Annotated in this window: 61 protein-coding genes; 26 read left to right on the forward strand and 35 right to left on the reverse strand. The window is 49.1% G+C overall.

All coding sequences use genetic code 11. The features are described 5' to 3' along the window. The coding region (locus ACTHMC_RS19210) for a DUF2490 domain-containing protein (RefSeq protein WP_440415537.1) at positions 1–674 on the forward strand (674 nt) is incomplete at its 5' end. Between the two features lie 75 nt (positions 675–749). On the opposite strand, the gene ACTHMC_RS19215 is transcribed toward ACTHMC_RS19210, so the two are convergent. The 7 genes from ACTHMC_RS19215 to ACTHMC_RS19245 all read right to left on the reverse strand — a co-directional run bounded on the left by ACTHMC_RS19215 (position 750) and on the right by ACTHMC_RS19245 (position 11,228). Continuing rightward, positions 750–1,958: a thioredoxin-like domain-containing protein gene (locus ACTHMC_RS19215; RefSeq protein ID WP_440415539.1), complete on the reverse strand. Its 1,209-nt coding sequence runs from the start codon at positions 1,956–1,958 to the stop codon at positions 750–752. A 26-nt stretch (positions 1,959–1,984) separates the two neighbouring features. Next, complete coding sequence (locus ACTHMC_RS19220) at positions 1,985–3,010, reverse strand: DUF4465 domain-containing protein (protein WP_440415541.1); 1,026 nt, start codon at positions 3,008–3,010, stop codon at positions 1,985–1,987. Positions 3,011–3,029: 19 nt separating this feature from the next. Then, positions 3,030–4,505, reverse strand: coding sequence for a RagB/SusD family nutrient uptake outer membrane protein (locus ACTHMC_RS19225; protein WP_440415543.1), 1,476 nt, complete (start codon positions 4,503–4,505; stop codon positions 3,030–3,032). 10 nt (positions 4,506–4,515) lie between these two features. Next, a complete protein-coding gene (locus ACTHMC_RS19230) occupies positions 4,516–7,938 on the reverse strand; it encodes a SusC/RagA family TonB-linked outer membrane protein (RefSeq protein ID WP_440415545.1) in 3,423 nt (1,140 codons plus the stop codon). 198 nt (positions 7,939–8,136) lie between these two features. Continuing rightward, positions 8,137–9,402 carry a FecR domain-containing protein gene (locus ACTHMC_RS19235; protein ID WP_440415547.1) on the reverse strand — a complete coding sequence of 422 codons (1,266 nt, stop codon included), beginning with the start codon at positions 9,400–9,402 and terminating at the stop codon, positions 8,137–8,139. 45 nt (positions 9,403–9,447) lie between these two features. Further along, positions 9,448–10,059, reverse strand: coding sequence for an RNA polymerase sigma factor (locus ACTHMC_RS19240; protein WP_440415548.1), 612 nt, complete (start codon positions 10,057–10,059; stop codon positions 9,448–9,450). Between the two features lie 152 nt (positions 10,060–10,211). Next, a complete protein-coding gene (locus tag ACTHMC_RS19245) occupies positions 10,212–11,228 on the reverse strand; it encodes a homoserine O-acetyltransferase family protein (protein ID WP_440415550.1) in 1,017 nt (338 codons plus the stop codon). Positions 11,229–11,295: 67 nt separating this feature from the next. Between ACTHMC_RS19245 and ACTHMC_RS19250 the strand changes: the two genes are divergently transcribed. The 3 genes from ACTHMC_RS19250 to ACTHMC_RS19260 all read left to right on the forward strand — a co-directional run bounded on the left by ACTHMC_RS19250 (position 11,296) and on the right by ACTHMC_RS19260 (position 13,869). Next, positions 11,296–11,730: an OsmC family protein gene (locus ACTHMC_RS19250; RefSeq protein WP_440415552.1), complete on the forward strand. Its 435-nt coding sequence runs from the start codon at positions 11,296–11,298 to the stop codon at positions 11,728–11,730. Positions 11,731–11,738: 8 nt separating this feature from the next. Beyond that, positions 11,739–12,905, forward strand: a complete 1,167-nt coding sequence (locus tag ACTHMC_RS19255) for a trans-sulfuration enzyme family protein (protein ID WP_440415554.1) — start codon at positions 11,739–11,741, stop codon at positions 12,903–12,905. A gap of 169 nt (positions 12,906–13,074) precedes the next feature. After that, positions 13,075–13,869 carry a CHAD domain-containing protein gene (locus tag ACTHMC_RS19260; protein WP_440415556.1) on the forward strand — a complete coding sequence of 265 codons (795 nt, stop codon included), beginning with the start codon at positions 13,075–13,077 and terminating at the stop codon, positions 13,867–13,869. A gap of 9 nt (positions 13,870–13,878) precedes the next feature. Here the strand turns inward: ACTHMC_RS19260 and ACTHMC_RS19265 are convergent, their stop codons facing one another. Beyond that, positions 13,879–15,153, reverse strand: coding sequence for a UDP-N-acetylmuramoyl-tripeptide--D-alanyl-D-alanine ligase (locus ACTHMC_RS19265; protein ID WP_440415558.1), 1,275 nt, complete (start codon positions 15,151–15,153; stop codon positions 13,879–13,881). A gap of 78 nt (positions 15,154–15,231) precedes the next feature. Continuing rightward, complete coding sequence (locus ACTHMC_RS19270) at positions 15,232–16,776, reverse strand: SUMF1/EgtB/PvdO family nonheme iron enzyme (RefSeq protein ID WP_440415560.1); 1,545 nt, start codon at positions 16,774–16,776, stop codon at positions 15,232–15,234. A 191-nt stretch (positions 16,777–16,967) separates the two neighbouring features. On the opposite strand from ACTHMC_RS19270, the gene porU reads away from it, so the two are divergent. From porU to ACTHMC_RS19300, 6 genes are all read left to right on the forward strand, one after another. Further along, the gene (gene porU, locus ACTHMC_RS19275) at positions 16,968–20,393 is read left to right on the forward strand and encodes a type IX secretion system sortase PorU (protein ID WP_440415562.1); all 3,426 of its coding nucleotides are present in this window, start codon (positions 16,968–16,970) and stop codon (positions 20,391–20,393) included. A gap of 233 nt (positions 20,394–20,626) precedes the next feature. Further along, positions 20,627–21,814, forward strand: a complete 1,188-nt coding sequence (gene porV, locus ACTHMC_RS19280) for a type IX secretion system outer membrane channel protein PorV (RefSeq protein WP_440415563.1) — start codon at positions 20,627–20,629, stop codon at positions 21,812–21,814. A 72-nt stretch (positions 21,815–21,886) separates the two neighbouring features. Next, entirely contained in the window at positions 21,887–22,363 is a 477-nt protein-coding gene (gene ispF, locus ACTHMC_RS19285; RefSeq protein WP_440415565.1) for a 2-C-methyl-D-erythritol 2,4-cyclodiphosphate synthase, read from the forward strand. 11 nt (positions 22,364–22,374) lie between these two features. Beyond that, positions 22,375–22,818 (forward strand): dUTP diphosphatase, encoded by a 444-nt coding sequence (dut, locus tag ACTHMC_RS19290; protein WP_440415566.1) that lies wholly within the window; start codon positions 22,375–22,377, stop codon positions 22,816–22,818. 12 nt (positions 22,819–22,830) lie between these two features. Beyond that, positions 22,831–23,649 carry a DUF4292 domain-containing protein gene (locus ACTHMC_RS19295; protein ID WP_440415567.1) on the forward strand — a complete coding sequence of 273 codons (819 nt, stop codon included), beginning with the start codon at positions 22,831–22,833 and terminating at the stop codon, positions 23,647–23,649. Between the two features lie 48 nt (positions 23,650–23,697). Next, the gene (locus tag ACTHMC_RS19300) at positions 23,698–25,092 is read left to right on the forward strand and encodes a murein hydrolase activator EnvC family protein (protein ID WP_440415569.1); all 1,395 of its coding nucleotides are present in this window, start codon (positions 23,698–23,700) and stop codon (positions 25,090–25,092) included. A 77-nt stretch (positions 25,093–25,169) separates the two neighbouring features. Here ACTHMC_RS19300 and bshA read toward each other — a convergent pair whose 3' ends face one another. Next, the gene (gene bshA / locus ACTHMC_RS19305; RefSeq protein ID WP_440415571.1) at positions 25,170–26,291 is read right to left on the reverse strand and encodes an N-acetyl-alpha-D-glucosaminyl L-malate synthase BshA; all 1,122 of its coding nucleotides are present in this window, start codon (positions 26,289–26,291) and stop codon (positions 25,170–25,172) included. 78 nt (positions 26,292–26,369) lie between these two features. On the opposite strand from bshA, the gene ACTHMC_RS19310 reads away from it, so the two are divergent. Continuing rightward, on the forward strand, positions 26,370–26,768 hold the full coding sequence (locus ACTHMC_RS19310) for a hypothetical protein (protein WP_440415573.1): 399 nt from the start codon (positions 26,370–26,372) through the stop codon (positions 26,766–26,768). Positions 26,769–27,320: 552 nt separating this feature from the next. Here ACTHMC_RS19310 and ACTHMC_RS19315 read toward each other — a convergent pair. Further along, complete coding sequence (locus ACTHMC_RS19315) at positions 27,321–28,025, reverse strand: SAM-dependent methyltransferase (RefSeq protein ID WP_440415575.1); 705 nt, start codon at positions 28,023–28,025, stop codon at positions 27,321–27,323. Positions 28,026–28,046: 21 nt separating this feature from the next. Beyond that, entirely contained in the window at positions 28,047–28,820 is a 774-nt protein-coding gene (locus tag ACTHMC_RS19320; protein WP_440415577.1) for an EI24 domain-containing protein, read from the reverse strand. 77 nt (positions 28,821–28,897) lie between these two features. Here ACTHMC_RS19320 and ACTHMC_RS19325 point away from each other — a divergent pair, with 77 nt between their 5' ends. Then, positions 28,898–29,518, forward strand: coding sequence for a DNA-3-methyladenine glycosylase (locus ACTHMC_RS19325; RefSeq protein WP_440415579.1), 621 nt, complete (start codon positions 28,898–28,900; stop codon positions 29,516–29,518). A gap of 35 nt (positions 29,519–29,553) precedes the next feature. Here ACTHMC_RS19325 and ACTHMC_RS19330 read toward each other — a convergent pair whose 3' ends face one another. Together ACTHMC_RS19330 and upp are read right to left on the reverse strand one after the other, a co-directional pair. Next, positions 29,554–30,579 (reverse strand): PorP/SprF family type IX secretion system membrane protein, encoded by a 1,026-nt coding sequence (locus ACTHMC_RS19330; protein WP_440415580.1) that lies wholly within the window; start codon positions 30,577–30,579, stop codon positions 29,554–29,556. A 94-nt stretch (positions 30,580–30,673) separates the two neighbouring features. Next, positions 30,674–31,324 carry a uracil phosphoribosyltransferase gene (gene upp, locus ACTHMC_RS19335; RefSeq protein ID WP_440415581.1) on the reverse strand — a complete coding sequence of 217 codons (651 nt, stop codon included), beginning with the start codon at positions 31,322–31,324 and terminating at the stop codon, positions 30,674–30,676. 65 nt (positions 31,325–31,389) lie between these two features. On the opposite strand from upp, the gene ACTHMC_RS19340 reads away from it, so the two are divergent. Both ACTHMC_RS19340 and ACTHMC_RS19345 read left to right on the forward strand, forming a co-directional pair. After that, positions 31,390–32,487: an anhydro-N-acetylmuramic acid kinase gene (locus tag ACTHMC_RS19340; RefSeq protein ID WP_440415583.1), complete on the forward strand. Its 1,098-nt coding sequence runs from the start codon at positions 31,390–31,392 to the stop codon at positions 32,485–32,487. 140 nt (positions 32,488–32,627) lie between these two features. After that, complete coding sequence (locus ACTHMC_RS19345) at positions 32,628–34,316, forward strand: M28 family peptidase (RefSeq protein ID WP_440415584.1); 1,689 nt, start codon at positions 32,628–32,630, stop codon at positions 34,314–34,316. A gap of 36 nt (positions 34,317–34,352) precedes the next feature. Here the strand turns inward: ACTHMC_RS19345 and ACTHMC_RS19350 are convergent, their stop codons facing one another. Continuing rightward, positions 34,353–35,030 carry a GNAT family N-acetyltransferase gene (locus tag ACTHMC_RS19350; protein WP_440415585.1) on the reverse strand — a complete coding sequence of 226 codons (678 nt, stop codon included), beginning with the start codon at positions 35,028–35,030 and terminating at the stop codon, positions 34,353–34,355. A 346-nt stretch (positions 35,031–35,376) separates the two neighbouring features. On the opposite strand from ACTHMC_RS19350, the gene ACTHMC_RS19355 reads away from it, so the two are divergent. Beyond that, positions 35,377–36,357, forward strand: a complete 981-nt coding sequence (locus ACTHMC_RS19355) for a helix-turn-helix transcriptional regulator (protein WP_440415586.1) — start codon at positions 35,377–35,379, stop codon at positions 36,355–36,357. A gap of 6 nt (positions 36,358–36,363) precedes the next feature. On the opposite strand, the gene ACTHMC_RS19360 is transcribed toward ACTHMC_RS19355, so the two are convergent. The 8 genes from ACTHMC_RS19360 to ade form a co-directional block, all read right to left on the reverse strand. After that, positions 36,364–37,611, reverse strand: a complete 1,248-nt coding sequence (locus tag ACTHMC_RS19360; RefSeq protein WP_440415587.1) for a FecR domain-containing protein — start codon at positions 37,609–37,611, stop codon at positions 36,364–36,366. A gap of 110 nt (positions 37,612–37,721) precedes the next feature. Beyond that, positions 37,722–38,321, reverse strand: a complete 600-nt coding sequence (locus ACTHMC_RS19365) for an RNA polymerase sigma factor (protein ID WP_440415588.1) — start codon at positions 38,319–38,321, stop codon at positions 37,722–37,724. Positions 38,322–38,623: 302 nt separating this feature from the next. Further along, positions 38,624–39,385 carry a LytR/AlgR family response regulator transcription factor gene (locus ACTHMC_RS19370; RefSeq protein ID WP_440415589.1) on the reverse strand — a complete coding sequence of 254 codons (762 nt, stop codon included), beginning with the start codon at positions 39,383–39,385 and terminating at the stop codon, positions 38,624–38,626. Continuing rightward, the gene (locus ACTHMC_RS19375) at positions 39,382–40,419 is read right to left on the reverse strand and encodes a sensor histidine kinase (protein WP_440415591.1); all 1,038 of its coding nucleotides are present in this window, start codon (positions 40,417–40,419) and stop codon (positions 39,382–39,384) included. The genes ACTHMC_RS19370 and ACTHMC_RS19375 overlap by 4 nt, the downstream gene beginning before the upstream one ends. A 9-nt stretch (positions 40,420–40,428) precedes the next feature. Then, positions 40,429–40,791, reverse strand: a complete 363-nt coding sequence (locus tag ACTHMC_RS19380; RefSeq protein ID WP_440415592.1) for a DUF4288 domain-containing protein — start codon at positions 40,789–40,791, stop codon at positions 40,429–40,431. Positions 40,792–40,816: 25 nt separating this feature from the next. Further along, entirely contained in the window at positions 40,817–41,590 is a 774-nt protein-coding gene (locus tag ACTHMC_RS19385) for a LiaF transmembrane domain-containing protein (RefSeq protein WP_440415594.1), read from the reverse strand. Positions 41,591–41,699: 109 nt separating this feature from the next. Then, complete coding sequence (locus ACTHMC_RS19390; protein ID WP_440415596.1) at positions 41,700–42,332, reverse strand: Crp/Fnr family transcriptional regulator; 633 nt, start codon at positions 42,330–42,332, stop codon at positions 41,700–41,702. 181 nt (positions 42,333–42,513) lie between these two features. Beyond that, entirely contained in the window at positions 42,514–44,184 is a 1,671-nt protein-coding gene (ade, locus tag ACTHMC_RS19395) for an adenine deaminase (protein ID WP_440415598.1), read from the reverse strand. A 141-nt stretch (positions 44,185–44,325) separates the two neighbouring features. Between ade and ACTHMC_RS19400 the strand changes: the two genes are divergently transcribed. The 4 genes from ACTHMC_RS19400 (at position 44,326) to trmD (ending at position 49,367) form a co-directional block, all read left to right on the forward strand. Beyond that, positions 44,326–46,782 (forward strand): TIM-barrel domain-containing protein, encoded by a 2,457-nt coding sequence (locus tag ACTHMC_RS19400; protein ID WP_440415600.1) that lies wholly within the window; start codon positions 44,326–44,328, stop codon positions 46,780–46,782. Positions 46,783–46,844: 62 nt separating this feature from the next. After that, positions 46,845–48,209, forward strand: coding sequence for a dipeptidase (locus ACTHMC_RS19405; protein WP_440415602.1), 1,365 nt, complete (start codon positions 46,845–46,847; stop codon positions 48,207–48,209). A 16-nt stretch (positions 48,210–48,225) separates the two neighbouring features. Next, the gene (locus ACTHMC_RS19410; protein WP_440415604.1) at positions 48,226–48,627 is read left to right on the forward strand and encodes an RNA-binding S4 domain-containing protein; all 402 of its coding nucleotides are present in this window, start codon (positions 48,226–48,228) and stop codon (positions 48,625–48,627) included. A 59-nt stretch (positions 48,628–48,686) separates the two neighbouring features. Further along, positions 48,687–49,367, forward strand: coding sequence for a tRNA (guanosine(37)-N1)-methyltransferase TrmD (gene trmD / locus ACTHMC_RS19415; protein ID WP_440415606.1), 681 nt, complete (start codon positions 48,687–48,689; stop codon positions 49,365–49,367). Between the two features lie 298 nt (positions 49,368–49,665). Here trmD and ACTHMC_RS19420 read toward each other — a convergent pair whose 3' ends face one another. Then, positions 49,666–50,679, reverse strand: a complete 1,014-nt coding sequence (locus ACTHMC_RS19420) for a cation diffusion facilitator family transporter (RefSeq protein ID WP_440415608.1) — start codon at positions 50,677–50,679, stop codon at positions 49,666–49,668. 53 nt (positions 50,680–50,732) lie between these two features. Here ACTHMC_RS19420 and ACTHMC_RS19425 point away from each other — a divergent pair, with 53 nt between their 5' ends. From ACTHMC_RS19425 to ACTHMC_RS19440, 4 genes are all read left to right on the forward strand, one after another. Further along, the gene (locus ACTHMC_RS19425; protein ID WP_440415610.1) at positions 50,733–51,371 is read left to right on the forward strand and encodes an O-methyltransferase; all 639 of its coding nucleotides are present in this window, start codon (positions 50,733–50,735) and stop codon (positions 51,369–51,371) included. Between the two features lie 5 nt (positions 51,372–51,376). Next, a complete protein-coding gene (locus ACTHMC_RS19430; protein ID WP_440415611.1) occupies positions 51,377–52,600 on the forward strand; it encodes a glucosaminidase domain-containing protein in 1,224 nt (407 codons plus the stop codon). A gap of 8 nt (positions 52,601–52,608) precedes the next feature. Continuing rightward, positions 52,609–53,145, forward strand: a complete 537-nt coding sequence (gene hpt / locus ACTHMC_RS19435) for a hypoxanthine phosphoribosyltransferase (protein ID WP_440415612.1) — start codon at positions 52,609–52,611, stop codon at positions 53,143–53,145. Positions 53,146–53,211: 66 nt separating this feature from the next. Continuing rightward, on the forward strand, positions 53,212–54,969 hold the full coding sequence (locus ACTHMC_RS19440) for a YfbK domain-containing protein (RefSeq protein WP_440415614.1): 1,758 nt from the start codon (positions 53,212–53,214) through the stop codon (positions 54,967–54,969). A gap of 122 nt (positions 54,970–55,091) precedes the next feature. Here the strand turns inward: ACTHMC_RS19440 and dnaJ are convergent, their stop codons facing one another. The 4 genes from dnaJ to atpD form a co-directional block, all read right to left on the reverse strand. Then, positions 55,092–56,252 carry a molecular chaperone DnaJ gene (gene dnaJ, locus ACTHMC_RS19445; protein WP_440415615.1) on the reverse strand — a complete coding sequence of 387 codons (1,161 nt, stop codon included), beginning with the start codon at positions 56,250–56,252 and terminating at the stop codon, positions 55,092–55,094. 17 nt (positions 56,253–56,269) lie between these two features. Then, positions 56,270–56,818, reverse strand: coding sequence for a nucleotide exchange factor GrpE (locus ACTHMC_RS19450; protein ID WP_440415616.1), 549 nt, complete (start codon positions 56,816–56,818; stop codon positions 56,270–56,272). 270 nt (positions 56,819–57,088) lie between these two features. Continuing rightward, positions 57,089–57,349 carry an ATP synthase F1 subunit epsilon gene (atpC, locus tag ACTHMC_RS19455; protein WP_440415618.1) on the reverse strand — a complete coding sequence of 87 codons (261 nt, stop codon included), beginning with the start codon at positions 57,347–57,349 and terminating at the stop codon, positions 57,089–57,091. Positions 57,350–57,373: 24 nt separating this feature from the next. Continuing rightward, positions 57,374–58,873 (reverse strand): F0F1 ATP synthase subunit beta, encoded by a 1,500-nt coding sequence (gene atpD, locus ACTHMC_RS19460; protein WP_440415619.1) that lies wholly within the window; start codon positions 58,871–58,873, stop codon positions 57,374–57,376. 274 nt (positions 58,874–59,147) lie between these two features. Here atpD and ACTHMC_RS19465 point away from each other — a divergent pair, with 274 nt between their 5' ends. Then, positions 59,148–60,311, forward strand: a complete 1,164-nt coding sequence (locus ACTHMC_RS19465) for a hypothetical protein (protein ID WP_440415620.1) — start codon at positions 59,148–59,150, stop codon at positions 60,309–60,311. A gap of 136 nt (positions 60,312–60,447) precedes the next feature. Here ACTHMC_RS19465 and ACTHMC_RS19470 read toward each other — a convergent pair whose 3' ends face one another. From ACTHMC_RS19470 to ACTHMC_RS19500, 7 genes are all read right to left on the reverse strand, one after another. Beyond that, positions 60,448–63,369 carry a PKD domain-containing protein gene (locus ACTHMC_RS19470; protein WP_440415622.1) on the reverse strand — a complete coding sequence of 974 codons (2,922 nt, stop codon included), beginning with the start codon at positions 63,367–63,369 and terminating at the stop codon, positions 60,448–60,450. A 656-nt stretch (positions 63,370–64,025) separates the two neighbouring features. Continuing rightward, the gene (locus tag ACTHMC_RS19475) at positions 64,026–69,116 is read right to left on the reverse strand and encodes a PKD domain-containing protein (RefSeq protein WP_440415623.1); all 5,091 of its coding nucleotides are present in this window, start codon (positions 69,114–69,116) and stop codon (positions 64,026–64,028) included. A 313-nt stretch (positions 69,117–69,429) separates the two neighbouring features. Further along, positions 69,430–70,638 (reverse strand): glycosyltransferase, encoded by a 1,209-nt coding sequence (locus tag ACTHMC_RS19480; RefSeq protein WP_440415624.1) that lies wholly within the window; start codon positions 70,636–70,638, stop codon positions 69,430–69,432. A gap of 1 nt (position 70,639) precedes the next feature. Next, on the reverse strand, positions 70,640–71,548 hold the full coding sequence (locus ACTHMC_RS19485; RefSeq protein ID WP_440415625.1) for a glycosyltransferase family 2 protein: 909 nt from the start codon (positions 71,546–71,548) through the stop codon (positions 70,640–70,642). A gap of 100 nt (positions 71,549–71,648) precedes the next feature. Beyond that, positions 71,649–72,824 carry a sugar transferase gene (locus ACTHMC_RS19490; protein ID WP_440415626.1) on the reverse strand — a complete coding sequence of 392 codons (1,176 nt, stop codon included), beginning with the start codon at positions 72,822–72,824 and terminating at the stop codon, positions 71,649–71,651. A gap of 38 nt (positions 72,825–72,862) precedes the next feature. Beyond that, positions 72,863–73,264 (reverse strand): response regulator, encoded by a 402-nt coding sequence (locus ACTHMC_RS19495; protein ID WP_440415627.1) that lies wholly within the window; start codon positions 73,262–73,264, stop codon positions 72,863–72,865. Positions 73,265–73,684: 420 nt separating this feature from the next. After that, entirely contained in the window at positions 73,685–74,881 is a 1,197-nt protein-coding gene (locus ACTHMC_RS19500) for a glycosyltransferase family 2 protein (RefSeq protein ID WP_440415628.1), read from the reverse strand. A 385-nt stretch (positions 74,882–75,266) separates the two neighbouring features. Here ACTHMC_RS19500 and ACTHMC_RS19505 point away from each other — a divergent pair, with 385 nt between their 5' ends. Together ACTHMC_RS19505 and ACTHMC_RS19510 are read left to right on the forward strand one after the other, a co-directional pair. Continuing rightward, positions 75,267–82,508: a fibronectin type III domain-containing protein gene (locus tag ACTHMC_RS19505; protein WP_440415629.1), complete on the forward strand. Its 7,242-nt coding sequence runs from the start codon at positions 75,267–75,269 to the stop codon at positions 82,506–82,508. A 117-nt stretch (positions 82,509–82,625) separates the two neighbouring features. Then, a partial coding sequence (locus ACTHMC_RS19510; protein ID WP_440415631.1) for a GumC family protein occupies positions 82,626–84,191 on the forward strand: 1,566 nt, incomplete at its 3' end.

The following is an 84,191-nucleotide window of genomic DNA, read 5'->3' on the forward strand; positions in this document are numbered from 1 at the left end:
CTTCTGAGAACCAGTTCTGGGGAGCTTATATGAACCAGACCCGTCTTTCTGAGAAATGGGGATTCTGGGCTGAAGCGCAGATCAGGACCAAAGAAGACTTCTTTACCAATTTTTCAACCGGCATAGCTCGGGTTGGTCTTACTTACTATGTGAACAACAATACCAAGATCACTGCAGGATATGGATATATTCATTCATTCCCAAATAATGGTCATAAGAATATTGCAGTGCCAGAACATCGTCCCTGGCAACAGATCCAGTGGCATACCAAATATGGCGAGAAGCTGCGTGTAATGCAATATGCAAGGCTTGAAGAAAGATACCGCCGCAAAGTGCTGAATGATGATGAGCTGGCAGACGGCTATCATTTCAACTGGAGGGCCAGGTATAGTTTCCTGCTTCAGGGAGCCATCGGCAACAAACCTTTTGCACCCGGCACTGTAAGCTGGGTCCTCAATGACGAGATCATGGTCAATTTCGGAGAACAGATTGTAAACAATTATTTCGATCAGAACCGTTTCTTCGCAGGCTTTGCTTATCACATGAACAAATCCGATCAGGTACATGTCGGATATATGAACCAGTTCATTCAGCAACCGGCTGGCAACAGTTACCGGACCAATCATATAGCACGGGTGGCTTATTTTCATAACCTGGACCTGCGCAGCAAATAACACAGTACGCTATAAAATAAGAGAGGGCGTCTCTTTGGAGACACCCTCTTCTTGTATATGGGTACTTACTGCTTATCAATGGGCCGGGAAATGATTACCGTACTGGTTGATCAGTATCATGTCCATCCATGACCCTCTCATATTCCTGGTAACCAGTTTGCCATTGGGATCAAATAAAAGGCAGGCAGGGATGCCCCGTATCCTGTAGTCTTTGGTCAGCTCGCTTTTGAAGGCGTTCTTCTCAACAAGTTGCGGCCATTTATTGTCCAGCTGCTCCTCCTTGATGGCCTTGATCCAGGCATCGTGTTTTTCATCCAGGGAGATGCTTACAATTTCAAATCCTTTCGGATTGTAATACTGGTACACTTCTTTGATATGCGGGATATCCGCTCTGCAGGGACCGCACCAGGAAGCCCAGAATTCCAGCAGCACATACTTTCCCTTGCCTACATACTCACTCAGTTTGTGTTCTTTGCCTTCGCTGTCCTGTAAAGTATAATCAAGCAGGTTGCTGCCTACAGCTGTTTTTTTGTTCAGTTCAGCGCGATCCAGGAAGCCTTTGTACAAAGGGCTGGTGGAGTTGAAGCCGGAAAAATGTTTCACCAGTTTATCGATCTCGGTAGTGGTGATATTTGCCTGATCGATTGCCTGCGTGGCAATAAAGGCAAGCAGATCTGAAGGTTTGTTCCTGAAGATATACTGCAGAATATAAGCAGTCCTTTCATTGGAAACCTTGTCGATATTTCTCACGATATCGATACCAATTTTCATCGGCCCTTTCTCTTTTCCTTTTCCCGGGTTGAGATAAGGAATGTATTCTTTCATGAAAAGCGAATCCCTTTCCTTGTCGTACACAGCCTTAGGGGTATAGTATTTCAGGTATGCATCATGCAGCGGGGATCCGGTTACAGATACGCCGGAAGCAAGTGTGCCTGTTCCTCTCAGGTAGTAATACTCGGTGAGGTCACTGAAGTTGCCATCGATCTGGATGGTGCCTTCTGAAGCCAGCAGGTTCAGGCCTTTGCTGCGATACGGGTCCTTTTCATTCTGTAATACAACGGACAGAAACCGGGGTGAGGTAAGTTTCGTTTTGAAAGAGAAACTTCCATTGATGATCACAGCGCTGTCGATCGTTTCGTTTGAAACATCGGAATAGGTAAGGTATACTTTCTGACCATCGGCCACACCGTTTATTTTCCCTTTGATAGCTACAGGAAAATCAGATGCGAAGCCTGAAGTAAAACACAGAATGGTCAATAAAAGCAGAATCATTGATCTTGTCATGGCATGCGTTTATTAAATATGAAAAATTAATTGCGGAGTCTCAATCCATCCAGGCAGAAATAAGAAGGCAGTGCCGGGTTGGAAGAGCTTACATCAAACTGGAGTTTGTTCACTTCGCCCAGCGAGCTGAGTGCCACCTTGTTCCAGTTATCCATTACAAAATTGTATTTGGGATTGGCCGGATCCACATTGGGCAATGCAGCAAGATAGAATTCCACTTTTCCTGTAACCTTGGTATCTACATAACCTGTTACGGTCAATTTGATATTGCCTTTGGCCCATGCATCAGCAGCTGTGGTGGAATCCGCTTTCACCTGGTCTGGTGTTTTGTTGGCGGCTCTTGCTGCGTCTGCGGCCGTATGGCCTGCCGCTCTTTTACCCAGTATCTCTTCACCTGCCAGCCTTGTGATGTTGGCATCACCAGGCCCGGGCAGGAAGAATATGCCATACATATCAGTTCCTGTATTCGGGTTGTTTGGGTTACGCACTTTAGTGCCTGCTGTATTGTACTGTTGTGTGGTGGCATCCAGGGTACCTGAATACCTGGAACCGTAAGTGGCAAGCAGGTAAGTGTATGTATTGTTGGCTGCCAGGATATGCTCTACCACTCTTGGTTGCGGCCATGAGATGATGGCTTCGCCTCCGGTAGTATTGCCTACCAGGTAGGTGCCTGTCTGGCTGGGAGCCGGCGCAGTGTACACTGAAAATATCGTGGAGTCCAGCGCCAGTTGTTTGGGAGTGCCCGAGAGTGCAGGATTGCCAAAAGTGTAACTGAGGGTCCAGGGATATGATCTCCATGTTTTGGTGGAAACAGCAAATCCTTTGAAGGAGCCATCATTTTCTTTTTTCACATTGATGGTAACGGTGCCTGATTTGCTGTCGCCTGCCTTGAAGGGCGCGTCCGGTACATTGTAAGTGAGCCTGCCCGGATCGAGGTCTTCGAAATTTATATCGTTGGGATAGGGCAGCAGCACATCTTTCTTTTCATCAGCGCAGGATGTGAAAGCCAGGGCTATCAAAAACAAACTGCCGGTTAAAATATTTTTACGCATAAGCTTTTGAGTTTTGCGGTTACAGGTCTGGGTTTTGTTTCATGAGTTTGTTATTGATCATTTCCGCATCGGGGATCGGCCAGCAGATCCTGTTTTCTTCCAGGGTCTTGTCCTTGATCACTTCTATCCAACGTCTTCCCTGGGTTTTGAACCGGAGAGATGCGAAGAACTCGCTACCGTTCTCGATGAATGTTTCCGTAAAGATCTCTTTGAAGATCAGGTCCATCAGTTCATCCTGGGTAGCGGCGCTCAAAGCGGGCAGTACGGGATTGGTCCTTTTGGAACGCATTTCATTGAGGGGAGCCAGTGCATCGCTTACGGTTCCTCCGGTGCGTGCGATCAACTCTGCTTTCATGAGGTATAATTCAGGGAAGCGGAAATAATAAGCGGCATATTTTTCGTCGTTCACCGTTTTCCCTTCGATGCTTCCGTAGCGTGCAACTTTTTTGAAAGTATGACGATAGGTGTTGTCCCAGGTTTCACCGGCTCTTACAGGGCCTGTAACGATATTCCATCTTGGATCCTGCTTGAACCAGTCGAGGCCGAAATTGAGCCCGGCAGTGAGCGTTAAGTTGGGAGCAAGAGGAAGTGTGGTGCCTGCGATCTGTGACAGGTAATAGGTGTAATAGTAGCCGCCTTTTGTAGTTCTGGTACCGTCATTTTCAAGGTAACGTGCAAACAGGTTCTCCTTTGCATCCCATGATTGTTTATACACCTGATCCAGATCAGGCATCATGTCAAATGCGGGAGGATGGTTCTGCAGGATATCATTTACCAGGGTGAGAGACTGGTTCAGCTCTGCTGCATTGTTACGGTATCCGCCCCTGTACAGGAGGATCTTTGCTTTCAGTGCTTTGGCGAATTCCTTCGACATATAACGGGAACTAGTAAATGAAGGCAGATTAGCAATGGCAAAATCCAGGTCCTCATAGATCTTCTGATAGGATTCTCCCACGCTAATCCTTGCTTTCTGGATATTCTTCAGGTCAATCACTTCATCCCTGTAAAGCAATCCGTATTCATCGGCATCATCAGCCCACCAGTGACCATAGTTCCAGAGGATATTGGTATGCACCCAGGCACGCAGGCATCTGGCTTCAGCCACCAATGCATTTTTCTGTTCATCGGAAATAACGGATGCGGGCAGGATATCGATGCCGTTCACAGCGAAGTTGGCGGCATTGAGGCTCTTATAAAAACTGGTCCAGGGTGCAGCTGATGTTCTGGTCACCTGTGTGTAAGACATATCGTAATCCATGGTCACCCATTTCACGAAACCTGCCTTGGAAGCCTGTGCAATGTATAAGCTGCCTGCCCAGTCATCTCCCTGGAATGTAGCATACACGCCGCCTACGGCTGCTTTTGCTTTACTGAGATCTGTGATGGCGTTGGCGTCTGTTAGTGCATAGTAGGGCTTTTCATCAAGAAACTTATTGCAGCTGACAGCCCCTGTTATTGTAGTGAGTAAGAATATATGATAGATGATCTTTTTCATAAGTGCTTGCTTATTTGAATGTGAACATAACGGCTACGTTGAAGTTTCTTGCAGAAGGATACGTGCTGTTGTCAACTCCCATGCCTGTACCGATTGCTGAAGAAGACCAGTTACCCTGCGGATCAAAGCCAGGATATTTGGTGATGGTGATCAGGTTAGCCGCCTGGAAAGAAAGATCGATGCCCTGGATCACCCAGTCCCTGAACACGGAGGAAGGAACACGGTACACAAGGTTCAATGCGCTCAGTCTGAGGTAAGAGGCATCATAAAGCCAGAAGTCGGAGAAAGTGGCATTACCGCCATCGCCATAATGCGTCATCCTTGGAATGGTGGCGTCATAAGGGCTCAGCAGGGTGGCGCTCTTTCCGGCGATCTTATTGGCGTGATTGTAGTTGCCTACATATCCAACATCATCCATCGGCATTTTCCAGAGGCGTTTGTGGCCGTATGCATAGGTGAAAGTGGCATTGATGCGGAAGCCTTTGTAATTGGCTGTCAGACCGAAGCCGCCGTAGTATTTTGGATCTGCGCTGCCCAGTACGGTACGGTCATCTGCATTGATCACCCCATTGCCATCCTGGTCAAGGAAGATCAGATCTCCTTTGTTCTCATAAGCTACCCTGTAGTTGGCCTGGGCGCCTGTGGCCGTTCTGCCTTTAAGTGCAATCACTTCTTCAGGTGATACAAATAAGCGACCGGCTGTTTTGTAACCGAACCACTGTCCGGTCCTTTGCCCTTCCAGTACTTTCATGTAAACGGTGAAAGTGCTTGGGAACAGCAGTTCCTTAACCACACCGTTTATTTTCATGATACGGTTGATATTGGTGGAAGCATTGAAGTCTACCTGCAGGTTGAAATTCTTCTTCTTGATGATGTCTGCAGTTACATCAAACTCAACACCATTGTTCTTTACGGAGCCTACGTTTGAACTGATGCTGGAGAAGGAGCTGCTGGGTGGCAGTGGTTGTGAATAGATCAGGTGGTTGGTGATCTTTTTGTAAACACCAAAAGTACCGCGGATCCTTTCGTCCCATAAACCGAAATCAACTCCGAAGTCGGTCATTTCTGCTTCTTCCCACTGCAATTCTGTATTACCTACGGAGCTGGGGGCGATGGCCGGGATCTCATTGTACCTGCTTGAGTTCACATTCGTTCTCCAGTCGTAGTTGCCGAGGTTCTGTGAACCGGCAAGACCTCTGGATGCTCTCAGCTTTATGTATGAAATGAAGTTACTGACCTTTGATTTCTTGAAGAATTCTTCTTCACTTATGATCCACGCTACAGCTGCTGAAGGGAAGGTTCCCCAGCGTTTGTCCGGACCGAAACGGCTGGAGCCGTCGCGGCGGATAGTACCGCTGATGATATACCTGTCTTTGAATTTGTAATGCGCTCTCGCGTATTGTGATAACAGGGCATTGGCGCTTTTTGATTCTGTGAGTGCGCCGCGTACTGCACCGGATGTGAAGTTGTTGAGTACATCATCATCAGGGAAGTTGGTGGCGGTCATACCGAAATCATTGGCCGTGAATTTTTCCATGGAAAGACCTGCCATGGCCGTGATGTCGTGGTTACCGAAATTCTTTGCGTAGGTGAGGGTGTTCTCGAAACTGCTGGTGGTATTCTTGGAATCGTTCCTGGTTCTGGTACCATCATAGTTGAAGGTGCTTCCTCTTCTTGTATAGTTGAGTGCTTCGCCTTTGGTGAACTGTGTGCTGTAGGAAGTGCGGAGCACCAGGTTCTTCATCAGGTCAAGTTCCAGGAACATTTGTCCGATGAAAGCCTGTGAGTTGCTGTACCTGGTGTTCTTGAGCGTGGTGTATGGGTTCTCTGTATAAGCATCTCTTGTGAAGAGGGTGCCGTCTGGATTGTATGGTGGAATATCAGGGCGGATCTTTTTCAGTACATCCAGCATATAATCTTTATCGTCTACCTGCCTGGAGTTGCCGCTGAGGTTAAGTCCCAGCTTGATGCCCTTGCGCAGTTTTGCTTCCAGGTTCAGTCTTCCGCCGAAGCTTTTTGCATCTCCTGATTTTACGATGCCTTCGTCCATTCTGTGGTTGAGTGAAACGTAGTAGGCGAGGTTTTTGGCGCCGCCTCTCAGGGAAAGATCGTATTGTTTGTTCCAGGGGTTATGCGTCATTTCTTTCTGCCAGTTGGTATTGCCTTCATAGTATGCGCCAGGCAATACTTTGAAGGTGCTCATATCAAACTCACTGGAGTTGGTTCTCATAAATGCCTGTTCATCCAGGTAGAGTCTGGTGAAATAATCGAATGCGCCTCTGCCGAAGGCTTCGATCCTGGCGGCATTGTCTGCAAAGCGGATATATTCCGGAGACTCCATGTATTTGTAACCATTGAAATTCTGAACCTGTAATCCAAAGCGGCTGGTAAACTGAATGGTAGGTTTTGCGCCTTCTGCGCCGCGTTTGGTGGTTACAATCACAACACCGTTGGCGGCTCTCGATCCATAGAGTGCCGTTGCGGAAGCGTCTTTCAGGATCTCGATGCTTTGAATGTCGTTGATATTAAGGTTGAAAAGTGTGTTGGCAATATTACCGGTAGAGGTCTGTGAGTAATCGGGGATACCATCGATCACCCAAAGTGGTTGATTACTTCCTGAAATGGAGGAGGCTCCCCTGATCACCACGCTTACGGGTGAGGAAGGAGAGGCGGACTGGATATTTACGTTCACCCCTGCAGAGCGGCCCTGGATAAGGCTCTGGAGCGAAGCGCCCATTGGCGCATTCTTAATGTCCTGCGTACTGATGGAAGATATGGACCCGGTGATATCCCTGATCTTAGACTTACCATATGCTACCACAACCGTTTCATTCATCTGTGAAATGGAAGGGCTGAGATTTACAACAATGCTTTGTCTTCCTTTCAGTTCAACGGTAGTGGTGGCGTAGCCTACATATGAAATGACGAGGGTGGCTTTGTTGTCGATCCCTTTCAACGTGAATTCGCCTTCAAAGTTGGTGACAACGGAAACAGGGCTTCCCTTAACCTGGACGGTAGCGCCTTCCAGAGGTTTCCCTGAAATGGCATCGGTCACTGAACCCCTGATGTCCGGGAGTTCGGGTTCCGTGCCTTCGGTATGTTCCAGCAGGTTGAGGTTGATGGTAGTGGGAGGAACCGGATTGATCCTGCGCACTACTATAATATTATTTACGATGGAAAAGCTCAGTGGTTTCCCTACGAAGCAGTCTTCCAGCACCGTTCTGAAGTCTGCGTCCTTTACCTGGACGGTTACTTTTTCCATGCTGTGCAGGAATTCATCGCGGAAGAAGAACTGGTAATTGGTCTGTCTGGAGATCTCTTTAAATACCTGTTCAAGGGTGGTATTCTTAAGAGAAATGGTTACGCGTTGTGCGTAAACTTCCGCCTGGGCGTACAGGCAGGAGCTCAGAAGAAGTACTAAAGTCAATCTCATAATGCGAAAAAATGAATGGTCAATCCGCCAGCATAGAAGCCTGGCAGGCAAACTGCAGGAAAGTTTCATACTTTTGCGTTGTTTTGGTTTATAGAAAGAATGCTCAAAACCTTCAGCAATAAGCCAAATCGCTACCAGAGGCGGCTCTAACGCTTCTGGTTTTTTTATTGCCAAAGGAATCCGGTTTTGCTGATGTTGTTATGGTAGTATGGTAATCTGTTTCCCCTCTATTTTGACTTTTACATCGCTCAGCTCTAATATTTTAACTATCTGGGAAAGCGTAAGATTTCTGGTTATTGAACCGGAGAAAGTAGGCATAGGACCTGCCTTGTCCGGGTTTAGCTGCGTAAGGTTCACCTCCACATCGAACCAGCGTCCTATCTGACGCATCAGTTCTCCTATATTGGCCTTCCTGGTGTAGAACAAGCCGTTCTTCCAGGAGGTGGCTTCATCTGTATCCACTGCAACCACATCCATTTTATTGGTTGCCCGGGTCACTTTGGCCTGCTGTCCGGGTTTCAGCGTAACCCGCTGGCGTGGCGGGTTGATGGTTGCTGAAGTTTCCAGCGGTTGCACCTGTACTGCTCCATCGATCAGTGTGATCTTCTTCAGCGGCTCATCTTCATATACATTCATATTGAAAGATGTGCCAAGCACCAGTACTTCCTGTCCGGCCCCTTTCACAATGAAAGGTCTGTTGGGATCTTTCTTCACTTCAAAATAAGCTTCGCCTGTTACTTCCACCATTCTTTCATGCTCCGGGAAAGCCACCGGGTATTTGATGGAAGATGCAGCATTCAGCCATACGATGGTGCCGTCCGGCAGTACCAGTTGATATTGTCCTCCCCGCGGAGTGCTCAGGATATTGAATTGATTGCTCCTGGCTGCATTGTCACCGGCCTGCACATATTCCAGTCTGCCTCCTGCTTTGTTCACCAGTACACCGCTGTCTGCGGCTATCTGTCCATTACCTGTACTGTCGAGCAGGATATTGCTGCCATCGGCCAGTACCAGCATGGCTTTGTTGCTGCCTGGCTGAATATCGGGTACTGCTGGTATTTCTTTTGCCGCTACCGTTTCCTTTTTTTCTTTTCCATTGTTCACCCATAAATAACCGGCTGCTCCCAGTACAACCAGTATGCTGGCTGCCGCTGCCCAATAGCCTTTGCGGCGCGATGGGATACGGGACGTCTGTTTTTCCGGCGCTGCAAACGGCAGCGTTATGGAATATGGATTCGCACTGATTATTTCCAGGCAGCGGTTGTGCCAGAAATCATAATCGTACGTTTCGTCAGTTGAAACTGAGTTTCCTTTCATATGCATGGCCATGAGTGCTCCGATATGATCGGACAATTCAAATTCCTGATCGTTCTTCATCCATTCCATCAGTTCACTGTACTCTTCAGGAGTTGCTTCATGGCGAAGCGCTTTTTCCAGTATGGCTTTTACTGCTTCCTTGTTCATTATGGGTAGTCTGAAAAAGTAGACACGCGGGAAAACAAATAGTCCCTATGAAAATTTATTTATTTCCAGCGCCAGCAGGAACAGGGGAATATACACTCCTTTTTGCTGGAGGTAAAGCCTGATGGCTGTGGAGGCGCGGGTGAGCGTATTCTTGACTGTTTTGGGGGCAATGCCCAGGTTGCTGGCAATTTCATCGATCCTCAATCCCTGTTCCCGGCTCAGCAGGTAGATCTTTTTTGCCTGTGGTGGCAGGCCGTCGATCGCCTGCTGTATGAATTTCCGGGTTTCGTTGAACTGCAGCACTGATTCGGGCGACTCTTTCCATTCCGGCCGCTCGTTCTGCATTACGGCCAGTTTAGGCCCTACCTTATTGATAAGTGATTGTTTGCGGAGATAATTGAAGCATTGATAATAGACCACGGAGAAGATCCAGCTCCTGGGAGATTTCACCTCGGTGAGTTTTTCCCGGTTAAGCCAGATGCGCAGGAAGATGTCCTGTACGATGTCAGGCACCACCAACGGTGATTTGGTAAGTGTGGTGATCACGGGTTTTACCTGGGGAACGTACAGGTGAAAGAGTTGAATGAACGCCGTTTCATCACCTTCCGCAATGCGGATAAATAACTCCTTATCGGTATCGCATGTATCCGTTCTCAAACAGTCGGGTTTGGTTTCTCTTGAAGCACTAATCAGTTAAGTTGGTCATCTTTAATGACCCCGCATAATAAAATTACCAAAAAAGGATGATCTCAAATCATCCTGATGGCAACAGATATTAACTTTTTTCTGAAGAGATAATCCCGGTATGATCAGTACTGGTTCTTCAACCATTTGAGTAATTCTGCGGAGATCAGTTTCCCCTCCACCATAAATCCGTCATGGCCGTAGGCGGAGTCGATCTCTATGAGCGAAGCGTTGGGCAGTTGTCTTTGCATGAACCTTTGTTCTTCCACCGGGCAGAGGATATCGCTGCTGATACCTATGATGAGGGTGCGCTGTTGAATGCCACGGAGAACGGCATCCACGTCGGCATTGCGGCCGCGGGCAAGATTGTGACTGTCCATGGACCGGGAGAGACTGAAGTAGGAGAAGGCGTTGAATCTTTTTACCAGTTTTTCTCCCTGGTAGTGAATATAGGAGGAGGCACGGAAGCCTTCGAGTTTGGAATGATCGGGGTCGGTCTGGTGTTTCACCATGATGCCGTAGTTCCGGTAGGTGAGCATGCCAATGGCGCGGGCGGTCTTGAGGCCGGCTGCGCCTGCATCAGGTGCATCATTCTTCCAGGTGGCATCTGTTTCAATGGCCAGGCGCTGGGTGGTGTGCACGGCAATGCCCCAGGCGCTCTCAGTGGGAGAGGTGGCCAGCAGGAACAGCTGCTCTATCACTTCCGGCTCGGCAACGGCCCATTCCATGGCCTGATAGCCGCCCATGCTGCCTCCCATGAGGAGGTGGATCCGGCTGATGCCCAGGTGACGGCGGAGCAGGATATGCGCCTGAACCATATCGCGGATGGTAATGAGAGGAAAATGGTGAAAATAAGGCTGCCCTGTGCGGGGATCTGTACTGAGCGGGCCGGTAGTGCCATAACAGGAACCGATGATATTAGCACAAACTATAAAGTATTCTTCCGGATTGATCACTTCTCCTGTGCCGATTACGCCTTTCCACCAGTCGGCCGCATCGGAATTGGCCGTCAGGGCATGACATACCCAAACCACCTTGCTGTTGGGCTGTAATTGGCCATAGGTATGGAAAGCCACGGTGAGCTCCGGCAAGATCTGCCCGGACTCCAGTTGAAACGGTTCGTTAAAGTGAAAGGTCTGCATTCGGTCAATACTGATTCAGGGTGCAAAGTAAATGCCTGCATGAATTACATTTGCAAAAATCTTTACCATGATTAAAATTGAATTGGAGCGGGTAAAAGGCGATTACGGTTTTGAAGCTAAGGACGCATACGGCCATACGGTTCATATCGATAACAGCACAGAGGGAGGTGGCTCTGATTTCGGGGCCCGTCCCATGCAATTACTGCTGATGGGCCTGGGAGGCTGCAGCGGCATCGATATCGTATCGATCCTGAAGAAGCAGCGTCAGCCAGTGGAAGGTTTTAATATGAAGATAGAAGGCGAGCGTGAGGCGGGTAAAGAGCCATCCCTCTGGAGCAATGTACATATCGTATTTGAACTTACGGGGGAAGTGGATCCGCAGAAGGCTTACAAAGCAGCCGAACTTTCCATGGATAAATATTGTTCTGTTGCCGAAACCCTGCGCCGTGCGGGAGGCAATCTCACCTGGTCCGTTCGTGTGAATGGTCAAAACATCCAATAATCTCCAGTATGTCACAACATCCCATTACTCAGGCAATCCGGATCCAGACCGAACGTACCAACGAAATGGAGCACAGCACGCCCATGTTCCTTACCAGCAGCTTCTGCTTTGATGATGCCGAGGAAATGCGCGCAACTTTTGCCGATGAGACCGACTTCAATATCTACAGCCGGTTCAGCAACCCTAACGTAAAAGAATTCACAGATAAGGTTTGCGCCCTCGAAGGTGCCGAAGCCGGTTATGCTACTGCATCTGGCATGAGCGCCATCTTCGCCTCCTTCATGGCGCTGATGAAACAGGGAGATCACCTGCTGGTCTGCAATGCCATTTTCGGCAGCACGCATACCGTGATCACCAAATTCCTTCCCAGGTTCGGCATCGAATACACTTATTTCGAGGCGGATAAGCCCGAAACCTGGGATGCCCTGGTTCGTCCAAATACCAAAATGATCTTTGTTGAAACGCCTACCAACCCGGGCCTTGACCTGGTGGACATGGAGAAAGCAAGCGCGCTTGCTAAAAAACATAACCTGCTCTTCAATGTAGACAACTGTTTTGCAACACCAATCGGCCAGCGTCCCATCGATTTCGGGGCCGACCTGGTAGTTCATTCCGCCACCAAGTGGATGGACGGGCAGGGCCGTGTGCTGGGCGGTGTGATCGTAGGCAGGAAAGAGCTGATCAAAGATATTTATCTCTTCTGCCGCAGTACCGGGCCATCACTGTCTCCCTTCAATGCCTGGATCCTGAGCAAAAGCCTTGAAACCCTGGACGTGCGTATGGAACGCCACGCTTCCAATGCGCTGACCCTGGCACAGAAATTAGAGAAACATTCTGCTATCTCCTGGCTGAAATATCCCTGGTTGCCCAGTCATCCGCAGCACGGGATCGCCAAAAAGCAAATGACGAATGGCGGTGGTATCGTGTGTTTTGAGCTGAAGGGCGGACTGGAAGCAGGACGTAAATTCCTGGACAGGCTGCAAATGCTGAGTTTAACAGCCAACCTGGGTGATACAAGGAGCATTGCATCACATCCTGCAAGCACTACGCATGCCAAGCTCACAGAGGCTGAGCGTGCAGCAGTGAATATAACGCCGGGGCTTATCCGAATTTCAGTTGGACTGGAAAAGGTGGATGATATTCTGGCTGATATCCTGCAGGCGCTGGAGGATTAGTGAAAATCGGCCTGTGCCCGTAAAATCAGCTTGTGTCCGGTAGCTCGCCTCTGACGAGTTACTTCTATTTGTTCGCCTCCGGCGAACACCGTGTCGCCGGGAGGCGGCGGAATAAAAGTCACTCGCGGGGACGCGAGCGACCGGGCACTGCGAAATAAAATTTTTCATCATGAGAAAGCCGCAACCTGCTAAAGTGGTGAGAAGCCTTGGGAAAACCATTGCTGAGCATTGCCGGAAGATCCCGGGCGGCTTCGATGTTGAGGATATACATGATCTGAGAGTGGCTTATAAGAAGCTGCGATCTTTTCTGAGGCTGATGCAGGGAGATGACAGGAATGTAAAAATGCCGGATGAGATCAAAGTGATTTATCGGTCATGCGGAACCGTTAGAGATATGCAGCTGATCATTGAACGCTTGAGAGAATGGAAGGAGATCATCCCGGGCTTTCTCAAAGGTATTCATCATGATCTCTTTCAGGCCAAGGAATTACTGGTGATACACATCGAAGATACCAGTATCAGTAAAACCATTAAAGAGCTGATGGATGAGTTGCCGCCAACGGTTACGGAAGAAATGTTGAAACGTTTCATCCAGCGGAAAGTGGCTACTATCCATGTGCTGCTGCTGGCACTGGAGCATGAGGAGGAATTGCACGCCATCCGGAAAGCGTTGAAAGACCTGGTATACGTAAAAAAGATCCTGGAAACAGAACTGAAATATGATTATGCTTTTCCGGAATGGCAAGATGATAATAAGCTGGAAGAGCTCACAACCATGCTGGGCGATCTCAACGACCAGTACATCGCGCTTTCTTTTCTGAATGAAGAGCGGATGCAGCAGGCTCCTCTGGAAGAACAAACCGCGCTTCAGCAATTACTCGCACAATGGAAACTTTCCAAAGAACAGGCGCAGCAAACTGCCATGCAGGAAGTGCGCAGCCTGCAGGGTTTCTTTCAGGTATAATTTCTGTAATTACAATATTTTTTCCATCTGCATACTACGCGATCCTTTTACCAGGAAGCTGGTATGCTGGAAATTTTGAGCGGTCAGCCATTCTTTGGCGGCGGCTGCATTCTCCATGCTTATGAAGGGATGATCGATCTTTCTGAAATCGCCACCTACCAGAACCACTGCCTTCCAGTTGTATTTTTTGATGAGATCGATGATCTGCTGGTGTTCCTGCAGGCTTTCAGGGCCGAGTTCCATCATGCCTCCGAGCATCAGCACTTTGTTGTTGCCCTTGAGCGAGGCAAAGTTGTCGATGGCAGCCCGCATACTGCTGGGGTTGGCGTTGTACGCATCCAGGATATAGCTGTTATTGCCGATGGTCATCAGCTGAGAGCGGCTGTTGCTGGGGGTATAGTTCTCAATGGCGGTGCGGATGGCTTCATCGGATACACCAAAATGCTTTCCGATGGTAACTGCCACCAGGATATTCGGCAGATTGTAAGCGCCTACCAGTTTGCTGTTGATGGTGAAGGGCTGACTGCCGGTGATGGACACAGACAGGAAGGGTTCACTTTGAGATACCTCTCCCGTTACTGTTGCATTGGAAGTGCCGTAGGTAATGATCTTTTCAATGCCTTTGCTCATTTCCTGCAGGTAATCATAATCCCACATTACGAAGGCGGTGCCGTTGTGCGCGCGGAGATAATTGAAGAGCTCTCCTTTGCCTTTGCGAACGCCTTCAATACCTCCGAATCCTTCCAGGTGCGCCTTGCCTGCATTGGTGATGATTCCATGGGTAGGCAGGGTGTACAGGCAATAGCTTTCGATCTCTTTCTGGTGATTGGCTCCCATTTCTATCACAGCCATTTCTGCATCGGGTTGAACACGCAGGAGGGTGAGGGGGATGCCTATATGATTATTCAGGTTGCCCTGTGTTGTGTATGTTTTGTAGCGGGCGGCAAGCACGGTGCTTACCAGTTCCTTGGTAGTGGTTTTACCGTTACTGCCGGTGATGGCAATAAAGGGGATATCGAATTGTTCCCGGTGGTGTTTGGCCAGTTGCTGCAGGGTGCTGAGCACATCTTCCACCTGGAGGATCTTTTCATGGGGGCTTGCCGGTGGTTCATCCACGATGGCATAGGCGGCGCCTGCATCCAGTGCGGCCTGTGCAAAAGTATTACCATTGAAATTCGGTCCCTTCAGGGCAAAATACAGATCGCCTGCCCTGAGGGCGCGGGTGTCTGTCTGCACGGAAGGAAATTGCTGGTAGACCTTGTATAATTCAGGAATTGTGATCATAAGAATGTGATGGAAGCAAATGTAGTAAAATAAAAAAGCCGTCCTTTTGAGACGGCTCTTTTATTATCTTAAATGAACTTATCTTTTTCTGGTGTTCTGCCTTCTGTTGGGATAGTCGATACCAGTTTTGCGACCATTACCTTCAGGGCTACCTACGCGATCCATAGCGCAACGGAAACCTACGGTGCTGCTTGCCTGATCTTCTTCCATGTAACGGCGTGTGCCGGGGGAGAGCCAGTATGCGCGGTCGTTCCAGCTACCACCTTTGATCACGCGGGATTTGTCGGAGATCAGGGTAGTGAGGCCGTAACCGTATTTAACACCCAGGAGGAGCGAATCACCATCGAGGTAGTTGATCACGTTTCCTTTCTGGTAGTTGCGGCGGTTCTTGCTTTCTTCGTCAGTTACGTAAACTTTCTTTACGCGGCCGAGAGAATCTTTCTCAAACTCACCGTCTTTATTCTTGTAGTTGTTCTCGAAGTAGTTACCACGATAAGGAGATACATCATCGTTATCGGTGGAGTTCATCGGACGGTAAACGTCACCTACCCACTCGTTCACGTTTCCGGACATATTATAAAGACCGAATGCGTTGGGGTAGAAAGAGGTTACAGGTGCAGTGTAAACAGCACGGTCGTTCAGACCACCTGCAACACCCATGTTATCACCATTACCTCTCTTGAAGTTGGCGAGGAAAGTACCCTGCCATGCGCCGCGGCGTGTATCACGGAGACCGTTCACGTTCTGGCTCCAGGAGAATACCTGTTTGTTGGTGATGAGCTCCTCACCGCGTTTTCCTTCCTTGCGGCTTGGGCTCGGGTTCTGACCTACGAGACCGAGGGCTGCATATTCCCATTCAGCTTCCGTTGGGAGGCGGTAGTTGGGGAGCAGGATACCGTCTTCGAAAGTTACAGTAGTTCTTGGAGTTCCGTTGGGGTTCTTAAGAGGGTTCTTCTTGGAACGAACGGAATTGCCTGGGGTAGGAGTGGTCAGACCGATGAGGTATGACTTGGTGTTGAAGCTTTCGCCACCCTGACCCTGAATATTTTTGAGCGTTGTTTTATTGATGAAGCCTTTCTGAACCAGGGCCAGCTCGTTCACACGGTCTGAGCGCCAGAGACAGAAATCGTATGCCTGCCTCCAGGTTACGCCTACTACAGGATAGTAGTTATAAGCCGGGTGACGGAAGTAATATTCAACCAAAGGCTCGTTGTAAGCCAGCTCGCTACGCCAAACGAGGGTATCGGGAAGGGCTCCTTCACGAACATCTTTATATTCATCGGCATCAAATACGTTATTGATCCAGTAGAGATATTCGCGGTAATGGATATTGGCCACCTCTGTACGGTCGATGTAGAAAGAGTTCACCGTTTTACGGGCAGGAACGTTGTTCCAGTCGCTCATTACATCTTCCTCGGTAGCCCCCATCATGAAAGTACCCCCCTGAACAAACACGAGACCGGGGCCGGTATGTTGTTCTTTCTCACGGGATACCTGGTAACCACCCTGATCTTTGCTATTGTATTCCCAGCCGGTTACAGAGGATTTCTCCTTCTTGTTGCTCTTACAGCTGGCGAGAGCCGCGGCGCAGGATACCAGTACGAATAGGTTTTTCAAGTTCATTTTAGATAGCTTTATGCCTTTTGGTTCAATTAAGTTAAACGCAGATGAAGCGCAAAAATTGTACAGTTTCCGTATAAAAAATGTAAACTTTTATTCCGCTAAGGCAGGTTTTTATTAACAGGGTAACAATTTTTTGCAGATGAATAACCTGCAATTGCGAATATAGGCACTTTCGATCTATTTTTGATCAGATGTGCCGCCGCTTTACCATTCTCCTTTGCCTTGTACTGCTGCTTATCCGGTCCACTTCCCTGCTGGCCCAGCGCAGTTATGCGCCTCATTCCGTGCTCGCCTCCGGCAACTGGTTCAGAATTGCCGTTCAGGCCCCCGGGGTGTACCGGTTAGACATACCCTTCCTGCAAACACTGGGCCTGAATATTCAGGGGGCGGCATCAAATTCCATCCGCCTCTATGGGTACAGTGGCGCCATGCTCCCAGAAGACCCCGGCGCTGCCCGGCCCGATGACCTGGTGGAAAACGCCCTCTGGGCCGAAGACGGAGGCGATGGCGTGCTCAATAACAACGATTACCTCCTGTTCTATGCCCCCGGGCCCCATCACTGGACGGCCGACCCCAATAACCGCTCATTCAGGCATACAAAGAACCTCTACAGCGAGCAATCCTACTATTATCTCACCATCGGGGGTGCCGGACTGCGGATAAACAGCCAGCCTGCCACCGGAGTGGCCAATACCACCATCCAGACCTACTCTGACAGATATTTTTATGAGCTCGATTCCGTGAACCTGCTCAGCAGCGGAAAGGATTGGTTCGGGTACGATTTTGCCGATGTGCCGGGTAAGTTGCTCATGCACAATTTCACCGCCGCCCTGCCCGGTCTCACCGCCGCCCCCGCCACTATCAGGGCCCGCTGTATTTCCCGGTCCTTCGGCAATGGCAGCAGCTTCGGATTTACCCTGAACGGCAACTCCATCCTCAATATGAGCATGCCGGCCGTTCCTGCAGGACAATACGATCTTTTCGCCAGGTCCGTTGGGGCTGAAGCCAGCTTTAACCCGCCCGGTCCCAACCTGGCCATCAGCATTACCTACTCACCCGGCAGCGCCAATGCACAGGGGTGGCTCGACTGGTTCGAGATAACCGGCCGCAGCTCCCTCAGCCTGGCTGGAAGGAACCAGCTGCTTTTCCGGGACTGGAACAGCGTAGCCGCCGGCAATACCGGTGAATTCATCATCGACCAGGGAGATGTCTCCACCCAGGTATGGGATGTTACCGACCCCCGGCAACCCATTCGTCTGAACGGCACCGTTAGCGGAAATACTTATCGTTTCATAAACTCCTGCCAGCAGCTGAAGGAGTATGCGGCTTTCCGCCCGGCAGGCTTGCTTACCCCTGTAAATGCAGGCAGAGTGGCCAACCAGGACCTACATGGAACTGATCCCGCAAACATGATCATCCTCACCGATCCTTCGCTGACGGGCCAGGCGCAGCGCATTGCCGATTTTCACCAGCAGCGCGATGGCATCAGCAGCCGAATTGTTACTACCGTACAGGTATATGCGGAGTTCTCCTCTGGCATCCCGGACCCGGTAGCAGTGCGGGATTTCCTGAAAATGTACTACGACAGGTCAAACGGTGATCCCGCAAAACGACCGGCATACCTGCTCCTGCTTGGAGCGGGCTCCTTCGATTACAAAGACCGCATTACCAATAATACCAACCTGGTACCTGCCTGGGAAAGCGGCGTATCGCTGGAACCGCTTGGAACCTACACTTCAGATGATTTCTTCGGCTTCCTCGATGATGGCGATGATATCTCGCAAACCGGTGTTCACCTGCTGGATATCGGCATCGGACGTATTCCAGCTTCCAACGACCAGGAGGCTGCGCGCTATATCAACAAGCTCATTGCTTACACATCTTCCAAAGCGCTGGGCCCCTGGCGAAATGAGCTCACTTTTGTGGCCGATGATGAGGACGGCAACCTGCACCTGCAGGATGCGGAAGTGATCACGCAGACCGTACAGACCACCAACTCTCTTTTCAATACAGACAAGATCTACCTGGATGCCTATCCACAGGAGAGCGGTGCCGCAGGCGCCAGGTACCCTGCAGTGAACCAGGCCATCGGCAGCCGCATGTTCAGCGGCAATCTCATCTGGAATTACACCGGTCACGGAAGCAACAGGCGGCTCGCCGAGGAAGTGGTGCTGGACCAGGACATTGTGAACAGTTTCAACAATGCAGACAAACTGCCCCTGTTCATCACCGGAACCTGCGATTTCGGACCTTACGATAATCCGCTGATCGGTTCGCTGGGAGAGGACCTGCTGCTGCGCGACAAGACCGGGGCCATCGCACTGATGACCACTACCAGGCTGGTGCAGAGTTTCAGCAATCGCATCATGAACCAGAACTATCTTGCTACAGCATTGAAGCAGCAACCTGATGGCAGTTATCTCCGGCTGGGTGATGCCGTGATGCAGGCTAAGAATCTCACCTATACCAACAATTCTGATGTGATCAATAACAGGAAGTTTACGTTGCTGGGGGATCCCGCACTGCGACTGGCTTTCCCGCAGCATAAAGTGGCCGTTACGCAGATCAATGGCGTGCAGGTGGATGCAGTGCCAGATACGCTGAAAGCATTGTCTGAATATACCATAAGCGGGCAGGTGACGGATGAAGCAGGCGTATTGCTCAGCAATTACAACGGTACCGTATATCCGGTGGTGTTCGACAAGCCCCAGGCAAAGCAGACCCTGGGTAATGATCCGGGCAGTCCACCCGTTTCCTTCAGTACACAGCAGAATATGCTCTTCAGGGGCAAGGCCCGTGTGAGCAATGGCCAGTTCAGTTTTCGTTTTGTGGTGCCCAGGGATATCAATTACCAGTTCGGGAATGGCAAGATCAGTTTCTATGCAGAGGATGGTGCTACCGATGCCGGCGGTGCTTATAAAGAGATCATAGTGGGAGGTTCGGGTACTGGTACGGGTGATAAGGATGGTCCGCATATCCGCGCATGGCTCAATGATGAAAAATTTGTGAACGGAGGTATCAGTAATGCCAGACCGATCCTGCTGATGCGGCTGGCGGATTCTTCCGGAATCAATATCATGGGTACAGGTATCGGTCACGACCTGGTGGCGGTGCTTGATAATGATCAGAAGCAAACATATGTGCTCAATCAGTTCTATGAAAGTGAAACGGACAATTACAAAAAGGGATTAGTAAGATTCCAGTTGCCTGAACTGGCTCCCGGCCCCCATACACTTTCCATCAAAGCCTGGGATGCCGTGAACAACTCCAATGAGGCCGTGCTTGAATTCAGGGTGGTGAATGAGTCGGAACTGAGGCTGGAACATGTTCTCAACTACCCGAATCCGTTCACCACGAATACGAATTTCTGGTTCGATCACAACAGGCCCGGAGAAGAATTATCGGTTACTGTTCAGGTATATACCGTATCCGGAAAGTTGGTAAAAACACTAAAACGTACAATATTTTCAACTGGCAACCGTTCCAGTGAAGTGAATTGGGACGGACGTGATGAATATGGCAGTAAGATCGGAAGAGGAGTATATATATACCGGTTGCAAGTGAAAACATCGGACGGAAAAATGGCCTATAAATTAGAAAAATTATATATATTGTAGGATGTATTGATTTTTCGTTTTGGTAAAATCATGTATTTTCGCCCCGTTTTATCAGATTTAAAGCATTCCTTATTAGAGAAAACTTCTACTCCGACATTAGTATCGCCTTACTGCATCAGCAATAGCTTCTGACCAAAGCTACCCAGATCCCGATCCTGAAAATAAGAAGACTGCGGACAGCATTGTTGAAGGCAGTATTAAACAAACAGACCTTTAAAACAGATTATTACGTTATGAAACGAAAGACTTTCAAACTGGCTGCTTTATTATCTCTTATGACGGGAGTTGGAGCTATTCAGGCACAGGCCCAATCCACCGAGTATGACCGGCCGAATGTTGTTACCTCAGCTGTTCCCTTTTTACGCATTTCGCCGGATGCAAGAGCAGGCGGTATGGGTGAACTGGGCGTGGCAACCACACCAGATGCGAACTCAGCTTTCTGGAACCTCGCTAAAACACCATTTACAAAACATGATTACGGTATTGGTCTCACTTACACGCCATGGTTGAAGGATCTGGGTCTTAATGACGTGTACCTGCTGACTGCTACCGGTTATGCAAAGATCGATGAGCTGCAGGCTATCTCTGCTTCAGTACGTTATTTCAGTCTGGGTAATATCCAGTTCACCAACTTCAGTGGAACCGATCTCGGAGAAGGCCGCCCGCGTGAAGTAGGCATCGATGTTGGTTACAGCCGCAAACTGTCTGACAAGATCGCGCTGGGTATTGCCCTCCGATATATCAACTCCAACCTGGCTGCTGGTCAGGAAGTGGATGGTACCACTTACAAAAAAGGTAATGCTGTTGCCGGTGATCTGAGCTTCTTCTACACTGGCGTGAATGAAAACGGCCAGGGCTGGAACTTCGGCGCTGTGTTGAGCAACCTGGGTACTAAAATCGGTTATACCAACGATGCAAAGCAGAGAGATTATATTCCCGCCAACCTCGGTCTGGGCGCTACTTACACTGCCGCCATCGATGAAGCCAACAAGATCACTTTCGGAGTAGATATCAACAAACTGCTGGTGCCAACACCTCCGCAGGCTGCTGATCCTACCGATCCTGATAAAACCACAAAAGATTCTGCAGCACTGGCTAAATACCGCGACAAGAGCGTGGTGAGCAGCTGGTTCAGTTCCTTCGGTGATGCTGACGGCGGCTTCAGCGAAGAAGTAAAAGAACTGCAGGCATCAATCGGTGCCGAGTACAGTTACAATGATCAGTTCTTTGTGCGTGCCGGCTATTTCTACGAGAACAAACAAAAGGGAAACCGTAAATATTTCACGCTCGGTCTCGGTCTTAAATACAATGTATTCGGACTGAACTTCTCTTACCTGGTTCCTTCAGGAAGTGGTGTGAACAGGAATCCGCTCTCCAACACACTCCGCTTCGGACTTGTGTTTGACCTCGATAAAGAGTAAGAGCGAAAAATAAAATATATTTGAAGCGTCCTGATCCGTCAGGACGCTTTTTTTTGACCCAAACAGAATGATATGTACAGGATCGGATTCGGAATAGATTTTCATCAGCTGACGGAAGGAAGGGATCTGTGGATAGGTGGGGTGAAGATTCCCCATCACAAGGGGGCGCTGGGCCATAGTGACGCGGATGTTTTATTACACGCCATCTGCGATGCCATGCTGGGCGCACTGGCGCTTGGAGACATCGGTATTCATTTTCCCAATAACGATCCGGCCTATAAGAATATAGACAGCAAGATCCTGCTGGCCCACTGTTATAAACTGATCTCTGAAAAAGGATATAAGATCGTGAACGTGGATGCCTCCATTTGCCTGGAAGCACCCAGGATCAAACCTTACTCCGCACAGATGCGTGAAGTGATTGCAAATATCCTGCAGGTGGGTATGGACGATGTTTCCGTAAAGGCCACCACCTCGGAAACCATGGGGTTCGTGGGCAGGGAAGAAGGATTGGTGGCTTATGCAAACGTGTTGTTGACCAAAGCATAGTATATTTGCGAATGCCATCTATCAACGTCAAGATCATCAACCAGTCTTCCAACCAGTTGCCTGAATACGGCACACCCGGCGCGGCCGGCCTCGACCTGCGCGCCAACCTGGAAGCACCTGTTACCTTACAACCCCTGGAACGTGCTTTGATACCTACTGGTTTATTCATAGAACTGCCGGAAGGGTATGAAGCACAGGTTCGCCCGAGAAGCGGACTCGCTATCAAACAGGGGCTGACCTGCCTCAATACACCCGGTACCATCGATTCTGACTACAGGGGCGAGATCAAGGTGATCCTCATCAACCTTTCCCAGGAACCACAAACCATTCAGCATGCAGACCGAATTGCACAAATGGTGGTTGCTGAGTATACAAAAGTTGCGTGGGAATCCGTTGTAAGCATCTCTGCCACCCAGCGTGCGGAAGGTGGTTTCGGACATACCGGCAAATCATAAATCCTGGTTCTGATGAAATATATTCTCTGGTTACTGGTTCCGGTAGTGCTCGCCGGTTCACTCGGCAGTTGCAGGTCCACCAAAAGGATCCAGACTGCCATCAGCAAAAAGGACACAACCATTGTGGTGCCCGTTGTGGATGCCAAAGCTGATTCCGTGCGTTTCATCCAGGAGATCTGGCAGGGTATCGAAAGGAACAGGATCGATTTCAATACTTTCTCCGCAAAAGTGAAAGTTGAATTCACCGGGGCAGATGGGAAGAAGCCTGACATCAACGCCTTCATCCGCATCAAAAAGGACAGCGCCATCTGGGTGAATGCCACAGCCCTGCTGGGTATTGAAGTGTTTCGCCTGCTGGTAACACCGGACAGTGTGAAGCTGCTGAATAAACTGGACAAAGTAGTGCAACTCCGCTCTGTGTCCTATCTGCAGGAGCTGGCTAAAATACCTTTCACCTTCAAGGAGCTGCAGTCCCTGCTGATCGGAAACCCTGTGTTCCTCGACAGCAATATTGTATCTTACAGGAAAGACGATAAGACCATCTCATTGCTCAGTTCTTCTGAATTGTTCAAACACCTGCTCACCGTTTCTAATGATGATTACCGCCTGCTGCACAGCAAGCTGGACGATGCAGATGCCCTGCGCAACCGGACCTGCAATATCAGTTACGGCGAATATGTAAATAAGAACGGGCTGTTATTCCCCACTTCCAGGAGTATTACTGTGGTGGAGAAAACCAAGGTGGATATTGCTCTTCAGTTCAAGCAGGTGGATTTTAATGTGGATTTAACCTTTCCTTTTAATATTCCACGTAATTATAAGCGTCAATAATTCGTTATCACCTTTCTTAACACCATTAGTCAATAAAATCCGAGCGATATGCAAAGAATCCTGGTTGCCTTTTCATTGGTATTCCTGTGTGCCTTCGGAGTGCGCGCGCAACAGAGCAGTGATGATCTGAAAAAGAAGCAGTCTGAGATCCAGCAAGAGATCGACGAGCTGCGCCGTACCCTGAATGATACCAAGAAGAACAAGAAGGCCAGCCTGGGTCAACTTGCGCTGATCAACAAGAAGCTGCGTCTTCGCGAGCAGGCGATCGGAAATATCAATGAACAGATCAACAATATCCAAAGCAGTATCAGCCAGAACTACAATGAGATCAGCAGGCTGAACAAGGAGCTGGATACCCTGAAGGAACATTATAAGAAAAGCGTGGTGTACGCTTACAAGAACCGCAGTAACTACGAATTCCTCAATTTCATCTTTGCTTCCAATAGCTTTAATGAGGCCCTCAAACGTATCGAGTACCTGAAGTCTTACCGTCAGTACCGCGAACAGCAGGCACAGACCATCAAGAACACGCAGCAGCTGCTGAACGAAAAGAATGAAGGCCTGAAAGCCTCCCGCAAACAAAAGGATGAAGTACTCAGATCTGCAGAGAAAGAGAAAGTAGTACTGGTTGATGAGCGTAAAGAGAAAGATGAATTCCTCGGAAAGATCAAGGCCCGCGAAAAAGAGATCTCCAGGGAAATTGAAATGAAGGCCCGTGCTGACCAGAAACTGAAACTGGCCATCCGTGCTGCTATCGATAAAGAAATGAAGGCAGCTGCCGTTGCTGCCCGTGAAAAGGCTGCCCGCGAAGAACGGGCCCGTGAACTGGAAAGAGAGAAAGAAAGAGAACGTGAGCGGGAGCGCGAAAAAGAAAAAGCGCGTCTTGCTGCCGCTGCTGCGAAACAGCCTGCCACCAATAATCCTACACCTGCTACCCCCGCTCCGGCACCTGTTGCTTCCACACCGGCTCCAGAGCCTAAGAAGCAGCCAGCCCGCTCAGAGAGCGTATTTGAAGCCACTCCTGAAGGCATGGCATTATCAGGTGGGTTTGAGAAGCAGAAAGGCAAACTTCCTTGGCCTGTTGAAAAAGGGAATATTAAACTGCACTTTGGTCCTTATACCGTATTCGGGAATATCCGTGGCAATAACCCCGGGATCACCCTTGAAACCAATTCCGGCGCTACTGTAAAAGCAGTATTTGATGGAGAGGTGACCACAGTTTTTGATATCGAAGGCCAGTGGGCAGTGATGATCCAGCACGGAAAGTATTTCTCAGTTTACAGTAACCTTGCGTCAGCTTCCGTAAGTAAGGGACAGAAAGTGAGTATCGGACAAACTATCGGAAGGGCTGGCAATAACGATGATGGTGAAGGCGAAGTGGAGTTCATCATCATGCTGGAAAAAGCCAACCAGAATCCTGAGACCTGGCTGAGAAAAAAATAATCATGTAAAGAACCTCATAAAAGATCCCGTTGTAAGCATGGCTCGCAACGGGATCTTTCGTTATAAGAATTCTGGTATTAATTCAGGAACCTGTTGTACAGTTCTTCATACATGGGCACCACCCTGTCTATATCAAAGTGCTGCGCATGTGCAAAAGCGTTAGCCTTGAACTGTTTCAGCTGTTCGGGGTTCGACAGCAGTTCGATAGCCTGACGGCTCATATTCTCTACATCGCCAACATTGCTGAGGAAACCGGTTTTGCCGTCTACATTGATCTCGGGCAATCCACCGGCATTGGTGGAGATCACGGGAACGCCTGCGGCCATGGCTTCCAGGGCAGCCAGACCAAAGCTCTCATAATCCGAAGTGAGTAAGAACAGGTCGGAGATGGCCAGGATCTCTTCTATTTGTTCCTGCCTTCCTACAAAGCGGGTATCGTCGCAGATACCAAGCTCGCGGCACATGGCTTCTGCGATGGGTCTTTCAGGGCCATCGCCCACGAAGAGCAATTTGGCGGGCACCTTGGGTAAAACCCTGGCAAAGATCTGCACCACATCTTCCACTCGTTTCAGTTTGCGGAAGTTGGAAGCATGCAGCAGGATCTTTTCTCCGTTGGGGGCTATCACTTTGCGGAATGCATCGATAGGTTTTTTATTGAAGCGTTTCACGTCCACAAAATTCTGGATCACTTCTATATTCTTACCAATCTTGAAATGCTTATAGGTTTCATCACGCAGGTTATTGGAAACTGCGGTGATGGCGTCGCTTTCATTGATGGAAAATGTAACTACGGGCTCGAAGGTTTTATCACGCCCCACGAGTGTGATATCCGTACCGTGCAGGGTGGTGATCACCGGGATGCGCTTGCCCTGTTTTTCCAGGATCATCTTGGCCATATAGGCGGCAGATGCGTGTGGAATGGCATAGTGCACGTGCAGGAGATCGATATTGTTGTTTACGATCACATCAACCATGGTGCTGCTCAGTGCCGTTTCGTAAGGGGGATAATCGAACAGGGGATAGGTGGGAACGCGTACTTCGTGATAAAAGATATTTGCGTTGAATTCGCTTAGTCTTACAGGTTGCTGATAAGTGATAAAATGGACCTGGTGACCTTTGTCAGCCAGTGCTTTGCCCAGTTCAGTGGCCAACACGCCGCTTCCGCCGAACGTGGGATAACAAACTATTCCAATGCGCATAGAGACCGATTAGTTGATGGGTATATAGATGTATGAAGGTAAAGGAATTGTTTAACTTTAGGCTAAATAACAGTCCTTATGGCAGGAAGGTTCAAAGTCAAGACAATTATCTTTTGGGTACTCTTTTTAGGCCTCGGCATCTTCGTTTATGTGCGCTATTTCTGGGTTTTTGAAAGCGGTACGAAGGGCGGTATACTCAACACTTTCGGAAAGAAGGGGTATGTATTCAAGACCTATGAAGGTAAAATTATCCAGAGCGGATTCCGCGTGAATGTTCAGAGCAATGAATTCGAATTCAGCGTGGTGAGCGAGTCTGTGGCGAAAGTACTGCTGGAGAATGCAGGCATGAACGTGCAGGTTCATTTCAAATCTTATCTGGGTGCGTTACCGTGGAGGGGCTGGCAGAAATACATAGTGGATAGTGTGTATGAGGTGCGGAACCCGACTAATCTGGAGAATGTGGTGAGCCCGCAGTAGATGCTTTTTCGGCTCAGGGGTATGCCTGTTCAGGCTGGAAAACAAACCGCACCTTTATGAGGTGCTATTGGGCTTTTGTTTAGTTGGGTTGGGCTGTGGTGCAAAGCCAGGCTTCTTCGCTTATGTTTTCAAGGCCTGCACAGGCATACCCCTGAGCCATGAACACTCGGGAGGTGCAGCACATTATTCTCCTGATTACGGGATCGCGCACCTCATGGGAGGAGGGAGAGGGGGAACGGGTGCATCACCCAAAGTAATAGGAGATGCATTACCCGGTAATTGAGCACTGCATTCCTTTCGTTCCCGCCGCTTTTACCCATCCTTCCACTCCCGATCTGCTGAGTGCCAAAGATTATTTGTAATAAGGTGTTGAGTTATCGAGGTGCTGCTGTTGCGGGATGGTGTGGAGCAGGCCTTTAAAACATACGATCCTTCAGCCCGGCATTGCACCTCAGCCTCAACATACCCCACCACAACCTATCGAAGAACAAACAGGTGTGGGTATGTTTTTCAGCCCGTGCAACACCACCCCAACAGTCCCGTCATAAAAACTCAACCCATCACACAAAAAATCGCCGGGCGCTTATGCAGATCACCCACCCCCGCCTTCTTCCATGCCTGGATAGTCATTGTTCTGATCGATTCTGTTTCGGCTGTTAAATCTACGGCTATGCATAACCGTGTGTCAGGATGCAATGTTTTTATGATGGTTTCCGCGAGTTGATTGTTACGGTAGGGAGTTTCAATGAAGATCTCGGTACAATTCTTTTTTATAGACTCTGCTTCCAGCTCTTTAAGAGCTTTGACACGCTGGGTGGCATCGATGGGGAGATAGCCGTTGAAGCGGAATTGTTGTCCATTCATTCCGCTGCCCATGAGGGCCAGGAGGATGGAGCTGGGGCCTACCATCGGAACAACGGTGGCTTGCATTTGCTGGGCCAGGCCGATGAGGAGTTGCCCGGGGTCTGCGATGCCAGGGCAGCCTGCTTCACTGATGATGCCGATATTCTTGTTGAGTAAGAGGCATTTTCTGAACTCCTGCTGAACGGCTTCTTCTGCCTTATGGATGGTGAACCACTGGTAATCGTCGATCACCATTTCTTTCCATAATTGTTTGAGGAAGCGGCGGGCGCTCCTTTCGTTCTCCACAAAAAAGCACTGACAATGGTGGAGGGCTTCGGTTACATAGGCCGGTATGGTCTGCGTAGCGGATTCGTGCAGGAAAGACGGTATCAGATAGATCTTGCTGGAGCTCATGCCGGCAAGTTAGGGAAAATGTCAACGCTGGAGCTCAGGATCCTTATCCTGGTGATAAAGGCTGATGGTGGCCGCCACTACAGCATAAGCGGGAGCAAGCACCCAGCCCACTACCAGTACCAGGTGCATCAGGTAGAATACGATGCCATTGCCGATGGCAAGACCTTTGTGTTTACCAATGAACTCGATGCTTTCGGTGGCAGTGAGTTTGTGTCGTTCGCAGCTGTAGTCGAGCATGGAGAAGCCGTAGTAATAACATTCCACGAAGAGGGCAAATACCGGTACGATCCATCCTACAACAGGGATGAAGCTGAGAAGCAGTAAACTGATCATGTACACGGTCTGCCAGAACATATTGCGGAAGGCCAGTTTGATACCGCGGCCCATGTCTTTCAGCACCTGAGGCCAGCTGAAGGGATAGTCTTTCCCGTTGAGGATGGCATCTGTTTTTTCGCTGAGATAAGCGAACACAGGGGAGCCGAGGATGAGGAAAAGGTATTTGAACAAAGAGAAATAAAAAGAGAGGAGCAGGAGCCGGATCATGATCTCGCCCATTACAAAGAAAAAGCTGAGAAGGCCGCTGCCTTGTTTATGCACCCAACGGTCCACGCCGATGCGGTGACTGAGCCAGGTGACTGCGTTGCCCGATGAGATCAGGAAGAAATACAAACCAACTACAAAGAGGATCAGGTAGATGATACCAGGTATCAGGATCCATTTCCACAGCTTGTGATGGCTGATGAACTTATGGGCCCGCATGTACGACTGGATGGCTATGATGATTTCTTTGAGCAAGATGGTTATTTTTGATCGCAGGTTCAGGTTAATCCTTCAAACCTACTAAAATATTGAATCAATCTATGCTACCGGTGATGAAAAAGTTAGGAGAGGATTTTTATGACCGCCCGGATGTGGTGCAGATTGCAAGGGAATTGCTCGGCAAGATCCTCGTTACAAAATTCGATGGGGCTGTAACGGCGGGCCGCATTGTTGAGACCGAAGCCTATGAAGGCACGGTAGACAGGGCTTCGCATGCCTGGAACGGAAGACGCACCAAACGTACGGAAGTGATGTATGGACTGCCGGGAACTGCGTATATATACCTCTGTTATGGGATACATCAGATGTTCAATGTGGTCACCAATCAGCGCGATGTACCACATGCTATCCTCATCAGGGCGCTGGAACCGGTAGAAGGACAGGAACTGATGCTGCAAAGATTTGGTGTGAAAGCAGGTCAGCGTGCCGATCCTTACTTTCTTACCAAAGGTCCGGGCAATGTGGGGCGTGCGCTGGGGTTGCATACATCCCATACGGGCAGCAGCCTGCAGGGCGATGAAGTGTATATCGGTGATGACGGGTATAAGTTGAAGAAAGAGCAGATCGGTGAGTCTCCCAGGATAGGAGTGGATTATGCGGGAGAGCATGCGGAGTGGTTGTACCGGTTTTATGTGAAGGGGAACAGGTATGTGAGTGGAAAGATCACCCGCTAGATAAACTTCACTTATTCAATTACGTTAGTATTGCTTTAAAACTTAGGACAGGGAATACCTTTATTTCCTGGGGGGAAGTTGATATAGATCAGTGAGATCTCGATCCCGCCGCGGCTTTGTGAAGCCGTTTTAAGCGATGACATATTCACATCATAGGAAGCGCCGATCCTGAAACCACCGAATTCCAGTCCCAGATAGGGGATGATGGCATCATTCACATTATTGAAGCGGCTCCAGAGCCCGGCATAAAAGTTCGTGGGGTTCTCCTCGTTATCATTCATGGTAAACCCAACAGCACCACCTACTACAAAATTAGTGGCTGCGGCCTGGCGGCTGTAGAGTGCACTGAGATAGATATTGCGTGATTTATCGGTCAGCGGAAAGCTGCCACCGGCGTGGGCTGTAAGCCTTGGATTAAGCGTATATTCAATCCTGTCTGTATTGAAAGACTCGCGTGGTTTGTTGAGGTGATAACCGGCAACCCCAATATAGAAATTGTTGTAACCGTCTGTGGTGCCGTTGTAGAGGGCGCCTGCGGAGAGATCAAAGTAACCGATATTGAACTCCCGGTTGTCTACGGCTTCTCCACTGGGGATGGTCCATCCACCATGATCATCCAGTTCAGACTCGAAGTTGAGTTTGGTGCCATCCAGCCTTTTTGTAAAATAAGAACCCTGGAATCCGAAACCGATCTGATGCAGTCCGTCAGCGTCAAGCCCTTTGTGGTAGGCTGTTGTGAAGGAGATCATATTGGTGCTCAGGATGCCGTTGGCGGTTTTATCTGTCATGGCCACAACGCCTATGCCCCAGGTATCAAGCTCTGATAACCGGTTGCGCATAATAGGCATATCGATGGATGCTGTTGATGTGATGAAGGCTTTGCTGATAGCAGGCCATTGATCCCTGTAGTTTCCTGCCACGCGGAAATTCCCATTGAACTTTCCTGTAAGTGCAGGATTAAGTGTAAGCGGGGAAACGAAAAACTGGGAGAAATTCGGATCCTGTGCTGAAGCTGTCTCCAGCAAAAGCAGCGTAAAGATTACGGTGTAAAGTTTCCTCATCCGCATAGTTGGTTAGATCACTCTACCTAATGTACGACAAAAAGGAGAATGACCGGGTTAAATTTGATGTTTGATGTGTCAGATCAAGATTTATTTACATCTGAACCTTGGTGCCGTAGGCGAGGTCGCCGGCATCCCCCAGTCCAGGTACAATATATCCTTTGGCGGTGAGTTCTTCATCGATGGCGCCGCACCAGATCTTGACGTTCGGTTCACTTCTCTTCACGTATTCAATGCCCACGGTACAGGCGATAGCGGAAACGATATGGATTTCGCGGGGATGACCTTCATCCCTGAGGAATTGAATGGTCTTAACCAGTGAGGAGCCTGTGGCCAGCATGGCGTCTGCGATGATGATCACGCGGCCTTCCAGTTCAGGACAGCTCACATATTCCAGGCTGATCTCAAAAGATCCGTCCCGGTTATGTTTGCGGTAAGCGGAAATAAAAGCATTATCGGCTTTATCAAAATAATTGAGCAGGCCCTGGTGCAGCGGCAGTCCGGCCCTGAGCACGGTGGCCAGCACCGGCTGTTCTTCCAGCACCCGGCAGTTGGCGATACCCATGGCAGTCTGCACTTCGCGATCCACATAAGGAAGCTGCTGGCTGATATGATAAGCCGCTACTTCGCCCACCCGTTCAAGGTTGCGGCGGAATCGTAACCTGTCCTGCTGAACCTGTACGTCCCTTAATTCGCTCACCCATGTGCTGAGCAGAGAATCCTGTTCACTTAGATTGATTACCATGCGTTACTTTTGATGAGCAAAACTAATCCTTTGAGCAACTCAATTTCTTCTAAAATACTAAAAATATGGTTTACAGAGTACTTGGCCTAATGAGTGGAAGTGCGTTGGATGGGCTCGACATCGTTTTTGTGGAGTTTCAGGAAAATGGCGGGAAATGGCAATATGAGATCATTCACGGGGAAACCTACCCATATACCAAAGAATGGGCAGACAGGCTCCGCAATGCCATTCAGCTCAAAGCGCTTGACTATCAACTCCTGGATGTAGAGTACGGCCATTATATTGCCGCTGAAGTGCAGAAATTCATCGACCAGTACAAACTCGATTTCAAAGTACAGCTCATTGCATCCCACGGGCATACCACCTTTCATGTGCCTTCAAAAAAAATGACGGCTCAGCTGGGAGACGGTGCTTCCATTGCCGCTTCCACCGGTATCAATGTAGTGAGCAACCTGCGTGCCATCGATATGGCGCTGAATGGCCACGGCGCCCCCATTGTACCCATCGGGGAAAAACTCCTGCTCAATGATTACGACCTCTTCCTGAATATCGGCGGTATCATGAATGTGAGCTACCGCAAACCAGATGAATATATCGCGTATGATGTTTGTCCGGCTAACCGTGTGATGAATATGATGGCCCAGAAACTGGGTAAGGAAATAGATTACAGCGGAGACTTCGCCCGTTCCGGCAAACTGCAGCCCGCACTGCTGCAGCAGCTCAATGCCCTTGAATACTACAGGATGCCTTATCCCAAATCACTGGCCAATGATTTCGGCACCGATGTGATCTATCCCATGTGCGCCAGATCAGGATACAGCATCGAAGATGGCCTGCGCACATTTGTTGAGCATATGGCCGGGCAACTGAAATTTAGCCTGACAGCATTGTTGGGAGGTGATGGAGGAAATAAGCGCATACTCATCACCGGTGGTGGGGCACACAATACTTTCCTGATTGAAAGACTCACAGAAAAACTGAAAGAGATCAATGTGGAAGTAGTGGTGCCTGATAAAGTGCTGGTTGATTTCAAAGAAGCACTGATCATGGGACTCATAGGTGTGCTGCGCTGGCGCGAAGAAGTGAATGTGATGGCAACCGTTACCGGTGCAGACCGCGACAGTATCGGCGGCGCCGTATGGATGGGACAACCCTGGAACTAACAAGGTGTGCCCAGTCGCTCGCGTCCCCGCGAGTGACTTCTATTTGCTCGCCTCCGGCGAGCACCGTGTCGCCGGAGGCGACGGAATATCTGTCACTCGCGGGGACGCGAGCGACTGGCACACCCTGATAAAATAATCGTATGCGGATACTGGTATTGCCCTTATTGATACTAGCCGTGAATGGCTTCGCTCAATCATCTTCCCGAGAAAAAGAACTGTCTGCCCTGGCGCGCAGTAATTTCAACGCTGACAATGCATTGAGCACAGTGGCCTATGTTGAGAGCCGCTGGAGGCTTGCCGGTAATACCGGTTTCAATGAAAGTATCTTCCTGGTGGAGAAACACCTGAAAGAGGCAGGCTATATCAACGAAACGGAAGCAACTGCCGGCAACCGGCTTACTTACCGGATAGAGAAAAGACCCATGAAAAGGCTCACCTGGGAACCCGTGGATGCACAGCTTTTCATAGTTGGAGAAACAGCACCGGTGCTCAGTTTCAGCACCAACAGGAATATGATCGCCATCAATTCCGCGTCTACACCCGAAGAAGGCATTACGGCTGATCTTGTGGTCATTGAAAACGAAGCGCAGTGGAAACAGGACCTGAAAGGAAAGATCGTGATGAGCGATGGGGATATCGGTGGCGTATATGCGAAATCAAAGACGGCCGGAGCAGCAGGCGCGCTTGGCTATGATCTGCCTTCATACACACAACCGGAAAAAAATATTCATTCCATTCAGTTCGGCAATATAGGCTTCAGCAAGGACCAGCAGGGTTGGGGCATCTTGCTGAGCTACGCAGCAAGGGAAAGGCTGAAAGCCGCTGCTGCAAAGGGTTCTGTTAAGCTGAGAGTGATAGTGAAAACAAAAGCATGTCAATCGGAGGAACTCACTATTGTTGCAGATGTACGCGGCTCTGCAAAACCTGATGAGCGTTTTGTATTCAGTGCGCATGTACAGGAACCGGGCGCCAATGACAATGCATCGGGTGTAGGCACGCTGGTTGAAATGGCCAGGGTAACGGCCACCATGGTAAAGTCCGGTGCACTTGATCCCCGCAGGAGCCTTACTTTTTTATGGGGCGATGAGATCATTTCCACACGCAGGTATATTGTTGAGGATTCCATCAGGGCAAAGGGCATCAGATGGGGATGCAGCCTGGATATGGTGGGAGAGGATACGAAGAAGACCGGCGGCACCTTCCTCATTGAAAAAATGCCGGACCCGTCTGCCGTGTGGACGCGTGGCAGTGACAGGCATTCCGAATGGGGGGGCAGTCCTTTGCCTGAATCAGCCATCGTACCACATTATTTCAATGACCTGCTGCTGACGCGCTGTCTCAATGAAGCAAAGGACAACGATTGGGTAGTGAACACCAATCCTTTTGAAGGCGGCAGTGATCATACGCCTTTCCTGGATGCAAAGATCCCGGGATTGCTCATGTGGCATTTCACGGATATGTTTTATCATACCGATTCTGACCGTTTCGATAAAGTTTCCGGTACTACCATGAAGCATGTTGGGGTAAGCGGGCTGGTGACTTCCTGGTTGCTGACCTCGGCTGATAACCATACAACAATCGGATTGGTAAAAGACCTGCAAGCCAGTGCGGGCAAACGTTTGAGCGATGAGCTTGTACTCAGTAGAGCCAATATTGCAAAAGGCATGAGCAAGGCTGAAGAGACGAAGATCCTGAATGCCTGGCAGTCTTATTACCGCAATGCGCTAGATAAAATGAAAGAGATCCCGGTGGAAACACCGGATGAGAAATTAATGAAGGCCATTGAAGTGGCTAAAAGATCTCTCTTGAATAAAAAAAGCCGGCTGTGAAGGCTCACTGCCGGCTTTGCTTACTAACGGGATGTTCTAGGCTACAATCTTTCTGCCACAGCGAAATAACCGGGCTTTCTTACCGGGCGTGATGATTTGTGCTTCCAGGGTAAAGCCTGCTTTCTCCAGTGCTCCGTTCAGGTTGCAATCATCTTCGATCACCATCAACAGTCTTTCCACTTCCGAAAAAGCGAAAAAGAAATCCTGACAGGTCTGAAAGATGCCCAGGATCCAATCCTGGTTATTTTCCTTTTCAGGGTCCAGGAGCAATTGCAGGCGGTAATCGCCGGGCTGCGCATCATAGTAGGAACTGATATCATCCTGCACGGCATGATGAACATCTACCTGGGCTGCAGCTGCTTCATTGATCTGAACAAAGAACGATTGAACGGAACTGGATTCTGCGATGCAATTGTAGGTTTCATGCAGATGGCGGATATGCGCATCTTTTTTCATGAACCTTGTAAATCGCCAGGGGAGCCAGTTGTAGATCACAGGCAGGTCCGTTCCGAGGCATAATAACCTGACAGACACCGTGATCCGGTTTGATGAAAAGAACCTGGTGCACACTGGGTGCTGTTGGATAGCGGCATAGGAAACAGGTTTACACAGCATTGTCCGGTCGATCTCCAGTGGACTGCTGGTCATAGGATGCGCTTCGAAATAACCTGTTGTAGCCTCTGCGACTAACGGGAAATTAAAGCTGGTTGACATTGCTATAGGTTTTAATGGTATGCCCAACCAGAGCCTGAGCCAATTCTAACGTTTATGGGATTATGCGGGTGTAAATGACTTTCAGAGGGAGTAGAATCTGCCGGAAAATGCGTCTTCTTCCACATATTCCAGCCATGAAAGGTGAAAAAATGGCGGTAAAGAATCTAATTTGAAGGTACTTTAAATTGGAAAATAACCCAAAGCATATACCCGTAAATACACAAAAACCCTTAGGTTTTGTGGCCACCAATGGGAAAATACTCCCTAAAACATAAGCGTTTTTCAAATCAATTTTCGAAATTTGAATGAGACTGCCTTTGCGCAGCACTAATCAGAAACCTATACCATGCCATTAAACCTGTTATCTGAGATCACCGGACAAGTGACCTTGTCCGCCTGTATGCCCACGATGCTGTGGGAGTACAAGTTACCCGATGCCAAAGCACTGGTTGCCTCAGGACCTGAAGGACAGTTTTTGCTACAGGAACTCAGGGGCGCTGGTTATTCTATCTGGTACAATACTTACCAGTTGCCGCACCGGGATACCATCACCATTACAGATGATCTTCCCGTGATCAGAATTCCCTTCATGATCCGCAACAGTTTTCATTATCAGCCAAAGGGGCTGCCCGACTGGTGGATGCATGAGAGTTCTTTTGCCATCTATTATAACCAGAAGAGACAAACGAAGTTGAGGTTTGATAAAGATCGTCTCTACTCCAGCTTTGAACTCTGCATCACGCCTGAGTTCCTGAAGCCGATGGCTGCGCATTTCCCATTGGCCGCAGCCTTGCTCGACAGGGCTTTACATGATGGAGCTTCCCTTGCCGGAAGTGCGCCCCTGGTTGCAACGCCGGCCATGATGGCTATCATCAAGGACATTCTCAACAACACATACACCGGTCCTCTCCGCCAGCTTTACCTGGATGCGAAAGTGAACGAGTTGTTGCTGATGACCCTTCACCGGACCATCAATTACAAAACACCGGCTGCAGTAAAACTGAGTGAAGCGGAAGTGGACACCATCTATGATCTGAAAGCATTCCTGCTGAAGCAGCTCGACAGATCCTATTCAGTGGAGCAACTCGCCAAACGGCGCGGGCTCACGGCACATAAGCTCAAACGCGGCTTCTTACGCATTTATGGCGCCGGGATCTTTGAATACCTGCTGGAGGCAAGAATGGAGCGTGCAGGCGCGCTGTTGCATGAAACGCATATTCCCGTGGAGCAGATCGCGCGACTGACAGGGTACAAGAACATGGCCAATTTTTCAGTAGTGTTCAAGAAGTACTTTGGCTTCCCGCCTCGATATTTCAGGGGAAAGTGATGGTGATCAGCGCATAACCGTAACCGTTTGCCCGTCTATGGAAAAGCGGATGATATTCGTTTTTTCCAGGATCATCAGCATTTCAGACATTTTGATATTGCGTGGGAAGGTAGCCACAAAGCGGGCTTCAATACTGTCTTTGAATATAACCTTCACATTGTACCATCTGGCCAGCTGGCGCATGATACTCTGAATGGATTCATTCTGAAAATTGAATTTGCCTTCCTTCCAGGCTGCCACGCTGCCGGTATCTGGCGTTCTGATCTGCAGCGTACCGTTCTGGTAATAGTCTGCCTGCTGGCCCGGGATGATCAGGCTGGCCAGTTGAGGTTTGGCTTCGGGAACAAAACGCACGCTGCCTTTCAGAAGGGTGGTTTTCACCGAGCTCTCATCATCATAGGCGTTGATATTAAAACGGGTTCCCAGCACCTGCACTTCACCGTTAGTATATCCATACTGCTGAATGCTCACCAGGAAAGGCAGTTTCTGTTTACCCCGTTTAACCTGCACTACATCAAAGAATGCTTCCCCTGTAACCATTACTTTTCTTTCATTGCCGGTGAAGGATAGTGGAAACCGGAGCGAGGATCCTGCATTCAGCCATACCCTGCTGCCATCTGGCAATACAACATGATATTGTCCCCCGGCCGGGGTAGTGATGGTATTGTAAAGTGGTTCGCCTTTATTGGGAGAAGTAGTGCTGGTATTGTATTCCAGGCGATCGTTACCCGTTTTCTGAACGGTGGCGGCGCCTTCATCGGCGAGCAGGCCGTTGGCGGACTGATCCAGCCGGATAGTGCGCCCGTCGGCCAGTTGAAGGGTAGCTACATTGCCACCCGGAGCCACATCATTCTGATAACGGCTGGCCGGGTCATCCTTTGCCTGTTGTACAGGCGCTGTACGGAAAAAATAAAACCAGCTGCCGAGGGAAAAGATAAGCACGGCAACCGCAGCTGCTGCAATAAGCAGCCATCTTCTGCGTGGCGGTACAATATGAAGGTTTACTTCCACAGGATCCGGAAAGGGCGGTTCTGCTGGCTGGAATTTGTTGAGGTATTTTTCATATCCTGATTCCACATCAATACGGTCGAGCTCTGCAATCCCTTTCTTCACCCACTCTTCTTTGTGAACGAACTGAAAGATATTATGCCGGTCATCGGAACCAAGCCATTGCTCCAGTTCTGCCTTCTCGTCTGCAGATATATCCCCTGCAAGGAATTTAGCCAACAATTCTTCAATTCGGTCGTTTGTCATTGGTAAGTATTCTGTGGAATAACGCGGCCGGGTAATGGGGCGCTGTTTTTCACCGCCCCGTTTTTTTGATTAAAAAGCTTTGTCTGATGTGGGATTTGTGGCTATCTGTGTTACAAAAAGAACTCGAGTGAAATTAATAAAAACAGCTGGAAAAAGTCTGAGAGGGGCATCAGATTCTTTTTGGCGAGAATGCCTCTCAACAGATTCAGTGCCTTCGCTTTCTGGTTCAGTACAGTCTGCGGAGACAGTTCCATTTCTTCTGCAATTTCCCGCGTTGACATTCCGCGGGTATAGATGAGCTTGAAGATCTTCTTGCATTGCGGAGGCAACTGCTCAATCTCGTTATACACTTCCTGCAGGATCCTGGCCCGCAGCATTTCATCATCCGCCTGCGCATCGGTATAATCCATCAGGTATTGAAGCTGCTCCTGCGATCTTTCAAACCTGGCCATGCGGCGCAGGTAATCAAGGCATTCATTACGGGTGGTAACATACAGGAAGGCTTTTACATCCCGGCTGGAAGAGAACTGTTCAATGCGGCCAGTGAGCTTGAAAAAAGAAGTACCTACAATGTCTTCGGCTTCCTGCTTGTTGTTCACCAGTTTTTCTGCGAAATAGATCAGGGGCTTGTACAATTGGTTGAACAATTCCTTCACTGCTTCAGGCTGCCTTCTGTGCAGCGCCGCAATAAACGCCTTATCCGGTTTCATTTGAAATGATTGTTTTAGGATGCAGTAAAACAGTAGCACCTGATCAGGTGATCAGGCTGCAATAAAAAATCCGGATAAGGAGTATCTTAGGTTTATCAGTTGTTCTTACATGAAAATATCAGGTGTCCATCACTGTTAGTGAATAGCCTGAACCACTGGCTGCACAAAGAAATTGGATTTACAGAAAAGGGCCGGGATTGTTGGGTTGGGTCAGGGGGGTACTTTGGAATAGAGAAGATCCAAAATAATCGAAAATTCTGAAAGGAGAAATATGTGGGCATTTTTGGTGATAAATTATTTTTTCAGATTCCCAGCACTGTCCGGAGTTTGGCATACCCGGTTTTGCTAACGGGAACACTCACTGGAGGAGTGGCCCCGGTATTGAGAACTGCCAGGTAACTTTCCTTTTCATAGGCATCCAGCCTGCTGATAATCTGCACATTTACAATGTAGGAGCGGTGGGTACGCACAAACTGTTTACCGTCCAGTGTCTGTTCAAAATGCGACATGGTCTTGTTCTTCAGGAAGGATCCTGCAGCGGTATGGACCTTTACATAATCGTCGTCGGCCTCCAGGTAGAGCACTTCCTGGATAGGTATGATCCTGATCTTACTGCCGGTCTTTACCACTATCCGCTGGTTTTGCGGCGATCCCGCAGCTACTTCCTGCAGCAGGGTACCGGTGGGCTCTGTAGCGGCTGCCGGCTGCTGACTGCGCTGGTCGAGCCATTTGTGGAGTGCTTTGTCAAAGCGCTCCTGGCTGAAGGGTTTCAGGAGGTAGTCTACTGCGTTATTCTCGAAAGCCTTCAGGGCATATTCATCAAAAGCGGTAGTGAAGATAACGCCGGGAGGAGCATCCAGCAGTTCCAGCATTTCAAAACCATTGATCTTTGGCATCTGCACATCCAGGAAGATCAGGTCGGGCTGATGTTGCTGAATGGCTTTCACGCCTTCAAAGCCATCATTGCATTCCTGTATCACACTGATCTCCGGGAAGGCCTGGAGATATTCTCTTACAATCATCCGTGCCAGGGGTTCATCGTCAATGAGTATGGCTTTGATCATGCCTGTGGTATTTTGATAGTGGTTGAAAAGATATTGTTGTCTGATTCCGTGGTGAGCAGGTCCTGCCTGCCAAAAAGAAGGTACAGTCTTCTCCGGGCTGAGTGAAGTCCGAAGCCCGTCCCGGACTGCGGTGTGGCTGTTTCCGGATCATATGGGTTCTGAACGGTGATCACCAGCAGCTTTCCTGCAAGGCTGACGCTGATGCGGATCTCCACCTCCCCGGTAGTGTCGTATAATCCGAACTTGATGGCATTCTCCACTACAGGCTGCAGCAGCATATGCGGAATGCGGCTGCCTGCTGTGTTTTCCTCCCTGCTGATAGTGGTTTTCAAACGATGTCCGAATCTGACTTTTTCAATATCGAGGTACAACTGCAGATGGTCCATTTCTTCTGCCAGGCTGATCCATTGCTGTTCGTCTTTACGCAAAGTGCCGCGCAGGAAATCTGATAGCTGCTGTATCATCTTACGTGCCTGTGTGGGCTGCAAACTCACCAGGGCGCTGATGCTGTTGAGACTGTTAAAGAGAAAATGCGGTTGCAGTTGCTGTCTCAGCTGGTAGAGTTCGGCATCACGTGCCAGTTTCTCTGCATCAGCTTTTCTTTTCTCCTGTTCTTTCTGTTCAGCCAGCGTGTACCAGAGCTCGCTGACCAGCGCCACTCCACCCATGATAAGGAGAGAAATGCTGAAGCGGATGCCTTTGGAATGAGAAAGGATCTCCATATAAGCAGGGTTATCTCCCATCACGGCTTTCAGCAGGTAATAAGAGCAGCACATGGTGAGGGCGCTGAGCGCGCTGCAAATGAGCAGGAGGTAAAACAGCAGACCTTTACCGGGCCGGTAATAGTGCAGGTTGGCGATCAGCAGGATGCAGAACATCAGTAGTACGGTATTGTTGATGCCGGCATCCAGGTAACTCACTTGCCAGCTGCATCCCCATTCGTTCAGTACATAGGCATGCAGGGTGGTCCACAGCAGCCAGTTGCCGAGAACGATCAGTTTGTTCCGCTTTGATGCAAGCAGTGATGATGCCATTTGCCTGTTTTAGAAAATTTGCAGGACCTTATCTGAAATATTCTGTTTGATATGTGCGGCCTTGCGGTGCACCAGTTCCGTGAACTCCTCTGCGTCTTCGGTTTCCTGGATCCTGGAATAAAGTTCTGCACCGTCAATCAGTTCAGAGAGCTGGTAGAGCTCACTGATATTTACAAATTCCCATTGCACCAGTTTCTCCTGCTGGTTGAGGAAGATCTCCTGTTCCTGTATGCCGATGGCCTTCGCTTTTTCAAAGGCGATGGTTTCATTAGCGGCTGCAATAAGCCTCAGTTGCTCATCAAACTGCGCATGTTGATGGCCGTCAGTTCCGCAGCGTATCCTGTAAACAATTTTTGCGAGGTACCAGTTCATATGAAAATGATTGTAGGATGATTGTTTAATAGGTTCTGATCTCCAGGCCACCGAAGATGATGGTGCCGCGTACTATAAGTCTTTTGGTGGGGTCTGTTGGCACATTGTTCGGCCTTTTATCTTCAATGCCTCCGAAGATAGCTACAGCTTCTGCTGTATTTACTTCCCAGTGCGCGGGTACTTTGAGTTTTACGCCTCCGAAGATCTGCACGGCTTCTACCTGGATCACACCATTGAAATCGGCATTCAGCAGGTCGATCTCAGCACCTCCGAAAACGGTGACCACTTCGCCGCCGTTGAAGGATTTGTTGTAGATCACTTTTTTTATGGCTCCGAAAACAGCTACTGCTTCCAGGTCCGGATCATCTGATCTTTGTTCATCAGACATATCGTTGTTCTCATCTTTGGAGTTGCATTTTTTACCCATCTTGCCGCGGAACCAATTGCCTTTGGAGCCATACAATACCAGTAATCCTACTACAATGAAAGCCCCGGGTAATAAGAAGCGGGAGAAAGGAACGTCAGGGAAGAGTTCATCTAAAAGAAAAAATGCGCCCACGCCCGAGATAACTATCCAGGTGAAATCGCGGAACCTGCTGGCTGCGCCAACTGCAATGCCAACTACAATGAGCAGCATTTTCCAGGAGATCAGCCAGGAAGGAAGGTTAGCGCCAAGTGTATTAAGAAGGAGGACGGCACCCACCCCCAGCAAAATGAGACCTGCCCATTTATTATTGTTCCTGTGTGTGGGCCTGCGCTGATTCCCGCCTGCATTGGTGTCCTGCTGAGAGCTGTCCATTTGCTTAATTTTCAACAAATCTACAGTCAGCATGCTTTACCAGCAAGCGGTAACCAGCTATTCTGATGGGCAACCCGGTGAATGCCGGAAAATGGTCGGTGAAAATTCTTTATTGCTTACCCTGGGAGAGTTTGCTGCGGATACGGCTCAGCGTTTCCAGTGTCATGCCCAGGTAGGAGGCGATGAATTTCAAAGGAACACGGTTCAGCAACTGGCTCTTGGTGGCAATAAAATGCTTGTACTTGCTGGTGGCTTCTGTGAGCCTGGCAATAAAGGCGCGCTCTTCCGCATCGCGGTAATATCTTTCGAGCACCATCCTTCCTACGATATTGGTTTCAGGATGATTCTCGTAGAGATATTGAAGGTCGTCATAATGCAGACCTGTCAATTCGCAATCTTCAATGGCCTGTACGTTCTCTGCAGATGGTTGCTGTAACTGAAAGCTGGCAATGGCTGCAACAAATTCACCTTCACCTGTGATCCAGGTTGTGATATCCTTGATGCCATCTTTAACGTAACCTCTGAGGATTCCTTTGCGAACGAAGTAGAGATAGGAGCAGACTTCACCTGGTGTAAACAACATCTCGTTTTTGCGGATCCTGTGCGAAAAGCTTTTCTGATTTACATACGCCTGTGCATCCGCGCTGATGGAGTGTAAATTTCTGGCGAGGGTGACAATGGGAGATTCAGGCATAGTGGGTCTGGACATCCACTGTTCGACTGGCTGATTGTGTAAAGGCATACTACGATCTATAAATGTTTAGGTTGGGGGTTCACAAAAACATAGGTTCCTGATCAGGGATTACGGTAGTTCATCTAATCTTCCAGAGGACAGTGAGATACAATTGGCCCGAATGGGTAATTAAAGATAGCAAAAAGAATCACTTGTAATGAAAGTTATTTACGTAAATAAGTGATTTCCTTTAACGTACTAAGGTAAACCTGTCGCCATCAAAAATACCCAGATCACTTAGTTTGAGGTGCGGGATCACCAGGAGCGCCATAAAGCTGAGGGTCATGTAAGGAGCTGATAAATTTGTGCCGAGCGACTTCGCCAGATGGTCCATTGCCGTGTATTTTGCAGCCACGTTGAAACCGTCGTCAGCGCTCATCAGGCCTGCAATTCCGAGCGGAAGGAGGTGTGTTTCAAGGGTATTATGATGAAAGCTGCTGTCCTTGAAACGGACCACGCAACTGATGCCACCCTGCGTGGCAATTACTGCATTTACTGCCATGCAAATGGCTTCATCATCTGTTCCAACCGCCACGATATTATGACTGTCATGTGCCACCGATGATCCGATGGCACCGTGTTTTAACCCAAAATTTTTAATGAAACCACGGGCCGCCGGTTTATCGTGATTATACCTGTTTACCACTACTATTTTCAGCAGGTCCCGTTCCTGGTCGGCTACCATCATTCCGTCTTTTACCGTAGGAGCCATATCAATCCGGTTGGTGATCAGCTGTCCGTCCAGCGCTTCTATCACCGGAATGGTTGCCTCCCCATTGTATGGCACCTGGAAGTAAGAGATCCTTTTCGGTTCTGCATGGAAGTGATTGATAGGTAGAACCGGTTCGCGTGAGATTTTTGTTTCTCCGTTTTCTGCTACCAGCTTTCCATCGATCCATGTACTGATCACTTTGAAACTGGTGAGATCGCGTACCAGAATGCAATCCGCAGGATCCCCTTCGCGCAGCAAACCAACACCGAGTTTGTAATGCTCAACAGGATTGATACAGGCGGCTTTCAGCACTTTGAAAAGATCGATGCCTTTGGCCACAGCTCGCGCGCAGAGCTGGTCTATATGGCCTTCCACCAGGCTGTCCGGATGTTTGTCGTCACTGCAGAACATCATATGGTCCGCATGATCATGCAACAGGTCTATGAGTGCTTCAAAGTTCCTGGCGGCACTTCCCTCACGGATGAGGATTTTCATGCCGAGCGCCAGTTTTTCTTCCGCTTCTTCGCGGGTGAAACATTCATGGTCTGTGCTGATACCTGCACTCACATATTGTTGCAGTGCTTCTCCACGCAGGCCTGGCGCATGACCGTCAACCGGTTTTCCGATGCGGTGGGCCGCTGCGATCTTCTCCATCACTTCAGGGTCTTTGTGGATAACACCCGGAAAGTTCATCATCTCGCTGAGATATCTTATTTCCTTCTTTTGTAGCAAAACTTCTACTTCCTCCGCGCTGAGACTGGCGCCTGCCGTTTCAAAAACCGTAGCGGGTACACAGCTGGGAGCGCCGAAATAGAATTTGAAGGGAACGGTCCTGCCATTCTCAATCATATAATCCACACCCTGCATGCCGCAGACATTGGCAATTTCATGAGGGTCGCTCACTGTTCCTACGGTGCCGTGCAATACAGCCAGCCTGGCAAACTCCGAGGGCACCAGCATGGAACTTTCAATATGTACATGACTGTCTATGAAGCCGGGAAGCAAAAAAGGCGGAGTAGTACCGGGCCAGGCATCAGCCAGTTCTGCACTGCTGATCTCCCGGATGGAAGCGATCTTTCCCTGTCCGATGTGAACAGCGGCAGGATAGATCCGCGCCTGTTTAATGTCTACTATATTTGCCTTTATCATGTAGCAGTTTATGGCGGAATGAACGCGCTAATATAGTTAAAAATCGCTCCGTGGTATACCCTTGCATGGGCAATATTTAATAATCTGATCCTGAATCAGTAAGTTGCAGTACTAAATTCTGACGCTCAATTCATAACGTATATGAATAACCGAAAAATAATTGTTTCCATACTTTTTTTACTGATCTCCCGCCTTGTAGTGGCGCAACAGGTGATTGTGAACAATGTAGGCAAAGATCCTTTCAATGGCAAGGTCACGGAAGTGGTTTTCAAGGGAAAGGAAGGGCAGTGGACCTTCAACCCTTACAACGCACTGGTTGTGAAGGCTACATATCGTCCGGCAGATTATAACCGGGGTGAACTGATGAGCAATGCCGTAATCGGTACACCGCAGGCCACCCAGGCAAAGATCACCAACGGAACCTCCCAGACCGTTGAATTTGAGAACGGGCTCAGTGTGGTAATTCAGCGTGACAGGATCTATTTCCGGCAGGGCAGGGAAATAAAAGTGAAGAATGCATCCTATTTCAGCCAGGACAATAACCGGGGCTTCCGTTTTCAGCTCACAGACGGGGAGAAATGGCTGGGTGGCGGTGAGCGCGCCTTACCGATGGACCGCCGCGGATACCGCCTTCAACTGTACAATTCACCCGCTTACGGATATGGGCTGGGAGCTGATAATCTCAATTTCTCCGTACCATTTTTTATCTCTTCCAATAACTACGGGCTGTTTTTTGATAATCCTTCCAAAGGATATGCAGATATCGGGCTCACAGAAAAAAGCACGCTGGAAGCAGGCTTTATGAGTGGAGAGCTGAACTTCTACGTGGTGTTCGGCCGGAATCTGGATGAGATCATGCTGAACTACAGCGCCATCACCGGCAGGCAGCCGTTGCCTCCGCGCTGGGCGCTGGGCAATTTCGTGTCCAGGTTCGGATACAGAAGCGAAGCACAGGTGAAGGATGTGGTGGCCAAAATGCAGGCGGCCGGGTTCCCCATCGATGGTCTCATATTCGACCTATTCTGGTTTGGTGATGATATAAAGGGAACCCTCGGTAATTTCGACTGGGTGAATACCAGCAAATGGCCCAACCCGAAGAATATGCTCACCCGGTTCCGGCAACAGAATATCAAACCAGTGCTGATCACGGAGCCTTTCTTTCTGAAAGGCACCAAAAGTTTCGCTGAAGCAACGCCTTTCCTGGCAACGGATGCAGCCGGACAGCCTTATATGTATAAAGACCTCTACTTTGGAGAAGGCGGTCTGATAGATATCTTCCGCAAGCCGGCGCGCGACTTCATGTGGAAGCTCTACAAAAAGCAGGTAGCCAATGGCGTTAGTGGGTGGTGGAGTGACCTTGGCGAGCCGGAGAAACATCCCAATACCATCGTTCATAATCTCAAAGACCAGGGCATCAACAGACCGGTAACTGCCGATGAGATCCATAATCTGTATGGTCATCAGTGGAGCGCCCTGTTGTATGAAAAATACCGCGATGATTATCCTGATCAGCGCCTCTTCCATCTCAACCGTGCAGGCTTCGCCGGTAGCCAGCGTTACAGTGTGTTTCCCTGGACAGGCGATGTGGCCCGCAGCTGGAGCGGCCTCAAGGCGCAGTGGCCGGTGCTGATGGGCATGAGCCTCAGCGGCCTGCCCTACGTACATTCCGATGCCGGAGGTTTTGCCATGGCCGATGAAGCAGATGCAGAGCTTTACACCAGGTGGTTGCAATTTGCTGCTTTCACACCGGTGTTCCGCCCGCATGGTACGGCGCTGGAAGATTATGATAAAACAGTGAAGAGCATTCCTTCCGAACCTGTATTCTGGCAGGAGCCATACCAGGGGATCGTAAAAAAGTATGTGCGTCTCCGTTATGAGCTGCTTCCCTATAATTATTCGCTTGCATATGATCAGGCAGTGAATGGCAGGCCGCTCATGCGCCCGCTCTATTACTATAACTACAATGATCCTGAAACCTTCAATGCCACTGATCAGTACTTCTGGGGCGATCAGTTCCTGGTAGCGCCCGTGATGACGCAATCTGCCACCAGCAGGAAGGTTTATCTGCCCGAAGGGCAGTGGTACCGCTTTTCCGACAGCAAACTGCTGGAAGGAAAGCAGTGGCTGGATCAGCCTGCTGAACTGGCAACCATGCCACTTTACGCAAAGGCAGGTAGCTTTATTCCTTTCTGGCAAACGGATTCCGTGATCCGCAATACAGAAGCATACAATTCAAAAAGTATCGGGATGGTGTACTATCCATCTGCTGCTGCTGCTGCTTACACCTGGTATGATGACGATGGTGCAGAGCCCCGCGCCCTGGAGCGTGCAGAGTATGAACTGGTGACCTTTACCGGCGTAACCAAAGGGAATACCATCAGCATTGAATTAAAAACAAATAATCCGGCTGCCTACAAACGCAAACAGCAGCGCAAATTCACCCTCCTGATCCCTGGTGCGAACATCAAATTTGTACATGTGAACGGTACGGAAATCAGCACAACTGCCGCTAAACCCATGATAATGGCCGGTGGTCAGTTTTCAGCCACCACCATCGTTTTTGATGGTAAGCCAACAACAGTGGAGATCAAATTGTAATTGAAAACACTTTATCTTCGCCACCCAATCTGGCTGCTCTAACTATTTAAAATATTGCCATTATGCAAGCTTGGAAAGAATACCAGGAAAAGAACAAGGATCGTTTCCTCGAAGAACTCAAAGATCTGTTGCGCATCCCGTCTATCAGTGCCAACAGCGCCAATAAAGAAGACATGCGCAAATGCGCGGAAGCCGTGAAGCAACGTCTGCTGGAAGCAGGCGCCGGCAAAGCGGAAGTGATGGAAACAGCGGGCCATCCCGTAGTATATGGAGAGAAGATCGTAGATCCTTCCAAACCAACGGTGCTGGTATATGGCCACTATGACGTGCAGCCGCCCGATCCGCTCAATCTCTGGACCAGCGGGCCGTTTGAGCCGGTGGTGAAAGACGGTAAACTATATGCGCGCGGATCCGCCGATGATAAAGGCCAGGTGTACATGCATGTGAAAGCGCTGGAGACCATGACCAAAACAAACACACAACCTACCAATATCAAGTTCCTCATCGAGGGTGAAGAAGAGGTAGGTTCTCCCAATCTCGAAAAATTTGTTGCAGAGCATAAGGACCTTCTGAAATGCGATGTGATCCTGATCAGCGACAGTGCCATGCTTTCCCTTGACACCCCTTCCATGGACATCGGCATGCGCGGCCTCGCTTACATCCAGGTGGAAGTGACCGGTCCTAACCGTGATCTCCACAGTGGTGTGTACGGCGGTGCTGTCGCCAATCCCATCACCATGCTCGCGAAAATGATCGCCGGCGCACATGACGAGAACAATCATATCACCATTCCCGGTTTTTATGATGATGTGCTCACCGTGTCTGATGATGAAAGAAAGATGCTGGCACAGGCTCCCTACAATGAAGCTGAGTACAGCAAAGACCTGGGCGTTGAATCGCTCTGGGGCGAAAAGGGCTTCTCCACCAACGAGCGTACCGGTATCCGCCCAACACTGGAACTGAACGGTATCTGGGGTGGTTACACGGCCGAAGGTGCCAAGACCGTTCTTCCTTCAAAAGCATACGCCAAGATCTCCGCACGCCTGGTGCCTAACCAGAGCTCTGAGAAGATCACGGAACTGTTGCTGAACTATTTCAGGAAAGTAGCTCCTGCAGGCGTTACTGTGAAGGCTGAGAACCTCCATGGCGGCGAACCTTATATGACCCCCATCGGATCCAAAGGATACCAGGCTGCAAGCCAGGCTTACGAAACCACTTTCGGTAAGAAACCGATCCCGGTCCGTGGCGGCGGCAGTATTCCCATCTGCACCATCCTGGAAAGGGAACTGGGCGTGAAGATCGTGTTCATGGGTTTTGGCCTCGACAGCGATAACCTGCACTCACCCAATGAGAAATTCGACCTGGCCAATTTCTACAAGGGCATCGAAACGATCCCTTATTTCCACCAGTTCTACGCGCAACAATAAGCCGTAACTTTGAAGCATGGCCGATAAAGAGAAATTACGCATCGATAAGTATTTATGGTCGATCCGTTTGTTCAAAACGCGCTCGCTGGCTACTGAGGCCTGCGACGGAGGTAAGGTAAAGTGGAACGAGAACAATGTGAAGCCTGCGAAAGCTGTGAACATCGGAGAGATCTATGAAGTTAAAACAGCAGCCCGGAGATGGACCGTAAAGGTCACCGGGCTGCTGCATAACCGTGTTGCACACACGGAAGCCATCAAGTACTACGAAGATCTTACACCTCCCGAAGAGCTGGAACGGTTACAGTTCCAGGCTGCCACCTTCCATACAGGCAAACGCCTCAGTAAGCAGGGAAGGCCTACCAAGAAACAAAGAAGGGATATCGAAGGATTTATGGGGGATGAGGATGCTGAAGAATAATTACGCAGTGCCCAGTCGCTCGCGTCTCCGCGAGTGTTCATCTTCCTTATCTTTGCGGCATGCGTATCGATATCATTTCTATTGTACCTGAATTACTGGAGAGCCCGCTTGGTCATTCCATCATGAAGAGAGCCCGCGACAAAGGCTTGCTGGAAGTGCATGTTCATCATCTGCGTCAATGGGCGGTGAATGAGTATGGACAGGTGGATGATTATCAGTACGGCGGCGGCGCAGGAATGGTGATGATGCCGGAACCGCTGGCCAATGCCATCGAAACGCTGCAGAAAGACAGGCTGTATGATGAGATCATCTATGTAACACCTGATGGTCCGCGCTTTGATCAGTCCACTGCCAATCAACTCTCACTCAAAGGCAATCTTATCATCATCTGCGGACATTACAAGGGGATCGACGAACGCATCCGCGAACATTTCGTTACAAAGGAAATTTCCATTGGAGATTATGTGCTCAGTGGCGGGGAACTGGCTGCCGCGGTTATTGTGGACGCAATCGGAAGATTATTGCCCGGAGTGCTCAATGATGAGACCTCTGCGCTGATGGATTCTTTTCAGGATAACTTACTGGCCCCTCCAGTCTACACAAGACCATCAGAGTTCCGCGGTTGGAAAGTACCTGATATCCTCATGAGCGGCGACCCCCTGAAGATCGCCGACTGGCGCTATGAACAGGCTGTGAAGCGCACCAAAGAGCGCCGGCCCGATCTGCACAGTGATCAGTAAGTTATCAATGTCAATAATCTGACATGCAATTCCTGTTGATTCTCAGAATACCGCTACCATATAGATCAGCAGGTATACCACCAGGGTCATCAACAGTCCTACTAAAATTGTTTTCTTCATAAGAACGGATTTAGTGTTCTTATGTATGCATGTACTGTGCCAACCGGCAGTTTATCCACATAGGAAATATACCGGGGAGATTACGAATGTCGGGGAGCACTCGCTCGCCTCTGGCGAGTGAGTAATATTTGTTCGCCTCCGGCGAACGCTGAACTCGCCAGAGGCGAGCAAATAGAAGTCACTCGCGGGGACGCGAGCGACTGGCAGCTGCGAGAGAATGCTTTTGATCGCTCAGCAGGTTATTCAAATCCCATTGCACCTTCTCTACAAAAGGATGTTGCCTTACTTCACATTCGAATTTATTACAGATACGGCAGCTGAAATCCATGCAGCCATCCACATGCACGGCCATTTCGATGGAGTCTCCAAACTCGCGCCTGATCAGGTGTGTAAGCTCATCCACTTCAAGGTGCGCTTCGTTTACATTGAAATACCAGGGAACTGTGAGATGGCAATCTATATGTAATTGTCCACCGTATTTGATCACGCGGAGGTTGTGCAGGTCTATCCAGTTGGTGCGGCGGTTGGCGTTGAGCAGGATCACCATTTTCTGTAACAATTCCTTATCGGCTTCATCCATGATACCTGCCAGTGATCTGCGGAGGATTATGTAACCTGTATAGATGATGTACAGGGCAAGCAGAATGGCCACTGCGCCATCTAACCAGAGCAGTCCGGTAAACCTGATCAGCACCAGTCCGGCAATGATACCGAGTGTGCTCCATGTGTCAGATTGAAGGTGCTTGCCGCTGGCGATCAGCGCGAGTGAATTATTCTTCCTTCCTTTCCGGATACTGATGCTGCCTACTACAAAATTGATGAGTGCGGTAATGGCTATGAGGATAATACCGCTATCCAGTTTGTGCAGTTCACGTGGCTCGATGAGGTGGCGCACGGATTCATAGATGATGATAATGCCTGCAATGAGAATCAGGGTGCCTTCCACGGCAGCTGAGAGGAACTCCGCTTTACCATGACCGTAAGGATGATCTTCATCCCTGGGTTTGGCGGCAACATACAGGCTGTACAGTCCGATAAAACCGGCAATCACATTCACGGTGCTTTCCAGGGCATCTGTGAGGATGGCCACCGAATGCGTAAGAAAATACGCCACCAGTTTCAACAGGAAGAGTACAACAGCAACGGTTACAACATACCGTTGTGTACGGAGATTTTCGAGGCCGGTATCCAAAGCAAGCGATTTGGGTAAAAGTACAAAGATTATCTTTGTACAAACGTCAACCTGTGGAACTGATACCTGGCATCGTTGAAGAATATGCGGCAAAGTATACATCGCTTGAAGATGAACTGCTGCGGGACATCAATGCGCAAACCTATGCCACCCACGCGCAGCCCCATATGCTCAGCGGGCATGTGCAGGGTAAATTACTGGAAATGGTGAGCCGCATGCTGCAGCCACGCCGCATCCTGGAGATCGGCACTTTTACCGGCTATAGTGCCCTCTGCCTTGCCAAAGGCTTGTTAAAAGACGGTTTATTGCACACAATTGAGCTCAGAGAGGCCGATGGAGCTATATCCCAGGCAAATTTCAATAGGTCAAATGACCGCGAAAAGATAATTTTGCACATCGGGAATGCGTTACAGATCATACCCGACCTGCAGGAGACCTGGGACCTCGTTTTCATTGACGCCGACAAGGTTTCCTACATGGAGTATTTCAACCTGGTTTTGCCCAATTTAAGGCCCGGTGGCGTAATTCTGGCGGATAATGTCCTGTTTCATGGACAGGTGCTGGAAGAGCCGGTAACCACAAAGAACGGTAAAGCCATGCAGGCCTTCAATGAGATGGTGCTGCAGGACGAAAGGGTAGAGCAGGTTTTGCTCACCGTACGTGATGGTTTACTCATGATCCGTAAAAAATAAAAGGAATGCTGAAACGCTTATTGATCGTTCTGCCCTTGCTGGCAACTCTTTGTGTAAAGGCTCAGAAGAGCGCTGACATCCTGGATTATATCAACACCTACAAGGAACTGGCTATACAGGAAATGGTGAGAACAGGCGTGCCTGCTTCCATCAAACTGGCACAGGGCATTCATGAGACCATGGCGGGCAAAAGCGTGCTGGTTATGAAATCCAATAACCATTTCGGCATCAAGTGCAAGGAAACCTGGCAGGGCAAAAAAGTATACCACGATGATGATGCCCGCGGAGAATGTTTCCGCTCTTATTCCAGCCCCAGTGATTCCTACCTGGATCATTCCAATTTCTTGAAGAACAGCGCCCGGTATGCCAGCCTGTTCCAGCTCGATCCCACTGACTACAAAGGATGGGCTTACGGCCTCAAGAAAGCAGGGTATGCCACCAATATAAAATACTCACAGCTGCTCATCAAACTCATAGAAGATTATAACCTGCAGGAGTACTCGCTGATTGCGCTGGGTAAACTCCCGATGCAGAAAGATATCCTCGCTTCCAACAAAACAGTGATCGGTGAGCCCATTGCGGTGGAAATGATACAGGAAAAGGTGGTTGCAGAGGTTGGTAATCCTGATCTTATCCGTCCGTCTGTTCCTGAAGTGAGCTATCCGGAAGGAGAGTTCAAGATCAACGATACCCGTGTGATCTATGCAAAAAGCGGCACATCCTTGCTGGCCGTTGCCAAACTCTATGATATTTCGCTGCGCCGCCTCCTCGATTTCAATGATATGGACAGGGAAGATGTGATCACCGACAACCAGCTGCTCTTCCTGCAACGCAAGCGGAAGACCGGTGTTGGCGAATTACATATTGTGCAGGAAGGCGAAACCTTGTACGATATCTGCCAGACAGAGGGTATTCGTTATGAAGCCATGCTCAAGTACAATCATCTGAAAGAAGATGATGTACCTGCCATCGGGGAAAAGATCTATCTCCGTACTGCTGCTCCTGCAAGGCCCAGGCTGGCTTCAGAAATGGCTGTGGCTGCCGTGGTAAGAACAACTGTAGACAGCAGGCCTGCCATGAGCAGCTCCCTGACGCATGTGGTGCAAACCAAAGAGACCCTGTACAGCATCGCCAAAAAATACAATGTTACCGTTGAGAAGATACAGGAGTGGAACAGGCTTCAGAGCACTGACCTGAAGATCGGCCAAACGCTTGTCATTTTACAATAACTGATCTTATGAGCATAATCCGTGTACACGATAAATCATTCGAGCCATACCTGACTGCTGACGTGATCAAAAACCGCATCAGAGAAATTGCAGGGTCCCTCAACAAGGATTATGCAGGTAAAAGACCGGTAGTGATCGCTATCCTGAATGGCAGTTTCATCTTTGCTGCCGATCTTTTCAAGGAGCTTACTGTTGAAGTGGAAGTCTGTTTCATCAAGCTGGCTTCGTATAAGGGTACCCGTTCTACCGGACAGGTGATCACGGCCATCGGACTGGACACCGATATTTTCGGCAGGGATGTACTGATCATTGAAGACATAGTTGACACCGGTAAAACCCTCAGTGAATTCCTGCCCCAGCTGGAGCACCAGCAACCTTCTTCCATGAAGATCGTGGCATTGCTGCACAAGCCAGAAGCCACTGTTTTTCCGATCCCCATCGATTACCTTGGATTTGCTATTCCAAACAAGTTTGTAGTGGGCTATGGCCTTGATTATGACGGTTTGGGAAGAAATATTCCGGAGATCTACAAGCTGGCAGAGTAAGATTACATCGCCCGTACACTTGCAAGTAACCAAAGTATATGGTATTTTTCAACCCAAAATCACACGTTGAGAATTGCTATTGCAATACTGCTGTTTACCCTGTTGTTTGCCACTGCTTCCGCCCAGTATTACCTGCGTGGCGAGATCAGAGACGAGAAAGGAAATACTTTGTCCAACGCCAGGCTGAAATTGCAATCCAGCAATCTTACCTATTACTCCGGAAATAAAGGAGCTTTCGGCATCGTGAGCAATAAAGAATGCGACACGCTTTTTATTTCTCTCGATGGCTACCAGGAACTGGCCCTCAAGGTAGAGGCCGGCCGCTATCATACCATCTCTCTTAAAATGCTGTATTCCGTTGCCAATCTGCAACGTAACAAACTGGTAAGCCTCACACGCGATCTGCAACCTGAGGATAGAAAAAAGCAGTTGTTCAGCGGAGAAACCTACAGTGCCCTGGTGGAAAATGAATTTGTGATGGCGAGAAAATATCCTGAAACAGGGTTTGCTATTCATGCAGACCGTGCCGCATACAGTAATATCCGCCGCTTCCTGAACATGAATACAACAGTTCCGCCTGATGCGGTGCGCACGGAAGAACTGCTGAATTATTTCAATTATGATTCATCGCCGCTGGCGCGCGACAGTATCTTCGGTTTTCGGTCATACATCTCCGATTGCCCCTGGAATCCTCAACACCAGCTGCTATACCTGAATATCGCTTCCCGGAAGATCGACAGTGCTGAGATCCCTCCTTCCAACCTGGTATTCCTGGTGGATGTTTCCGGCTCCATGGATATGCCCAACAGGCTGCCACTTCTCAAATCATCTTTCAAATTGCTGGTAGATAATCTTCGTAATACAGATACGGTTTCGATAGTGGTGTATGGCAGTACTGTAGGTGTGTGGCTGACACCCACTTCAGGGGCAGATAAAGTGAAGATCAGAAAGTCTATCGAAGAGTTATATCCCGGTGGATCCACGCCTGGTGAATCAGGTATCATTACGGCTTACAGACTGGCAAGAAGCCAGTTCATCAAAGGAGGGAATAACCGCGTGATCCTTGCTACAGACGGGGATTTCAACGTAGGGCAAAGCAGTGAGGCAGAACTGGAAAAGTTGATTACGCAGCACCAGGAATCAGGCATCTACCTTACCTGTCTTGGTGTAGGCATGGGCAATTACAAGGATTCAAAACTGGAAGTGCTGGCCAAAAAAGGAAATGGAAATTTTGCTTACCTGGATAATGAACATGAGGCGGAGAAAGTGCTGGTGCGTGAGCTGACACAAACATTGTTCACAGTGGCGGATGACGCCTACCTCAATATCCGTTTCAATTCTTCCGTAGTGCGTCAATACAGGCTGCTGGGCTTTGATAACAAAGCAAAGGCGCTGGCTGATTCACTCAATGAAGTGGAAGGTGGGGAAGTAGGGCCGGGCCACTCGCTGCTGGTATTGTTTGAAATCGAAGGGGCCAGGGGAAATGGTGCGGAAGCATATCCTACTGACGAGCCTGTTGCCAGCCTGTCTATCAACTTCAGAAAACCGGGGGAGTCACTACGTCGTATAACCGAATATAGTGTGGTGAGTGATTATACTGAGTTCAATGATTTACCGCGCTGCTACCGCTTTGCCACATCTGTGGCCATGTTTGCGGCTCTGCTGAAGCAATCAAAGTTCTCCAATCAGTATGGATGGAGTGATGTGATTGTGCTGGCGAATGATGCACATCGGAAAGGGGATTATGTGCAGGAGGAGTTTATTACGATGGTGCAGAAAGCAAAGAAGATTTATGGGAAGATGAAGAAGCGGAAGAAGGAGTGAGTGTATCCGTGCTTTCGAGAGTAGGTTTTCCGAAATACTAACAACAACCTGATAAAAATATTGAGTAAATGTAAAAAGGGAATTCAGATCGAATTCCCTTTTTTAATAGAATGCTTTCTTCTCTAAGAGAACATCTCTCTCACTTTATCAAAGAAGTTCTTATCAGTTTTATCAGGCTGCGGCTGAAAATTGGGCGCATTGCTCAGTTTCTCCAGCATGGCTTTTTCTTCTGATGTGAGGTTTTGGGGAGTCCATACGTTCACATAGATCAGCTGATCGCCTTTTTCATAGCTGTTCACAGCGGGGAAGCCTTTGCCTTTGAGGCGGAAGATCTTACCGCTCTGTGTGCCTGCAGGGATCTTTATTTTAGCGCGGCCGTCGATGGTGGGTACCTCCACATTGGTGCCGAAGGCGGCATCGGGGAAGGAGATATGTAGTTCGTAAGCTACATTGAGCCCATCGCGGTGCAGTTCTTTGTGTTGTTCTTCTTCGATGAGGATGATGAGGTCGCCGGGGGCTCCGCCGCGTTCGCCGGCATTGCCTTTTCCGCCTACGCTGAGTTGCATGCCTTCACCCACACCGGCCGGGATATCGATGCTTACGGTCTCTTCGCCGTAGATCCTTCCCTCGCCCTTACAGCTGCCGCATTTGGCCGTGATCACATTGCCTTCGCCATTACAGGTAGGGCAGGTGGTAACGGTCTGCATCTGGCCCAGGAAGGTGTTGGTCACTTTGCGTACCTGGCCGCTTCCGCCGCAGGTGCCGCAGTTCTGAACGCTGTTTTTGTCTTTGGCGCCGCTGCCTGTGCAGGTGCTGCAGGTAACGTATTTCTTTACCTTGATCTGTTTGTTTACTCCTTTGGCGATCTCTTCGTAGGTGAGCTTGAGTTTGATGCGCAGGTTGGAGCCACGTACACCGCGTGAGCGTTGTCCGCCTCTTCTGCCTCCACCTCCGCCGCCGCCGAAGAAATTGCCGAAGATATCATCTCCGAAAATATCTCCGAACTGGCTGAAGATATCATCCATGTTCTGGCCACCGCCACCAAAGCCGCGTCCGTTGCCGTTTACACCGGCATGGCCGAAGCGGTCGTACTGGGCCCGTTTATCCTGGTCGCTCAGGACTTCATAGGCTTCGGCAGCTTCTTTGAACTTCTCCTCGGCGGCTTTATCGCCGGGGTTCCTGTCTGGGTGATACTGCATCGCCACTTTCCGGTAGGCCTTCTTGATCTCATCCTGGGAAGACCCTTTGGCCACTCCCAGTATTTCGTAATAATCTCTTTTCATAGAAAACCAATGTGGTATTATTTTCCTACAACCACTTTTGCAAACCGGATGATCTTATCATTCAGGTAGTAGCCTTTTGTTACTTCATCCACCACTTTGCCCTGGAGATCAGGGGTGGGAGCGGGAATTTCTGTAATGGCTTCGTGGAATTCGGGGTTAAATTCGGTTCCGACGGTCTGCATGACTTTTACGCCTTTTGCAGCCAGGGTATTGCGCAGTTTGGCAAATACCAGCTGAACGCCTTCACGGATGGCGGGATTGAGCTCCGGGTTGTCCAGGGTCTTTTCTGCACGGTCGCAGTCGTCAAGCACATCCAGCAGGGACACGATCACATCTTTGCCGGCGGTCTGGATGAGTTCCAGTTTTTCCTTGGCCGTTCTTCTTCTGAAATTGTCGAATTCGGCAGCCTGGCGGATGTATTTGTCTTTCAGTTCCGCCACTTCCTGGCGCAGTTTTTCCGCTTCGGCATCATTGCCGCCGGGGTTATCCTGTATGTCCTCTGTGTTGAGGTCCAGATTGCTGGCATCCTGGCCGTTATCGTCCAAAATCGGATCTTTTTCTGTCATAGCTTTCCTGTTTTTAAATGCCTTTTTGCTGTAAAAATGGCCGGTAAGATCGGGGTATGTACTGCTCAGGCGTTTCTGAAGCGCCAAAGCGGTAAAAATACGCGAATTTATCGGCAATGCTATTGTGGGCAATTACTTTGCCAGTGCCGGAAACAGGCCAAATTGTCTTTATTCAGGAGCCTGGGCTGACCATACTTCCGGCAAAGAAAAACCCCCGCCAGGCGGGGGTTCTGAATGTTCTATCTGAACCGGTGTGATCCGGTATTGCGCTTATTTGGCTGATTCTTCAGCGCCTTCCACCAGAACGGTAACCTTGTTGTTCAGTACTTCCACAAATCCGCCCTGGATATCATAAAAGACAACATGGTTGTTTTTGTCTTTCAGCACCTTCATCTTTCCGGCCTTGAGGGCAGAAACGAGGGGGGCGTGTTTGTCGAGCACTTCAAACAATCCGCTGATGCCGGGCAGTTGTACGCCGTATACATCTCCGCTGAAAAGTTTGCGCTCGGGTGTTAATATTTCTAAGTTCATAATTGATTAGAATGTTTTGACAAATTAACCTTTAGCCTGAGCCAACAGCTTCTTACCTTTCTCGATAGCATCATCGATGGTACCTACCAGGTTGAAGGCTGCTTCAGGATAATCGTCTACTTCACCGTCCATGATCATGTTGAAACCACGGATAGTTTCTTCGATGGGAACCAGTACACCTTTCAGACCGGTGAACTGCTCTGCCACGTGGAAGGGCTGAGACAGGAAACGCTGTACTTTACGGGCGCGTGATACGGTTTGTTTGTCTTCGTCGCTCAACTCATCCAGACCGAGGATGGCGATGATATCCTGCAGTTCTTTATAACGCTGGAGGATCAGTTTTACACGGTCAGCACATTTGTAGTGTGCTTCGCCAACGATCTGAACGGTAAGGATACGGCTGGTAGAATCCAGCGGGTCAACCGCAGGGTAGATACCAAGGTCAGCGATCTTACGGCTCAATACGGTAGTGGCGTCAAGGTGAGCGAAGGTAGTTGCAGGAGCAGGGTCAGTCAGGTCATCCGCAGGTACGTAAACCGCCTGTACGGAAGTGATTGAACCATTCTTGGTAGAAGTGATACGTTCCTGCATCAGACCCATCTCTGTAGCGAGTGTGGGCTGATAACCTACCGCTGAAGGCATACGGCCAAGCAGGGCCGATACTTCGGAACCAGCCTGTGTGAAACGGAAGATATTGTCAACGAAGAAGAGGATATCACGGCCTTTACCTTGTCCGTCTCCATCACGATAATACTCGGCGATGGTCAGACCGGAGAGGGCAACACGGGCACGTGCACCAGGAGGCTCGTTCATTTGTCCGAATACGAAAGTAGCTTTAGAATCAGCCAGTTCTTTCATATCCACTTTGCTGAGGTCCCAGCCACCTTCTTCCATGCTATGCTGGAATTCTTTACCGTACTTCATGATACCAGCTTCGATCATCTCACGCATCAGGTCATTACCTTCACGTGTTCTTTCACCTACACCGGCAAATACAGACACACCGGAGTATGCTTTTGCGATGTTGTTGATCAGCTCCTGGATCAATACGGTTTTACCTACACCGGCACCACCGAAGAGACCGATCTTACCACCTTTTGCATATGGCTCGATGAGGTCAATTACTTTGATACCAGTGAACAGAACTTCTGTAGCGGTAGAGAGGTTCTCAAACGCAGGTGGTTTAGCGTGAATAGGGCGGCCACCTTGTTTGGATACTGCAGGCAATCCGTCGATAGGGTCTCCGGTTACGTTGAAAAGGCGGCCTTTGATAGCTTCACCGGAAGGCATGGTGATAGCGGCGCCGGTGTCAACTACTTCCAGTCCGCGAACCAGACCTTCAGTACCGTCCATAGCGATACAGCGTACGCTGTCCTCACCAAGGTGCTGTTGAGCTTCCAGAACCAGAATTTCACCATTTTGTTTTTTCAGTTCAAGTGCGTTATAGATTTCCGGGAGTTTGCCGTCAAACTGCACATCCACTACCGCGCCGATGATCTGCTTGATCTTTCCAACGTTTGCCATATAAGATGTTTAAGAGAGCGTTTTAATTTGGCCGCAAAGGTAAGGGCTGGAGCACGAAATATAAAATAAGAAGCAGGAAATATATGGGGATTGGGAAGGAATTACGGGCGGATGGGGGATAACAGGCAGAGAAATGAGCATAATTCTCATATTATAAACGAATTATATGATGTGTTGGTCTTTATTTTGTATGGTGATAGGGGTAAAAAGAAATTTACGCTTTTCATTTTTTTTGTACCCTTGTACATTGTAACGGCTTGTTTAATAAGAATTGATGCAACTGATAGAAGTCAACGATCCTGCTACCGCTGCCGCGTTCATTCAGGTCAATGTGGAGATCAATAAACATGACCAGGGCTACATCCGCCCGCTCGATAAGGATGTGGAGGAGGTCTTCGACCCCAGCCTCAACAAGGCTTTCGGCTTCGGGGAAGTGACCAGGTGGATACTGAAAGATGAGGAAGACAGGCTCATTGGCCGCATCGCGGCCTTCGTAAATACCAGGTACCATAATAAAGATGACGATGGCCCCGTGGGTGGCATCGGTTTCTTCGACTGCATCAACAGCCAGGAAGCCGCCGATATGCTGTTTGATGTAGCCCGCCACTGGCTCCTGCAAAGAGGCATGGAAGCCATGGACGGCCCGATTAATTTCGGGGAGCGCGACCGCTGGTGGGGGCTGCTGGTGAACGGTTTCAATGAGCCGCTCTACTGTATGAATTATAATCAGCCTTATTATAAAGATCTCTTCGAGTATTACGGCTTCCGCCCTTTCTATAATCAGCTCTGCTTTGGAATGAGCATCCATGGCCCCTTCCATAAGAAACTCTGGAACCGCCACGCCGCCATTGCCAAAGATCCCAGTTATAAAATGGCCACCATCGATAAAAACCAGCTGGAAAAATATGCGGCAGACTTTTCCTTCGTGTACAACAAAGCCTGGGCAGTCCACGAAGGACAGAAAGAGCTTACCGCTCAGCAGGTGCTACTGCTTTTGGAAAAAATGAAACCGGTTTTGGATGAAAGGATCGCCTGGTTCGTATATCATAATGATAAGCCCGTTTCCATCTTCATCAACCTGCCCGACCTCAACCAGTGGTTCAAATTCCTGAACGGACAATTCAACTGGTGGAACAAACTGAAATTACTCTGGCTGATGAAAAAGCATCCGAGCCGGAAAATGGTGGGGCTGGTTTTCGGAGTTATCCCGGAATACCAGGGCCTGGGACTGGATGCTTACATGATCATCGAGGCAGGTATTTCGCTTAAGCAGTATGGTTATGAAGATTATGAAATGCAGTGGATCGGAGATTTCAATCCTAAAATGATCAATGTTGCCAGGAGAATGGGAGAGACCTGGCCGAGCAGAACGCTTACCACTTACCGTTACCTGTTCGACAGAACGAGGGAGTTCAAGTCACACCCGGTATTACAGTGATACTAACACGAAAACTCTTGAAAAGCCCGCCTCTGGCGGGTTTTGTTGTTACATTGAGGGCGAGGACAAAAAAAGAGGGTGCAGCCTTGGCGGGTGCACCCTCGTGATCTTTTACAGGATATCCGGAAAGATAATGTTATTGTTTGATGAAACGGCTAACAAGTCTGGTTTTATTTTCAACCGTGATCTCCAGTTGGTAAATGCCGGGCTTCAGTGTGCTCACTGCAACCTGCTGTACCTGCACTGATGATTGCTGGAAGAAATTGATCCTGCGTATCAGTCCACCTGTAGCATCATAGATCTTCAACTGTGCATTGCCGCTGAGTTTGCTGGTAGTTTCCACATTAATGGTGGTAGTAGCAGGGCTTGGATAGATCCTCAGTTTATCAGCGGTGGCACCGGTCTCTTTCACGTCGGTGGACACACTAAGCAGTTGCGCTTCCGTGTTCACAGTTTGTGCAGCTACTTTAGCTGAAACAGCTGAAACTATTACCAGCACTGTATCTGCGCGTGGCACCCAGTCCTTGCCCCAAACCATCACCTCAAAGCTGTAGATGCCTTCCACCAGGTTGGTGATAGGTGTGATCACAGCCGCAGGGTTGCCGATTGTGAATTGGGCAGGTCCGCTGATCTTCCTCCATTTGTATTCTTTGATCTGACCCAGCGGATCAACAGAGGCGGAAGCATTCAGTGAAGCGCTGTTGGTAGGCAGCGTGATAGCGATATCAGGTCCCGCATTGGCCAGTCCAGCTTTCACATCACCACTGTTGTTATTCCCACCTGTAGCGGATTTCACGGTCACCAGCATGGTGTCTGCACGTGGTACCCAGTCCTTACCCCAAACCATTACTTCAAAGCTGTACAATCCTGCGGTAAGGTTGGTGATGGTAGTGATGGGAGCAGCCGCATTCACGATAGTGGCAGTGCCGCCGCTGATCTTCCTCCATTTGTATTCCTTGATCTGACCCAGCGGATCCACGGAGGCAGAGGCATTCACAGTTACAGTATTTACTGGAAGCGTGATGGTCACATCAGCTCCGGCATTGGCCAGTCCTGCTTTGGGATCGGCAGTATTACCGGGGTTTCCGGTACCGCTGCCTGCTTTCACGATCACCTGAACTGTATCTGCACGTGGGATCCAGTTATGGTTCCATACCATCAGTTCAAAGCTGTAAGTTCCTTCAGCCAGGTTGTTGAGAGCGGTCACAGCTGCTGCAGGGTTTGCAATAGCAAACTGTGCAGGACCGGTGAGTTTTCTCCATTTGTATTCTTTGATCACATTACCGGTTGGGTTCACGGAAGCTGAACCGTTCAGCGTGGTGCTGTTGGTGGGTAATGTGATAGTGATGTCTGCGCCGGCATTTGCAATCACAGGCTGTTCAGCCGGAGGATTGGTGGTAGCGCCCTTCACTGTGATGTACACGGAGTCCCCTTTCGGCTGTGCCTGGTGGTTCCATGCTGTGAGCCTGAAACCATAAGTGCCTGCTTCCATATTGGTAACATCGGTGCTGGATGCGGCGGGGTTAACGATGGTGCCTTTGGCGGGGCCACTGAATTTAACCCACTCGTACCGTACGATATTTCCATCGGGGTCATTTGATTTCGTGCCATCCAGCTTCACTGAGTTTACAGGAAGGGTGATGGTCTGGTCAGCACCTGCATCCACGATCCAGGCTGTTGGCTTGTCTGCTGTTTTGTTCACAGTAACGGTTACATCGTCCTGTGCAGTGGCGCCTTTATCGTCAGTTACTTTAAGTCTGAATACATAAGTACCTACAGCCAGGCTGTTCACCGCAGTGTTAGCGCTGTTAGGGGCTGCGATAGTACCTTCTGCAGGACCGCTTACCTTGGTCCAGTTATAGGACGCGATGCTGCCATCAGGGTCTGAAGAAGTAGAGCCGTTGAGGGTAACGCTGTTGGCGGGGGCAGTGATAGTGATATCATTGCCTGCTTTGGCTACAGGACTCTGGTTGCCGGTTCCGGCTCCGTTGGTAACGGTGATGGTCACCTGGGCGGTGGTCCAGTCGGCACGGTCATCAACCGCTTTCACTTCATATACATAAGTACCTGCCTGTGTGAGGCCTGTAACGGTAGTAATACCGTTCGTAGAAACCGGTGTGGAAATTGATCCGAAGGAAGGGCCGGAGATCTTGCTCCATATATAGCGGACCAGTTTTCCGTCCCTGTCGGAGGATGCGCCTGCATTGAGCGTTACCGTAGCAGTGCCGGTAGTGATCGATTGATTGCTGCCGGCATTGGCAACGGGGCGTACGTTCGGCGGCAGACTTTTGTTCTGCGCCAGGAACCATTCATAGATATTGGGATTCTGGTTATTGTAGCCGATATCATACACACGGTCCCAGATCCAGTGACCGCCTGTAGGCCATAAAGTGAAATAAGGTTTTACGGTAGGATTGAGGGCATTCAGCGCATTGATGGCGCCTTTGGTACAGGTCACAGGGGCGGCACTGTTATCGTCTTCTGCGTGGAAGGCCCAGATAGGAAGGTTTGCATTGGTCATATTAGACCAGGTGGCATTGGTACAGGCTCCGCAGGAAACGCCGATGGCAGCAAGGCGTTTGGCGTTATCGAGAGAAGTGCCTGCATACTGCCAGGTGCCGCCACCGCCCATACTGAGACCGGTAAGGATGATACGGTTCGGGTCGATGCGGAGGTTTTTGGTAGCATACTCGATCAGTTCATCTACGTACCAGTTCTGCCACCATCCGTACTGTGAGTTGAGCTGCGGGGTCAGTACAATGAAAGATTCGGTTTTGCCGTTCCAGGTGAAGGTCATGGTAGCACCTTCATCGATCCTGCGTGGGAGACCGTTCCAGCACGCGTTCTTGAGTTGTGTGGTGCCGTCACCTTTTTCTCCTGCGCCATGCAGGAAGATGATCAGCGGGTGGGTCCTGGCATCCTGTTTGTAATCAGGAGGTAAGAACTGGTAGAACCCAATATACTGGCCGTTTTTGGCTGTGATTCCTTTGGGTTCATGTTGCGCTGCGGCGGACATCGTGATCAGGATGCCGAGCATGCAGAGTAAAAAGTTTCTCATAGAAATTCTAAATGTGTTTCCCGGTAAAAAAAATAGTTTCCTGGTACGATCATTTTGCAATGATCATAGTCCAGTGACTACAATGCCTCAAAGCATTGCTGCCACTGCGTTGCAGACCTGTGAAAATTGTATAGATAAGGAATATGGCGAAACCGGCATCTATAAAGATCGCATCATCCCAAGGCACTTTTGAAAGGGCGGGAGCTAAAACGGACTTTACTAATCGGACTAACCGGGGATTAAATAGGGAACGATTTTCTGTCCCAAAATGCGCAATTACTATACCAATATGTTGTAATTGCGCAACAATTTTGCCACGGTTGAGTAAAACAGCACACAGTTATTGCAAGTAAACGCTCTGAATGCAAGGAATCGAACGTGTTAGAAAAAAAAGTTTTTTTTTGAAACTGTAAAAGCCAGTGTTGACAAGGGTTTGAGAAGACTCGAAAAAACAGCCATTAGTATAGTGACGATTGAAACACCGGATGATGCACAGGCAAAAAAAAATCACCTGCTTAAAAGGAGAGCGACCGGCGGCACTGCTGAGACATCCTTCACATACTTTGAGTGTTACCAATCGCTCGCCTCCCGGCGGGTGATCTCTATATGGCGCCCTGGCATAAAACCTTATCCGGGGCGGATTTCAACGCTAACAGCTACTGCTTCACAAACCTGGTGACCATCGTTTTTTTGTTCGCGATATTGATCTGCAGGTAATATACTCCCGGCAGCAGATCCACTACTGAGATCTCCTGAACACTTACAGACTGTGACCTCGGGATCACAAAGCGCCTTACTGTATGTCCGCTCATGTTCAATATGGTACCTATGGCCTCACCTTCTGTATCGCTGATCAGACGCAGCTTAGCAACGCTCTTGGCAGGATTCGGATACAGGGCCAGCTCTTCAGTATACTTGAAATTATTCACCACATGCACCTTCATGGTGTCTTTGCTCACAGCTCCCTTATTGTCTACTACTATCAGCTCAAACTCATACACACCAACGATCAACGCTGTTGCATACGTAGTGATCTCATTAGGAGTGGCCAGTATGGATTCGCGTGGGCCATCTATCTGCCTCCACCTGGCGGAAGTGATCAGGCCATCCGGATCGAAAGAACCGTTGGCATCCAGGAAGGCTACATTGGCCGGAACCGCAATGGTAGTGTCTTTGCCGGCAACCGCTACAGGCGCTTTATTGGGCGCAGGATTCACCGTTACCTTCACGGTGTCTTTGTCGATGCCGCCCCTGTCGTCTGTTACAACCAGTTCAAATTCATGAACACCGGCCGCTGCACCGATAACGGTAGCAAGCTTGGTAGCACTGTTGTTGATGGTGACTGTACCCGGACCGCTGATGCGTGACCATTTCCAGACTGAAATGCTTCCATCCTGGTCGGATGAAGCGCTGCCATTCAACTGGATCAGCGGATTGGGAAGCGTTACGCTGAAATCCACGCCTGCATTGGCTGTTGGGAGCCTGTTCGGCGGGATCACCACTGGCTTCACAATCACTTTCACAGTGGCTTTGGCGGTAAGGCCACCAGCATCCGTTACCTGTAACTGGAATGTGTAAGTTCCGTCAGTAAGTGCTGATACTACTGTTTTGGCGGCTGCCGGACTGGCGATGGAATATGGTGTTGGTCCGTTCACATAAGTCCAGGCATAGGTGAGCGTCTTGCCTTCCGGATCGGAAGAGGCAGAGCCATCGAGGGTTACTGACTGAACAGGCAATGTAATGGTGATGTCTGTTCCTGCATTGGCTACAGGTGCTTTATTGGGTACATCGTTCACGGTCACTTTCACCGTGTCTTTACCAATGCCGCTTCTGTTGTCTGTTACAACCAGTTCAAAAGTATATACGCCAGGGATCACACCGGTAACGGTGGCCAGACTTGTTTCGGAATTTGTAATCACCGGAACATTCGGGCCGGTTACACGGGTCCACTTCCAGGAAACGATGGTGCCGTCTTCATCTGTTGAACTGCCACCATTGAGCTGGATCAGCGGGTTAGGCAGGGTAACACTGAAATCCGTACCTGCATTGGCTTTTGGAAGCTTGTTAGCCGGCATAGGATGCACCACTACTTTCACCACATCCGTAGCAGTGAGGCCACCCGGGTCTTTCACCAGCAGCTGGAATTCATAAGTTCCTTCCACCAGGCCGCTCACGGTTGTTTTTGCAGCAGCCGCGGTTGTGATAGCATATGAGTTGGGGCCGCTCTTGTAGCTCCAGGTATAAGTAAGTGTTTTTCCTTCCGGATCGGAAGACAGGCTTCCATCCAGGTTGGCTATCTGTACAGGCAATGTGATGGAGATATCCGCACCTGCATTGGCAACCGGTGGTTTATTGGGATCCGGGTTCACCACAACCTTCACTTCATCGGAAGATTTGAGGCCACCAATATCTGTTACAGTCAGTTTGAATGTATAGGTGCCGAGCGTGAGGCCGTTGATAGCAGTGCTGGCTGCATTCTTATTGACGATGGTGTAACCGGCAGGACCGTTCACATACTCCCAGAGGTAGGTGAGGGTTTTGCCTTCGGGATCAGAGGAAGCACTGCCATCAAGCGTGGCTGTTTGTACAGGCAATGCAATAGAGATATCATTTCCTGCATTGGCTACAGGTGGTTTGTTTGGATCAGGGTTCACCACGATGCTTACTTCATCGGTTGAAGTAAGACCACCATTATCGGTAACGGTGAGTTTGAATACATAAGTACCCGCAGTAAGTCCGTTGAGTGCAGTAGTTGCTGCATTCTTATTCACGATATTGTAACTGGCAGGTCCACTCACCCACTCCCAGAGCCAGGTAGTGATGCTGCCATCTTCATCTGAACTGCCGCTGCCATCCAGGGAAGTAGTGGCGGGAAGTGTAATGGACTTATCGTTTCCTGCATTGGCCACAGGTGCTTTGTTGTCTGGTGGGATCACAGGATTCACGATCACTCTTACGTCGTCAGAAGAGCTGAGCCCTGCATCATCAGTAACAGTAAGCCTGAACATATAGGTGCCTTCCACCAGGCCGCTGAGGCCGGTAGTGGCGCCGGACGGGTTATCTATAGTATAGGTAGCCGGTCCGCTTACCCATGACCATGCATATGTTTTGATATTGTTATCGGGATCGCTGCTGGCGCTGCCGTCCAGGCTGGTAGCGGTTGCCGGAAGTGTAATATTGCGGTCTGCACCTGCATTGGCCACTGGCGCCTGGTTGGGTTTTGGATTCACTTTTACAGTTACATTATCCGAAGCGCTCAGCCCTGCTTCATCTGTAACTGTGAGTTTGAATTCATAAGTACCTTCCACCAGGTTACTGAGGCCTGTAGTGGCGCTGGAAGGATTATCTATAGTATAGGTAGCGGGACCGCTAACCCATGACCATGCATATGTTTTGATATTGTTGTCGGGATCGCTGCTGGCGCTGCCATCCAGTGTGGTAGTTGATGTGGGCAGGGTGATATTGCGGTCTGCCCCTGCATTGGCGACAGGCGCCTGATTAGGTCTGGGATTCACTTTCACGATCACGATATCGGAAGAGCTCAGTCCTTCTGCATCGGTAACGGTAAGCTGAAATTCATAGGTGCCGGCCGACAGGTTGTTCACGTCAGTAGCTTTGGCGGCGCTGTTGGCGAAGGTATGAGAAGCCGGGCCGCTCACTTTCGTCCATGCATACGTGGAAATATTATTATCAGGATCACTGCTGGCGCTGCCATCGAGATATGCTCCCTGCGGCAGGGTGATCTCCCGGTCAGGACCTGCATTGGCAACAGGAGCCTGGTTGGCCCTTGCATTCACTTTCACAATTACATTGTCGGAAGAACTGAGCCCTCCTGCATCTGTAACGGTGAGCTTGAATTCGTAAGTGCCTGCTTCCAGGTTGTCTACCAAAGTGGAAGCGGCAGACGCATTGGTGAAGGAATGAGACGTTGGACCGCTCACTTTCGTCCATGCATAGGTCTTGATATTGTTATCAGGATCGGTGGAGCCACTGCCATCCAGGGTAGTGGACTTCACCGGTAAAGTGATTTCGCGGTCAGCTCCTGCTTTGGCTACCGGCGCATTGTTCACCGGAGCAGGATTCTTTGAAACAAAGATCTTCAGGGTATCATTCGTGGAGTTGTACCAGTTATCCCATACACGGATCTTGAATTCGTAGGTGCCTTCCACCAGGCCGGTAACGGTGGTGGTTTTGGCCGTTGCATCGGTGATGGTGTAAGTGGAAGGCCCGCTTACATAGCTCCATTCATATGCTTTCAGCTCACCATCTGAATCGTAGGATGCGGAGCCATCGAGGGTTGCAGAGTTGGTCGGCAGCTGAATATAAATATCCGGACCAGCTTTCGCGAAGGGCAGGATATTCTGGGGGCTCACCGTAACATCTACCTGGTCTTCTGCAGTCAGGCCATTGTTATCGGTTACTACCAGTTTGAAAGTATAATAGCCCAGCGCCAGGTTGCTGACAGTGGGAGTGCTTGTATTATTATTGGTGAAGGTTACAGTTGTAGGTCCTTTCACCTGGCTCCAGTCCCATTTAACGATGGTGCCATCATCATCGCGTGATGCGGTACCATTCAGTTTTGTGCTTGTATTGGGGTAGAAAACGGTGAAGTCGGAACCGGCATTGGCAAAAGGTTTCTTGGTGCCTGGTGCACCTGCCACCACAGTAAGGGTAATATTCTTTGTAACCCAGTCTGCCCGATCATCGATCACTTTCACTTCAAACACGTAAGTGCCTTCAGTGGTAAGGCCTGTTACATTAATTTTTCCATCGAGCGAAAACAGACCGCTGAGCGTTCCGCCGGGGCCGGACACTTTGGTCCAGACGTAGCGGATGATCTTTCCATCAGGGTCGCTTGATCCGGATGCATCCAGCACGGCAGTTGCCAGAGAGGAGGTGGTGGTTACATCCGGCGCCACTATCACAGGGCGCTTGTTGGGCGCCAGTCCTTTGTTCTGAGCCAGGAACCATTCGTACAGGTTCGGGTCCTGGTTGTTGTGCGTGGGATCATACACGCGGCCCCAGATCCAGTGGTTACCGGTTTCCCAGGAAGTGAAATAGGGTTTCACTGCGGGGTTACAGGCATTGATGGCATTGATGGTGGCTACGGTACAATTATATGGAGCAGCACTGTTATCGTCTTTGGCATGGAATGCCCAGATAGGCAGGTTTGCTTTTGCCAGGTTGCAGCGGTCGATACTGTTACAGGCTCCGCAGGAAACGCCGATGGCTGCAAACTTCTGGGCATTTGCCAGTGATGCGCCGGCATATTCCCAGGTGCCTCCACCGCCCATGCTGAGGCCGGTCAGAAAGATCCTGTTCTCATCCACTCGATATGTTTTCTGGGCATAAGCAAGGAGTTCATCCACATACCAGTTGGGCCACCAACCGAACTCGGAGTTAAGCTGAGGGCTGATCACTATGAAAGTTTCAGTCTTGCCATTCCAGGTGAATGTCATTGGATTGCCGTCTGCAATGAGACGGGGAGGAGTACCGCTGAGCAGGATATTTCCAAGATCGGAACGGCCATTGCCACGTTCGCCATGACCATGAAGGAAGATGATCAGGGGATACTTCAAGGTAGGATTGGCGGAATAATTCGTGGGAACATATTCCAGGAATCCGATCTCTTTGCCGTTTTTGGCGGTGATCCAGTTTGACTTTTGTTGGGAAAAACCCGAAAGGGAAAGTATGAAGAGAGACACAAGAAACAACAGCTTCCTACGCAGAAAGGTAGAGTTCTTCATAAGGAGATTGATTTTTCGGTATTAGGATTTATTGGATACAGGACACAGGGTATTGTATGGCAGTTCATATACAATAACCTTACCAAGTAACGAAAAAATACGATGATACGATACATTAGAGCCACGGTTTTTTGACAGATGAATTTGACAATTGTCAATCGTAGTTCTTCTAGTGTACAGAGGTAAGCGTGGGTTTAGTAAGTAAGCAAAGAAACAGCAAAAGCAGGGCCATTTCACACACGTGAGCAAAAACCTGACCTAATGTGGAAAAAAATAATGTTGAGGAAACACAGTACCCGTCTGCGTTGCAGCTTTAGTTGTTTTGTTCCTGAGTGAATGCTTTGGGAGTGTGAAGGAATTCTTTCCTGCTCACTTTCATTCGGAAAAGCGCCCGTACAATACTCCACATCAGCAGTGGAATATGCAGTAAAGCACGCAGGGTTTGCCAGGAATAAAAGTTGGTTGGAATGGATATGATAAATGTCAAAAAATATAGAGCGGTCAACCCGGCCCACCATAAATAGGGTGGATAGAGGAAATATACGCCACTTACCTGCTCTATCAGAAAGAGCAAAAAGAAGAGGCAGTAGCTGATCAGGAAGATCAGGCGGGGAGGGGCGAGGTTAGCAAAAAGCTTGTTCCAGTAATCTCTTGTCTTAGGTAATGGTCCTTGATTTTTATCAAAGAAGAGGCGGAGGTGAATGATCTGCGATTCCATCCAGCGGGTGCGCTGGCGTTCGAACACCGCCTTGCTGCTCACTTTTTCATCCAGTACATAAGCATCGTCGATGAACTCGATGCAGATATCGGCCTTCATGGTCTCGAAGTCAACTTCACGGTCGCAGGCGGGGTTCCCCAGGATACCCGGCTTATTGTAAATGCTTTTGAGTTTGGCGAATTCAAAGGCCATTCCGGAGCCGATGGTATTGCTGCTGAAGCCGAGTGCACGCTGTCCGCGGCGGAAGATATGGTTGTTGATCTCTTCGCTCATGGCATCCAGTACGGCAACCGGGGTATTGCGGTTCTTGGCGATACGGTGGCATTGAACTGCCCTGAAACCCTTGTGGAATGCGGCATTTACTTTCTCCAGGGTGCCGGGCATCATGATATTGTCCGCATCGATGATGATGGCTATCTCGTATTCGTTCTCCGGTATATGGTTGAGGAGCTGGTTGAGTGATCTGGCCTTGCTGCTGAGCTCAAACTGTACTTCTACCAGGTTGATGCGGTAGGTTAGCAGCTGGGCGATGGTTTCGGGCTGCAGCTGGTCTGCGGCCACAAAAATGGTGAAGCGGTCAGAAGGGTAGTCGTGCTCCAGCGCCTTCTTCACCGTATTGATAATGATATGATCCTCCTTATAGGTTGGTATCAGTACGGCAATCTTCTTCTTGTCGGGATGCGGTGTATACTTCGGTGAACGGTACAGTTTACCTGCCACTGCAGCTGCAAAGAAGTAGAGGGTATTGATAGCGAGATACACAAAAAGGATCCCGAAAACGATATGTAGAAGCGTGAGTGCCATACTATGTTTTAGAGTAACTGGATGAATACAGGTTCCAAACGGCCCCTTTGAGAAAATATTTCAGGTGCGTGAACTGTTTTTTAACGGCAAATCCGATCACGCTTTTAGGTAAGGTAAAGAAAGTAAAGAATGCGCTGAATGCCAGGAGTTGCAGGGGGCCTGCGTTCCGGCGCATGTACAGGATCCGGTTGCGTGTGTGGTAGTAGGTCTTCATCGGGTTTGCCTTACCCACGCTGAGCGATTCTTTGTGATAGATGAGCGCATTGGCGGTGTACCAGATCTTGTAACCTCCTTTGAGGATACGTGCGCTCCAGTCCCATTCCTCATAGTAAAGGAAGAACTTTTCCGGGAACATGCCAACACGTTCGGTCACTTCCCTTTTCACCATCATGGCGCAGCCATGGGCGCCGTGGGTGGTGCGGGACTGGTTATACTGGCCTTTGTCTTCTTCCCAGATACCGATGCTGCTGGTGCGGCCGGTGAGCCTGCTCATGGGGTTGAAGCCGGCATATTGTATGATGTTCGGCTGGTCGAAATACATGATCCGGGGGCAGGTAACACCAATCTGTTCATCTTCCCGGAAGGGTTGGAGCAGGTTATGGATGAGGTCGGGTGTCATTTCCGTATCGTTATTCACGATGAAGAAATAATCACCACCTGCCTGGCTCATGCCCCAGTTGTTACCGCCGGCGAAGCCGAGGTTTTCTTTGCGGAGGAGCAGTCTTGTGTTGGGGTAGTTGCCTGCGAGGATCTGTTCGGTTGGGTCAACATCGGAGTCCATATCACACACGAGGATCTCGTAATTGGTATAACGGAGACGTCTGGCCGATTCCAGGAATGCGCAGGTTACTGCCGTCTGGTTATAATTGAGTGTAATGATGGATACGAAGGGCTCCTGGCCGGTTGACATATCAGCTTTCTTTTTCTTTTTGTGGGGTTTCGGGTCAGGGATGGAACCCTGAGAATGCAGTAGCGGGGTACAAGACCCCGCTACACTCTATAAAGCAATGCTACGCATTTGAACTTTGCATCAATGCAGCAGGTGTGTTGGCCATGATCCACATATCATACAGGAAACTGTAACGGTCTGCATAATCGATGTCCAACTCTATCCTTTCTGCTACAGACATATCTTTCTTACCTCTTTTCTTCACCTGCCAGAGGCCTGTGATACCTGCGGGGGCCATGAAACGTTTTGCCCACTGGTCTGTAGTAAGGGAAGCTGCTTCGTATAAAGGTAAAGGTCTGTTGCCTACCAGGCTCATATCACCGATGAGTACATTTACCAGTTGTGGTAATTCATCCAGGCTGGTTTTGCGGAGGAAATTTCCAACTTTGGTGATGCGTGGGTCATTGTCTACTTTGAAGAACACGGGTCCTTCCTGAACGGCATCATACTGGTTGAGGTGGCTCATGGCTGCAACTTTCTTGTCTGCGCCCACTTCCATGGTGCGGAATTTGAAGAAGTTGAAGATCTTATATCCACGGCCGGCTCTTTTGGAGATATAGAAGATAGGGCCTTTTGATTCCATGCGGATGGCCGCCATTACCAGCAGCATCACGGGGCTCAGGGCCAGCAGGATGGAGGAAGACACCACGATATCGAAACCTCTTTTGATAACGGTGGGTCTGTCTTTATAAGCCTGCAATGATTTTTCCAGGGTGAAGTTCTTTTCAACCAGGAACTGTTGTTTTACTTTTTTGAGGAAGCCGATCTTGCGGATGAGGGCGGAACGGTTCTGTTCGTTCAGCACCAGGATCTCGTCAATGAAGCGGCAATCCTTGCAGCGTTTGATATCAGCTTCAGTGAGGCCTGAAACTTCGGCTACTACAGGAACGCCCTGGAGCAGGGTGTCTGTAGCGAGGAACTGCTGCAGTTCCCTGAAATCTGTAGAAGCGTTCACTTCCAGGATGATCACATCCGGAATGAAGATATTTTTAGAGTTCTGAAGCAGGCGTTTGAGCATGGAACGTGCATTGCTTACCGATTCGGCCGCATATCCGCTCTCGAAGGTGCGGATCAGGCTGTCGATATTCGCTGCTTTCTTCCCTATGTAAAAAAATTCCAGCTTATTGGCAGCATTATTGCTGGTAGTTGGTTGTTCTGCAGCAACAGTGGTATTAATAGAAAAATGCCTGTAAATCCTCTTTGCTGTTTTTTCTCCGGGTAAAAATGTTAGTTCCATAAAGTAAGGTTGAAGGTTAAATTTTCCTGATTTCTTACTCATCCTGCATGCACTACGCCTGCAGTTTTCTTCTGGCTGTTAAGCAATCGCTTCGCTACGTCCATCAGGTCAACGGGATTAAAGGGCTTTGTGAAATATGCGGAAACACCGTATTGTTCACATTGGGCTTCTACTTTTTCTTTATCAAGTGATGAGAGCACAATCATGGGAATGTCTTTGTAAATACCACTTGTTGATAATTGCTCAACCATTTCCCAATCTTGCATATCTGGTAACTGTGCATCAAGTATGATCAGGCCCGGCAGGTTTCTTTTAGATAACCAATACATTGCTGAACAACCATCAGGCGCAGTTACTACCTGGTATTCTTTTCCGAGTACAGTTTGCAATAAAAAACGTATTGCCTTGCTGTCGTCAATTGCGAGTATTAAATTTTTCATTTACAGAAAAAATTTAGTGTTGAAAAAATCGCAATTTTTCAAAAGGCTTATGCTTGGACGATAATTTCTGGCTTACAGAGGTATTGGGAACTCATATATCTGAACAGGCGCAGAGCCGTACTTCAAAAGGTATGGCTTTAAGGATGGTATGTGGATTAACTGATCGGTCGATCAGTAGTGGGGAATTTCAATGGATTCGTGGTAGTGAGTATAAGCTTGTTCAATTGGCATTAGCATCATTAGCTTGCTCTCCAAAGGATAGTGAACCAGAGAGGGAGGTTACAATTCGGAGGTAAAAGTAATAACTAAAATCAATAAACCAAGCATCAACTATTAATATATTCTATTCGCCAGCAAAAATCAATATTTCCCTTTACATGAAAAATACCCTTTTGGTGGTATTCTTTGATTTGATTTAAATCAAGCGTGAGATTGGCTTCTGGCGGCCTTTTCCCACAAAACCGTCTGTTTATTACGGATAAAACGATTGAATCCGATAAACACAGAAATATTCATGAAAAGGAAATAAAAGGGAACATACACTGCTTTCAGTCTGATGTTTCTGGAAGCAAAGATCCACCCTGTAATCCCTGTGACGTAGAACGCCCCTTGCAAAATCAATACCAGGGTAAAAAAGGGCGAAGGATCCCAGACAACTATAAGCAGGTTACTGACCAAAAGCGTGATCAGGGCTACAGGACAGAGGGTCCAGCGCAAAATCCGGTGTGAAATGAACTGGAAGGAAACTATGGGGAATTTAAACACATTGAACAATTCTTTCAACAGCACCATGGCCTGAAAGGCACCGGCACAGATCCTCACTTTCCTTTTCATCTCCTCTTTAATGGAAGCCGAAGGCGCTTCCGCTGCGTAGGCATCCGGCTCATATCTTACCACATACCCGTTCACACAAAGCTTCAGGGATTGCACGAAGTCCTCGATGATAGTGCCCTCAGGAGCGGATTCAAACAGTTCGCGACGTACTGAAAACAGCTCTCCGGCCGCGCCCACCGTGGTATACAGGTCGGAGTCCAGCTTCTTTAAAAAACCTTCATACTTCCAGTACAGACCTTCGCCGGCAGCCGCAGCCGCGTCTGCGGTATTCTGCCAGATGCGCTTTTCCCCGGCTACTCCTCCCACTTTGGGATCAGCATAATGACGTACTATATTACGTACACAATCCCGGTTGAGCAGGGTATTGGCATCGCAGAAGATCACAACCGGGGCTTCCACCTGACGGATGGCCCGGTTCATGGCAGCCACTTTTCCTCTTCGCTCAGGCTGGTGCAACAAGAGGATATTATTATGATTTCGTATAATATCCGGCGTTAGATCATTGGATCCGTCAGTGATGAAAACCAGGTCCAGCTTATGTTTCGGGTAATCTAACTCAAACGAGTTAGCGATTTTCTGTTCAATGAAGTCCTGCTCATTATAAGCAGCCACTATCAGGGCTACCCTGGGCAGGGACTCCTCATCCTGGTATAATGGAGCGGGCTTTTTCCAAAGATTTTTGATGCGGACCAGTATCCACACCAAAATGCCGTAGCCCACATAGCTATAAAAAATAAGGCCGAGACTGAACCAGAAAATAAAATTGATAATTGTCAGGATCATAGTTTAGAAGGGCCTTCAAGTGATATGAATCGGTACTGAATGGATGCTTAGAGATGAATCTGTTCTGCAAAAAAAGCAATTATTTGATATAAATGAAAAAAATACCCTGAAGTGGTTATTGCGGGTAACCGTCCCGTTAATTAATTTCGCACTTTAGAAATTTATATTACTTTTGGACTTACTACGAAAGTATCTCTTCCAGATATCCCTCGGATTACCTTGCTTGTGATTACCTCATTATTCTGCGAGAAAACCACCACAATATCTTTCTCCAATATGCCTTCTGGTCTTTTTAGCGAAGTCCCGGAATACATATCCTCATTGTCAAACCGCATTTCCAGCAATTTCGATTAACGTTTTCAAATAACGCTTCAACTGCTTTTTTATGAAGAAAGCTTTACTTCTCTCCACAATGAGTGCATTGTTATGTATTGCAGTGTCTCAGGCGCAGAATGTGTTCGACCCTGCTGATGGCCAGGTCCGCTGGAACTCTTCCAGCACGCTTGGTACAGCAACCAACCCAAACCCCAATATTGAGGGTTTGCAGAAATGGGTGAGTGTTTCCACTGCCGGTGTATCCACTGGAAGCGGCAGCTTCACCAACTCTGCTTACAAAGCCTATTTTATCAATGTCGGCGGAGCAAATGGCTCCAAAATGTGTTTCCGCCTGAAGTTCCCTACCAGCTATACCAACCCGGACAGCGCTTCCAAAAAATACCCACTTATGGTATTTTTCCATGGTGCCGGTGAGCCAGGTTGCCCTTCAAACGGTGGCATTTACAACAACGAAAAGCAGTTGCTGCATGGCGGTAAAGCCTTTCTGGACAGAGTGAACAGCGGCCAGTTCGATGGCTTCCTGCTCTATCCACAGCTACTGGCCGGAAGCAATTGTGCTTCTGACTGGGGTACCGCTCCCTACACTCCCTGGTACGACCTGATCATCCGTGTGATCGACTCGCTGGCCAAATATGCCCGCGCTGATATCGACAGGGTGATTTCCACCGGTCTCTCAAACGGTGGCGCCGCTACCTGGTCTTTCGCAATCGCGTATCCAACACGGGTTGCCAAAGTAGCGCCATCTGCCGCCGGTAACGGTAACCAGAACTGGCCTAATTTCATTCATATCCCCACATGGGTGGCAACTGGTGATAAAGACACCAACCCCAATATCGGGTATGCCACTTCTTCTTATAATATCGTAAAGAACAATGGTGGTGATATCATCTGGACCCGCTTCCCCAATCTCGGTCACTCCGTATGGAATGAACATTGGGGACAGCCTGGTTTCACACCCTGGATGAACGACCTGCACAAGGCTAACCCCCTCGTATTCTTCCAGCGATCGGATTTCTGTCCGGACTCGGTGATCAATACCAAGATCGGCATCACGCCGGGTTTTGCCGCTTACGAATGGCAGAAAGACAATAACCTGATCGCAAAACGCGAGAACAATGTCAATACCGTTGTAGACGGTTCTTCCATCATTTCATATGAAGGCAACAATATCACTGTAAAATCTTATGGTGTTTATAAAGTCCGTTTCAAAAGAACTGCAAACGGCCCCTGGTCTGAATGGAGCCCCAAACCTGCAGTGATTGCCCCTAAACCCGTTACCCAGACTCCCAATGCTACCGTTGTTGGACTGAAGAGTATTGTACTCCCTGCTCCCGACGCCAGCACTACAGTTACCCTTCAGCAACCTGAAGGTTATTATGGATACCAGTGGTACAACGCTGCCAATAACCAGCAGATCGGTACAGACCGCACCATCGATGTTGGCCCTGGTTCCTATTATGCAAGAGTGGTAGAGCAATTCGGTTGCGGAACCAATCCTTCTCCCAACTTCATTGTGATCCCTGCAAGCGGCAGCCCCAAACCTGACCCTGCAAAGAATCTCACAGCAGTGGCTACTTCACTCACCAGTATTCAGCTCGACTGGAGTGAGAACCCCAATGCCGGTCAGAACGAGACCAACTATGAGATCTACAGAAGCCTGACCCAGAGCGGACCTTACACCCTGCTGTTCAAAACGGCCCCGGATGTATTGTCGTACCTCGACCAGAATCTGAAATCAAATACCACTTATTATTATATCGTTCGTGCAGTAAGCGCATTTGGTGCAGCCGCCAATTCAAATGAAGCAAGTGTGGCCACAGAGTTGGATAATATTCCTCCTACTGCGCCTTCTGCATTTACCGTGCAGTCCACTGCTACCAACTATGCTTACCTGAAATGGAATGCCTCTTCAGATAACGTAGGTGTTACCAGGTATGAGATCTTCCTGAATGGTGTGAAAACTTTCACTACCACCAAAACCACTTTCACTGTCTCCAACCTGGATAGCAACGTTACCTATACTTTCTATGTGAAAGCATACGACGCTGCCGGTAACGTATCAGCGCCGAGCAACCAGGTAACTGCTTCCACTTCATTTACCGCAAACGGACTGAACTATAAATATTATGAAGCAACCGGCTGGAGCACTCTGCCGAACTTCAATTCTCTGACTCCTGTGAAAACAGGTTTCGTATCAACTTCTCCTGTACTGGATATGACTTTGGTTCGTAACAGCGGCAGAACAGATAATTACGGTATCCTGTACGAAGGTTATATCAAGGTACCAACATCAGCTACCTATACTTTCAAGCTCACTGCCAACGATGGCGCCAATCTTTATGTAGGCAGCCCGTACGGAACACCGGAGATCATCAACAACGATGGTAGCCGTAACAGTGCAGCATCAAAGGAAGGTTCTATCTACCTTGCTGCAGGTGTACATCCGATTGCCATTGCATATTTCCATAACACAGGTAGCGGCGAAACAGTGGCCCTCACCTGGAGGAACAATGCCGGCCTGTCTGAGCAGACTGTACCACTTTCTGCTTACTTCAGAAGCTATGCAGTTTCAGGAACAGCACCCAATGCCCCTTCCAACCTGCAGGCCAATGGTATTGCACATAACAAGATGCAGCTTACCTGGAATGACAACAGTAATAATGAATCCGGATTTGAGCTGGTGCGCTCTGCATCACTCAACGGAACATATGTGCCTGTAGCTACAGTGGCCGGAACTTCTTATGTTGATTCCAACCTCACGGCCAATACCATCTATTATTATAAGGTAAGAGCAGTGGGAACAGGCGGTGAATCTGCATTCACCAGCAACTTTACAGAAGCCAACTGGAAACTGAATGGAGATGGTTCCAATGCTTCCGGCGGTACTACACGTACCCTCGCATTCAATGGTACCACTACTTATAATACTACGGAGAAAAAAGAAGGTACAAGTTCACTGAACTTCAACGGTTCCAATAACTACGCTACTGTGAACAACAGTGCATCCGGTTCATTCCCCAGCGATGGTGGATACTCCACCCGCACCGTTGCCATGTGGATCAGGCCTACCAGCCTCAGCAACAGCAAAGTGATCTTCGACTTTGGGAATGCTACCAATGGTATTGCTGCCCGTTTCAATGGAACAGCCATTCAATATGCTGTTGCCAGCAATAGTACCAGGGCAATCGGTTCACTCTCCAACTATGCCAGCAATCCAAACTGGCTTGGTGTGAACAACTGGAACCATATTGCAGTGGTATATGGTAATGGCTCCGTTCGCCTCTTCCTGAATGGAGTGGATGTAAGTAACGTAGCTACCAGCTTCACAAGTGTTGCGGCTTCTGCAAGCAATGCGGCGAGGATTGGTTATTCCGGTGGTTCAAACGGTGATGTTGCTTACAATGTACTGGGAGGCAGCGGCGATTATTTTGTAGGTCAGATGGATAATATTTTTGTTGTGAACTCAGCCATGGTGGCCAACGAGATCGTGGCCCTGAGAGACAATACCTACAATCCTTCATGGGATACCACCAAACTGGCTCCATCAGCTCCTGCCGCTCCGAACGGACTGGCTACTGAACTGCTGCCTGGTAATAACGTGAAGCTTACCTGGAACGATCAGTCTTCTGATGAAACAGGATTTGAACTCTGGCGCTCACTGGGTAACACCAATAACTTCCGTCTGGTTGCCAACGTGGCCGGCGGAGCAGGTGCTACCAAAACATATACTGATTCTTCCCTCTTCGCCAACGTAACTTATTACTACAGGGTGCGTGCGAAAGGTGAAGTAGCGTCTTCTGCTTACAGCAACAATGCCAGTGCCACTACAGTGAACTCGGTTCCTGTGCTGGAAAATACCATGGACTTCACCATGACCTATGGCACTACCTATAAACTGAGACTGAAAGCAACCGATACCGATGGAGACCCGCTGGTGTTCACTGCTGATCCGATGCCTTACTTCGGTCAGATCGTGAACCTGAGCAATGGCGTGGCCGACTTCGTGTTCACTCCGTCAATGTTCGATCAGGGTGCATACACCATTCGTGTCATTGTATCTGATGGCTTCAACGGCTTTGATACCTGTGCCTTTACCATGCTGGTGAATGCCAACAGCCTGCCTGAGATCTCGCCCATCAATAATGTAACCATGAACGAAGGCGCACTGCCTGTAAACCTGCACCTGGTAGCCAATGATGCTGAAGGAAATGATAACCTGCAGTGGTACAGCAACAACCTGCCTTCTTTTGCAACACTGGTTGACAGTGGTAATGGCCGCGGTTCTCTGAAACTGGCGCCAAGCTACAATGCATCCGGTACTTATACCATCACTGTGATCTCTGATGACAGCTATGGTGCATGGAGCAGCAAAGACATTGTTGTTACCGTTAATGAAAAGGATCCTAACGATAAGATCCAGATCAATATGGTGAACTATAATGGTTTTGTTACACTGTGGAATGATGTTGACGTGAAGACCAACCTCTTCAATGTGGGCAGCCTGCGCAATATCAAGAACCAGGTGACCACTGTTGGTATCCAGCGCATGAACACCAACCTCAACAACAGGAACGGTGGTGATGGTTATATCACCGGAAATAATACCGGTTTATTCCCTGACAACGTAATGAGGGATTACCTCGGATGGGGTGGAGCTGATGGTGACGATACCCTGAGGCTGCGTGTGTATGGCCTGGATGTGAGCAGGAAGTACAACTTCGTGTTCTTCGCCAGCAACACCTGCCCATGGTGCCAGTTCTCTCCAACAAGCACTACTACCTATAAAATAGGTAATGAATCTGCACAGATTCAGTTCTGGAATAACCAGAACCAGACCGATACTATCTATCAGATCCAACCGAGCCCAACAGGTGAAGTGGTGATCACCATGATCGGTGACCCTGCAACCAACCTGGGCGGATACCTCAATGCACTGGTAGTGGAAGCTGCCTTCGATGACGGCACTACACCTGCCAAACCACTGGATATTACAGCTGAGGATATCGCCAATACCGGTGTGAAGCTCACCTGGACTGACAAATCTTACAATGAGCAAACGTATAAAGTATACCGGGCTACAGTGAAAGCAGGACCTTACTCCCTGCTGAACCCCAACGCCAACAACGTTGACAGTACACAGTATACAGATCTCACCACGTTGCCATATGCCAACTACTATTATTATGTGGTAGGAGCCAACAAATATGGCAACGGTACAACCAGTGATACCATCCATATTGCTACTGCCAACAACAAACCTGTGATTGCAGGTCTTGAAGATATCTTCTCTAAAACTGATGCAGTTGTGAATGAAGACTTCACTGTAACGGATAACGCGGGCGATGTGGTAACGGTAACTGTGGTGAACAAACCAGGATTCATCAACCTGCTCCATATGGGTGGTAACAATTACCGCCTGGCAGCCAGCCCAACTGCTGATAATATCGGCTTCACTTCCCTCACTATCCGTGCGGAAGATGATAAGGGTGGTGTGAGCACACAATCCATCAATATTGGTGTGGCTGATAAGAACACCAGGTCATACTTCATCAACTTTGGTATGACACAGATCCCTGCTCCTGCTCCATGGACAAATATGACGGGATGGGGTAACCCTGGTATGGACAGGCAGAACCTGCGTGATGAGAACAATGTTCAGTCTGATATCGATATCACGATCGTAGACGGATGGGGTGATGTGAACCGTAATGGTCACAGAACCGGAAACAATACCGGTATCTTCCCGGATTCAGTACTGGCCAGCGGTATCGTTGACGCAGGTGCTACTTCCAAGAACATCAGGCTCTCCGGACTGGATGTGACCAAACGCTACAACGTAGTGATCGTGGGCAGCATCAACGAAGGAACAGATGTTACCAACAGGTGGGTGGCTACAGGCGCCAATACTGTAAGCGATACTATCCAGTGCCGCTACAATACCAACCTGTCTGCCAACCTGAACGGCATTACGCCTAACGCTTCCGGAGAGATCATGCTTACTGTGAACAAACTCTCGGGTGCTCAGTACATTCTGCTGAACGGAATCCAGATCGAAGAATTCTCTTCTTCACTGCCACCGATGGGACCAACCAACCTGTATGTTGAACCTACCAGCCGCACTTCAGTTGCGCTCAGCTGGTCAGACAGATTGAACAATGAAAACTCAGGAGACGGATATGAACTGCAACGTTCTACTGACTCCCTGTTCAGCTCGGTGACCACTACTTCACTGCCTGGTAATACAACTACCCGCACAGTGACCGGTCTGACACCGAACACCAAATACTGGTTCCGCGTAAGAGCGAAAGTTGGATCAACCTTCACCGATTTCAGTAACCGTGTGAAGACCATTACACCTCAATCACAGGTGTTCTTCAACCTGAACTTCTCTACGCCTGATGCAGCCTTCCCATGGAACAATGCTTCAGAATCACCAAGCCTGCCGATCGACTTCAATAACCTGAAGAATACAGCAGGTCAGCCAAGCGGTATCACCATCTCCATCGTAACACCATTCAATGGTGAGAACGTAGGTGGTGTGGTTACCGGCAATAACTCAGGTATTGTTCCTGATGCAGTACTGCAAAGCTGTTACTGGCTTGATAATACACAGATCAGCACTATGAAGGTGAGCGGCCTGAACCAGAACAAGCGTTACCGTTTCGGCTTCATCGGAAGCATGGGGGATGTGGTTTGGTTCTATGGTAACTACACCGCTACCTATACCATCAACGGCAGATCGGCCTACCTCAACTCATGGCTGAACAGGACCAAGATCGCCTATATCGGTGATGTTCAACCTGATGCGAATGGCGAAGTGACTATCGACTTCTCTACTACCAGCGAAGGAAACTGGGGCTTCAACTCCGGTCTGATCGTGGAAGCTTATGATGATGTGAACGGTGGTGCAGTGCCTAACATGGTGCTTCCTGGCAGCGGTGCCGGAGAGCAGGTGAATACCCTGGTACCTGAAAACCTCCAGGAACCTGTGGCCAGTAACCCGCAACAACTGGAAAAGCTTACAATAAGAGCCTATCCGAATCCGTTCAATGACTTTATCAGTCTTGATTTCCATAATGCAGCTGCTTCTGATGATGTGAGAGTGGATATGTATGACCTCAGCGGCAGACTGGTATACAGGCGCGCTTATGGCAAACTGCCTGCAGGACTGAATACCCTTCGTATCAATACCAACGAAGGAACGCTGGGAAGTGGTGTTTACATGCTCACCCTGGTGGTGAACGGTAAACCTGTATCTGCAGCTAAAATGTTAAGAACCGAAAAGAAATAGTAGTTTCCTCAAGAAGAACAGGGTATCAGGAAGAAAGTGATACCTTGTTCTTCTTTCTTTGCTTGTTCATGGATCGCAGCGTACCTTTTTCACTGAAACACACAAAATGGTTATTTCATGGATTTGATGTATTTATGGCATTCACTGCTACGCAAGAAGTGGATCATCGCTTTTTGCACCTTTATAGGACTTTTGGCAGGGTTTGCATTCACGCTCACTTTAAAGAAATCATACCTGTCCTTCGCCCAGTATTCTACCGGGTTCACCATGGAACAAAAAGTGCGTATCAAGGATGATGCGAGCTTCAATATCTACGAGATCGATCTGCGCTTCAACAACGTGATCGAAACTTTCAGATCTCCCAAGGTGATGGGAATGCTCTCTTATAAATTATTGCTGCACGACCTGGAAGATGCCAACCCTTTCCGTATACTCACGGATGAACAGAAATCACAGGATGTATACAAAGCGGCAAACCTCGAGAATACCAAGTCCATCCTTCGCGGCAAAGTGGCCGATATGAGCCTCATTTCCCCTTACGATCCCGAAGAGAAAAAGATCTATGACCTCATTCAGCTGTACGGGTATAACGATAAGGCCCTCAGCGACAAGATCGTCTTCTCCCGCGTTGAGCGCACTGACTTCATCAACATTGCATACACTTCAGAGAACCCCTTGCTTTCCGCTTATGTAGTGAATACCATCGGCGAGCAGTTCATCAGGTTCTTCAATAATATTTATGGTACCCGCGCCCAGGAATCAACAGCCAAGCTGGATAGCCTGACCGCTACCAAGAAGCGCGAAGTGGATGACCTTACTGCCAAGCTCAAGGATTTCCGTCAGAAGATCGGTACCCCCAATGTGGCGGACCGCGCCTCTGCCGCCATGAGCGTAGTGCAGGAACTTACTTCCAATTACCAGCAGGAAATGGCCAAGCTCAATAATCTCCGTGGTGAGCTGGATGCAGTTGACGAACAATTGACACGCCTTTCCCAGAATGCCGGATCAACTTCATTACCGGCTAATAACAATGGCGAATTTCTCAGGCTGAAACGAGAGAATGAAAACCTGGAAATCCAGAAGTCAGGTAAAACAGAAGATGAACAGAAGGACCTGCAGAATAAGATAGATGCCAATATGCGCAAGATGCAGTCCATTGCACCTGTTTCCGGCGGCATCCGTGAACGTGCAGCTGAAAAGTCCACATTGCGTTCTGCGGAGCTGATCGATAAAAAGATTGAACTGCAGCAAAAGATAGTGGCCGCCGAGCGTAACGTTAAATTATTCGGGCTTCAGAAAGATAAATACGAGAACATGGCTTCCACCGGTGGCGGTGAGCAGGTGATCCTCAATTCAAGAGAAGAAGAGCTCCGCATCGCATCCCAGGAATATGAAGCGTTCAAGAAAAGTCTGCAGGCCTCACTCGACCTGGATGTTAATCCTGAGAACAACTTCAAGCAAACCATGGTGGGCCAGCCTGCATACCGTGCCGAGCCTGCACGCCGCAGCATCATCATGGGTATGAGCGGCATTCTCATGTTCTTCCTCTCAGCTATCGTGTTGCTGGGACTGGAGTTTCTCGACAGCTCATTCAAAACTCCTTCCATCTTCTCACGTATCTCCAAACTTAAACTGCTGAGCTCGCTCAACAGGATCGATCTGAAGAAGAAAGCATTGAAAGAT

The sequence above is a fragment of the Pseudobacter sp. genome (assembly GCF_051955275.1).
In the GTDB taxonomy this organism is placed as follows: domain Bacteria; phylum Bacteroidota; class Bacteroidia; order Chitinophagales; family Chitinophagaceae; genus Pseudobacter.

Coding starts and splice junctions, on each gene's coding strand:
- ACTHMC_RS19255 (WP_440415554.1), top strand. CDS start 11,739: ATGTCACAACATCCCATTACTCAGGCAATCCGGATCCAGACCGAACGT.
- ACTHMC_RS19315 (WP_440415575.1), bottom strand. CDS start 28,025: ATGAGCTCCAGCAAGATCTATCTGATACCGTCTTTCCTGCACGAATCC.
- ACTHMC_RS19405 (WP_440415602.1), top strand. CDS start 46,845: ATGCAAGCTTGGAAAGAATACCAGGAAAAGAACAAGGATCGTTTCCTC.
- hpt (WP_440415612.1), top strand. CDS start 52,609: ATGAGCATAATCCGTGTACACGATAAATCATTCGAGCCATACCTGACT.
- ACTHMC_RS19270 (WP_440415560.1), bottom strand. CDS start 16,776: ATGAACTTGAAAAACCTATTCGTACTGGTATCCTGCGCCGCGGCTCTC.
- ACTHMC_RS19505 (WP_440415629.1), top strand. CDS start 75,267: ATGAAGAAAGCTTTACTTCTCTCCACAATGAGTGCATTGTTATGTATT.
- ACTHMC_RS19260 (WP_440415556.1), top strand. CDS start 13,075: ATGAGAAAGCCGCAACCTGCTAAAGTGGTGAGAAGCCTTGGGAAAACC.
- ACTHMC_RS19475 (WP_440415623.1), bottom strand. CDS start 69,116: ATGAAGAACTCTACCTTTCTGCGTAGGAAGCTGTTGTTTCTTGTGTCT.
- ACTHMC_RS19360 (WP_440415587.1), bottom strand. CDS start 37,611: ATGACAAACGACCGAATTGAAGAATTGTTGGCTAAATTCCTTGCAGGG.
- dnaJ (WP_440415615.1), bottom strand. CDS start 56,252: ATGAAAAGAGATTATTACGAAATACTGGGAGTGGCCAAAGGGTCTTCC.
- ACTHMC_RS19480 (WP_440415624.1), bottom strand. CDS start 70,638: ATGGCACTCACGCTTCTACATATCGTTTTCGGGATCCTTTTTGTGTAT.
- ACTHMC_RS19500 (WP_440415628.1), bottom strand. CDS start 74,881: ATGATCCTGACAATTATCAATTTTATTTTCTGGTTCAGTCTCGGCCTT.
- ACTHMC_RS19490 (WP_440415626.1), bottom strand. CDS start 72,824: ATGGAACTAACATTTTTACCCGGAGAAAAAACAGCAAAGAGGATTTAC.
- ACTHMC_RS19380 (WP_440415592.1), bottom strand. CDS start 40,791: ATGAACTGGTACCTCGCAAAAATTGTTTACAGGATACGCTGCGGAACT.
- ade (WP_440415598.1), bottom strand. CDS start 44,184: ATGATAAAGGCAAATATAGTAGACATTAAACAGGCGCGGATCTATCCT.
- ACTHMC_RS19295 (WP_440415567.1), top strand. CDS start 22,831: ATGAAATATATTCTCTGGTTACTGGTTCCGGTAGTGCTCGCCGGTTCA.
- ACTHMC_RS19235 (WP_440415547.1), bottom strand. CDS start 9,402: ATGAACAAGGAAGCAGTAAAAGCCATACTGGAAAAAGCGCTTCGCCAT.
- ACTHMC_RS19345 (WP_440415584.1), top strand. CDS start 32,628: ATGCGGATACTGGTATTGCCCTTATTGATACTAGCCGTGAATGGCTTC.
- ACTHMC_RS19465 (WP_440415620.1), top strand. CDS start 59,148: ATGCAACTGATAGAAGTCAACGATCCTGCTACCGCTGCCGCGTTCATT.
- atpD (WP_440415619.1), bottom strand. CDS start 58,873: ATGGCAAACGTTGGAAAGATCAAGCAGATCATCGGCGCGGTAGTGGAT.
- ACTHMC_RS19365 (WP_440415588.1), bottom strand. CDS start 38,321: ATGAAACCGGATAAGGCGTTTATTGCGGCGCTGCACAGAAGGCAGCCT.
- atpC (WP_440415618.1), bottom strand. CDS start 57,349: ATGAACTTAGAAATATTAACACCCGAGCGCAAACTTTTCAGCGGAGAT.
- ACTHMC_RS19370 (WP_440415589.1), bottom strand. CDS start 39,385: ATGATCAAAGCCATACTCATTGACGATGAACCCCTGGCACGGATGATT.
- upp (WP_440415581.1), bottom strand. CDS start 31,324: ATGGTAATCAATCTAAGTGAACAGGATTCTCTGCTCAGCACATGGGTG.
- ACTHMC_RS19215 (WP_440415539.1), bottom strand. CDS start 1,958: ATGACAAGATCAATGATTCTGCTTTTATTGACCATTCTGTGTTTTACT.
- ACTHMC_RS19495 (WP_440415627.1), bottom strand. CDS start 73,264: ATGAAAAATTTAATACTCGCAATTGACGACAGCAAGGCAATACGTTTT.
- porV (WP_440415563.1), top strand. CDS start 20,627: ATGAAACGAAAGACTTTCAAACTGGCTGCTTTATTATCTCTTATGACG.
- ACTHMC_RS19430 (WP_440415611.1), top strand. CDS start 51,377: ATGCTGAAACGCTTATTGATCGTTCTGCCCTTGCTGGCAACTCTTTGT.
- ACTHMC_RS19385 (WP_440415594.1), bottom strand. CDS start 41,590: ATGGACAGCTCTCAGCAGGACACCAATGCAGGCGGGAATCAGCGCAGG.
- ACTHMC_RS19470 (WP_440415622.1), bottom strand. CDS start 63,369: ATGAGAAACTTTTTACTCTGCATGCTCGGCATCCTGATCACGATGTCC.
- ACTHMC_RS19340 (WP_440415583.1), top strand. CDS start 31,390: ATGGTTTACAGAGTACTTGGCCTAATGAGTGGAAGTGCGTTGGATGGG.
- ACTHMC_RS19325 (WP_440415579.1), top strand. CDS start 28,898: ATGAAAAAGTTAGGAGAGGATTTTTATGACCGCCCGGATGTGGTGCAG.
- ACTHMC_RS19375 (WP_440415591.1), bottom strand. CDS start 40,419: ATGGCATCATCACTGCTTGCATCAAAGCGGAACAAACTGATCGTTCTC.
- ACTHMC_RS19225 (WP_440415543.1), bottom strand. CDS start 4,505: ATGAAAAAGATCATCTATCATATATTCTTACTCACTACAATAACAGGG.
- ACTHMC_RS19245 (WP_440415550.1), bottom strand. CDS start 11,228: ATGCAGACCTTTCACTTTAACGAACCGTTTCAACTGGAGTCCGGGCAG.
- ACTHMC_RS19400 (WP_440415600.1), top strand. CDS start 44,326: ATGAATAACCGAAAAATAATTGTTTCCATACTTTTTTTACTGATCTCC.
- porU (WP_440415562.1), top strand. CDS start 16,968: ATGTGCCGCCGCTTTACCATTCTCCTTTGCCTTGTACTGCTGCTTATC.
- ispF (WP_440415565.1), top strand. CDS start 21,887: ATGTACAGGATCGGATTCGGAATAGATTTTCATCAGCTGACGGAAGGA.
- trmD (WP_440415606.1), top strand. CDS start 48,687: ATGCGTATCGATATCATTTCTATTGTACCTGAATTACTGGAGAGCCCG.
- ACTHMC_RS19485 (WP_440415625.1), bottom strand. CDS start 71,548: ATGTCAACCGGCCAGGAGCCCTTCGTATCCATCATTACACTCAATTAT.
- dut (WP_440415566.1), top strand. CDS start 22,375: ATGCCATCTATCAACGTCAAGATCATCAACCAGTCTTCCAACCAGTTG.
- ACTHMC_RS19230 (WP_440415545.1), bottom strand. CDS start 7,938: ATGAGATTGACTTTAGTACTTCTTCTGAGCTCCTGCCTGTACGCCCAG.
- ACTHMC_RS19310 (WP_440415573.1), top strand. CDS start 26,370: ATGGCAGGAAGGTTCAAAGTCAAGACAATTATCTTTTGGGTACTCTTT.
- ACTHMC_RS19450 (WP_440415616.1), bottom strand. CDS start 56,818: ATGACAGAAAAAGATCCGATTTTGGACGATAACGGCCAGGATGCCAGC.
- ACTHMC_RS19330 (WP_440415580.1), bottom strand. CDS start 30,579: ATGAGGAAACTTTACACCGTAATCTTTACGCTGCTTTTGCTGGAGACA.
- ACTHMC_RS19265 (WP_440415558.1), bottom strand. CDS start 15,153: ATGATCACAATTCCTGAATTATACAAGGTCTACCAGCAATTTCCTTCC.
- ACTHMC_RS19390 (WP_440415596.1), bottom strand. CDS start 42,332: ATGCCTTTACACAATCAGCCAGTCGAACAGTGGATGTCCAGACCCACT.
- ACTHMC_RS19355 (WP_440415586.1), top strand. CDS start 35,377: ATGCCATTAAACCTGTTATCTGAGATCACCGGACAAGTGACCTTGTCC.
- ACTHMC_RS19220 (WP_440415541.1), bottom strand. CDS start 3,010: ATGCGTAAAAATATTTTAACCGGCAGTTTGTTTTTGATAGCCCTGGCT.
- bshA (WP_440415571.1), bottom strand. CDS start 26,291: ATGCGCATTGGAATAGTTTGTTATCCCACGTTCGGCGGAAGCGGCGTG.
- ACTHMC_RS19410 (WP_440415604.1), top strand. CDS start 48,226: ATGGCCGATAAAGAGAAATTACGCATCGATAAGTATTTATGGTCGATC.
- ACTHMC_RS19350 (WP_440415585.1), bottom strand. CDS start 35,030: ATGTCAACCAGCTTTAATTTCCCGTTAGTCGCAGAGGCTACAACAGGT.
- ACTHMC_RS19250 (WP_440415552.1), top strand. CDS start 11,296: ATGATTAAAATTGAATTGGAGCGGGTAAAAGGCGATTACGGTTTTGAA.
- ACTHMC_RS19300 (WP_440415569.1), top strand. CDS start 23,698: ATGCAAAGAATCCTGGTTGCCTTTTCATTGGTATTCCTGTGTGCCTTC.